At 72.2% G+C, this 83976-nt stretch carries 74 protein-coding genes and 4 pseudogenes (1 of these 78 cut by a window edge); 36 read left to right on the top strand and 42 right to left on the bottom strand.

The window, feature by feature from the left end:
- Both IPJ59_RS26705 and IPJ59_RS26710 read right to left on the bottom strand, forming a co-directional pair.
- Positions 1-158, bottom strand: the 5' portion of a protein-coding gene (locus IPJ59_RS26705; protein ID WP_293273884.1) for a cytochrome P450. It extends 421 nt beyond the left edge of the window; the window shows 158 of its 579 coding nt (coding positions 1-158); the start codon lies at positions 156-158; its stop codon lies off the left edge, out of view.
- On the bottom strand, positions 131-886 hold the full coding sequence (locus IPJ59_RS26710; RefSeq protein ID WP_293273885.1) for a cytochrome P450: 756 nt from the start codon (positions 884-886) through the stop codon (positions 131-133). The genes IPJ59_RS26705 and IPJ59_RS26710 overlap by 28 nt, the downstream gene beginning before the upstream one ends.
- 138 nt (positions 887-1024) lie before the next feature.
- Here IPJ59_RS26710 and IPJ59_RS26715 point away from each other — a divergent pair, with 138 nt between their 5' ends.
- A complete protein-coding gene (locus IPJ59_RS26715; RefSeq protein WP_293251620.1) occupies positions 1025-2206 on the top strand; it encodes a phosphatidylethanolamine N-methyltransferase family domain-containing protein in 1182 nt (393 codons plus the stop codon).
- Positions 2207-2348: 142 nt separating this feature from the next.
- On the opposite strand, the gene IPJ59_RS26720 is transcribed toward IPJ59_RS26715, so the two are convergent.
- Complete coding sequence (locus IPJ59_RS26720; RefSeq protein WP_293273886.1) at positions 2349-3518, bottom strand: sensor histidine kinase; 1170 nt, start codon at positions 3516-3518, stop codon at positions 2349-2351.
- 142 nt (positions 3519-3660) lie between these two features.
- On the opposite strand from IPJ59_RS26720, the gene IPJ59_RS26725 reads away from it, so the two are divergent.
- Positions 3661-4785 (top strand): sensor histidine kinase, encoded by a 1125-nt coding sequence (locus IPJ59_RS26725; RefSeq protein WP_293273887.1) that lies wholly within the window; start codon positions 3661-3663, stop codon positions 4783-4785.
- 109 nt (positions 4786-4894) lie between these two features.
- On the opposite strand, the gene IPJ59_RS26730 is transcribed toward IPJ59_RS26725, so the two are convergent.
- From IPJ59_RS26730 to IPJ59_RS26740, 3 genes are all read right to left on the bottom strand, one after another.
- Positions 4895-5806: a hypothetical protein gene (locus tag IPJ59_RS26730; RefSeq protein WP_293273888.1), complete on the bottom strand. Its 912-nt coding sequence runs from the start codon at positions 5804-5806 to the stop codon at positions 4895-4897.
- Positions 5807-6007: 201 nt separating this feature from the next.
- On the bottom strand, positions 6008-7129 hold the full coding sequence (locus IPJ59_RS26735; RefSeq protein ID WP_293251612.1) for a DNA ligase: 1122 nt from the start codon (positions 7127-7129) through the stop codon (positions 6008-6010).
- Positions 7130-7175: 46 nt separating this feature from the next.
- Positions 7176-8486: an LBF_2804 family protein gene (locus IPJ59_RS26740; protein WP_293273889.1), complete on the bottom strand. Its 1311-nt coding sequence runs from the start codon at positions 8484-8486 to the stop codon at positions 7176-7178.
- A gap of 31 nt (positions 8487-8517) precedes the next feature.
- On the opposite strand from IPJ59_RS26740, the gene IPJ59_RS26745 reads away from it, so the two are divergent.
- Complete coding sequence (locus IPJ59_RS26745; protein WP_293273890.1) at positions 8518-12027, top strand: HEAT repeat domain-containing protein; 3510 nt, start codon at positions 8518-8520, stop codon at positions 12025-12027.
- On the opposite strand, the gene IPJ59_RS26750 is transcribed toward IPJ59_RS26745, so the two are convergent.
- Complete coding sequence (locus tag IPJ59_RS26750; protein WP_293273891.1) at positions 12028-12993, bottom strand: ADYC domain-containing protein; 966 nt, start codon at positions 12991-12993, stop codon at positions 12028-12030.
- 499 nt (positions 12994-13492) lie between these two features.
- On the opposite strand from IPJ59_RS26750, the pseudogene IPJ59_RS26755 reads away from it, so the two are divergent.
- The 5 genes and pseudogenes from IPJ59_RS26755 to IPJ59_RS26770 form a co-directional block, all read left to right on the top strand.
- Positions 13493-15757: pseudogene (locus tag IPJ59_RS26755) on the top strand (serine/threonine-protein kinase); the annotation flags it as partial.
- Positions 15758-16280: 523 nt separating this feature from the next.
- Positions 16281-16598 carry a tetratricopeptide repeat protein gene (locus IPJ59_RS38155; RefSeq protein WP_366524691.1) on the top strand — a complete coding sequence of 106 codons (318 nt, stop codon included), beginning with the start codon at positions 16281-16283 and terminating at the stop codon, positions 16596-16598.
- A gap of 523 nt (positions 16599-17121) precedes the next feature.
- A complete protein-coding gene (locus IPJ59_RS26760) occupies positions 17122-17280 on the top strand; it encodes a hypothetical protein (protein ID WP_293273893.1) in 159 nt (52 codons plus the stop codon).
- A 1753-nt stretch (positions 17281-19033) separates the two neighbouring features.
- The gene (locus tag IPJ59_RS26765) at positions 19034-19183 is read left to right on the top strand and encodes a hypothetical protein (RefSeq protein WP_293273894.1); all 150 of its coding nucleotides are present in this window, start codon (positions 19034-19036) and stop codon (positions 19181-19183) included.
- Between the two features lie 1967 nt (positions 19184-21150).
- The gene (locus IPJ59_RS26770) at positions 21151-21351 is read left to right on the top strand and encodes a hypothetical protein (protein WP_293273895.1); all 201 of its coding nucleotides are present in this window, start codon (positions 21151-21153) and stop codon (positions 21349-21351) included.
- On the opposite strand, the gene IPJ59_RS26775 is transcribed toward IPJ59_RS26770, so the two are convergent.
- From IPJ59_RS26775 to IPJ59_RS26800, 6 genes are all read right to left on the bottom strand, one after another.
- Positions 21332-22597 (bottom strand): hypothetical protein, encoded by a 1266-nt coding sequence (locus tag IPJ59_RS26775; RefSeq protein WP_293273896.1) that lies wholly within the window; start codon positions 22595-22597, stop codon positions 21332-21334. The genes IPJ59_RS26770 and IPJ59_RS26775 overlap by 20 nt on opposite strands.
- Positions 22594-23640, bottom strand: coding sequence for a radical SAM protein (locus tag IPJ59_RS26780; RefSeq protein WP_293273897.1), 1047 nt, complete (start codon positions 23638-23640; stop codon positions 22594-22596). The genes IPJ59_RS26775 and IPJ59_RS26780 overlap by 4 nt, the downstream gene beginning before the upstream one ends.
- A 150-nt stretch (positions 23641-23790) precedes the next feature.
- Positions 23791-24492, bottom strand: coding sequence for a c-type cytochrome (locus IPJ59_RS26785; protein WP_293273898.1), 702 nt, complete (start codon positions 24490-24492; stop codon positions 23791-23793).
- Entirely contained in the window at positions 24489-25073 is a 585-nt protein-coding gene (locus IPJ59_RS26790) for a hypothetical protein (RefSeq protein ID WP_293273899.1), read from the bottom strand. The genes IPJ59_RS26785 and IPJ59_RS26790 overlap by 4 nt, the downstream gene beginning before the upstream one ends.
- Before the next feature lie 361 nt (positions 25074-25434).
- Positions 25435-25839 carry a hypothetical protein gene (locus tag IPJ59_RS26795; RefSeq protein ID WP_293273900.1) on the bottom strand — a complete coding sequence of 135 codons (405 nt, stop codon included), beginning with the start codon at positions 25837-25839 and terminating at the stop codon, positions 25435-25437.
- A gap of 243 nt (positions 25840-26082) precedes the next feature.
- Complete coding sequence (locus IPJ59_RS26800; RefSeq protein ID WP_293273901.1) at positions 26083-26784, bottom strand: JmjC domain-containing protein; 702 nt, start codon at positions 26782-26784, stop codon at positions 26083-26085.
- Between the two features lie 78 nt (positions 26785-26862).
- Between IPJ59_RS26800 and IPJ59_RS26805 the strand changes: the two genes are divergently transcribed.
- On the top strand, positions 26863-27171 hold the full coding sequence (locus IPJ59_RS26805; RefSeq protein WP_293273902.1) for a hypothetical protein: 309 nt from the start codon (positions 26863-26865) through the stop codon (positions 27169-27171).
- The gene (locus tag IPJ59_RS26810) at positions 27123-27641 is read left to right on the top strand and encodes a hypothetical protein (RefSeq protein WP_293273903.1); all 519 of its coding nucleotides are present in this window, start codon (positions 27123-27125) and stop codon (positions 27639-27641) included. Before IPJ59_RS26805 ends, IPJ59_RS26810 begins: the two co-directional genes overlap by 49 nt.
- Before the next feature lie 901 nt (positions 27642-28542).
- Here the strand turns inward: IPJ59_RS26810 and IPJ59_RS26815 are convergent.
- The 5 genes and pseudogenes from IPJ59_RS26815 to IPJ59_RS38165 form a co-directional block, all read right to left on the bottom strand.
- Complete coding sequence (locus IPJ59_RS26815) at positions 28543-30048, bottom strand: IgGFc-binding protein (protein ID WP_293273904.1); 1506 nt, start codon at positions 30046-30048, stop codon at positions 28543-28545.
- A gap of 284 nt (positions 30049-30332) precedes the next feature.
- The gene (locus tag IPJ59_RS26820; protein WP_293273905.1) at positions 30333-30917 is read right to left on the bottom strand and encodes a hypothetical protein; all 585 of its coding nucleotides are present in this window, start codon (positions 30915-30917) and stop codon (positions 30333-30335) included.
- Positions 30918-30953: 36 nt separating this feature from the next.
- Complete coding sequence (locus IPJ59_RS38160; protein WP_366524692.1) at positions 30954-31124, bottom strand: hypothetical protein; 171 nt, start codon at positions 31122-31124, stop codon at positions 30954-30956.
- Positions 31070-31684, bottom strand: a complete 615-nt coding sequence (locus IPJ59_RS26825) for a hypothetical protein (RefSeq protein WP_293273906.1) — start codon at positions 31682-31684, stop codon at positions 31070-31072. The genes IPJ59_RS38160 and IPJ59_RS26825 overlap by 55 nt, the downstream gene beginning before the upstream one ends.
- Positions 31685-31751: 67 nt before the next feature.
- Positions 31752-32153: pseudogene (locus tag IPJ59_RS38165) on the bottom strand (eCIS core domain-containing protein); the annotation flags it as partial.
- 136 nt (positions 32154-32289) lie between these two features.
- On the opposite strand from IPJ59_RS38165, the gene IPJ59_RS26830 reads away from it, so the two are divergent.
- The gene (locus IPJ59_RS26830; RefSeq protein WP_293273907.1) at positions 32290-34002 is read left to right on the top strand and encodes an adenylate/guanylate cyclase domain-containing protein; all 1713 of its coding nucleotides are present in this window, start codon (positions 32290-32292) and stop codon (positions 34000-34002) included.
- Here the strand turns inward: IPJ59_RS26830 and IPJ59_RS26835 are convergent.
- The 6 genes from IPJ59_RS26835 to IPJ59_RS26860 form a co-directional block, all read right to left on the bottom strand.
- Positions 33906-34472: a YcaO-like family protein gene (locus IPJ59_RS26835; protein WP_366524693.1), complete on the bottom strand. Its 567-nt coding sequence runs from the start codon at positions 34470-34472 to the stop codon at positions 33906-33908. The genes IPJ59_RS26830 and IPJ59_RS26835 overlap by 97 nt on opposite strands.
- Positions 34466-35206, bottom strand: coding sequence for a YcaO-like family protein (locus IPJ59_RS26840; RefSeq protein ID WP_293273908.1), 741 nt, complete (start codon positions 35204-35206; stop codon positions 34466-34468). Before IPJ59_RS26840 ends, IPJ59_RS26835 begins: the two co-directional genes overlap by 7 nt.
- A complete protein-coding gene (locus tag IPJ59_RS26845; protein WP_293273909.1) occupies positions 35203-36195 on the bottom strand; it encodes a TOMM precursor leader peptide-binding protein in 993 nt (330 codons plus the stop codon). The genes IPJ59_RS26840 and IPJ59_RS26845 overlap by 4 nt, the downstream gene beginning before the upstream one ends.
- A gap of 64 nt (positions 36196-36259) precedes the next feature.
- On the bottom strand, positions 36260-37603 hold the full coding sequence (gene hemW, locus IPJ59_RS26850) for a radical SAM family heme chaperone HemW (RefSeq protein ID WP_293251583.1): 1344 nt from the start codon (positions 37601-37603) through the stop codon (positions 36260-36262).
- Between the two features lies 1 nt (position 37604).
- Positions 37605-38414: a SagB/ThcOx family dehydrogenase gene (locus tag IPJ59_RS26855; protein WP_293251581.1), complete on the bottom strand. Its 810-nt coding sequence runs from the start codon at positions 38412-38414 to the stop codon at positions 37605-37607.
- Positions 38415-38436: 22 nt separating this feature from the next.
- Positions 38437-38820: a hypothetical protein gene (locus IPJ59_RS26860; RefSeq protein ID WP_293251579.1), complete on the bottom strand. Its 384-nt coding sequence runs from the start codon at positions 38818-38820 to the stop codon at positions 38437-38439.
- Positions 38821-38953: 133 nt separating this feature from the next.
- Between IPJ59_RS26860 and IPJ59_RS26865 the strand changes: the two genes are divergently transcribed.
- Together IPJ59_RS26865 and IPJ59_RS26870 are read left to right on the top strand one after the other, a co-directional pair.
- Positions 38954-39496, top strand: coding sequence for a DUF6817 domain-containing protein (locus IPJ59_RS26865; protein ID WP_293251577.1), 543 nt, complete (start codon positions 38954-38956; stop codon positions 39494-39496).
- A gap of 124 nt (positions 39497-39620) precedes the next feature.
- Entirely contained in the window at positions 39621-40271 is a 651-nt protein-coding gene (locus tag IPJ59_RS26870) for a hypothetical protein (RefSeq protein WP_293273910.1), read from the top strand.
- A gap of 72 nt (positions 40272-40343) precedes the next feature.
- On the opposite strand, the gene IPJ59_RS26875 is transcribed toward IPJ59_RS26870, so the two are convergent.
- Entirely contained in the window at positions 40344-41957 is a 1614-nt protein-coding gene (locus IPJ59_RS26875) for an aldehyde dehydrogenase family protein (RefSeq protein WP_293273911.1), read from the bottom strand.
- A gap of 87 nt (positions 41958-42044) precedes the next feature.
- On the opposite strand from IPJ59_RS26875, the gene IPJ59_RS26880 reads away from it, so the two are divergent.
- Both IPJ59_RS26880 and IPJ59_RS26885 read left to right on the top strand, forming a co-directional pair.
- The gene (locus tag IPJ59_RS26880) at positions 42045-42620 is read left to right on the top strand and encodes a hypothetical protein (RefSeq protein WP_293251571.1); all 576 of its coding nucleotides are present in this window, start codon (positions 42045-42047) and stop codon (positions 42618-42620) included.
- Between the two features lie 94 nt (positions 42621-42714).
- Entirely contained in the window at positions 42715-43671 is a 957-nt protein-coding gene (locus tag IPJ59_RS26885) for a bestrophin family protein (protein ID WP_293273912.1), read from the top strand.
- 26 nt (positions 43672-43697) lie between these two features.
- Here IPJ59_RS26885 and IPJ59_RS26890 read toward each other — a convergent pair whose 3' ends face one another.
- Together IPJ59_RS26890 and IPJ59_RS26895 are read right to left on the bottom strand one after the other, a co-directional pair.
- Positions 43698-44111 (bottom strand): VOC family protein, encoded by a 414-nt coding sequence (locus IPJ59_RS26890; RefSeq protein WP_293251569.1) that lies wholly within the window; start codon positions 44109-44111, stop codon positions 43698-43700.
- A gap of 176 nt (positions 44112-44287) precedes the next feature.
- The gene (locus IPJ59_RS26895; RefSeq protein ID WP_293251568.1) at positions 44288-45514 is read right to left on the bottom strand and encodes a hypothetical protein; all 1227 of its coding nucleotides are present in this window, start codon (positions 45512-45514) and stop codon (positions 44288-44290) included.
- Between the two features lie 91 nt (positions 45515-45605).
- Between IPJ59_RS26895 and IPJ59_RS26900 the strand changes: the two genes are divergently transcribed.
- Positions 45606-46415 (top strand): tetratricopeptide repeat protein, encoded by an 810-nt coding sequence (locus IPJ59_RS26900; protein ID WP_293251567.1) that lies wholly within the window; start codon positions 45606-45608, stop codon positions 46413-46415.
- Between the two features lie 126 nt (positions 46416-46541).
- Entirely contained in the window at positions 46542-47909 is a 1368-nt protein-coding gene (locus IPJ59_RS26905; protein WP_293251566.1) for a tetratricopeptide repeat protein, read from the top strand.
- Here IPJ59_RS26905 and IPJ59_RS26910 read toward each other — a convergent pair.
- Entirely contained in the window at positions 47891-49213 is a 1323-nt protein-coding gene (locus IPJ59_RS26910) for an alpha/beta hydrolase (protein WP_293273913.1), read from the bottom strand. The two genes, IPJ59_RS26905 and IPJ59_RS26910, sit on opposite strands and share 19 nt — an antisense overlap.
- Positions 49214-49312: 99 nt before the next feature.
- The gene (locus IPJ59_RS26915) at positions 49313-49939 is read right to left on the bottom strand and encodes a 3-oxoacid CoA-transferase subunit B (RefSeq protein ID WP_293273914.1); all 627 of its coding nucleotides are present in this window, start codon (positions 49937-49939) and stop codon (positions 49313-49315) included.
- A 22-nt stretch (positions 49940-49961) separates the two neighbouring features.
- On the opposite strand from IPJ59_RS26915, the gene IPJ59_RS26920 reads away from it, so the two are divergent.
- Positions 49962-51707: an alpha/beta hydrolase family protein gene (locus tag IPJ59_RS26920; RefSeq protein ID WP_293273915.1), complete on the top strand. Its 1746-nt coding sequence runs from the start codon at positions 49962-49964 to the stop codon at positions 51705-51707.
- Positions 51708-51725: 18 nt separating this feature from the next.
- Here IPJ59_RS26920 and mtnA read toward each other — a convergent pair whose 3' ends face one another.
- Positions 51726-52763: an S-methyl-5-thioribose-1-phosphate isomerase gene (mtnA, locus tag IPJ59_RS26925; RefSeq protein WP_293251558.1), complete on the bottom strand. Its 1038-nt coding sequence runs from the start codon at positions 52761-52763 to the stop codon at positions 51726-51728.
- 202 nt (positions 52764-52965) lie between these two features.
- On the opposite strand from mtnA, the gene IPJ59_RS26930 reads away from it, so the two are divergent.
- The gene (locus IPJ59_RS26930; protein WP_293273916.1) at positions 52966-53949 is read left to right on the top strand and encodes a hypothetical protein; all 984 of its coding nucleotides are present in this window, start codon (positions 52966-52968) and stop codon (positions 53947-53949) included.
- A 162-nt stretch (positions 53950-54111) separates the two neighbouring features.
- Here the strand turns inward: IPJ59_RS26930 and lysA are convergent, their stop codons facing one another.
- From lysA to IPJ59_RS26945, 3 genes are all read right to left on the bottom strand, one after another.
- On the bottom strand, positions 54112-55362 hold the full coding sequence (gene lysA / locus IPJ59_RS26935) for a diaminopimelate decarboxylase (protein ID WP_366524697.1): 1251 nt from the start codon (positions 55360-55362) through the stop codon (positions 54112-54114).
- Between the two features lie 717 nt (positions 55363-56079).
- On the bottom strand, positions 56080-56670 hold the full coding sequence (gene ribA / locus IPJ59_RS26940; RefSeq protein ID WP_293251552.1) for a GTP cyclohydrolase II: 591 nt from the start codon (positions 56668-56670) through the stop codon (positions 56080-56082).
- A 64-nt stretch (positions 56671-56734) separates the two neighbouring features.
- Positions 56735-57502 (bottom strand): Fic family protein, encoded by a 768-nt coding sequence (locus IPJ59_RS26945; protein WP_293251550.1) that lies wholly within the window; start codon positions 57500-57502, stop codon positions 56735-56737.
- Between the two features lie 220 nt (positions 57503-57722).
- Between IPJ59_RS26945 and rsmH the strand changes: the two genes are divergently transcribed.
- From rsmH to IPJ59_RS26965, 4 genes are read left to right on the top strand one after another with little or no spacing between them, the layout of a single operon-like run.
- On the top strand, positions 57723-58718 hold the full coding sequence (rsmH, locus tag IPJ59_RS26950) for a 16S rRNA (cytosine(1402)-N(4))-methyltransferase RsmH (RefSeq protein ID WP_293273917.1): 996 nt from the start codon (positions 57723-57725) through the stop codon (positions 58716-58718).
- Between the two features lie 35 nt (positions 58719-58753).
- The gene (locus IPJ59_RS26955; protein WP_293273918.1) at positions 58754-59239 is read left to right on the top strand and encodes a cell division protein FtsL; all 486 of its coding nucleotides are present in this window, start codon (positions 58754-58756) and stop codon (positions 59237-59239) included.
- On the top strand, positions 59236-61272 hold the full coding sequence (locus IPJ59_RS26960) for a penicillin-binding transpeptidase domain-containing protein (RefSeq protein ID WP_293273919.1): 2037 nt from the start codon (positions 59236-59238) through the stop codon (positions 61270-61272). Before IPJ59_RS26955 ends, IPJ59_RS26960 begins: the two co-directional genes overlap by 4 nt.
- Before the next feature lie 12 nt (positions 61273-61284).
- Positions 61285-61953: a hypothetical protein gene (locus IPJ59_RS26965; RefSeq protein WP_293273920.1), complete on the top strand. Its 669-nt coding sequence runs from the start codon at positions 61285-61287 to the stop codon at positions 61951-61953.
- Between the two features lie 105 nt (positions 61954-62058).
- Here the strand turns inward: IPJ59_RS26965 and IPJ59_RS26970 are convergent, their stop codons facing one another.
- Positions 62059-62925: a hypothetical protein gene (locus IPJ59_RS26970; RefSeq protein WP_293273921.1), complete on the bottom strand. Its 867-nt coding sequence runs from the start codon at positions 62923-62925 to the stop codon at positions 62059-62061.
- A gap of 254 nt (positions 62926-63179) precedes the next feature.
- Here IPJ59_RS26970 and IPJ59_RS26975 point away from each other — a divergent pair, with 254 nt between their 5' ends.
- Positions 63180-63929 carry an alpha/beta hydrolase-fold protein gene (locus IPJ59_RS26975; RefSeq protein ID WP_293251540.1) on the top strand — a complete coding sequence of 250 codons (750 nt, stop codon included), beginning with the start codon at positions 63180-63182 and terminating at the stop codon, positions 63927-63929.
- A 95-nt stretch (positions 63930-64024) separates the two neighbouring features.
- Entirely contained in the window at positions 64025-65512 is a 1488-nt protein-coding gene (locus IPJ59_RS26980) for a hypothetical protein (protein WP_293273922.1), read from the top strand.
- 48 nt (positions 65513-65560) lie between these two features.
- Here IPJ59_RS26980 and IPJ59_RS26985 read toward each other — a convergent pair whose 3' ends face one another.
- On the bottom strand, positions 65561-66844 hold the full coding sequence (locus IPJ59_RS26985) for a hypothetical protein (protein WP_293273923.1): 1284 nt from the start codon (positions 66842-66844) through the stop codon (positions 65561-65563).
- 495 nt (positions 66845-67339) lie between these two features.
- Here IPJ59_RS26985 and IPJ59_RS26990 point away from each other — a divergent pair, with 495 nt between their 5' ends.
- The 7 genes and pseudogenes from IPJ59_RS26990 (at position 67340) to IPJ59_RS27015 (ending at position 73257) form a co-directional block, all read left to right on the top strand.
- Complete coding sequence (locus tag IPJ59_RS26990) at positions 67340-68149, top strand: alpha/beta hydrolase (protein WP_293273924.1); 810 nt, start codon at positions 67340-67342, stop codon at positions 68147-68149.
- Positions 68150-68158: 9 nt separating this feature from the next.
- Complete coding sequence (locus IPJ59_RS26995) at positions 68159-69793, top strand: cytochrome b5 domain-containing protein (protein ID WP_293273925.1); 1635 nt, start codon at positions 68159-68161, stop codon at positions 69791-69793.
- On the top strand, positions 69786-70385 hold the full coding sequence (locus tag IPJ59_RS27000) for a hypothetical protein (protein WP_293251531.1): 600 nt from the start codon (positions 69786-69788) through the stop codon (positions 70383-70385). The genes IPJ59_RS26995 and IPJ59_RS27000 overlap by 8 nt, the downstream gene beginning before the upstream one ends.
- A pseudogene (locus IPJ59_RS38170) lies at positions 70382-71254 on the top strand (AMP-binding protein); the annotation flags it as partial. The gene IPJ59_RS27000 and the pseudogene IPJ59_RS38170, both read left to right, overlap by 4 nt.
- Positions 71255-71291: 37 nt before the next feature.
- Positions 71292-72119: pseudogene (locus tag IPJ59_RS27005) on the top strand (AMP-binding protein); the annotation flags it as partial.
- On the top strand, positions 72116-72370 hold the full coding sequence (locus tag IPJ59_RS27010; RefSeq protein WP_293251528.1) for an acyl carrier protein: 255 nt from the start codon (positions 72116-72118) through the stop codon (positions 72368-72370). The pseudogene IPJ59_RS27005 and the gene IPJ59_RS27010, both read left to right, overlap by 4 nt.
- Entirely contained in the window at positions 72367-73257 is an 891-nt protein-coding gene (locus tag IPJ59_RS27015) for an acyl-CoA desaturase (RefSeq protein WP_293273926.1), read from the top strand. The genes IPJ59_RS27010 and IPJ59_RS27015 overlap by 4 nt, the downstream gene beginning before the upstream one ends.
- Positions 73258-73316: 59 nt before the next feature.
- Here IPJ59_RS27015 and IPJ59_RS27020 read toward each other — a convergent pair whose 3' ends face one another.
- Positions 73317-74129 carry a hypothetical protein gene (locus IPJ59_RS27020; RefSeq protein ID WP_293251524.1) on the bottom strand — a complete coding sequence of 271 codons (813 nt, stop codon included), beginning with the start codon at positions 74127-74129 and terminating at the stop codon, positions 73317-73319.
- 131 nt (positions 74130-74260) lie between these two features.
- Here IPJ59_RS27020 and IPJ59_RS27025 point away from each other — a divergent pair, with 131 nt between their 5' ends.
- Together IPJ59_RS27025 and IPJ59_RS27030 are read left to right on the top strand one after the other, a co-directional pair.
- Positions 74261-74746, top strand: coding sequence for a GNAT family N-acetyltransferase (locus tag IPJ59_RS27025; protein WP_293251522.1), 486 nt, complete (start codon positions 74261-74263; stop codon positions 74744-74746).
- A gap of 14 nt (positions 74747-74760) precedes the next feature.
- Positions 74761-75948, top strand: a complete 1188-nt coding sequence (locus IPJ59_RS27030; protein WP_293273927.1) for a CehA/McbA family metallohydrolase — start codon at positions 74761-74763, stop codon at positions 75946-75948.
- Here the strand turns inward: IPJ59_RS27030 and IPJ59_RS27035 are convergent.
- The 4 genes from IPJ59_RS27035 to IPJ59_RS27050 all read right to left on the bottom strand — a co-directional run bounded on the left by IPJ59_RS27035 (position 75923) and on the right by IPJ59_RS27050 (position 80502).
- Positions 75923-76942 carry a YihY/virulence factor BrkB family protein gene (locus tag IPJ59_RS27035; RefSeq protein ID WP_293273928.1) on the bottom strand — a complete coding sequence of 340 codons (1020 nt, stop codon included), beginning with the start codon at positions 76940-76942 and terminating at the stop codon, positions 75923-75925. The genes IPJ59_RS27030 and IPJ59_RS27035 overlap by 26 nt on opposite strands.
- A gap of 150 nt (positions 76943-77092) precedes the next feature.
- Complete coding sequence (locus IPJ59_RS27040) at positions 77093-78280, bottom strand: hypothetical protein (RefSeq protein ID WP_293273929.1); 1188 nt, start codon at positions 78278-78280, stop codon at positions 77093-77095.
- Positions 78281-78368: 88 nt separating this feature from the next.
- On the bottom strand, positions 78369-79328 hold the full coding sequence (locus IPJ59_RS27045) for a CDP-alcohol phosphatidyltransferase family protein (RefSeq protein WP_293251516.1): 960 nt from the start codon (positions 79326-79328) through the stop codon (positions 78369-78371).
- Positions 79329-79365: 37 nt separating this feature from the next.
- Positions 79366-80502 (bottom strand): mannose-1-phosphate guanylyltransferase, encoded by a 1137-nt coding sequence (locus IPJ59_RS27050; RefSeq protein ID WP_293273930.1) that lies wholly within the window; start codon positions 80500-80502, stop codon positions 79366-79368.
- Between the two features lie 277 nt (positions 80503-80779).
- Between IPJ59_RS27050 and IPJ59_RS27055 the strand changes: the two genes are divergently transcribed.
- Positions 80780-81862, top strand: coding sequence for a pyridoxal phosphate-dependent aminotransferase (locus IPJ59_RS27055; RefSeq protein ID WP_293273931.1), 1083 nt, complete (start codon positions 80780-80782; stop codon positions 81860-81862).
- Positions 81863-81908: 46 nt separating this feature from the next.
- Here IPJ59_RS27055 and IPJ59_RS27060 read toward each other — a convergent pair whose 3' ends face one another.
- Positions 81909-82412 carry a CDP-alcohol phosphatidyltransferase family protein gene (locus IPJ59_RS27060; RefSeq protein WP_293273932.1) on the bottom strand — a complete coding sequence of 168 codons (504 nt, stop codon included), beginning with the start codon at positions 82410-82412 and terminating at the stop codon, positions 81909-81911.
- A 177-nt stretch (positions 82413-82589) separates the two neighbouring features.
- Here IPJ59_RS27060 and IPJ59_RS27065 point away from each other — a divergent pair, with 177 nt between their 5' ends.
- The gene (locus IPJ59_RS27065; RefSeq protein WP_293251511.1) at positions 82590-82853 is read left to right on the top strand and encodes a hypothetical protein; all 264 of its coding nucleotides are present in this window, start codon (positions 82590-82592) and stop codon (positions 82851-82853) included.
- Positions 82854-82968: 115 nt separating this feature from the next.
- On the opposite strand, the gene IPJ59_RS27070 is transcribed toward IPJ59_RS27065, so the two are convergent.
- On the bottom strand, positions 82969-83976 hold a 1008-nt coding region (locus IPJ59_RS27070; RefSeq protein ID WP_293273933.1), incomplete at its 5' end, for an IgGFc-binding protein.

Consider the following 83976-nt stretch of genomic DNA (forward strand, 5'->3'; position numbering starts at 1 on the left):
TGCCCGAGCAGGATGGCGATCCACGAGAAGGTCACGCCGCTGGTGTGGTGGCCCGCGAACATGATCGTCAGGATGAGCCCCGTGATCTCGTCCTCCGTCAGCGCCCGACCGTCCGCGTATCGCGCCTCGATCAGGGTCTGCAGGATGTCCTCGTGCACCTGCGGGTCGTGCCGCCGCGCCTCGACGATCTGGCCGATGAGCTCCCCATCTTCACCCGCGCCCGGTCGCGCCGCCGCATCGACGGCAGCGGCAGGTACGGCGCGAAGAATGACACCACATTAATCCCACCCTCGAGGTCATGGTAAAGCTGTGAGAACTCGCGCGACAGATTGTGCCGCATCTTCTCGCCGAGCAGGCAGCGCGTCGAGGTGTGGAGCGTGACCTCGTTGCCCACGTCGAGCATGTTGACCACGCCCTCGCGGCCCCACTTGCCGAAGTGGAGCTCCGCCTCGGCCACGAAGCCCTCCGCGTAGGTCCGCAGCCGGCTGTCGCGCAGCGCCTGGTGAAAGAAGCCGAGCTGCTCCTTCATGATGTGCGGCTCCGCGTCGTAGGCGATGCCCTTGCCGAACACCGGCGTCATCAGCTGGTACGCCTCGCGCTGGCTGACCTCGTCGTCCCTGAAGCGGAAGTACTTCTCCTGCGCCGCGTGCCCCGTCATCGCCACCGCCAGCGCGCCCGGCAGGCGCAGGCAAAACAGGTCGCCGAACATCGCCCGCCCGCGCATCATCATCGCCACCGGATCGGTGCGCATCTCCACCGCGTGACCGATCACCGGCAGCCCGCCCGGCAGCATCGGCGGCAGCCCCGGCGTGTCGAGCTTCAGCGGCTGCAACGCGGCCCACAGGGTCGACGCGGTCTGCTTCACGGTCTCGGGAACGGCGAACATCGCCGGCACGGTATCCGAGCGCATCATGCCGGGTACGACCGGCGCCCGCGCAAAGCCGTAGAGAAATCCGCGTGCGCGCCGCAAACTTCACGCATGCGCGCGACGAGCTCGCGCGGCCCTCGGCTAAAACCTCGGCCCATGGTCATCACACAGTCGCTGTCCGCCGCGCACGCCGCTTCACAGCAGGCCCTCGTCGCGGCGCCGCAGCTCGGCGTCACAACCGTGCTGCTCGCCCTGCTGGCCTACAGCGCCTTCTTCTTCGCCATGCTGCTCGCGGCGCGCGTGCTCCCCGGGCGGCGCGTGCTCGGCTTCCCGCAGCAAGGCGGCCAGCGCAAGACCTACCGCCTCAACGGCCTCGCCCAGTTCGCGCTCGTCCACTTCATTGTGATCGGCGCCACACTGGTGTGTGGAGCCTCGCTCGCCCCGCTGGTGACCACCTGGTTCTGGCCCCTGTTCGTCGCCGCCAACCTGTTCTCGCTGGTGTGGACCGTCGTGCTCTACACCGGCGCGCGCGCGCGCGGTGTCCCCTCGGATCAGGGCCTGCTCAAAGATCTATGGCTGGGCCGCGAGCTCAACCCCACCTGGCGAGACGTCGACCTCAAGGTCTTCGCCTACCAGCCCTCCCTGATCGGCCTCGGCCTGCTCATCGCCGGCTTCGCCTACGCCCAGCACGAGCAGCTCGGCCACCTCACCCCGCAGATGCTCGCCTACCAGGCCTTCTGGTGGCTCTACCTGTTCACCCACTACCGCGACGAGCCCGGCGTACTGTCGATGTACGACGTCATCGCCGAGAAGTTCGGCTTCATGCTCGTCTGGGGCGACCTCGTGCTGGTGCCCTTCTTCTACTGCACCGCCGGCTGGTACCTGCTGGCGAACCCGGAGCCTCTCGCCACGCCCACCCTGCTCGCGCTGATCGCCAGCTTCACGCTCGGCCTGTGGGTGTTTCGCGGCGCCAACAAGCAGAAGCACACCTTCAAGGTCGACCCCGCGGCCAAGATCTGGGGCGAGGCCCCGCGCCTGCTCGGCGGTCGCCTGCTCGTCTCCGGCTGGTGGGGCGTCGGCCGCAAGATCAACTATACGGGCGAGCTCACCGTATACTTCTCGATCGCCGCCCTCGCAGGATTGACGCACATCGGGCCATTCCTGGTCCCGCTGTGGCTGCTGGCATTGCTGCTCCACCGCGCCTGGCGCGACGAGCAGCGCTGCAGCGCCAAGTACGGCGAATTGTGGCAGGAGTATCGCCGGGTCGTGCCCGCCCGAATGTTGCCAGGATGGGCGGCCCTGCGGCGCCTGCTGGGCCGCCTGCGGGCCCGCGCCTGACGCACGCGATCGACGGGGCGCCCGCCCGGGCCCCTGAAATATGCACACTCTCGGGCGCTCACCCGCGGCTCACCAAGCCGAGGCCCGGGGCGGGCGCCCGGGCGCCCGCCCGTGCCCCTGAAATATGCACACTCTCGGGCGCTCACCCGCGGCTCAGCAAGCCGAGGTTTGGGGCACCCCCGGATCTCGGCGCGATGGGGCCCCCGGATCCCGACGCGCCCCCGACGACGAGCAGCGGCGGCGGCGGTTTGCGCGGCAGGTCGAGCGTGAAGACGCAGCCCTTGCCCGGCAGGTCGCGCACGTGGAGGAGCCCGGCGGACGCCTGGGCGGCCTTGCGACAGATGGAGAGCCCGAGCCCGAGCCCGCTGTGATCGCTGCCCCGCTGGGCGAAGGAGCGGAACAGATTCTCGGGCTTGCCTGGCGGCAGGCCGCCACACTCGTCCTCGATCTCGAACAGCACCCGGTCCGCCGTGGCCCGCACCCGCAGCGCGACGACCGTGCGCTTGTGCGTGAACTTGAAGGCGTTCTGCAGCAGGTTCGCCACGGCCGCGGCGATGATCTGGCGATCGCCCTCGACCCACACCGTGCGATCGACCGAGCTGACCGCGAGGCTAAGGCCCTGCACCTTCGCCTGCAGCGACGCCCCGATCTCGATCTCCTCGACCAGCTCCGCCACCGCGATGAGCTCGCGGTGCTCGATGCCCGCGTCGAGGCGGACATCGGCGAGCGAGCGATCGACGAGGTCGCGCAGCCCGAGCAGGTTGCGGTCGAGGACCTGGCCGGTGCTGCCGCTCACCGCGACCCGCCCGGTCTTGATCAACTCGAAGGCGAGCATCGCCGCGTTGAGGAGATTGCGCAGCTCGTGCGCCAGGGTGCCGAGGCGCTCCTGCTCCGCGTCCGCGATCGTACCCTCCCGCGAGCGGGAGAACTCGGTCACCGCCTCGGCGATCGCGTCGTCGAGGCAGAGGTTTAGGACCTTGAAGTCCTCGGTGGAGATCGGCACGTTCTGCGCGACCGCGAGCGACGTGACCGTCTGACAGACATCGCCGTAGTCGTGCACGACCTGGCCGATGCTAAGGCCCATGCGGAGCAGGTCACGGCCGTGCCGCGCGGCGCTCAGGCTGAGCTGCTCGTGGTCCGTGGACGCGCTGGTCTGGGCCCGTACCAGCGCCTCGCCGAGCTGGTCCAGGAAGATCGGGATCCCGTTCAAAAGCTCCGCCTCGCTGGGCTTCGGCGCCGCCCGTGAGGCGACCCGCTCGCGCGTGCCGGCGATGATCGCCTCGCGGTTGGTGGAGACGAAGTCTGCGAGCATGGCCGCGACAGTGCACTCCGGCCCTAACAAAGGCAAGCGGCGGCAAAATAGCGACTCCCTTTGCGTTACTCGGCGCCAGACCCGCGCGATGGTGCGGCCGAAGCGGGTGGACAGACCCAGAAAATCCATCCACAGCTCCACCATGCGGCTCACCGAGTTCATCCAGGCGAATCATGAGGCCATCATCGCCGAGTGGGTGCAGTTCGCCACCACCCTGCTCCCGTGGGCGAAAGGTATGAGCGAGCGGGCGCTGCGCGACCACGCCGGCGAGCTCCTCACCGCGGTCGTCAGCGACATGAAGGCGCCGCAGACCAGCGAGCAGCAGGCCGAGAAGTCACAGGGCCTGGCCGCGCCGGGGGCCCTCACCAGCGTCGGCCAGAAGCACGCGGCCCAGCGCCTCGCTACCGGCTTCAACCTCGACCAACTCGTCTCCGAGTATCGCGCCCTGCGGGCCAGCATCCTCCGCCTGTGGGCCGACGCCAACGGCGAGGAGCACCGCGAGCTCAACCGCTTCAACGAGGCGATCGACGAGAGCCTCACCGAGGCGACGATCCGCTACTCGGAGATGCTCGGCCGCACCCGCGAGCAATTCCTCGCCATCCTCGGCCACGACCTGCGCAATCCGCTGGGCGCGATCCTCATGGGATCGACGATGTTGGCCCGATCGGAGCGCCTCGACGACAAGCAGGCCAGGATCGCCGCGCGCATCCTGAACAGCGCCAGTCGCATGAATCGGATGGTCAGCGATCTATTGGATCTGACGCGCACTCGCCTCGGTGCTGGCATTCCGGTCACGCCGCGGGCGATGGATCTGGCGCCCATCTGCCAGGCGGTGATCGCAGAGCTCGAGGCGGTCCACCCCGACTCTCACCTGCGATTCGAGGCCTTCGGCGACCTCGTCGGCACCTGGGACAGCGACCGGCTCACCCAGGTGATCTCAAACCTGGTGGCGAACGCCCTGCAGCACGGCGGCGAGGGTGGCAGCGTCAGCGTCGTCGCCGAGGGGCTCGGCGACACGGTCGCGCTGCGGATCAACAATCATGGGCCGCTCATCGCCCCGGAGGCGATGCGAATGATCTTCGAACCCATGCTCCGCCAGCCGACCCCGGATGGCGACCGGAACAGCACCGGCCTCGGCCTCGGCCTCTACATCGCGCGTGAGATCGTGGTCGCCCACGGTGGCACGATCGGCGTGACCTCGACCGAGGCGGCGGGCACCACCTTCACCATTCAGATGCCCCGCCATCCCGCCGACACCGCGCAATAGGCAGCCCGCAATGGAAAAAGGGGCCAGCGCCGCACGGCGCCGACCCCAGGAGCGTCCATGACGCCCTCCCTGATGGCATCCGCGGATGCCATCCGCGATGCCAACTCGCTCAGCCCGCCGCGGCCGGCGTGTCGCACTTGGCCTTGGCCTTCTCGAGCCACGGATCGAGCGCCGGGTCCTTCAGGCTGTACTTCTTGGCCGCCTTGAACACCTGGTCGACGTGGTAGTCGCAGACGTACTGCATGGTCGGCACGACCGCCGGCAGGATCGCGTTGCCGAGGTCGATGTAACAGGCCTTGGTGACCTCGGCGAGCTTGGTCTTGGACCAGTCGTTGCCGAGCTTCTCGAGGTCCTCGACGGCCATGCCGCACTGGAAGGGCACCTCGTTGGTCTTGGCATCGAGGTTCTTCTTGGCCTCGGCGATCGCCTCGGTCGCGCGGCGGGCCGCGTCGACCTCCTTGCACAGCGCCTCCGCCTTGGTCTTCGCCTCGGGCGAGACCTTCTCGGCGGTGAGGGTCAGGTCGAAGCACTTGCCCTCGGGGTCGCCGCCCTTGTCGCGGATCGCCTCGAGGTCCTTGGTCGCGGTGTCGAGCGCCTTGGTGAACAGATCACCGCACAGCTTCTTGACGCCCTCGTCCTTGATGTCGCTGAACTTGCAGGTCGACAGCGCGTCGTCCAGCTTCTCGCCGGTGGCCAGCGCCGCCTCGATCTCCTTCTTGACCTTGCGGGCGTACTTGGCGTCGCTGAGGGCGTCCTTGCACTTCTTGAAGTCCTCGCAGCCGGCCTTCGCCGCGCACTCGAGCTCGGCCTTCTCGGACTCGGCGTCGCGGTCCTTCTTGTCGCGACACTCCTTGAGGGCGAGGTCCTTGAGGCCCTCGAACAGCGCCTTCTGCTCGGCCGGCGCGCACTCGATCTCCTTGTTGAAGACTACGGCGCAGTAGTCACCGCCGCCGCAGCCGGGGGAGACGAGGAGGCCGAGGCCGAAGGCCAGCAGGCCCGAGCCGAGAAACATGCGATTCATCGTGTTCATGAGAGGTGTTCTTCGTGGTTCGTGGGGGGGGGTGAGGGAGGGGGCTTCGCCGACCCGTTCAAGGCGTCGTACCCCGAGTCGTGCGAATTTGCGCCGCGCATTACCACGAAAAACACCCCGCTGTAAATCCAAACCGCGGGGCTCCCGCCCCCCGCGTGGGACGGGATCCAGGCCCCGCGGAACATCGCTCCGCTACTTCCCGCGTCGCGCTGGCCTCGGCGCCGCGCGGCTCGTCGACTTGCCTGGCTTCCAGACCACGTCATGACGCACACCGACGTAGGTCGGGAATCGCGGCACCCCGCCGTCGCTGAGCTCCTGGTAGCGAAACGTGATGATGCTGCCGACCGGCGGTGGATCTTCACGCTCGGCGTCGCTGAGGCCGCTGCCCACCGCGAAGGCCGTGCCGTCCTGCAGCTCGACCAGCAGGGCCCCGAGGCGACCGCGGTGCCGCCCCGCGCCCGCCTGATGCCCGACCACCCGCGCCTCGGTGTCAAAGAAGCTCTTGACCTTGAGCAGGCTGTGCGAGCGGCCCACCTCGTAGCCCGAGCCCGGCCGGCGCAGCATCAGCCCCTCGCCGCCCAGCGCCTCGACCCGCTTGAGCTCGGCCCGCAGGTGCTCGACGCTCTGACACGGCTCGTGCGGGTGAGCTCGCACGAACTCCAGCGGCCGCCCGGCGATGAACTCGTGGTAGTGGCGCACCCGGGCCTCGAACGCCCCGCCGTGGCCCGGCGCGTCGAACACGAGGTACTTCACCTCGCGCCACGCGTCGCTCTGGTCCTGTCGACGCACGATGCTCACGGTCCGCTGAAACGCCTTGCGGTCCAACCACAGCTCGCCGTCCAGCGGGAAGCTCGGCAGCCCCGCGGTGAACCAGCCCGGCGCGAAGTACTGGTTGCCGAGCCGCGACAGGAAGCGCTGCCCGTCCCAGTAGGCCCGCACCCCGTCGAGCTTCTCGCTCATCCACCAGCCCTTGAGGTCGGTCTCGTTGTCCCACACGTGCGCCAGCAGCAGCGGCGGCGCGGCGGCCTCGTCCGTCTCCGCCGCGCTGCTCGTCGCGCTCGCGCTGCCCGTCGCGGCCGCCCGGGTCGCGCGCGGCCCACTCGTCGCAGCCGCAGCGCCGCCGACCCGCGCCTCCTCGACCGCGTCGCCCCGCAGCTTCTTGAGGTGCTTGCAGCTGCGCCGCTCGGGCGACGCCGACTGGTTGCGCCACGCCGGACAGCTGCACGAGTACACGCCGCCGATGTTCTTGAGCACGTAGGGCTTGGCCCCCGATCCCTGCACCTCGAGCGAGGCGCCGTCCGCCAGATCCGTCATCCGCACCGTCCTTGTTGGCGCGGACAGGTTAGGCGAGTTGTTGCATCTACGGGAGATCAGGGGTCAGCGCCATCAGGTCGGCGCGAGCGAGCCCGTCCCCGTTCAGGAGGCCGTGCTGGAACGCGAGCACGGCCGCGCGCGGCGTCGCGCAGCCGAGCAGCGCATAGGCCCGGCCCAGCACGACCCACTCCTTCTTGCCGATCCGGCCATCGAACACGCAGGCGACCGCCAGCATCTGCACCGCCACGCGCCGCTCCCCCGGCGCGAGCCGCCCGATCAGCGCCAGCGATCGACCCGAGTCGTCGATCTCCTCCACCGCGCACTCGCCAAGCCGCTGCTGCAGCGCCGTCAGCAGCTCGACCAGGTTCGGGTGGAAGTCGGCGCTGCGGACCACCGCCGTGGCGACCGCCCGGAACAGCGCCTCGCTCAGCGCCTCGGACGGCGCCTCCACCTGTCCCAAGAGACACTCGACCAGCTCGCGCGCCGCCGACGGCCCGATCGCCCGCAGCCGGGCCTCGCGCAGCGCCCGGCGGCACACAAACGCGTCCCAGCACGCCGTCACCGGCACCGCGATGAACGGGATCCAGCTGCGCAGGCCGGCGCGCCCGAACGCCCGCACCAGCAGCTTGCGCAGCAGGAAATTGCTGACGCTGACCTTCGCCTTGTACACCACCGTGGCCAGCAGCAGGCGCCAGCGCGAGGCCTCGCGCCGCGGGTTGATGCCGAACATCGGCCGCGGCGGGTTCGGGATCTCGAGCGCCGCCCGGGCCAGCATCGCCGCGAACACCTCGTCGCTGTCGTCGTCGCTGTCGTCGTCGGGCTGGAACAGCACCACCCCCGCCGCCTCCGCCAGGCGGTGCACCGAGATGATCGCGTTCCAGTAGATGAACGACAGCTCGACGATCGCCACCGGCAGCGCCGTCAGCAGCGTCACCGCGAGGTAACGCGTGTACTCGATCCAGCTGACGTCGTCGGGCTCGTCGCCCAGCAGCGGCCTCGCCAGCACGGAGACCGTCGCGCCCAGCGTGGCCGCGAAGGCCCCCGCGCCCGCCGCCCGCAGCACCGCGTTGCGCTCGATCCTCCGCAGCGTCCGCCGCTCCTCCGGGTTCAGGAAGTGCACCGCGTCGCCCGCCCGCGGCTTCGCCCCGACCCCCGCCTTGCGCTTGAAGTAGCCGACCGCGAATCGTTCGACCCGCCGCCGCTTGCCCAGGCGGTCGACCTCGACGCGCGGCGCCTCTGCCCCGTCGTCGACCGCGACGCGCCGCGCCTCTGCCCCGTCGTCAGCCGCGCCGCGCCGCGCCTCTGCCCCGTCGTCAGCCGCGCGCGCCCGCTCGTCCCCTGCGCCCGACCCCGACACGCCGGCATCATACAGCACTATCCTGGCGACCATGTCCGCCGTGCCCGTGCCAGACCTCGCCGCGCTGCTCGCCCGCCTCGATCGCCTCTCCTTCAGCGAACGCCTGCGCGAGGCGGCCGCGTTCGCCCGCGACCGCCGCAGCGACCCCGGCCTGCCCGCCGCGATCGAGCGACTGCTCGCCGACGACGCCCACGCCGCCGAGCTCGCCGTGGTCATGGCCCGCGCCAACCAGCTCGGCGCACCGCTGCAGCTCGCGCTCACGCACCGCTCGCAGCGAGTGCGCCGGCTGGCGATCGACGCCCTGGTCCACCTCGCCGATCACCCCGCGCAGGGCCCCGACCTCGCCGCCCTCGCGCTCGAGCTGCCGCTCGCGCTGCGCCGCGTCCTGCTCAAGGCCCTGGTCCGCGGCGGCCAGCGAGTCACCGCCCGCCGCCTGTTCCCCGGCCTGCTCGCCCGCTCCGGCCCGCGCGAGGCCGCGGTGCTGCTACCTGTCCTCGAGGACAGCACGCTGCGAGCCCACCTGCCAGCCCTCGCCCACGCGGTCGGCAGCTGGCGCAGCCTCTACCTGCACCACCCGCGGGTCGTCGTCGATCACCTGGACGCCCGCCTCACCGCCGCCGCCCCGCGCGAGCAGCCCGCGATCTGGATCGGCCACCGCGGCCTCGTCAGCGCGCTCGCCGAGCTCGGCCCCGCCGCCCTCCTCGACCTCCTCGATCGCCACGGCGACAGCTGCCCCGCGAGCCTGCTGTGGGCCCGGCTCGGCGAGCTCGCCCGCGTCGACCCGGAGCGCAGCCTCGCCTGGCTCGAGCGCCCCGAGCCGCGCGCCTGGGCCCTGCGCGCCGGCCTCCCGCGCGGCCTCCTGAACCGCGTCGTCGCCCTGGGACCCGCCCACAAGCTCCGCCTCGCCCGCCTCCTCGGCGAGCAACCCGAGCGGCTCGCCCCGCTGCTGAAGGTCGTCGCGCCCGGCCAGCGCGAGGCCCTGTTCACCGCCGCCTTCGCCGGCCAGGGCCTCGCCGCGCGCGTGTGGCCGGATGTCCTCTTGGACAGCTTGCCGCGGGCCCTCCAGCGCCGCGAGGCCGCCCGCATGCTCGCGTTGCCGCTGGTGCGCGCCGACCCCGAGCGCGGCCAGGCCCTCGCCGCCTACCTCGCGCCGAGCGACGCCGAGGCCACCTTGCTGCCCACGCTGCGGGCCGCCGACGCCGAGCTGCGCGGCCGCGCCGTCGCCCGCGTGATCGCCTGCGCCGGTCGCGACGGCCGCGTCGCGCCGGCCCTCGCCCTGCTCGCCCCGCGCCTGCGCAACGACCAGGATCCCGTGCGCCTGCAAGCATTCACCGCCCTCGCGCGGGTCCCCGTCGGCGCCTTCGTCGACGCCGACGCCGACGCGCTGCGAGCCGTCGTCGTCGCCGCCACCGAGGCCCGCGACACCTCGTACGCGACGCGCCAGCAGATCCAGCAGCTCGCGTTCCGCCTGCTGCGCGGCCACGCCGAGCGCGCCGGCGAGGGCCTGTTCCAGGCCGGCCTCGATCTCCTCGGCCTGCTCGCCGGCCAGACCGGCACCCTGCAGCTCCCCGACCTCTCGCGCGGCCTCCCGCGCCGCAGCGCCCCGGCGATCGTCGCCGCCCTCGCGGCCCGCATCACCGCCGCCAACCAGCGCGATCGCCCCGAGCTCGTGCTCGGCCTCGCCGCCGCGCTCGGCCGCCGCCGCTTCGGCCTGCAAGCGCTCACCGAGCTCCTCACCCCGCTCACCCGCAAGCAGCCCGTCGGCACCGTCGCCGGCCGCGCGATCGTCCTCCTGCTCGCCGACCCACAGGGCCGCGACGATCGCGTCCGCGAGCTGATCGCCTGGGACCCCAGCGTTATCACCCTGCAGCCCGTGCTCATGCACCTGCACCGCCGCCGCCAGGCCTGGCTCGACCCCTTCCTCGACGGCACGCCGCTCAAGGGCCGCTTCGTCAGCGGCGCCACGATCTACCTCCTCCCCGTCCACAACGGCTTTCACCGCTGGCTGCCGCGCCAGCAGCGGGCCTTCCTCCGCCTGCTCGTGCTCGCCGCCAGCGACCGCAAGCACCCGTCCCACAGCCGCGCCGCGATCCTCGGCCAGATCGCCCGCCTCCCGATCGTCGACGCCGCCCTGCTCGCGCCCTTCGTCGCCAGCGACGAGGTCCCGATCGCCGAGGCCGCTCTCGGCGCGCTGGCCTGGCTGGACGCCCCCGCCGAGGCCCTTCCGCTGCTGCTCGCCAACCTCGACGGCGACCGCGCCCGCGTCGCCATGTACGCGCTGCCCCGCGTCGCCCGCTATCTCGACGGAGCCGTCCTCGCCGCCGCCCTGCTCGAGCTGATCGCCGGACCTGGCCGAAAGGTCACGGTGCGCAAGGAGGCCCTGCGCCTGCTCGGCGAGCACCGCAGCCCCGCCAGCGTGCCCGCGCTGCAGGCCGCGCTGGCCCGCCCCGATCTCCACAAGGACGTCGCCATCGCCGTCGGTCACGCCGCCCGCAACCTCCTCGACGACCCCCGCGCGCTCGAGATCCTCGCCCGCCTCGCCGCCTCGCCCGAGCCCGACATCGCCCGCAGCCTGCTGGACCCGCGCCCCGATCTGCTGCCCGCCCCGGCCCGCCCCGGCTACGCCGCGCTGGTCCGCGGCCTGGTCCGTCACCCCGATCTCGCGACCCGCCGCGCCGCCACCCGCGCCCTGCCGATCTGGTCTTCGGGACAGGAGGCAACGATCGCCGACGACCTGGTAGCGACCCTGCTCGACCTCGTCGCCGGCGACACCTGGTCCGACGCCTGCGCCGCGCTCGTCGCCGTCGCCGCCGACGGCCGCTGCAGCGCCGCCCTCGAGCGCGCCGCCGCCAGCCTCGCCGCGAGCGCCGACCTCCAGCTCCCACACACACCAGCGACCTCCGCCACGCCGCCCGCCACCAGCGCCACGACCTCCGCAACGCCACCCACCACCAGCACCACGACCTCCGCCGCCTCGCCGCTGGCGGTGCTCCTGACCGGCGACGCCGCGATCCCGCACGACGCCCGCGATCTCCCCGCCCGTCAGCGCCTGCTCGCCCTGGTCGCCGCGCTGCGCGGGCAGGAGCTCGCGCGCCGCCTCGAGCGCCGCGCCGATCTCGAGCGAGTCGCCGACGCCCTCGTCGCCGACGACCTCTGGCCGCTGGCCGCCGGCCTGCGCCTCGCCGGCCTCGATCTCGCCGCCACCGCGACCGCCGCCGACGCCCTCCGCACCCTCGCCGCCGACGCCCGCGCCGACGCCTTCCTCGGCGAGCTCATCACCTGCCTCTCGGGACAGATCGACGCCAGCTCGGCCCGCTGTGATCCGCACGCGCTGCTAGCCCTCGCCGCCGCGCTGGCCGGCGCCGCCGCCCCGGCCGCCCGCCTCGCGGTCGCGCTCGTCGCCGCCGCCGGCACGCGCAGCACCTGGCCCGACGCCGCCCGCGACGCGCTCACTTATCTTCGCGCCCACGCCGACCTGCGGGTGCGCCACGCCGCCCGTCAGGTCTTCACCGACCCGGAGGCGCCGGTCCTACCCCTGTGATCAGCTCGCGTTGATCTTGGTCCAAAACAGCGTGCCGCTGAACGTCGTCATGCTGGTGTTGCTTGGGCACAGCGGCAGCGCCTGCCCATCGCAGACCACCTGCGCCGCCGAGTAGATCGAGCTGCGCGGCGTACCGACGCAGGCCGCCCCGGTCTTGGTCCACACCACCTCGGTCGGGTCGCTCGCGTGCACGAAGGTGTTGATGTTGTACTTGTCGCGCAGCTGCAGCGAGGTGCCCGTCTCGGTCCACGGCGTGCCGTCGAAGCAGTAGTCGGCCCGGACCACGCGGGTCGCCACCTCGAAGTCCGACAGCACCCGATCCCACGGCTTGTAGCCCCACACGATCGCCTTGCCGACCGCCCCCGAGGTGCACGCCAGGTATACGGTGTCCTTGCGCGTCGCCATGGCGCCGGTCATCGCGTCGACCGTGACGTCCTTGATCGGGATCAGCGTGTGATTGCCGGCCGAGTCGGCATCGCACACCGGGACCACGTTGCCCTCGAGGTCGAGGGTCTCGAACACGTAGCGCGACTCATCCGGCGACACCTGCACGTGCGACGCGATCCAGATCTCGGCCGCGACGCCCTCGTCGTCCTCGCCCTCGACCAGCGTCAGCTGCCAGCGCGAGCCGACCAGGTCAGCCCCGCTGTAGGTCGTGGTGCCGACCTTCGCCTTGAGGTTGCCGTCGACCGCCGACACGCTGCTCGCCGTCAGCCATTGATCGCCGGGCCGCCGGATCTGCAGGCCATTGAAGCGCACCCCGTCGTGGCTCGCGCCCTTGAGGTCGATCTCCGAGAACAGCGTCGCACCGATCAAGCTGGTGTTGAGCCACACCCCGCCGAAGCCGCCGCCCCCGGGGCGCAGCGTGACCTCACCGAGGTCTTCGTCGACCCCCTCGATCCCGTCACAGCCGGCGACGAGGCCGGCGCTCACGATCAACAAGGAAAACAGGCTGCGAGCGTTCATGGTGGTTCTCCGGCGAGCGCTCATTGCGACCCGCTGCGCCCCGACTCTGCGACCTCATCGCACCTCGGCCAGCGCTACATTTTCCTGCACCGATCGGCCCGACGCTCCGACACGAACAACTCAGGATCCACCCTGCGGTTTCGCGGCGCTCCTGCGAATTGCCAGCACCCGCACCGGCCAAGACCGCCGCCTACCCTGCCACCCGTCGCCATCAGAGTCCGCACGAGCCCCGGACATTCGCCAGCCGCGTCGCCGCCGCGCGACCCACGAGGAAGTGCGAGGTGTCCGCCAGGCCGCAGCCACGCGGCGCCTGCGCTGTCGCTGCCCCGGGCACGATTCATGGCTGTCTCCACAGACATGTCCTCAGGGACATATCCCATCCCCGCACCGCGCCGCGCCCGCAGCAGCCCGCGTCCGCGCCCGCGCCCGCGCCCGCGTCCTCCCGCGCGGCGCCCCGGCCCGATCGCCCCTATCCTCGCGGCGTCGACGGGCAGGTGGCATGGCAACGCGGACGGGCGAGACGGTCGGGGAGGGCCAGAAGACGCTGGTCGCGCCCCCGCCGACGGCCGTCGCTACCGTCGAGCACCGCGCCGCGCTGGCGGCGACCCAGCTGGTCGCGCGCCCCCCGATCGCCGACGACGGCCGCCGGACCCCGCTGCCCCTGACACCGCCGCGACCCGCCGGACTGCTCGCCCGCATCGGCCGCTTCACCGTGCTGGGGCGCCTCGGTGAGGGCGCCATGGGCATCGTCTACGCCGCCTACGACGATCAGCTCGACCGCAAGGTCGCCGTCAAGGTGCTGCGCAGCGACACCACCCGCCACGCGCCCCAGGCCCGCGACCGCCTGCTCCGCGAGGCCCAGGCGATGGCCCGCCTCTCGCACCCCAACATCGTCACCGTGCACGAGGTCGGCGCCCACGACGGCGAGGTGTTCATCGCCATGGAGTTCGTGCGCGGCCAGAGCCTGGCCAGCTGGATGCGCACGCCCCGGAGCTGGCGCACCAGCGTCGAGACCCTGCTGCTCGCCGGCCGCGGCCTCGCGGCGGCCCACGCCGCTGGCCTCGTCCACCGCGACTTCAAGCCCGCCAACGTGCTCGTCGGCAGCGACGGCGCCGTCAAGGTCCTCGACTTCGGCCTCGCCCGCGCCGTCGACCACGTGGCGATCGCCGACACGCCCGCGCCGCTGCACAGCCCACACGCCACCTCCTTCGACGCCCACCTCACCCACACCGGCGCGGTCCTCGGGACCCCCGCGTTCATGGCCCCCGAGCAGCACCTGGGCCTGCCCGCGACCGCCCAGAGCGATCAGTTCAGCTTCTGCGTCAGCCTCTACGAGGCGCTCTACGGCCAGCCCCCCTTCGACGACAGCAGCCTGCTCACGCTCGCCTACGCGGTCACCCAGGGCAAGCTGCGCGAGCCCCCCAGCGGCGCCACCGTGCCCGCCGCGCTGCTGCAGATCATCACCCGCGGCCTCGCCGTCGATCCAGAGCGCCGCTTCCCGTCGATGACCACGTTGCTGGCCGCGCTCGCCCGCACGCTCGAGCGCCGGCGCGTCCCGTGGTTCGTCGTCGCCGGCGTCGCCGGACTGATCGCCGCCGCCGGCTTCACCGCCGCCTCGCTGCGCCCCGGCGAGGACGCCTGCGCCGCCGCCAGCCACGAGCTCGTCGGGGTCTGGGACGAAGCGGCCGCCACCGCCGTCCGCGACGGCCTGCGCAGCACCGGGCGGAGCTTCGCCGACGACACCTGGACCCGCGTCCAGGCCCGCCTCGACGCCTACGCCCGCGAGCTCGTCGACATGCGCCACGACGCCTGCCAGGCCCACGACCAGGGCCGCGCCTCGACCCGCCTCTTCGATCTGCGCACCGCCTGCCTCGACCAGCGCCACACCAGCCTCGCTGCCTTCGTCGCGATCTTGCAGCGCGCCGACGCCGAGGTGCTCGCCAACGCCGCCGCGGCCGCGGCCAACCTGCCGCCGATCGCCAGCTGCGGCGACACCCAGGCGCTCACCGACGCCGTCCCACCGCCCGACGACCCCGCCAGCGCCGCCCGCGTCGCCGAGCTGCGCGGCGTGCTGGCCGAGGCCCACGCGCACGAGCTCGCCGGCCAGTTCGCCCGCGGCCTCGAACTGGTCGACGGCATCGTCCCCGGCGAGCTCGACTACCCGCCGCTGCGCGCCGAGATCGGCCTGCGTCGCGGCAGCCTCCTCAGCGAGGCCGGCCGCCACGGCGAGGCCCTCAGCGAGCTCACCGCGGCCCTGAGCGTCGCCATCGCCAGCGGCCACGACCTCGCCGCCGCCACCATCGCCACCCGCCGCGACTTCGTCCGCGCCGCCCGCCTGCAGCAGGGCCACGAGGTCCTCGCCGACGCGCCGATCGTCGACGGCCTGGTCGCCCGCGTCGAGTCGACCCGCGAGGGTCGCGAGCAGCGCGGCGACCACCTCAACAACCTCGGCATCGCCCACGCCGTGCTCGGCGAGCTGCAGCCCGCCCGCGACTACTTCATCGCCTCGATCGCCGCCCGCCGGGCCGTCCTCGGCGACGATCACCCGCAGGTCGTCTACGCCCTCGGCAACCTCGGCCTCGCCCTGCTCAGCAGCGACGACGCCGCCGAGGCGACCCGCCAGCTGCGCACCGCCTTCCGCGGCGCCGAGTCGAGCCTCGGCCCCAAGCACCCGCACGTCGCCCTCCTCGCGATCAACCTCGGCATCGGCCTCCTCAGCCTGCACCACCAGCGCGAGGCCGCCGGCTACTTCGCGCGGGCCCTCGCGCTGCAGACCGAGCTGCTCGGCCCCGACGCCCCCGACCTCCACTACGTGCTCACCGCGATCGGCGACCTCGCGCTCGCCCAGCGCCGCTGCGTCGACGCCGAGGCCAGCTACCGCCGCGCCCTCCAGATGCTCGGCGAGGGCGAGGCCCCGACCAACCCCGCCGCCCTCACCCCGCTGCTCGGGCTCGCCAGGGCGGCCGCCTGCCGCGACGACTTCGCCGCCGCCCGCCGCCACTTCGCCCGCGCCCACGCGCTGGTCGGCGAGCTTCGGCGCCGACGAGCTGCGCGCCGCCGAGGTCGCCGATCACCACGGCGACATGCTGCTCCGCGCCGGCGAGCCCAAGCCCGCGCTCGCGCAGTACCTCCGTGGCCTCGAGATCCGCAAGGCCCGCCTGCCCCAGGGCGCCCCGCTGCTCGCCGAGTCGCTGCGCCGCCTCGCCGAGCTCGACCGCCGCGGCGGCCGCTACCCCGAGGCCGCCGCCCTGCTGCAGCAGGCCCAGACCCTGCGCGAGGGCGGGCCGATGGCCGAGAGCCCCGAGGCCGCCGAGATCCACCTGCGCCTCGGCGACCTCGCGCTCGAGCGCGGCCAGGCCACCGTCGCCCGCGCCGACTACGAGCGCGCCGTCGCCATCTACACCGCCGTCAGCGACAGCGACACCCCCAACCTCGCCCTGGCCCGCTTCGGCCTCGCCCGCGCCCTCAGCAGCGAGTCTGGCGGGCTCGCCCCCAACGCCCGTGGCCTCGCCGAGCAGGCCCTCGCCGCCCTCCAGTCGCGCGGCCCAGCGTATGAGCCCGAGCAAAAGGCGATCCGCGCCTGGCTCGCCGCCCGCGCCCGGTGATCACAGGACCATATGAGTCACTTGCGTGGGCGCAATATCCCGTGAGCTGGACGCAGGGTATTGGACATACACCGGACAATCGAACGAATCCCGGTAGGTCGCGGCGATCGACGAATCGCTACTTGTCCGTCGCCTTCTCATAGGGCTGAGCAGCGGCTTGTCAGGCCACGCCATATGAAAAGAGATGGGGGACCGAGCAGCAACAGGCGGAGGGCGTCCTCCACGTGTACGTTTGTGTACTCGGGGTGGTGAGCGCGGATCCCGCGCGGCGGTGATGATCCGCGCTCGTCGGACATCTGGCAGCGCGAGCTCAAGGCGCCGTGCGTCGCTCATCCGACGGTAGACGGCAAACTGAACCGCATCAGCCTCCGGCGTCGCGTCTGCGGCGTGTGGCATGGCTTCAGGCCCACGATATCCGGGGCCGCACGCGCGCGCCAGCGTCGCGGGGACGGCCGAGCGTCGGGGCAGTGCGGCGATCAGGCCGCGGGTGAACAAAGGCGTTCGCCGCGAAGGCGTACAGCGGGTGAAGCGTCGGCCCTCCCACAGCCAAGACGGACGTCGACCACGGTTCGCCCTGACGGCGTGGGCGGGCACCAGCCGGCACCCGGCACCGACACCACCCGGCACCCTCGATACCGAGACCGACACCGACACCAACACCGACACCGGCACGACCGCCTGACCCCGCGACTCGCCGGCCTCCCGACCTCGACTCCGACCGGCGGCCGCGTGTATTGTCGACGCCGGGCGCACCTCGTTGCAGCTCCCCGGTCCGCCCAGGCTGTTCGGACGCGATCGACAACTCGAAGAGCTCGACGACGCCTACGGCCGACGCCTCGAAGAGCTCGCCGACGCCGAGACCGAGACCCTCACCTGGCCCGCCCCTGAACCTCCTCCTCCGCTCGTTCCACCTTCGCCCCGCGGAGCACGCCCATGCTGACACCCCCCTGGGACCCGACCTTACGCCCCGATATCGCCATCCTCATCGCCCTCCCCGAGGAGTTCCGCACCCTCGCGGATGAATATTCGCGCGACTGGTACCCCATCCAAATCCCCTATACCTCGGCAGGCGATTTCCTATTCGTCGGGCCGGGTGGATATCGCTGCATGGCCACGCTCATGCCGAAAATGGGCCCTTCCGTCGCGGCTGGTCAGCATGCGGTTACTCGCGCCGCGTCCAGCTGCCATCATCAACATCGGCATCGTCAGCGGACCTGGCGACGGCGACGTGTGCATCGGCGACGTAATCGTGCCCGCGCCAGGTCGACGCCTACGACGAGACAGGGAAGATCCACGAGAAGGAGGATCGGCCGCGATGGCAGCGCCGCGGCGCGAGCTACAGCCCGAGCCGGTACCTGGTCGTCGACGTCCAGCAGCTCGAGCACACGGCCCGCGCAGACTTCGTCCGCTGGACCGACGACGGTGCCGATCAATTGAACAGCCTCCGTGTGGGACCGGACGGGCCTCGGATCGCCAAGCTCGTGAGCTCCCAGTTGCTCCGCGATCGGCCGATCGTGAACACGAGCCACCTCGCCTCCGGGAGCTTCGTTATCGCCAGCAAGACCTTCGCCGAATTCGTCCGCGAGGCCAATGCGGACCGCTTCGCCGCAGAGATGGAGGCCGCGGGGATGATGGCGGCTTCCGAGTACCTGCGGGATCCGGGCCGACGACGCACTGGTCGTGCGCGGAATCTCCGATCACGTAGACGCCGACAAGAAGGAGGTCGACGCGATCGGCAACGGCGCACTGCGACGGCTCGCCATGGCCAACGCCTGGCGCCTGGTCTGCGATGCTTCATGCGGCTGGTCGCTTGCCCGCGCCGACGCTCGAGCCGCTCTCGACACCGCAACGGACCGAGCGCCTCCACCCTCCCGGAGCAGCTGCACCGCCATCCGCACCAGGCTCCGCCGCCCTGAAAGGTGGCAAGCGAAGCTGGAGTACCCGCTCGACCAAGAGCCGATCACGGTCGATCCGACGCGAAGTACCGCCTGCAACATCTGATCGACGAAGCTCGCACCAAGATCCGTGAGCTCGGAGGTACAGCATGAACGAGCCCGAGGGGTCCGCATATTGAGGGAGAAACTCGACCACCTTCTCGCCGAAGAGGCGTTGGCCGTCGATGCCGATATCAAGTTCTCACTGACCCATAAGATCAAAGAAACAAGGGCGAAGCTCGCAGAGTGGAAGCCCCGGCACCACCACCGCCACCGGACCCTCCCCCACGCGCCTGCGCCACGGCGCCCCCGAGCTGTTCGGCCGCGAACGCGATTCACCTGGCTCGACCGCGCCTGGGCCGACGACGCGACGCACGTCGCTACCATCGTCGCCTGGGGCGGCACCGGCAAGACCGCGCTGGTCGCCGAGTGGCGCAACCAACTGCTCGCCAGGGGCCACGCCCCGGACTGGCTGTTCGACTGGAGTTCTACAGCCAGGGCGTGCGCGACCGCGGGGCCGTGTCCGCCGACAACTTCCTGCGCGAGGCGCTCATTTATTTCGGCGACCCTGCCATGGCCGACAGCCCTGCCTCGGGCTGGGAGAAGGGCACCCGCCTCGCCGCGCTGATCCGCGAACGCCGGGCCTCCTGATCCTCGACGGCCCGAGCCCCTCCAGCACCCCGACGGCGCTCGGTGAACCCGGGCGCCCCCAGGCGAGGACTCCCGATCGATGCATTGATCCGAAGCCTGGCGCAGCGCAACCCCGGATTGTGCGTGATCACCACCCGCGTGCGGGTCGCCGAGCTCGAGCGCTTCGGCCCCACACTGGCGCCCCGCCTCGATCCGAGGCGCTGTCCGACGCCGCCGGAGCCGAGCTCCTGCGCAGCCTGCTGGAGCCCTCGCACGGCAAACCGGTCAAGAGCACCCCGGCCGAGCGCGAGGAGATCAGCCGCGAGGTCCGCGGCCACGCGTTGACCCTGCAATTGCTCGGTGTCTACATTCAACAGGCCCTCGGCGACATCCGAAAATGGCGGGAGATCGACTTCTCGCGGGCGAGCGAAGAGCAGGGCGGTTACGCCTTCCGCGTGATGGACGCCTATGTCGCATGGCTGGCCCGAGCCGGCCTCCGTGGCCAGCGGCAACTGGCCGCCTTGCGGTTGCTCGGATTCTTCGACCGCCCCGCCGACCCCGGCTGCCTCGCCGCGCTGCGGGAGAAGCCCGCGATCCCGGGTGTCACGGAAGCGCTGGACGGGCTGGACACCCGCGACTGGAACGCCCTCGCGGCCTCGCTCGGAGCAGCTCCGCCTGGTCACGCGCACCGAGCACGTGCCTGTCTCAGTCCGGGGTTACGACGAGGCCGCGGCCCAAAAGGCGGGAAGAATGGGACTGCCGACAGGACCCCTCGTCGAGCACCGCCCGCACGACCTCGGCCCCGATGCCATGGTCCTCGACGCACATCCGCTGATCCGGGAGTACTTCGCCCGCGAGCTACGCCGGACCCACGACGCCGGCTGGCGCGAGGGCCACCGCCGCCTCTACGACCACCTCTGCCGCTCTGTGCCCCACTGGCCCGAGGGCATCGCGGGCCTCCAGCCGCTCTACCAGGCCGTCGTCCACGGCTGCGCGCCGGCCGCACGGCGGACGCACACAGGAACGCGGTCTACCTGGCGCGCATCAACCGGGGCGCCACGTTCTACAGCACCAACCATCTCGGGGCCGTCAGCGCGGACCTGGCGGCCATCGCCTGCTTCTTCGAGCACACCTGGGACACCCCGTCGACCGCGCTCGACGCGGGGCCGCCCAGTCCTGGGTGCTCAACGAGGCGGCTTCACCCTGCGCGCCCTCGGGCGTCTGCGCGACGCCCTCGGACCCATGCGGGCGGGCCTCGATGGCGACGTCCCAACTCGAACACTGGGAGAATGCCGCCATCGCGGCCAGCAACCTGAGCGAGCTCGAGCTGGCGCTCGGCCAGACGAGCGCCGCCATCGACGCCGCCACGAAATCCGTGGAGTACGCCAATCGCGGCGACGACGATTTTCAGCGTCTGTGCAGTCGCACGACCCTCGCGGATGCCCAGCACCAGGCAGGCGACCTCGCCGCCGCCCGGACGTTGTTCGCGGAGGCCGAGGCCATGGAGGCCCGACTCTACCCGGCCACCCCCCAGCTAGCTCGCTCCGCGGCCATCTATATTGCGACCTGCTGCTGCGCCCGGCCGAGCGCGCGGCCTGGCATTCTGCGCCCGGCGACCCCGCTTGCACCGCTGACCTGCTGCACCTCTGCCAGACCCTGGTCGACCGGGCGTCACGCGCCCTGGCGGTCGGCGGCCGCAACAACCATCTCCTCAGCATCGCCCTCGCCCACCTCAACCTCGGCTGCGCCGCCCTCCACGCCGCTATCCTCCCTCACCCACCCACTCGCACGAACCGCCCCTCGCCGACCCTCTCCTTTACCACCGCCCGCACCCACCTCGACGCCGCCGTCGACGGCCTGCGCAAGGCCGGCACGTTGAACCACCTCCCCGCGCCCTCATCACCCGCGCCCGCCTCCTCCACCGCACCGACCCCGACCTCGCCCTCCGCGACCTCGACGACGCCCAAACCCTCGCCGACCGCGGCCCCATGCCCCTCTTCCAGGCCGACATCCACCTCACCCGCGCCCGCCTCTTCCACGACCGCACCGCCCTCGCTCTCGCCCGCGAGCTCATCGAGCGCCACGGCTACGGCCGCCGCCTCGACGAGCTCGCTGACGCCGAGGCCGAGGCCGAGGCCGAGGCCGAGGCCCTCACCTGGCCCACCCCCCTCACTCATCAAAGCCCGTGAGCAGCAGCCGCAACCCCGCCGCCCCGGGCGCCTCCGGGCGCCCCCCCACCGCCGTGCGGATCGCCGGGTGCGCGAGCGGCAGCAGCCCCTCGAGCTCGGTCAACGCCGCCGCCTCGCCGGCCAGCGCCGCGTCGACCCGCGCCTGCAGCTGCGTCCGCGCCGTCGCCGTCAGGAACTCGCCCGCGTTCCAGGCCGTCAGCTCCGCCCCGGCCGGCAGCGTCAGCTCGCCCAGGCTCGCGTGACCCAGGCGCGCCCCCGCGGGCGCGCGCACCACGTCGAGCCGGCGCAGCCGCAGCCAGCCGCCGACCGCCACGCGCCCCTGACCACCGCGACGCAGCAGCAGCGCCTCGCCCTGCGTCACCCGCAGCGCCAGCGTCGCCCCGCTCTCCCAGGTCCCCGCGTCGACGCCTTGCTTGAACGCCTCGCGCGCGGCCGCGGCGAGCCCCTTGGGCACGCGCAGCCCGCTCCAGCCCGGCGGCGGCCCGGCCTTCGAGCGCCACGCCGAGAACTCGATCGGCCCGGTGCTCGCCTCGCCCGCCGCGATCGCCTGCACGACCCGCAGGTGCCGCTCGATCCGCCCGAACAGCTGCGCCGGCGCCGGCTTCAACGTCCGCGCGTGCCGCCACAGGTGCCCCGCGAGCCACCCGTCGTACACCTGCGCCGCCTCGGCCGCGTCGAGCAGCCCCGTCAATGACCCCACCGTCTCGGCCGCGCCGCTCACCGCCCGCTCGCGGTGCCGCTCCACCTCCGCGACCAGCCGCGCCGCCGCCTCCCCGGGCGGCGCGCCGTCGGCGAGCGGCAGCACGCTCCTCGCGTCGCCCGCGACCTCCGCCTCGAAGCTGCGCCACAGCCCGCGCCGCGAGACCCAGCGCAGCGCAGCCTCGATCGCCGCGTCGTCGAGCGCCGCGGGGAACTCTTGCAACCCCGCCACGTCCACCGGCGGCGCCTGCGAACCTGTCCCTTGCGACAGGTCGCCCGCCTGCGCTGAAGCTGTCCCTTGCGACAGCTCACCCGGCGCCGCCTCGTCCTGCTGCGACGGCCCCGGCTTGTGCTCGCCCGGCTTCAGCTTCTCCGCGCAGTTGGCGAGGAACACCAGCGCGATCGCCAGCAGCCGCAGCACCGGCGCCCCGTGGGCCGACAGCACCACCACCTCGCCGCGGGCGATCCGCAGCAGCAGCGTCAGCGCCACCGCGCCCGCGCCGATCCACATCCACACGGCCCGCGGGGCCCGAATCGCCGCGATCATCCGGCCCTCCGCGCCCCACCGCCGAACGCCTGCTCGCGGCAGCCGTTGCCGTTGCGGCTCTGCAACCAGCACTCCTTGCCGTCGCTGCACACGCCCTGCCCGCGCTGGCGGAAGCGCGTGAAGCCGCGGGCCCAGATGTCCCGCAGCGGCCGCTCGCGCAGGTTGCCCTCGCTCTCGCCGAGGTCTGTCGTCGTACACGGCAGGACCTCGCCGCTCGCCCCGATCACGCACGAGATCCGGCCCGCCCCGCACAGGAATGGTTGATCGCGGTAGTACCGATCGTCGGCGCCGGCGCTGCCCCACTCGTTGCACAGCTCGACGTGGAACACCGCCCGCTTGCGGCGGGCGAACGCCGCCACCCGGCGCAGCTGCTCCGGCGTCGGAAACAGCGCCATGTGCTCGGCCCCGCGGCCCTCCGGCGCGAACAGGTGCAGGCCCCAGCTGTCGGCCCCCGAGGCCGCCACCACCGGAAACATATCGGCGACCCGGTCGGCGCTCTGGCGCGTCACCGTGGTCCCGGCCACGACCTCGCGGCAGCCGGTCTCCTTGAGCACGCGGATCGCCGCCAGCGCCGCGTCGAAGCTGCCCACCTTGCCGCGAAACAGGTCGTGCTGCGCGCGCTCCCCGTCGAGGCTGATCGCCGCCAGGCTCGGCGGGTGGCGGGCCAGCAGCGACCTGAACTTCGGGACATGTCCCCCGTGCGTGTGCATCGCCCACTCGAGCCCCTGCTCGCACGCGTAGGCGATGATCTCCGGGATGTCGCGCCGCAGCAGCAGCTCGCCGCCCGCCAGCACCAGGGTCGGCCGCCCGAGCGCCACCAGCTCGTCGACGATCAGCCGCTTCGCCTCCTCCGTGCTGAGCTCACCGGGCGTGCGCTTGCCCGCCGACGAGTAGCAGTGCGGGCAGTGCAGGTCGCAGGCCGAGGTCACGATCCACTGCACCGCCACCGGTCGCCGGACCAGCCGCAGCGCGTGCAACAGCCGCGTCTCCGTCTCCCACACCTCCGGGGCCGCGCGCGCATAGAGGCGGTGTAACAGTCCCATGCCGCGATGGTACCCGCGCCCGCCCGCTGCGGGCCGCGTGCGACGCGTAAAAACTCGGTAAGACCCCACGACGCTCACGACGCCCGCGACGACACGACCGCCCACGGCCCCCCACGCCAGGCTTCAGGGCGATCCTGCGACCCGCCGGGCTCACAGCGTCTTGATGTACTCGAGCAGCGCCGCCCGCTCGCCCGCGTCGAGCGCGTCCCCGAAGGTGTGGCCGCCGTTGCCGTGACCCGGCTTGCTCGTGTCATAGACGAACTTACGCTGATCGGCCGGAGCGTCGTCCTGCCCGTAGGGCGTGGCGATGAAGGGCCAGCCCAGCGTGCTTTGATCGTAGTTCGCGCTGTCGAGATCGACGCGGCGCCAGCGGGCCGGCCGCGTGTCGCTCTCGAGCAGCGCCGCCAGCGTCGGCACCGACCCATTGTGCAGATACGGCGCGGTCGCCCACACCCCGTCGAGCGGCGGCGCGACATAGCCCGGGAACGGCAGCTCGACCTCGAGCTGGACGATCTTCCCGTAATACGACTCGTTGAACCACTGCACCATCTCGCCATAATTCTCGCCCGCGTTGGCCACCGTCGAGTCGGTGCCGATCACGTCCAGCGGCAGCAGGAGGTTCGGGTAGGTCTCGCCGTCGTCCCCCGCGGCGGCCGGCGCGTAGGTGCCGTGGCAACCCGCGCAGCGGGCGACGAACACCGCCTCGCCCGCGGCCGCCAGCTCGGCGTCGATCGCGAACGGATACACCGGCGATCGCAGCGACCGGATATACGCGTTGATATCGTCGAAGTACTCGAAGATCTCGTCCGCCTCCGCCACGCTATCGGTGCACAGCGACGACGCGAACATCATCGTCCGCGGTGGTCGCCGCGGTTCATCCCATTATAAAAGACCCCGTGCTTCTTGTGCACCCGCCACCACGGCGGAGTGTCGACCGGCGCCATGATCTCCGGCGGGAACAGCAGCGGATCGTCGCTCCACGCCAGGGTGTCGCTATTGTGGTGCGCCGCCAGGGCCACCGCCAACATGTCCGCCGGGTTGGTCCCGACGGTCAGCATCTTGATCTTCGGCCCGACCGCCTTGTAGCGCTCGACAAACTTGTTGATCTCCCCGATCACGCCGCCCGGGAAGATGTCGAGGATCGGCAGGTTGTCGACCAGCGCGCCCATCGGCACGTCGGTGAAGTCGAGGTCCGCCTCGCCGAGCCCGACCACCAGCTCGCCGTTGAAGCGACCCGCGTGACACTCGAGGCAGTTGAAGCTCGCTATCTCGACGCCGCTCTTCGGCGTGTGCACGGTCCAGTTGTAGGGCACCTCCGCGTTCTTGCCGCTGCGCCCCGGCAGCGGGTCGCCCTTGGTGAAGTCGCCGAGCAGCCCCTTGGCCAGCCCGAACAGCACGTAGGGCACGCCGCAGGTGATATAGCCGCGGGTCAACATCGCCTGATAACCCGCGGCCGGATCGCCGGGGCGCCTGCGGCGTCTCGGGGATAACCCAGCCCGCGTCCCACGGGCCCGGCGGCAATCCGGGCTCGCCCGTGCTCGAGCCGCCCTCACCCGCCGTGCCAGTCGGCGCCGGGTTGCTCGACGCATCCGCGCTCGCCGCGTCCCCCGTCGATCCGCCCGCGGCGCCCGTCGTCGGCGCGGCCGTCGTCTCGGCGCCGCCGCTGCTCGCGGGCTCGCCGGAACCAGCGTCACCGGAGCCACAGGACACGCACACGACCGTGAGAATGAGCGCGCGTTTGGCAGCCATCGTCGGCGACGCTATCAGGGCACCCGCGGGCTGCCAAGGCCAGGCTCACGGCTTTGGCAGCGGCACACAGACGAAGTGCGCGACCAGCGGGTCCGGCTGGGAGCACTCCTTGTCCGGGCCGCAGATCATCGTCAGGCAGTCGCAGGCCGGCGCGCCCGGACAGCCCGTCGCGGGGGCGCAGGTGAACGCGGGGGGCGGCGTCGGCCCGCAGCAGCAGTCCTGGCCGTCGCCCCCGCACTGGGCCGGTGTCGTCCCCCGCGGACACGGATCGCCCGGCGCCGGGAAGGAGCACGCCGGCTCGAGCACATCCTCGACGCAGACCTCATCGGTGCAGGTCAGCTCCGGTGTACACACCACCATCTCGGACCCCGTCGTCGCGTCGCCCGTGCCGGTCATCGCCTGCGTGCTCGACCCGGCGCTCGCCTCGGTCGGCCCCGATCCCGTGCTCATCGCGGCGCCCGTCGAGCCCGTGCTCGCGTCGCTGCCCCCCTTCGAATCACCGCACCCTGCCAGCACCATGAAACCAAGCACCGAGGACAGATTCGCCGCAACCCATCGCGTTCGCATTGGTAGATGATACCCCAGCACCCGCCACAGCGGGAGGCCAGGTCGACAGCACGCCCAGGCCCGCCTGGCGTGACCCCTTGCTGCGGTTGATCGACCTGCACGAGCGCTTCGGCGACCACGACCCGCTCAGGCGACGCGCAGGCTCAGGTTCAGCGCCAGCCCGCGCTCCAGCGCCTCGACCTCGTGCCACGCCCCCGCCGGCACGCACAGCAGGTCCCCCGGCCCGAGCTCGACCACCTCGAGCCCCGACGGCGGCGGCGGCGGCTCGCGATCCGCCACCGGGGCCATCCACTGCGTGTCGCCGAATCGGTCGATCTGCCCGTTGGCGCCCGGATTCGCCGCCGCGGCCGTCCGCTGATATCGCCAGCGCTTGCGCCCCGTGAGCTGCAGCGTGGTCGAGACGCGGGTGTCAAAGTGCATCGGCGTGCGCGCCCCGGCGGGCGAGAGGTAGGCGTTGAAGCGGCCGCCCGCGCAGCCGAGCTCGCGCACCAGCGCCTCCACCACCGCCGCCAGCCCGGCGTCGAATTCCGAGACATCGTCGGCGCAGATCGTGTGACCGCGGGCGAGCCAGGCCTCGATCTCGTCGACCGCGATCGCCTCGGTGAAGGTCAAGCCATCCCCCAGCGGGTCGGTGACGATGGCGCCGAACGGCGGCGAGGCCTGCCACTGCCCGGGCATGCGGCGCAGCGCGGCGAGCAGGCGCGCCTCGTCGCACAAGCCCGCGAAGCGACCGGCCGCGCCGCGGTCGAGCCACGCCTCGCCGCGCACCAGCGCGGCGGCCAACTCGCCCGCCGCGTGCCCGAGCAGTCGCTCGCAGACCCCACTCATATCGCCGCTTCCGCTCCCGCGGCCCCCCTGATAGCCTGCAGCGGGGGATCAGGAATGTCCGCAGCGTTCTCGCCACGCATGGTGATATTCAGCCTGGTCATCTACGTGCTCGCCTTCCTGGTGACCACGATCTTGCACGAGCTGGGGCACGCCGTCACCTCTGCCGCGCTCGGCGGACGGCCCGTCCTCCACCACGTCTACGTCGTCCACACCGGCCTCGCCGGCATGACCCAGGCGGTGGTCTCCGCCGCCGGCCCCCTCCTCAGCCTGGTCCAGGGCCTCGGCCTGATGGCGGCGCTGCGCTTCATGACCGCCGCGCCCGGCCCCTCCGCCTGTTCGTGCTGTGGCTCTGCCTCCACGGCCTCGTCAATTTCTTCGGCTACCTGATCACCACCCCCTTCGTGCCCAACGCCGACCTCGGCAAGGTCGCCGCGATCCTCGAGCTCCCCGCCGCCGGCCGCTGGGCGCTGTTCGCCGTCGGCATCGCCGCGATCTCGTGGATCGGCATGTGGGCCCGCGAGCCCCTGATGGCCTTCGCCGTCGACCCCGCGACCCTGGTCGAACCGGACGCCCGCGCCCGCCACATCCTCGCCGCGGGCGTCCTCCCGTGGATCGCCGGCGGCGCCCTGATCGCCCTCGCCAGCTGGCCCGCGCCGCACTGGATCTCCTACGCCTACCCCTTCTTCGCCGGCTTCTTCCTGATCGTCACCTGGCGCCGCGTCGCCGACGTGATCCCACCCGCGCTGCCCGCCAGCCCGTGGACCGAGGCCCCGCTGTGGCCGTGGCTGCTCGCGCTGGCCGCCGTGCTCGCGGTGTTCCGCGGCGTGCTCGCGCCCGGCGTCCGCCTGGTGCGATGATGCGGTAGGATATTCCATGCGCGTAAATCTACACATTGTGCCCCTTGGACTGGTCGCCACATTGCTCGCCTGTCCCACGCCGACCGACCCGGCGACAACCCTTGATACAACAGATGCCGCGTCCACGGCCGGCACCGTGGCGACGACAGCATCGGGTGGGGTCACCACGACCGCCACCGACACTGCGACCGGGGGGCGGGCGAGCCGTCGCAGTACTGCCCAGGTGCCGAGGCCTGGCCCAATGGCACTGTGCTCTGTCGCACCGATGCCGACTGCCCCGAGGAGGGGGGCCAGTTCGTGTGCGCGGCGGACGGCTTCAAGTTCCCAGATCTCGGCTGCGGCGGATGTGTCGATCCATGCGGCGGCGACGGCTACCCATGCGCCGCACCTTCCTTCTGCGTCGATAACGGCCCGGGTTGCTGCGGCCAGTGCGTCTCGGACTGCACCATGGGCGCAATGTGTAACCCGGGTTATGAGTGCGACCCCAACAAGGCGCCCGACCTCGATGGATTCTGCGTGCCCATCGCCTGTGGCGCGGGCTGGAACTGCGCCGACGGGCTGGTCTGCCACCCGATCGGTCCCGGCACAGACGCCCACGGCTGCAGTCCGGCGGTGTGTTCCGACCCGGAAGGCGCGCCCTGCTCGCCGAATGGTACGTGCATTCCGGAGGTCGGGTGCGGCTTCAACAAGCCATGTGAGGTCGACGCTGACTGTGCGTGTGGGACCTGCGTGGACTCGGTATGTCGCGACCGCCCAGGTCAGTGCGTGGACGTGAGTCCGCCCGAGTGACGGCGGTGCGTACGACGAAGAGAGCGTGGCTGGGCGTGGAGCCACCTGCGACGCCGAACGGCGCCCACGACCAGCACCGGCACCCGACCGGCCAGAATGAGCGTACCCCGTATCACGGCGGCGGCAGGTCCCAGGCCCCCGCGTAGGCGTAGCTCGCATACTTCTCTTGCCCATACACACCGATGCCGACCGGCTGATCTGCGATCAGCACATGCGGCCCAGGCGTGTCGATCACGACCACGGCCACGCCCATGGTCGTGCCCTTCACGGGCATCCACCCGACCACGGGCTCGCCGTCCAGCGTCGCCATCGTGTCCGGTGGCGCGGCGACGGCGACAGTCGTCAGCAGCCAGCCCTCGGGCGTCCAGAAGTTGTGGGTCGTGTCGAACTGTTCGATCGGCGCCTGCACCAGCAGCGACGGATCCGACGACGAACCGAACCCATAGCTGACCATGAACTGTCCGACCAGCACCGGCGCGCTCGCAGCGATCGCCAGCGGTTCCATGGTCGGTCCGAACTCGATAAACCCTCCGGCGTCGACGCTCTTTGGCACCTTGAGATCCGCGGTCATGACCTGCGTCCCATCCTGCGTCCCGACGACGCGGATCATGTGCGCGATCGCGTCGGGCCCCTGAGGTGGCACCACCACGTGATTCTTCCCGAGTGCGCTCGTCGGCGGCATCACCTCCTCGAGGTGATCGCAGGTACCGTCGGTGTCCGGCACGGACGCGCAGACGTGCCCGCCGAACACCGTGATGGGCCCGTCGGCGGCCACGCGCGCCCCGGTCATGTCGTCCGGCAGTTCGGCGAGGAGCAGCAAGATCTGCCCCCGATCGAGCATCAGCTCCCCGTCGCCGTCCGCGTCGATCGTCAGGATAGGGCTGACCGCGATACCCGCCGGTGAGTCGATCGTGACGGTTGTGCCGTCGTCGCGCGCCATCACCGTGAAGTACGACTCTATGTCAGAGTCAACACCGCTTTGGGTCGGCCAGCTCATGACCCACGCGTCGTTGCCCCACCGATCGGTCGGGTACAGCCGCGTGGCGTCGACAGACTGCCATGTCCCATCCCCGCTGAATTGCAGCGCGCCCACCGGACAGTTCGTCCGCACGCGATACGAGCCGTTGGTCGTCAATATGCTCGCCTCCACGAAGCCCAGCGGGGGCAGCCGCGGCATCACGACGAACTTCGACGCCCCGGCCGCCACCTCGCCCATCAGCAGCGGCTTGCCCACGAGATCGATCTGGTAGTGGGTCGGCCCCGCGCAAGTGTTGGTCAGGGCCACGCCGAACCCGTTTGCTCCCGCGAACCCTTGCGGCAGCGGCGCGGCCCAGAACTCGCAGCCATACTCGGACGGCCGCGCCTCGTCGAACGCGCACACCCCCGCGCATCCGCCTGCACCCGCGTCGCAGCTCAGCCCCTGCACCGGGTCGCACGTGAGCACCGTGTCGCCCGGCGCCCCGTCCTCGCCGCAACGCATCAGCATATCGCCGTCGCACAGCAGCGTGTCCGGCGTGCATGCCACACATCCGAGCCCGTCGACGCAGACCTCGCTGCATACCTCCGGCGCTGCGAAAACCCCGCCATCGCAGGTCTTCGCCGCCCCGTCCTCGCACACGATGACGCCCGGAGCGCACGCAGGGGTCGTCGTATTGTCGCCGGTCGGAACGTCCCCGCTCGACGTGGCCAACCCCGAGGTATCGGGCGAGGTCGCGGACGTGGACGCGGCCTCGGTCGTCGCGTCGGTGCTGACAGTCTCACCCCCGCAGCCTGCGAGGAGAGTGACGGTCGCTACCAGGGTGCGTCCAAAGATGTTAACAGCATTACTATTCATATTCATCGCAGTCCCCCTCCCTTGTTACTATCGTGATAATCGCGCCGCGCCGGTCAGCGCCAGATCGTTCACAGGCACAGCCCGTACGCGTCGTACGCGGCCTTGCACGGACCATAGTCCATCTCGTTCAAGACCAGCAGCCACGCATCACAGCTCAGGCCGCTCAGGCACTGGTTGTACGCCACCGCCTCCGTCTCACAGCCCGGGAGACCGGGCGCCTGTTCGCCACAGGCCGCTATACAGGTCGGGATGTCCGGGTAGACGCCCGGCTCGCAATCGAGCAGCAGCGCGCAAAGATCAGCGCACGCGCCCTCGATCCCATCACCAGCCCCGGTCGTCGTCTCCGCCGTCGTACCCGAGCTCCCACTGCTGTCGGTGCCGCTGCTACCGCTGCTACTGGTCTCCGCAGAAGTCGTCGTCGGCACGGCCGTGGAGCTGCCAGGCGGCGGGAAACTCTCGACCACCGACCAGGCCCCGTCGACACACTCGAGGCCCGGGCAGGGCGGCGCGCCGCATTCAAAGCAGAACTCGCCCGCGCCCGGGCACGCGTCGCCGACCACCGGATGCTTTTCGCAAGGCACGACCTCGTCCTTGCCACCGCAACTGCCGACGATGAAAAGTCCCACGAGCACGACCAGGCGCGCGATCACCATTCACGCATCCTATCACACCAGCCTCGGCGACTGCGATCAGATCGGCGCCAGCAGCGGGACGACCGCGGCCCCGTTCGAGGTCCGGGCCCCCGAGTTGTTCCACGCGTCCGCGGCCTCGAGAACGCGCCCGAGGTTGCCATTGCTGATCCGCGTCAATGGCAGGAGCTGCGGCACCACCCGCGGCCGCCCGCGTAGGTCCAGCCCCATTCCACCGACCGAGGTACTTCCCCTTCTGCTTGCCCTCGACGAGCACCGCGGTGACCTCGAAGGTCTGCGAGGAGTTCGGCTCGGCGTCGACCCGGCACTCGTCGATCAGCCGCGCCGGCGTGTTGGCGCCGAACCAGCTGCGACTGCCCATCTGGTTGCCGTCGCCCATCACGCTGTTCTTGAGCTTGCGCTTGGCCGGCGTGCCGCCAGAGCCATAGATCGGGCTCCGGGTCGTCGACGCGGTCGATCGCCAGCCCGACCCTGTCCGGGGTCGTCGCGGTGCGCGCCGTGATCGCCACGTTCGTGTTCAGCCCGGGCACCAGCGACACCACCCCGTTCTTCAGGCTCCGAACCGTCTGGATCAGGCCGATCTTGTCGGTGTGCGGCACGTTCTTGTTCGGCAAGAACTCGAGCGTGATGTTGGCGCCGACCATCCGCCCATCGTCCCCGATGCCCCGCAGCGGGCCGTAAGCCGCGTATTGCGTCGTGTCCCAGCGTCCGCCGAAAGTATCGACATAACAGCTGATCTGGCCCTCGGGCAGGCTCCCCACCTCGGGCACCGGCCGCCCCGCCAGCACCGCCTCGGCGGCGGCGTCGGCCCGCTGCTCGGCGATATCGCCCCGGCGACTGAAGCCTGTCGTAGGCCCCCGCGCGAAAGAAGATATCGCTGCCCGTCGTGAACGCCAGCGCCCCGAGGCTCTGCGCCATGCGATCCGCCGCGCCGTCGGTGTGCACCCGCGTCGCCCCGAGCTCGAAGTTCAGCCGAGGTTGCAAGTGCGCCCGCACCCCGCCATCGAGCGGCCGCCCGCGGCCCGCCGCCGCGTCGATCCCTGCCTGGAGCTGCCGCTGCACGATCCGGTTTCCGAAGGTCGCCTGCATCGCCTCGGCCGCCGCGTTGCGCCGCGTCGCAGCCGGTCGCCGTGGGCGCTCGCCGCTCGCCGCCCGCTCCGGCTCCGTTGTATGCGCGACGACTGACTCCCGCGTGCTCGTGGCCCGGTCCATCCCCACCTCCCTCGAGACGGCCACCATAGCCGGTCCACAGCGCCCGCAACAGCCCACAAACCCGCGCAGCCCAGCTCGTGCTCACCGGCGTGCAGCCGCGAGCCGCCGCGAGCCGCCGCGGCTCCACCAAGAAGGCGCGCCAGTGGTAGTCTGCCGGGCCAAAGTGAGCAATGGTGAGGGCCAGCATCCGCCGCCGAGCCTGCGGGACCTGAGCGTCTGGCGGCGCTTCCGCGTCCGGCTCACGCTGCTCTACAGCAGCGTCGTCCTCATCGCGGTCGGCACGATGACCTACGCGTTCTACACGTCGGGCGTCGGCATCGCGATGGCGGGCGTCCGCGGCCGCATCGGCGGCACCGCGGTGGCCCTCGCGCGCGGCATCGAGGCAGAGCAGCTCGCCGAGCTCAAGGTCGAGGCGGACAGGACGAAGCCCGTCTTCGCCGAGCTCGAGGCGGACTTCGCCGCCGTCGTGGCCACCGAGAAAGACGTACTCAGCGTGTACGTCCTGGTCCCGACCGACACACCCGGGATCTTCACCTTCGCCATCGACTATATCGCGCCCGGAATGCACGATCCGGCGACGGCCAGGGTCGGGCAATCGTACGACGCCACCGCGAACCCGACGCTCCTGCGGGGCCTCGACGAGCCAGCGGTCGAGACCGAGATAGCGAGCGACGCGTGGGGCGCCACCCTCTCCGGCTTCGCGCCGGTGATCGATCGCGGGGGGCGGCACGTGGCGCTGGTCGGCGTCGACGGGGACGCGCACGCGATCCGCCAGACGCAGCGCCAGATCTTCCGCTCCGCGGCCGAGCTCAGCCTCCTCGCCGGGATCGTGCTCGGCCTGATCGGCTTCGTCGTCGGCCGCAGCGTGCGTGAACCCCTGACGCGCCTGATGGCCGCGACCGGTGCCATCGCCGCGGGGCAGCTCGAGACGCGCGTCGGGCTCAAGCGCAGCGACGAGTTCGGCCTCCTCGGCCAGCACTTCGATGTCATGGCCTCGGGTCTCCAGGAGCGCGACAGGATCCGCAACGCGTTCGGCCGCTACGTGAGCGAGGACATCGCAAAGAGGGTCCTGAGCGGCCCGGACGGCGCCCGCATGGGCGGCGAGGTCCGGGAAGTGACCGTGCTCTTCAGCGATATCCGCAGCTACTCGAGCATCAGCGAGCTGCTCTCGCCCGGCGAGACCGTCGAGCTCCTCAACGAGTACCTCTCGGTGATGAACGCGGTGATCGACGATCACGGCGGCGTCATCATCGAGTTCCTCGGCGACGCGATCCTCGCCGTATTCGGCGCGCCCAACGACCTCGAGGGCCACCCCGAACGGGCGCTGCGCTGCGCCATGGAGATGCGGGGGGCGCTCGCGGCCTTCAACACGCGCGTGACCGCCGAGGGGCGCGCTCCCTGGCACAAGCAGGGGATCGGGGCGCTCGCCCACCGCATCGGCATCCACACCGGCAACGTCGTCGCGGGCAACCTCGGCTCGCGCGTGCGGGTCAAGTACGCCGTCATCGGCGACGCGGTCAACGTCGCCTCGCGCTGCGAGGGCCTCAACACGCTGCTGGGCACGGAGATCCTCTGCACCTCGTCCACCCGCGATCGCCTGCCCGCGGGAGCTCCAGGCCGTCCTCGCCGATCAGGGCACGCACGACGTGAAGGGGCGCGCGCAGAAGGTGACCGTGTTCTCGGCCTGAGACCCTCGCGTCCGCCGAGTCCTGCGGGGTGGCGACAAGCCACAGCGATGAATCCTGGGGGACTCAGCGGATTCACCCGATTCACCGATTATCACGGGAACGGGTGCGGGTCGGGGTTCCAGTCCGACGGCTCGACCGGCTGGCCCAGGGCCGTCGGGACGCTGCGCAGACGAACCCCGCCGAGGTAGCGCGAGCGGTGATCGTTGTCGAGCGGCTGGGCCCCCGGGATGATCGTGCGGACGACATGAAAGCCGCACTGCTCCACGTCCGGCGTGGTCACCTCGACCCACGACGCCGCCAGGCCCCGCGCCGCGAGCCGCTCGATCAACGGCCCGCGCTCGCGCACCAGCGAGGCGAAATTCACCAGCGGCCCGTCGTCGGTCATGAACCGCAGGCGATCGCGCAGCGCCGGTGAGGTCGCGTGCGCCAGCAGGTGGTCGCGCAGCGTGTCGAAGCGGTCGTGCACCTGGCCGGGGTTATCGAGGATCTCCGGGCTGCGATTGACCAGCGTGCGCGTCAGCGTCGCCTCCTCGAGCGCGAGGCGCAGCGCGTGGCGCGGGTCGTCGTCCGCGGCGATGCCGTACGAGGTGAGCGGAGGGTCACCGGCGTCGATCAGCGCCGCGCCGATCACCGGCACGTCGACGTCCAGGGTCAGCACATTGAGGAACCAGCGCGAGCCCGTCTGGGCCGCCGCGTCGAGCAGGCGGTCGATGTCCGGCGCCAGCCGCGACAGCTCTCCGGGTCAATCCGCGGCGTGATCAGCCGCGCGTACCAGGTGATCATCAGCGCGTCGCGCTCGAGGATCTCATAGATACCCTTGGTGATGCAGCCGGCGACCGAGCGCCCCGCCGCGAGCCCGGTCGAGATCGGCATGTGCGTCCACGGCTCGACCGCGCGGTCGAACAGATAGGGCACATATACGCAGCTGGCCGGCAGCCACACCGGTCGCCCGCTCGCCAGCGCCGCGCCGCGGACCCAGCGGATCGGCGTGTCGTCATCCGCCGGCAGGAACGGGAAGCCGGGCGCCGACCGCTGCGCCGGAGCGAATGGGTAGACCTCGTCGACCCGCAGTATCTGTTCGCCCGCGCGCAGCAGCGCCGCCGGCGTCGCCACGCGGAGCGCCCGCGGGTCGTAGATCGCCGAGCAATAGCGTTCGACCGACTCACCGCACGCGCGGACCACCGCCCGGTCGCACTCGATCGAGCAGGCCGCGCCGCGGTTCGCCGCGCGCATGCCCGTCACCGGCATGGTGTCGCAGGGATCGGCGTGGGCCAGGAACACGGCCGGGTCGCCGCGGCCGAGCTTCATGACCGTCACCGACCGGATGATCCCAGTCTTCGCGTCGACCAGCGGCGCGAAGGCTCCCAGGGACGCCTCGAGGCCCCGCGTCACGCCGCCCCGCTCTTCACGAGGGGCGCGGGGAAGCGGGCGTCCCAGGCCAGCCGTGGCGGGCCCCCTGGATGGCACACCGGACAGCGCGGCACCTTGAGCGTCGGGTGCCTGCGGGCCCCGATCCCACCGAACACGTATTCGACATATCCGCCGAGCGTCGTCGGTGGTTGCAATAGCACGATCTGCGACAGCTCCACCGCCAGCAGCCCCGCCATCGCCCGACGAAACGCCGGGTGCGCCGGCGCGGGCCCGGGCACCTGGTCCGCCAATCGAACCCTATAACTGAGCGCGACGCGGCCCTCGAGCTCGCCCGAGTTACCGAGCAGGCGAATGTTCACACACTCGAGACACGCGGTGTTCTGCGGCAGCACGTACGGCCCGAGCCGTCCGATCGCCCCCTCGCACACCCCGAACAGCAGCGCCCGGCGGCGCTCGACCGCCAGCTCGTTGACCAGCCGCGCGAACGGCATGCGCCACGGCACGTCCCAGCACACCAGCGGACCGGGCGCGGCGTCCATCGCCGCGCGCAGGCGATCGAGCACGCCCGCGCAGGCCGCCCCCTCGGGCGCCTCGATCACCGCGTCCGCCAGCCCCGCGTCGGCCAGCGCCATGCGCATCACCCCGGCGCTCGCCGCCGCCGCCACGACCACCGGCCGGGCCGCGGCGAGCAAGGGCGCGGCCGCGTCGGGGTTGACGCCGATCGCCGCGTAGAACTCGCCGAGCGCGTCCAGCCGGGCCGGCCCCGCCTCGCCGCGCCACACCAGGCAGCCGGTCTGCAGCATCATCTCGAGCACGTACTCGACCAGCGGCGGCGCCTCGGCGAGCCCCTCGGCCACGCGCCCGACCAGCTCCACGCGCGTCGGCCCCGCGACCAGCTCCGTCGCCGCCATCGCCTCGGTGATCGCCGCGACCACGCGGACCACCGGGATACCCGTGAACGTGGTGCTGTGATTGACCGCCGCGACCTGGACCTCGTCCGCCGAGATCACGAACACCTGCGTACCCGGGCGGGCGCCAGGCGCACCCCCGGGGTCTGGACCTGCGGATCTTGACTCATGGGCTGCTCTCGCTGGGGACGTCGTGGCCTGCGCGCCGGGCGTAGCGGAGGATCTGATCGGGGGTGAGGTTCGGGACGAACTGCGCGAATTGCCGGCGGCCGCGGCTGTCGCCGATATAGAAGGCCTTGGCCATGTTGTTGATATATTGCCGGCCGCGCGCGCTGACCTTCCACTCCTCGCCGACGCGGGTCCACATGCCCGCCTCCTCGAGCTCGCGGATCACCGGCCCGAACAGCAGCTCCGGCTCGAGGCCGTAGCGCTCGATGAAGCGGGTCCGCGAGACGCGGAGGAACTTGAGCCCGAGCACGAAGTAGCGCGACATCTCCTCGTGCAGGCTCAGGCGGTGGGCCAGGACGATCGGGTCGCCGCCCGCCTCCACCGCGTCCTCGTACGCGTCGACCGCGGCGTGGTTGGTGTAGACGTGGCCGTTGATGAACGAATAGGCGCTGTTGCCAAACCCGACGTATTCGCCCTGCGGAGCCACGAACGCGATCTCGTTGTGCACGCTCTCGAAGCCGGGCTTGGCGAAATTGAAGGCCCCGTATTCGCGATATCCGTGCTGCCCCAGCACCTCGCTGACGATCAGGTCCATCGCGTCGAGCTGCTCGATCGTCAGGCGCGCCGGGATGTCGCGCGCCGCCTCGCGCAGCTTGAGCGCCGTGAACGGGATGATCTCGAGGCGAAAGCACGAGATGTGGGTCGCGCCGGTGGCCACCGCCCGCGCCAGGTCGGCGCGCAGCTCGTCCTCCGTCTGCGAGGGGATGCCGTAGATCACGTCGAGCGAGAAGTTGGTGAAGCCCGCGGCGTGGATCGCCACCAGGGTGTCGTCGACGTCGCGCCCGCGGTGCGGCCGGCCGATGATCCGCAGCAGGCGGTCCTCGAAGCTCTGCACGCCGAAGCTGATGCGGTTGACGCCGGCATCGCGGTAGGCGATCGCCTTGTCGGGCGTGAACGAGATCGGGTTGACCTCGACCGTGATCTCAGCGTCGGTCGTGACCTCGAAGGACCCGCGGATCAGATCGAGGATCCGCAGCATGTCGGCGGGCGCGAGCACCGAGGGCGTGCCCCCGCCGAAGTGCCCACATTCGAAGCGGTGGTTGCCGAGCCGCCCGAGCTCGGCGTAGCGCCGGATCTCGCGCTCGAGCGCGGCCAGGTAGCGCGGCACCGCGGCCTCGGCCGCGCGCTCGACGGCGAACCCGCAGTAATCGCAGATCGCCGTGCAGAACGGGATATGCACGTAGAAGGCCGCGCGACGCCGCTGCCACACCGCCTCCGCCTCCTCCGCGCGCACGCAGGTCGGGTACCAGGCGATGAATTCGTTGTCCTTGCTGGTGAACATGTCACACGCTCCGGGCGCCGAGGACCACGCTGTGGACCACCGCCTCGTCGACCCCGTCGATGCCGAGATCCGCGGCGAGGGCGTCGTCGCAGAAGCCCGCCACGGCGCAGGCCCCAAGGCGCTCCTGCTCGCTAACCAACAGCAGGTTCTGCGCCGCGTGCCCGGCGTCGAGCAGCACCAGGCGATAGCCGCGGTCGCCGTACTTCGCCAGCGTGCGGTCGAAGGCGGCCACCAGCAGCACGATCGCCGCCGCGTTGCACACCCAGTCCTGCCAGAAGAAGCCGTCGCGCACGACCTCGTCCACCGGCCGCGCCGGCATCCGCTCGAGCGCGACGGTCGCAATATTGTAGTGGTAAAGCCCGGGCGGTAGCCCGTCGACCGCGCGCGCCAGCACATACGTGTCGAGCGGGTACAGGCCGCCCGCCGAGGGCCACGCCCGCACCGCCTGGGTCACGCCCGAGTCGGTCGCGTAGACCAGCGTCGGCCCGAGCGCCTGCTGCAGCAGCGTCGACAGGCAGGTGAGGCCGAAGCCGCCGGACAGCTCACGCCCCGAGCGGCGCGCACGGAGCACCTCGGTCAGCGACGCGGCCCCTGGCTCCGGCTCTGGCAGCGCGACCTGCGGGTGCTGCGGATGCTGCAGAAACCCGCGGCTCGAGATGAACTGCTCCATGGAGCTCATCGTGAGCCCCTCCGCCTGTCGTCGCGCCAGCTCCGGGAACAGCTTGGAGTTCTCGTGATAGAGCGCGGAGAGCCGCTCCGGCAGCCTCGGGCGCAGCGATTCGTCGACCTCTCCGTTCCACTCGACCTTCATGCGTCCCCGGGCGCGGCTGGCCTCACCAACCCGAGGGCGCCACGGCCGTCTCGCCGCAGCAGCAGCAGCAGCACGAGCAGCACGACACGTCGACGTCGGTCGACTTGGTCGCCCGCAGGGCGATCGACATGGACGAGAGCTTGTCAACGACGGAGATGTCCGCGCCCGACATGGCCGCCGCGGTCCGCAGGGCGCTGAGCTCCTTGAGGCTCAGGTTGAAGTCATTGAGGATCCGACCCGGATCCTTGGTCGCCTCGGCCCGGTAGGCGCTGTCCTGCGAGAGCTTCGAGAGCGCGGCCCGAAACTGGTCCGGCGCCTTCGGCCGAACAGCCAGCCCGACGAGCTTCTGCTCCATGGCGGGGTCGATTCGCAACACTCCCGGATTCTTCGTGATCTCGATCGGCATGGGTCCCCCTGCTCCGAGCGTGCTAGAGTGCCGCCCGAGCGACCCACGAATATCGCCGCGATGGTTGCGTGTCAATCGATCCGACCTCTCGCTCGACCGCAGCCGACCGCAGCGCCCCGGATGATTTTGCGCGATGGATCCCGCCTCCGAAGCAGCGCTCGCCCCGGCCCTGGCCTTCCTCGAAGGCCTCGCCGTCGCTCGCCGCCGCCACAGCGGGGCCGATCTCGCGGCGCACCTCGTCGGCACCCAGGCCCTCCTGCACAGCTGGGGCGCACGCGGCCCCCTGTGCCGGGCCGGGCTCTTTCACTCCGTCTTCGGCACCGAGATGTTCCCGGTCGAGCTGCCCCCCGACACGCTGCGCGCGGAAGTGCGCGATATGATCGGCGCCGAGGCTGAACGACTCGCCTGGCTGTTCGGGCAGATCGACCGCGAGAGCTTCACGCGACAGGTCACCGGCGCCGGCCCCTGTCTCAGCCGCAGCTCCGGCGAGCCCCTCGATCTCTCCGCCCTCGACCTCGCCGACCTCGCCAACCTCTACACCGCCAACGCCGTCGAGCAGCTCCCGCGTCTCCCGGAGATCTGCGCCGTGGTCGAGCGGGCCCTGATCGCCCCCTGCGACGCCCTCCTGCTGCCCGCGGCCCGCACGGCCCTCGCCGCCGTGCGCAGCGAGGAGTGATTCGGCGCCGCCCCGGATCGAGCCGTGCACGGCTCCGCCCGCCGCGGCGATCTCGACGACGGCGATACCGCGGAGATATCTTGGTCGCCGAGAATCACGACTCCGCACGAAATCGAGGCTGTCCATGCCCGCTGCCCTGCCCCTCCTCGCGCTGCTCCTCTTCACCGCGCCCGCGCAGGCCCAGGCGCCCGCGGAGGCCGCGACGAGCCACGAGCGCGGCGCGTACATCACCGTGAACGTGGGCATCGAGGTGCAGGCCCTCGAGCGCGCCGCCGGGGACACCGCGCGAGCCACCGAGGAGCTGGCCGCCGCGGTCCGTGCCCTCGCGACCTCACCGTCGCTGAGCGACGCGCAGCGAGCCGAGCTCATGGCCGTGCTCGCACGCGTCGACACCCTCTCGACCCGGGTCGCCGGCGCCATCGACCGCCTGCCCGCGGCCGTGCGCGAGACCCGTGAGCCGCTGGCCGCCATCGCCACCGACCTCGCCGCCCAGGTGCGCCGGACCATCATCGCCGTCGTCGTCCTCCTCCTCGCCCTGCTCCTGGGCGCCCTCGCCGGCTTCTACGTCCTCGTGCTGCGCCCTGGCCGTCGCCTCGTGGCGGGCCTCGGCGGCGGCCTGGACACCATGAAGCACTCGCTCGAACGCGCCGCCGAGCGGGCCGCCGAGATCATCGCCGAGGCGAACGCGACGCACCTGGCCAGGGCGCTCGAGGCCATGCGCGCCGCGCCGGTCGCGGCCACGGTCGCGGCCACGACCCCGGCCGCCGACCCCTGAGCCCCGCGCCTCACGGTCCCGACGACTCGCGGAGCGCCTTGCCCAGGTCGCCCGGCGAGTGCCGGTTGTCCCTCACGAGCCCTGCGCCCGCTGCCGGCGCAGCTTGATCAGCGACCCGAGCACCCGCAGCGCCCCGCTCGCCCGCTCGCGCAGCCCCGCGCCGTAGATCGTCTGCACCGCCCCCATCACCAGCGGCAGCGTCGCCGCGCGGATCGGGTAGAGGGCCATCCCCTGGCGCACCGGGAAGCGGTCGGTGACGATCGCCTTCTCGGTGCAGCACGCGCGCAGCCCCTCGCGCCCGTTGATCTTGCCGAAGCCCGAGATCTTGAGCCCGCCGAAGGGCAGCGACTGGATCATGTACGCGAGGCCGAAGTCGTTGACGGTCGTCATGCCGGCCTGGATCGCCCGCGCCATCCGCTGCGCCCGCGCCGGGTCGCGGGTGAACACGCTCGAGCCGAGCCCGTAGGGGCAGTCGTTGGCCCCGGCGATCGCCTCCGCCTCCGTGGCGACCCGCGTGATCACCATGACCGGGCCGAAGTGCTCCTCGTGCATGATCCGCATGCTGCGATCGACGTCGACGAGGATCGTCGGCGGATAGAAGTTCGTGCCGAGCTCGCGCCGCGGCTGACCGCCGCACAGCACCCGCGCGCCCTTCGCGACCGCGTCGTCGACCAGCGCCTGGATGATCTCCAGCTGGCGCGCCATCGTCATCGCCCCGAGGTCGACCTCGGGCCCGAGCGGCGGCCCCTGGCGCAGCGCCTGCGCGGCCGTCAGCACCCGCGCGACGAACTCGTCGTAGACCGCCGCGAACACGAACAGGCGCTCGGCCCCGACGCACATCTGGCCGCACGCGTTGAACACCCCGAACAGCGCCGTCGAGGCCGCCTGCTCGATCACCGCGTCGTCGCAGATGATCATCGGGTCCTTGCCGCCGAGCTCGAGCACCACCGGCGTCAGCGTCTCGCTGGCCGCGGCCATCACCTTGCGCCCGTTCTGCGGCGAGCCGGTGAAGAAGACCTTGTCGACCCCCGAGGTCACGAGCGCCGAGCCGGTCTCGCCGTAGCCGGTGACGACCTGCACGAGCCCCGGATCATGGCCGCGGGCCCGCAGCGCCGCGTCCAGGATCTCCAGGTACTTGAGCGACGACCAGCTCGCCAGCTCCGAGACCTTGATGACCACCGCGTTGCCGGCGAACAGCGCCGGGATGACCGGGCAGAAGAAGTTGTGGAACGGGAAGTTCCACGGGCTGATCACCCCGACCACCCCGAGCGGGAGGTACTCGACGCGCGCCGACTTGTGCGGCAACAGGCCCGAGGCCCGCGACTGCGGCCGCAGGTCGCGTTCACCGTGGGCGATCGTGTAGCGCAGCTTCTCGCAGACCGGAAAGATCTCACCCATCGCCGCGTCGACCATCGTCTTGCCCGAGTCGTGCACCGCGAGCAGCGAGATCTCCTCCTGCGCCGCGACCACGCGGGCCAGGATGTCCTTCAGGACAGCTCGCCGCTCGGCGAAGCTGGTCGCGGCCCAGGCCGGCTGGGCCGCCCGTCCGCGCTGCACTGCCGCCACGACCGCGGCCCGGTCCATCACCGGCACCTCGCCGAGCCGCGCCCCCGTGGCGGGGTCCGTGCACACGATCGTCGTCGGCGCTGCAGGAGGCGTGGCGGGGGCGGAGGCGGCGGTCGGCATGGCGTCGGCACCCTACCTCGCCCAGGCCCCGCGCTCGTGTGCGCCAGACCCCACCGACCTTGAGGCCGATCACGGCACCGAGCGACGATGCAGGGCCCCGCGCGCCCACCGATGATCGCGCTGCTCCTCGCCCTCGCCTTGCCAGCCGCCGCGCCGACGGGGGAAGACGAGCTCACGCACCGCCGGCTCGTGCTCGCCAACACCTACGCGCTCGAGTTCGGCGTGCTCTACCCGGCGCCCTCGGGCGCGATCGCCTGCTTCCTCGGCAGCGACCTGCTGCCGCGGCGCGACCGACAGGGTCGGCTGTGGCGCGCCGCGCTCGGCTATCAGCTCACCCTCGCCGTCGGCCACGCCGACCTCGCCTACGCCGAGTCGCCGCGCAACCGCAGCCTCAGCGGCCTCCTGACCCACCGCCACGCGCTCGCCCTGCTCGGCCGCGGCGGCGCCCGGAGCCGCCTTTTCTACAGCGTCGCCGCGGGCCTCGTGTTCGGCGGCACCGCCCCGATCGGCGGCGACGCCGAAGCTCGCCTCGGCCGCGTCGTCGGCGGCCGCCCCGGGCGGCGCGCGCAGGCCGTGATCGGCGGCGAGCTGCGCCTCGGGGCCCGCTTCGGCGGCGTGCCGCTCCCGCAATTCGGCCTGTTCGTCGGCGTGCTGGTGTTCTAGGACCTGCGCGAAGAGACATGCCCGATCGCACAGGGCGCATCGGACATGTCCTTCGGGTTTCGCCGCGCGGCCCCATCGCGTACGATCGCCGGCCATGCTGGTGCAGCCCCGTCGCACCTGGATCCGCGAGGTCTTCACCTACCGCGGGACCGTCCTGCCGACCGTGTGGCGGCGCCTGCTCGTCGTCGGCGGCCTCTCGCTCGCCCTCACCATCGGCCACCTCGAGACCCACAGCTTCGTCCTCCGCGACATCACCCCGCTGCCCTTCACGCTCACCGGCTTCGCCATCAGCGTGTTCCTCGGCTTTCGCACGACCACCGCGTACACCCGCTTCTGGGAGGGACGGACCCTGTGGGGCGGCCTGGTCAACACCTGCCGCAACTTCACGCGCCAGGTCCTGACCTGGGTCGCCGCGCCCCCCGGCAGCGCCCCCGACCCCGCCAACGACGCGGCCCTGCGCCAGCTCCAGCGACGCATCGTTCACCACGTGATCGCCTTCAGCCACGCGCTGCGCCAGCGCCTGCGCGACGACGAGCGACCCGACGAATACAGCGAGCTCGTCGACCCCGCGCTGCTTCCCGCCCTGCAACACGAGCCCAACCGCCCGCAGGCGATCCTCGCCCACGTCGCCGGCCTCCTGCGCGGCGCCTACGATCAGGGCCTGCTCCACCCGCAGCACGTACCTGTCCTCGAGGCCAGCCTCGCCGCGATGACCGACGCCCAGGGCGGCTGCGAGCGCATCGGCAGCACCCCCCTCCCCTACGTCTACCGCGTGCTCGTCCACCAGATCGTCGGCATCTACTGCTTCTCGCTGCCCTTCGGCCTGATCCACACCCTGCAGTGGTTCGCCCCCGCCGTCACGGTGCTGGTCGCCTACGCCTTCTTCGGCCTCGACGCGATCGGCGAGGAGCTCGACAACCCGTTCGAGATCGACGCCAACGACCTCCCGCTCGCCGCCCTCACCCGCGGCATCGAGCTCGACCTCCGCGCCCGCCTCGGCGAGACCGACCTCCCCCCGCCCGCGCGACCCCACCGCGGCCTGCTGCTGTGACGCCCACCACGGCAGCAGCGAGCCGACTACGGCAGCAGCGACGGGATGTGGATGATCTGCACCTTGTTGCCCGCCGGATCGCGGAAGTAGAACGAGGTCGCGCCGTCGCGGTGCAACTTGGGCGGCTGCACGATCTCGAGGCCGTGCTCGGGCAGCAGCGCCTCGATGCGGGCGAACCACGCGCGCACGTCGTCCGGCGCCGCGCACACGAAGCCGAGGTGGTCGAGCGCCGAGACGCGATGATCGATCTCCGCCACCCGGTGCAGCGCCAGGTTGTCGGGACCGTAGCTGAGATAGATGTTGTCAGGGTCGGGCCGCCAGTCGACCTGCATGCCCATGCCCTCGACGTAGAAGCGGGCGCAGGCGTCGAAGCCGGCGCCCGCGATCGAGACGGCGACGTGACGCAGCCCGAGCGTCGGCGGGATCGCGGCGCCGCTCATCGCTTGATCTCCGCGTCGATGTGGACGAGCGTGGCTTCGCGGGTGACCCGCGCGATCGCCTCCGGGGTGCTCAGGCGCTGGATCGGCATGGCGCGACCATAGTTCAGGTCTTTTGGCGTGTCCACCTGTCCCTGCGGACAGCTGGCGTGTGCGCACGGGATGTCCCGGCCTCGCGATCACGTACGCGCAGCGATCCGTTGCTGTTGCACGAGCAGGCCCCAGCCGTCGCTGCCATCCTCGCCGCGCACGCGACAGAGCGCGAGGTCGAGGCGCCCGCGGCCATCCATATCGAGGCTCATCTGCGCCACCGTCTCCGTCTCGAGCAGGAGCTCGCCGCCGGGCGCCTCGACGTGCAGCCCGACGTGGCTCGGCGCCCGCCCAGGCAGGCGCGTCGGTCGGACCCCGAGGTCGCGGATCGGCACCACCCCCGCCGCGCGCTGGACGAAGCCGCCGGTCAGCGTCAACCACGGAAACCGTGCCTGGTGGACCCACACGCGGGCCTGCGAGCTCAGCTCTGCGAAGCAGTGGATCGCCTCGTCACTCGCGCCCCAGTCGCGAACGCCCCACCCGTGCTGACGCAGGCCGGCCCCACGAAACGCGATCAGCTGCAGCGCGTCCGCCACCCCTGGATCGATCGTTCCGGAGCTGCCGAGGGTCACCGCCCCGTGGACCTCACCGACCTGCACATAGCTGCGCGCGCTGTTGCGACGCAGCACCCGCAGCAGGCGGGCGTCCCACTCGGCCGCGCCCAGCTGGCGTGACAGCAGATCCGGGTCGTCGTCGCTGCCTGGCACGAACGCGGGCAGCTGCGACAGGAAGGTGAGGTCGACCCGGACCTCGAGGTCCTCGGCCGGCAGCTCCTCATCGACGGCCCGTCGACGCTGCCCGCCGGGATCACGGATCTCGAGGCGGCCGTGGTAGCGCAGGGTCCAGCGGCGCAGCGGCTCGACGCAGTCGAACTCGACCCCGCCGGCGCGCCAGTGGTCGCCCGCCCCGCGCAGCAGCATCTGGCCGGTGCCCGGCAGGGCGTAGACCGCCGCCGGTGTGAGCAGGGTCAGCCACACCCGGTGCGCCTCGCGATCAGGCAGCCACTCGACGCGAGCGACCACCGCGAGCCCCGGCTGCACCGCCGCGAGGGTGTACTCCTCGGCAAAGTGGCGGCGGCCGTCCCACGGGTGCGGCGCCTCGTCCTGCGGGCGCGGCCAGATCTCCGGCGAACGTCGGCGGACCGCCCAGCGCGCGATCGCGGCCTTGACCCCGCGGCGCAGCAGCGACGACAGCCCCGGCTCCTCCGCGCTCGTCGGCGGCGGCGTCGGCTCGTCCTCGGCCCCGAGCGAGCTCGGCCCCTCGGGCCGAGGCTGCGGAGGCTCGGGACGCAGCGTGCGGGGCTTGCCGGCCGACATCTGGGCGCGCGAGCGTAGCAGGTCAGCGGCGCGGCTGGGCGTAGCAATTTGGCCCGCCCCCGTGATAACTCCAAGGCCCGGGAGGTGCTCCTTGCTCCGTCTGTCGCTCGCCCTGTCCCTCGCCATGCCAGTCGCCATGCCGTTGGCGATCCTCGCCGCCTCCTCCTTGGTCACCACCGGCTGCGAAAAGAAGGGCCTCACCCCCGAGGAGCAGGCCGCCAAGAACAAGGAAGACCTGACCAACGGCGCCGCGCGCGTGCGCGACGAGAAGTACGACGAGGCCGACGCGATGTTCGCCCGCGTGCTCGCGGTCGAGCCCGAGAACGCCGAGGCGCTCGCCGGCATGGGTCGGGTCAGACTCGGCCAGAAGAAGCTCGACGAGGCCGTCACCCTGCTCGAGCGCGCCGCCGCCAAGACCCCCGAGGACGGCCCCCTGCAGGCCAGCCTCGGCGAGGTCTACGGCAAGCTCGACCGTCACGCCGAGTCCGCCGCCGCCTACGGCGCGGCCTTCAAGGCCGACCCCAACAACGGCAACCTCGGCATCGCCCAGAGCCACGCCCTGCTGAAGGCCAAGCAGCTCGAGCAGGCCGAGGCCGTGCTGCGCGAGGTCGTCAAGGTCGACCCGCAGGCCGAGTATGTCTATACCGACCTCGGCGACGCCCTGCGCCTGCAAGGCAAGCTCGACGAGGCGCTCAAGTCGTACATGAAGGCCCTCATCGAGCACGTCGGCGACAAGAAGGCCCACGCCGGCGCGGCCGAGGTCTACGAGCTGCAGAACAACCGGGCCAAGGCGATCGACGAGTGGTCGACCTACATCCGCATGGACTGCTGCTCCGAGTTCGCCAACACCGTCGCCAAGAAGCGCATCGCCGCGCTGCAAGACACCAAGGCCGACGGCTGATCGCCGCGGCGGCTCGCCGCTGACCGCCGCCGGCCGCCGCCGACCGCCGCCGATTTGGCGCTGACCACCTGACTTGGTGTGTGAGAATCGCGGCCTGTGCTGTCCAGGACCCTGCCAGGAGCCCTCATGTCCACGCGTCCCCTCGCCTCCCTCTCGCTCGCCCTCCTGCTCACCGCCTGTGACAGCCCCGCCAAGGAGGCCCCAGTCGCCGCCAAGACGGCCCCCATCGCCGTCGCCACGCCGACCCCCGCCGTCACGCCGCCGCCCGCCGTGACCCCGCCGCCCGCCAAGCCGCGGCCCACGGCGCGCGAGCGGGCCCTCGCCGGCTTCGACCGCAGCGCCGCCAAGACCCAGGCCCAGACCTTCCGCGACCAGCTCGCCGCCGGCCGCACCGCCGTCAAGGCCAAGGACTACAAGGCCGGCATCGCCGCCTTCACGGCCGCCCTGAAGATCGACGCCAACCACCCCGCCGCCCTCGCCGAGCTCGGCTGGGCCGCCTACCTCGCCGGCGACCTCCCGGCCGCGCAGCGCAGCACCGAGCTGGCGATCGCCGGCGACGCCCCCGACCACACCCGCGGCGCCGCGCTCTACAACCTCGGGCGGATCCTCGAGGACCGCGGCGACAAGGACGGCGCCGCCGCGGCCTACCAGCGCTCGCTCCAGCTGCGCGCCAACGACACCGTGAAGCAGCGCCTCGCCGGTCTCACCGCCGCCGGCGCCGACGCGACCAGTCACGACTGCGACTTCACGCCCCAAAAAGGCGGGCACGTCGACAACCTGTGCGCCGCGCTGGTCGCCACCATGCCCGCCGACGAGGAGATCACGAACCACAAGTGCGACGAGCAGGAGACCGAGCCTGGCGAGACCGTCGTCGACGCCGCGGGCACCCCCTTCACGGGCGAGCCGCGGACAAAGATCGACCACACCCTCGCCGACGGCGTCCGCATCGCCCACTTCCGCGTCGAGAACTGGCTCGAGTCCGGCGGCAGCTACGACGACGTGTACCTCGCCGTCCTGTACGCCGACCGCTGGTACACCACCGAGCTCGGCAGCGCCTACAACCCCGGCGTCGGCTACATCGGGGCCAACTTCACCGTCGACTCCGTCGAGGCCCGCGACCTGATCCCCGGCGGTCGCCAAGAGATCGTTATCACCATGACCTCCGACTACCACGACGGCGACTACGGCGATAACACCATGGAGAGCACCACCGACCAGCTGGTCGCCGTGCTCGGCCTCGACGGCGACGCCCCCCGCTGGCTCGGCGCCTTCAAGATCTCCGCCCAGGACGACACCGGCCCGATGCTCGACGACGAACCCAGCAACGGCCCCACCAAACACAGCGAGCGCAAGGTCGACCACCGCATCGACGCCGGCCAGGTCGTGATCACCGCGGTCCCCGGTAACGAACCCGTCACCCCGCCCGGCACCTTCAAGCTCGGCGAGCTCCCGGCCGCCTGCCCCGCCGCCCTCGGCTACGTCGCGGGCGCCTGAGCAGAGCCCGCAGCGAACGCCCCCGCTGTCTCCGCGGCGACCGCGTTGGTCCCCGCGTTGGCCACCGCGTCGGCCACCGTGCTCTCCACAACACTCGCCGCCGTGCTCGCCGCCATGCTCGCCAGGTAGTCGCGGTGCTGCGCCGCGAGGAAGCGCTCGACCGCCTCGATCACCGGCACCGTGCGCACCGACGCGAAGATATCGAACGCGTGCTCGGCCCCCTTCATCTCGAGGTAGCGCACCGGCGCATGCGACACCCCGCGCAGCGCCGCGACGAAGCGACGCGCGTCCTCCACCGCACACAGCGTGTCGCGACTGCCGTGGATCACCAGGAAGGGCGGCGCCCCGGCGTGCACCCGGTCGATCGGCGAGGCCCGCAGGAACAGCTCCGGGTGCTCGGCGTAGCGGACCTTCAGCACCACCCGCTCGAGCAGCCCGCGGTACTTGCGGTTCTTCAGATCGAGCACCCCATAGAACACCACCGCCGCCCGCACCGACGTATCGGCCGCCTCGAAGCCTGGCTGATACTCCGGGTCGCCCGCCGTCAGCCCGACCAGCGCCGCCAGGTGCCCGCCCGCCGATCCCCCGGTGACGACGATGAAGTCGGGGTCGACCCCGTACTCGTCGGCGTGCTCGCGAACCCACGCGATCGCCCGCTTGACGTCGATGAGGTGCGCCGGGAAGGTCGCCTTCGGGCTCAGGCGGTAGTCGACGTTGAAGCCGACCCAGCCGTGGCGAGCCAGGTGCGTCAGCAGCGGGATCCCCTGGTACTCCTTGAAGCCGAGGAACCACGCCCCGCCGTGCACCTGCACGATCGCCGGCCGGCGCCGGCCCGGCGCGCGCGGGCTGTACACGTCGAGGCACAGCGTCTGCCCCGCGACCTCGCAGAACGGCACCCCACGCCGCACCTCGACGTCGCGCCGGTGGAAGGTCAGCCACGGGATCGCGATGTGACTGCGCGGGAAGCGAGGCACCTCCCCCACCGCCTCGATCCCCGCCTCACGATAGAACTCGGTCAACGCCGCCGCGCCCCCGCGTGAGCGCAGGTAGAGCCCCACGAGCCCGCCGCCGGCCACGACGCACAGCCCGAGCCCGAGCCCGCCGCGCCAGTCCGACAGCCCGCCCGCCAGCGCCAGCCAGGTCACCAGCGCCGCCCCGCCGATCAGCAGGTGCAGCGCCAGCTCGATGGTCAGCCACGCCGCGAAGAAGCCCGGCACGATCAACCAGCGCAGCCGCGCCGGGATGTACGCGTTGAACACCGCCGCCGCCGCGACCACACCGACACCGAGGAGCGCCCAGGACACCCCGCGAGTGTCGCATGTTCACGGCGCAGATCGTGCGACACACAACGACCGCCGTGTCGCGCGCCAGCACGTCTCGCCTGAGTCGCGCGCCAGCGCGGCTCAGGCCAGCGGCGCCGCCGTGGCCGCGATCACCTGCTCGCGCGACACCCCCGGCGCGCACTCGATCAGGCGCAGCCCGCCGGCCTCGACCGCGATCACGGCGAGCTCGGTGATGATGAGGTTCACGCAGCGCATCGCCGTCAGCGGCAGCGTGCACACCGGCACGATCTTGCTGGCCCCGTGCTTCTCGCAGTGGTTCATCAGCGCGATCACCTTGCGAGCCCCGGTCGCCAGGTCCATCGCCCCGCCGATGCCCGCGACCTTCTGGCCCGGGACCATCCAGTTGGCCAGGTCGCCCGCGGCCGACACCTGCATCGCCCCGAGCACCGCGACATCGACGTGCCCGCCGCGGATCATCGCGAAGCTCAGCGCCGAGTCGAAGGTCGAGCCGCCTGGCACCACCGTCACCGTCTGCTTGCCCGCGTTGATGATCCTCGCGTCGACCTCATCGTCGTAGGGAAAGGGCCCCATGCCGAGCAGTCCGTTCTCCGAGTGCAGCAGGATCGCCTGCTCGGGCCGGAGGTAGTTGCTGATCAGCGTCGGGATCCCGATCCCGAGGTTGACCACGCTGCCGCTCGGCAGCTCGCGCGCCGCCCTCGCGGCCATCTCTTCCCGGCTCCACGACATGCCCGGGGTTATAGTGCGCGCCGTGTCGCGCCGCCTCGCCTCAATTGCTGTCCTCGGCCTCGCCCTCCCGCTCCTGGGCGCCCCGGCCTGCCTCAAGATCCCGGCCGGCGACCCCGAGAGCGCCGCCCCTGGCGAGGCCCAGGACCCCGCCGCCGCCGGTGCCCGCGTCGCCTGGCCCGGCAAGTCGCCCGCGCAGCTCTACGGCGTCGGCGAGGAGCGCGTGTTCGAGCTCATCCAGAGCGGCAAGAAGATCGGCACCTCCTGGGGTCGCTACGACGGCCCGCTCGCGGGCGGCCTCCACCGCTACTCGACCCGCGTCGAGCTGACCATGCCGCAGCGCGACCCCAACGTCGGCGGCGCCCCCGAGCCGCTGAGCAGCGTCGGCGAGATCGTCATCGACGATCGCGGCGAGCTCGTCCGCGGCTTCGAGCGCAGCCGGGCCATCGAGCTCCGCTTCGAGCGCAGCGGCGACCAGCTCGTCTTCACCTCCGGACGCGAGCGCGAGGAGCTGCAGGCCAAGCCCGGCACCGCGTACATGTCCTTCGCCACCATCTTCCACGAGGAGCTGATGTTCGGCCTGCGCACGCTCAAGGAGGGCGAGCTCGCCTGGCGCCTCGTCAGCCTGTCCGGCTCGCTGCCGACCGACTGGACCGCCCGCCTCACGATCACCGACCCCGACCCGCCGATCCTCGCCCTCATCACCACCAACCTCGGCGAACAGATCCACCTCCACGGCGGCCGCATCGAGCGCGTCGAGGTCAGCGCCGACGACCTCCAGGTCATCGTCCCCGCGCGACCGATCGCCTGGCCGACGTGGACCATCGAGGCCCCGCCGACCCTGACCTACAGCCTCCCGGCCGGCGCCACCTTCACGCGCCGCGAGCTCGAGCTCCCCGGCCAACCCGGCGAACCAAGGCTGGTCGGCGAGCTGCTGGTCCCCGCCGGCAAGGGCCCCTTCCCCGCCGTCCTCTTCCTCTCCAGCACCGGCCAGCAAGATCGCCACGGCTTCGTCGGCCCACCACCCGTCGACCTCGGCTCGCACGAGATCGGCGACGCCCTCGCCCAGGCCGGCATCGCCGTCCTCCGCTACGACGAGCGCGGCTTCGGCGGCAGCGCCGACGGCCCCGTCAGCTACATCGGCCAGCTCGAGGACGCCCGCCGCGGCCTGCGAACCTTGCTCGTGCAAGATGACGTCGACCCCGACCGCATCGCCGTCGTCGGCCACGGCGAGGGCGGCTGGCGGGCGCTGCAGCTCGCCGGCGAGGGCCGCAAGCTGCGAGCCGTCGCCCTCCTCGCCAGCCCCGGCCGCCCCTACGAGGTGCTGCTGCGGGCCCAGGCCGCGCTGGCGATCGAGGCCGTCCCGCCCGAGCTGCGCGCCGAGGCGCGCAAGACCCAGGACAAGACCCTCGCCGCGCTGCGCAGCGGCAAGGACCTCCCGCCCGAGCTCCGCAGCACCGGCACCTGGATCCGCGAGGCCCTCGAGGTCGACGTCGACGCCCTCATCGCCAAGTCCGAGGGCGCCCTGTGGATCGCCCAGGGCGAGAAGGACTTCGAGGTCGACGCCGACAAGGACAGCGCGGCCCTCGCCCGCATCGCCCGCAAGCACAAGAAGCCGCACAGCGTGCAGCTCTACCCAGAGCTCGATCACCTGTTCAAGCGCGAGCCCGGCGTCTCCTCGCCCGCCCGCTATCTCAACGCCGGCCGCCCGGTCGACCGCAAATTCCTCGCCGACCTCGCCAGCTTCCTGCTCGCCCAGCTCAAGCCCTGACCTGTCCCCCGGGACAGCTCAGCCCGCGGCCCGCGCCAGCTCGGCCGGCGTGAACACCCCACGGTCCGTGATGATCGCCGTGACCAGCTCCGCCGGCGTCACATCGAAGGCCGGGTTCCTCGCGCCGACCCCGATCGGCGTCATGCGGGTGCCGCCGTGGAAGTGCACCTCGTCCGGGTCGCGCTGCTCGATCGGGATCTCCGCGCCCGCCAGCATCGCCAGGTCGATCGTCGACCACGGCGCCGCGACATAGAACGGCAGGCGATGGTGGTGACACAGCACCGCGACCGTGTAGGTCCCGATCTTGTTGGCCACGTCGCCGCGCCGGGTGATGCGGTCCGCCCCGACGATCGCCGCCTGGATCTCGCCGCGACTCATCAGCGCCCCGGCCATGTTGTCCGCGATCACCTCGACCGGAATGCCGTCCCGCTGCAGCTCCCACGCCGTCAGCCGCGCCCCCTGCAGCACCGGCCGCGTCTCGTCGGCCAGGACCCGGATCGCCTTGCCCAGCGCGTGCGCGCGACGGATCACCCCGAGCGCCGTGCCGAAGCCCGCCGTCGCCAGCGCGCCCGTGTTGCAGTGGGTGAGGATCGTCCCCTCCGGCAGCAGCGGCGCCCCGTACTCGCCGATCCGCAGGCACGCCTCCAACTCGCCCGCCACGTACGCCTCCGCCGCCGCTCGCAGCGTCGCCGGCCGATCCTCGCCCGCGCTCGCCAGCGCCGCCCGCATGTGCTGCAGCGCGTGGAACAGGTTGACCGCCGTCGGCCGTGTGCGCGCGAGCCGGGCGATCGCCAGCTCGCACGCCGCCGCGAACCCCCCGCGCTCAACCGGAAAGCCGCGGCACGCGACCGCCAACCCCAGCGCCGCCGTGCACCCGATCGCCGGCGCACCGCGCACGGCCAGCGACTCGATCGCCTGCGCCACCGCCTCGATCGTGTTCAGCACGAGCCACAGCTCACGGCCTGGCAGCGCCCGTTGGTCGAGGAGCAGCAGCGTCGACCCGTCGGGAGACAATCGCACTGGCTGCAAGAAGGCGGCGGTGGTCGAGCTCGTCATGGCACCTCGATCAAGGCCGGGCGCCCGCACCCGCGGAGCACCGGGCCGGCGGAGTATGCCCGGGGCTCCCTCGCGTGTCAGCGCGCCGCCGGGCCCGCTCCATGTACGCATCCGGCGCGCAGGCCGGCCGTGGCTCCCCGTGAGCCACCTGCGCGCCCACCGTCCCGTGACAGCGCCTCCCGGCCGCGGTACACCGGAGTGGATGCGCTGGCCCTCGCCCGTCGCCCGCAGGTGTCGCGTGCCGCTGCTGGCACTCGCGCTCGCCTGTCCGGCCGCCCTCCTCGGCGCCTGCTCCGGCGTCGTCGACGAGAGCAGCGGCAGCAACAGCCTCGGCGAGCCGCTGCCCGTCCACCACCTCGCCCGCATCCACATCATCCTCCAACCGCCCGGCGACGCCCCCAGCGACGACCCCGCGCTCGAGGTCGTCGCCCGCTTCGTCCAGTACCGCGGCCTCGACGAAGCATCGGTGCGCGTCCGTGCCGACCTGCCCCCGCTGGCGATCGATCGCCTGCGCCCCGGGCAATGCATGGCCAGCGAGCAGCTGTGGCTCCCCGTCGAGGAGCCCGGCGCACGCGAGGCAGCGCCCGTCAGCCGCCGCGAGCTCGTGCTCGTCGACGCCGGCAACCTCGCCGTCCAGATCGGCGAGGCCAGCGTCGAGGTCCCGCTCTCTCTCGTCCCCGACCTCCTGCCCTACATGTCCGGCGTCGAGTACGACTACGTCAGCGAGACCCTCCCCCCGCGCGCCTGGCCCCGCGGCGAGCCGAGCCCCAGCGCCCTCACCATCACCGTCGACGGCGCCGGCGACGACGAGCTCACCGGCTTCCGCGTGCGCGCGGCGATCCCCGAGGCCGTCGTCCTCCAGGCCACCCCCAGCACCGACCGTGGCTCCCTCCTCCTCGAGTGGCGCCCCGACGGCCGCGGCGCCCCGCTCCTGGTCCGCCTCTCCTCCTTCATCGGCAGCGAGCCCGCCGGCGACGAGCTCACCTGCCTCCTCCGCGACGCCGGCAGCCACCGCTTCGACCTCGACGACCTGCGCAGCGCCGGCCTCGACCTCTCGGGCGACACCCTCCACCTCGGCGCCAGCCGCCTCGCCCGCGTCCGCTTCGACGCCGCCGACCTGTTCACCCGCGACAACGCCGAGGCCGTCGTCGAGGTGCGCAGCGAGGCCCTCGTCGTCTGGCCCTGAGGCCAGGTCGCAAAGGCCAGGTCCAGAAGGACAGGTCCAGGAGGACATGTCCAAGAGGACAGGTCCCGGAAGCCAGGTCCCGGAAGCCAGGTCCAGGAAGCCAGGTCCAGGAGCCCCCGCGCCAGGAGCCCAGCTCGCCGAAAATCCGCTCCAGGCCAGCTCCTAGGCCAGCCAGTCCGGCACACGCTCGTCGGCGATGAGCGCCTCGATCGTCCGCCGCGGTCGCGTCACCGCGAAGGCCCCATCCTTCACCAGGACCTCCGCCGCCAGCGGCCGCGAGTTGTAGGTCGAGGCCATCGCCATCCCGTAGGCCCCCGCGCCGAGCACCGCCAGCAGCTCCCCCGGCTCGGGCCACGGCAGCAGGCGGTCGAGCCCGAGGAAGTCGCCGCACTCGCACACCGGCCCGACCACGTCGGCGCGCAGCGCCCCCCGCCCGGCCGCCGCCGCCGACACTGGCACGATCGGGTGAAACGCCCCGTACAGCGCCGGCCGGATCAGGTCGTTCATCGCCGCGTCGACGATCACGAAGCTGCGCGCCTCGCCGCGCTTGCGCCCGATCACCCGCGTCAACAGCACCCCCGCGTTGCCGACGAAGAAGCGACCCGGCTCGAGCACCAGCTCGAGCCCCAGGCTGCGGGCCGCCGCCGTGACGGCCGCGCCGAAGCTGGCGACGTCGAGCGTCGGCTCCTCGCTCGTGTAGGCGATGCCGAGGCCGCCGCCGAGGTCGATCTGCCGCAGCGCCACCCCCTGCCCGCGCAGCCGCAGCACCAGCCCACGCAGCCGCTCGAAGGCCGCGAGGAACGGCGTCGCCTCGGCGATCTGCGAGCCGATGTGACACGCCAGCCCGACCAGCGACAGCTCCGGGATCGCCGCTGCCCGCAGCGCCAGCGCCTCCGCCTCCGCCATCGCCACCCCGAACTTGCTCTCGCGCAGGCCGGTCGCCAGGTACGGGTGCGTGTCGGGATCGATGTCCGGGTTGACGCGCAGCGCCACCGCGACCCGACGACCCAGCGCGCGCGCCCGCGTCGCCACCCGCTCGAGCTCCTCCGCCGACTCGACGTTGATCGCCCGCAGCCCCGCAGAGATCGCCGCGTCGATCTCCGCGTCCAGCTTGCCCACCCCGCTGAACACGATCTTGTCCGCCGGGATCCCCGCCGCGATCGCGCGCACCAGCTCCCCGCCCGAGACGATGTCGGCCCCCGCCCCGCGGCGCGCCAGCGTGCGCAGCACCGCCTGGCTGCTGTTGGCCTTCACCGCGTAGCACAGCTGCGTCGGCTGCGACGCGCAGGCCCGGGCCAGCTCGTCGTGACGGGCCTCGATGTGCGCGCTGCTGTAGACGTAGGTCGGCGTGCCCACGGCGGCCGCGATCTCTGGCAGCGGCACCGCCTCCACATGCAGCACCCCGCGCGTCAGCCGGAGCCCGTAACGCTCGGGGTCGGCATACACAGCGAGATGGTCCGGGACCTCTGGAATCGGTGCAGCGGCAGCCACGCGAGTGGACGTGCCACGTCGGCGCCGTGCCTGTCAAACGAAGCCGCCCCTGACGCGCCGCTGCAGGCCCTTTGCGGCGCAGATCAGGCTTTGCTAGGATCGCCGGGTCACTTCAGGCCACCGGCTATAGGAGGTAAGGATGAACCAAGCAGACAATCGTTCGTGCACTGTGAACTCCCAACCTCGTCGGACCTACCACCCAGGAGGTGCCAGGCCCTAGCCGGGGCCATGACGCGGCCCCGGCCGCGTCAGGGCTCGCGTAGCGCCGCCTCTGTGTGACGACCCCGGCCGTCCTCCATGGCGACCGCAACGTCACCCGCTCCCGGGCCTCACCACCGAGTCGTGAGGCCCTCCCGAGGCAACATCGCCAGGTTGCCTGCAAGCTCCCGCGGTCAGGTTGGCGCCTGACCAACCGCCACATGTCGTGGCAAGGGGCGCCCCCTTCGGACGGCGCCCTCGTCCACCCAGACGGGCCCCGCGCCCGCAACCGAACCGGCTCAGAGCTCGAAGTGACCGCGGCGGAGAGCGATCCTGCTCCCCGCCGCTTCTCGCTCGTCGCTACAGCGGCTGCACCTCGCTCGTCGCTACAGGCGCAGGTGCACCTCGCTCGTCGCTACAGCCGGTGCTTCTCGCTCGGCGCTACAGCAGGTGCCCGCTCTTGTCGCGCTTGGTCGCCAGGTAGCCCGCGTTTTGCTCGCGCGACGGGGCGATGATCGCCTCGCGGTGGTCGACCCGCACCCCGCCCGCGCGCAGCCCCTCGATCTTCCGCAGGTTGTTGGTGTGCAGCACGATCGACGCCACCCCGAGCGCGTGCAGCATCGCCGCCGCCACCGAGTAGTCGCGCAGGTCGTCGTCGAAGCCGAGGTGCAGGTTGGCCTCCACCGTGTCGAGCCCGATCTGCTGCAGCTGGTACGCCCGCACCTTCTGGGCGATGCCGATGCCCCGCCCCTCCTGCCGCAGGTAGAGGATGATGCCCGTGTCCGCCGCGGCGATGCGGCTGAGCGCCAGCTCGAGCTGGTCGCGACAGTCGCAGCGAAACGAGCCGAACACGTCCCCCGTCAGGCACTCCGAGTGCACCCGCGTCGGCACCTCCAGCGCCCCGCGCAGCTCCCCCCGCACGACCGCCACGTCGTCGAGCGTGCGCCCGGCCTCGTCGACGAACGCGACGATCTCGAACTCCCCGTGACGCGAGGGCAAGCGGGCCCGGGCGAACACCTTGACGCTGCGCATGACCGCGCTCAGGGGATGCGGGACGGGCATGGCGTGAGGCCGGTCTAGCAGATCCTGGCCCGCTTCACCCGCCGCGCGACGCGTCGACGATGCTCTGATAGAGTCGCGACGACGAGCGGATCCCCTCCTCCATCCCGTCCACGACCAGGTTCAGCAGCTGGTCCTGGTCGAGGCGCAGCACGTCGTAGTAGGTCTGGCGGTCGATCGCGTGGATGATCGACGGCCAGTAGCCCTCACCGATCAGGATCGCGTTCATCGCCATTCGCGCGACCCGTCCGCTGATGTCCGGCCACGGGAAGATGCGGATGAGCTCGCGGTGCACCTCGACCGCCAGCTCGATCGGGTGGGCCTTGCGGCACTCCTCGGTGCGAAACCAGTCGGTCAGCTTGCGCATGCGGTAGCTGATCTTGTCGGCCGGCGACAGATCGTGGAAGTACATGCGGTGGATCGGGTTGTCCTTGCGGTACTGGACCTGATCCTTCTTCCCCTGCGGCAGCAAGATCTGGTGGATCTTCTTGAGCCACTCGAGCGACAGCTGCAGCCGACTGCCCCGCGAATCCAGGAGGAACTGGATCGCGTCGCGCACCGCCATGATGTGAAAGTAGGCCGGGATCAGGCTCGGCGTGGAGATGATCTCGTCGTCGATCGCGGCCTTGATCTCGGCCACCGACAGCACCGTGCCCTCGAGCGCGAAGTCGTGGTAGATCCACGACATAATGAAGCGCTCGTCGAAGCTGCGCCGCTGCGCCGCCGAGAGCATCCCCAGCTTCTCCCAGAGCAGCTCCGAGGACTCGTAGATCTGGCGATAGTTCCTGGTCCTCGCTGGCGTCACACTCACTCCTCCGCACGCGGCTCCCTAGCACCTGGCAGCTCCTGGCTGCTCCTGACACGCTGGGCCCCGCAGGGCACGCGAAGCTACGTCCTGGCCCCCGCACAGGTCAATAAAAAGCGTCTAAACGCTTGAATTGCCCGACAAAATTCCCCACGCCTCGGGACGCGACAATTGCCCGAAAAGTTGACCTCCTCGCCAGGCTTCGCTAGGCCGCCCTCTGGTGTCTGGCGCCTACCACCTGCCCGTCCTCGTGCATGAAGTCTGCGCGGCACTCCTGCCGCCGCTTCGTCGCGCCGCGAGCGCCCGGCCCCTGGCCCCGGCCGGACCGATCCTCGTCGACTGCACCTGCGGCGGCGCCGGCCACAGCGAGGCCCTCCTCCGCGGCCTCGTCGAGCACACCCAGCCCGGCGACCCCCCCCCGCGCTTCCTCGCCCTCGACCGCGACCCCGACGCCCTCGCCCACGCCCACGCCCGCGTGCCCGCGCTCGAGCTGTTCCACCGCCCCTTCTCCCAGCTCGCCGCCGTACTCGACGAGGCCAGCGTCCCCGCGGCCACCGCGATCCTCGCCGACCTCGGCGTCAGCTCACACCAGCTCGACACCGGCGAGCGTGGCTTCTCCTTCCAGGCCGACGCCCCCCTCGACATGCGCATGGACCCGACCCGCGGCGTCCCGCTCTCGCTCGCCCTCGCCGACCTCGACCACCCGAGCCTCACCCGCATCCTCCGCGAGCTCGGCGAGGAGCCCGACGCCGCCCGCATCGCCCGGGGCATCCTCGCCGCCCGCCCGCAGACCACCCGCGCCCTCGCCGACGTCGTCCGCGCCAGCATGAGCGCCCCCCGCCTGCGCCAGCTCGGCCTGCGCATCAACCCCGCGACCCGCACCTTCCAGGCCCTGCGCATCTTCCTCAACCGCGAGCTCGAGGAGCTCGACCAGCTGCTCCACGTCGCCCCCGAGCGCCTCGCCGTCGGCGGCCGCCTCGGCATCATCACCTTTCACTCGCTCGAGGACCGCCGCGTCAAGCAGGCCTTCGCCCGCCTCGCCCGTGCCGCCGCCCCGCCGCCCGGCGTCCCGATCCCCGCCGCCGACCTCCCGCGCCCGCGCTTCATCGTCCCCGACGAGTTCCGCCACGGCCTCACCCCCTCCGAGGCCGAGCTCGCCGCCAACCCCCGCAGCCGCAGCAGCCGCCTGCGCGTCCTGGAGCGCGTCCTCCCATGACCGACCTGCGCCCTCCGCGACCTGGCCCAAAGACCATGAACCGAAGGACAGCCGGCGAGCCGAGCTTCGAGCACGGCATGCGCCGCGCCGCCGACCTGGCCTCCACGCCGGCCGCCAATCAGGCCGCCAATCAGGCCGCCAATCAGGCCGCCAATCAGGCCACCCCTGAGCTCGCCGACCCCGACCCGATCGCCCCGCGCCGCCCGACCGGCCTGCCCCTGCTCCTGCTCGTCGCCCTCGCCCTCATCACCGTCGCCGGCCTGGTCCAGGTCCGGGCCCGCGCCCGCGTCCTCGGCCTCGGCTCCGAGATCGCAACGATGACCGGCGAGCACAGCCAGCTCCTCGACGAGCGCCGCCGCCTCGAGGCCGAGCGCGCCTACCTGCGCCACCCCGACTCGATCCACGCCGTCGCCGCGGCCCGCCTTCACATGGTCCCCGCCGCCCCCGAGCGCACCCAGACCATCCAGCTCGCCGACACCCACCTCGCCGACACCCACCTCCCAGGCGGAGCCACCCGATGAGCCTGCTCGGCAAGCACGTCCTCCCGCGACCGATGGCCAGCGACCTGCGCGCGGTCCACCGCCGCGCCGGCGTCGTCGGCCTCGCCATCGTCGCCGCCCTCGCCGGCGTCGGCTTCAAGGCCGCCCGCGTCGCCCTCGATCAACACGAGGCCTACAGCGAGCAGGCCAACCGCCAGCAGCTGCGCAGCTACAAGCTCCCCGCCAGCCGCGGCGAGATCGTCGACCGCGACTTCATGACCCTCGCGATCAACGACCGCGTCCACCGCGTCGTCCTGAACCCCCGCTTCATCCGCGGCCAGGGCAAGGACGAGGCCGTCGTCGCCGCCCTGCTCGCCCTCTTCCCCGCCGAAGATCCCGCCTACCTGCGCGACGAGCTCGCCAAGGACAAGGCCTACCGCCAGCTGCGCATGACCCTCAGCGACGCCCAGGCCGCCGAGCTCGCCAAGCAGGGCCTCCCCGGCGTCAGCCTCGAGCCCGCCAGCGAGCGCATCTACCCCCGCGGCCTGCTCGCCGCCCACGTGCTCGGCCGCCTCGGCAACCAGGGCGGCACCGCCGGCGTCGAGCTCGGCATGGACGAGGCCCTGCGCGGCCGCGACGCCCTCAGCCCCGCCTACTTCGCCGCCGGCAAGAAGCTGCTCGTCGACGGCGTCCCCGACGCGGCCGTCGCCCGCGGCGACACCGTGATGCTCACCATCGACTCCGCGATCCAGGCCATGGTCGAGGACGAGATCAACACCCTCGTCGCCCAGTGGCACCCCGCCGGCGCCAGCATCATCGTCCTCGATCCCAGCAACGGCGAGGTCCTCGCGCTCGCCAACCGCCCCACCTTCGATCCCAACCACCCCGTCGCGCACGCCGACCAGACCACCAACCTCGCCGTCCAGGCCGCCTACGAGCCCGGCTCCACCCTCAAGGCCATCACCGTCGCCGCCGCGCTCGAGCAGGGCGTCATCCGCGAGCACGAGGCCCTCTACTGCGAGAAGGGCCGCTGGCAGTACACCCCGCGCAACGTCATCCACGACGCCCACGCCGCCGAGTGGCTGACCGTCGCCGAGGTCCTCGCCGCCTCGTCCAACATCTGCACCACCAAGATCGCCGACCGCCTCGGCAAGCACACCCTCCACCGCTTCGTCGAGAAGTTCCACTTCGGCGAGCGCCCCGCGATCGAGCTCCCCGGCGCCACCCCGGGCCTGCTCGCCCCACCCGAGAAGTGGTCCGACATTCAAGCCGCCAACATCGCCTTCGGTCAGGGCATGAGCGCCTCCCCGCTGCAGGTCACCGCCGCCTTCGCCGCGCTCGCCAACGAGGGCCTCTACCACCCGCCCACGATCGTCCGCCACGTCCTCGACGCCAGCGGCGAACCACTCACCCGCACCCGCCCGCCCGGCGAGCGCGTCGTCCGGGCCTCGACCGCCCGCACCGTCCTGCGCATGCTCGAGAACGTCGTCCACAGCGACCTCGGCACCGGCAAGAAGGCCACCGTCGACGGCTACCGCGTCGCCGGCAAGACCTCCACCGCCCAGAAGTCCGGCAAGAAGGGCTACGACGACAGCCAGTGGTACTCGAGCTTCCTCGGCGCCGTCCCGGCCCGCGCCCCCCGCGTCGTCATCATGGTCTCCGTCGACAGCCCCGAGGGCGCCCACTACGGCAACGACGTCGCCGCCCCCAGCTTCTCCCGCCTCGCCGGCCCGATCATGGTCCACCTCGGCGTCACCCGCGACGACGGCCGCGCCCCGCCGCCGCCCAAGCCGGTCACCCTCGCCACCACCGACCCGAGGCTCGAGTTCGGCTTCATCCCCGACCTCGACGTCGAGCCCGACCTCCCCGGCCACCGCCACCGCCCCGCCGTCACCGTCACCACCGGCCTGCCCGACTTCACCGGCCTCACCCTCGCCCAGGCCCTCGACCTCGCCCACGAGGCCAAGCTCGAGCTGCAAGCCGTCGGCACCGGCATCGCCGTCCTCCAGGACCGCCAGCCGGGCCCCGCCGAGAGCGGCTCGCTGGTCCAGGTCTACTTCGAGCCCCCCACCTGAGCAGGCATCGGCATGCAGCGCACCGCCCTCGCCTGCCTCGCCTGCCTCCTCGCTACGAGCACGGCCCAGGCGGCCCCTCCTGCGACAAGCATGCGCAGCGAAGCAACCGCGACGACGCCAGCGGCGACCACCGGCTCGACCACCGACGCGCCCGCACCCGCGCCGACCGGCGCGACCACCGACGCGCCCGCACCCGCGCCGACCCGGGCCGCGGAGCCGCCCCCGCAGCGGCGCACCGGCCTGCCACCGAGCTTTGCACCGCCCGGGCCGCCCCGACGCGGCAGGATGCTGATGATCGTCGGCTGGTCCGTGTTCGGCGGCACCTATGCCCTCACCGCGACCCTCGGCATCATCATCCACAACAGCACCCGCATCTGTGACCCCAGCGGCGAGTCCTGCCGGCGTCCGGGCCTGCACCTGCTGATCCCCGTCGTCGGTCCGCTGTTCCTCATCCGCGACTACGCGGAGACCGAGTCCGGCCCGCTCGTGACCGCCTCCATCATGCTGTTCCAGAGCGCGAGTCTGGCGACAGCCATCGCCGGCACCGTCCTCTACGTCCGCGACAGCAAGCGCCGACGCCTCGCCGCGCCGCAGGTCGGCCTCCACCTCGGCCGCGGCCTCCACCTGCACGCCGCGCCGCGCCTGGACGGCGGCATGCTTCAGCTCGCCTACCGCTTCTGACCGCCAGGACACGCCCCGAGATCCAGCCTGTCCCCAAGGCCAGGTTCACCTGTCCCGAGAGCCAGCCTGTCCCCAGAGCCAGCCTGTCCCCAGAGCCAGCCGACCTCAGGTCGTACCCGGCGTCTTGATCAGCCGCCCGATCCGCAGGTTCGGGATCATCGGCGCGCTGATCATCGGCCCCGTCGTCCGCACCGTGTCCACCGTCAGCCGCGGGATCGCGGCCTCCGACTCGTCCGGCAGCGCCGACAGCAAGGGCGGCGGCGCCGAGAACCCGGCCGCCGGCAGCGGCGGCGGCGGCGGCAAGGGCAGCACCCCCATGCCGTCGTCGTCGTCGTCCTCGTCGGCGTCGATGTCGACGTCCAGCTCGCCCGCGTCCTCCCGCGCGTACGCGTCGTCCGGCAGCTCGTACACCCCCGACTGCGCCGCCACGTCGAGCTCCTGCCGCAGCGCCCCGAGGTCGAGCTGATCGAGCCACTGGCGGTCGACGAGATAGCGCCCGTCGACCGGCACCAGCGTCAGCGACCCGCGGGTGATGCTCAGCAGCAGCTTGCCGCCCGCGTGGTGCCGCAGCTTGCGCCCGAGCTCGGCCGCCGCGTCGTCGTCGAGCGCCTTGGTCAACGCCGTCAACACCAGCCCGAGCACCTCGCGCGCCCGGTCGTACTCGTCCTTGATCTGCCCCGACGCCGCCATCGGGCTGGCCGCCTGCACCGCGCTCTGCAGCTCCGCCGGGCGGCGAAACCGGGCCGTCTCCTGCCGCCCCGCCTTGCCCCGCTCCGCGCTGCGCAGCCGCTCGGCCAGCGTCCGCGCCACCGACAACTTCTTGCCGAGGTCACGACACACGCGGGCCCAGTGGTCGCGCTCGTCGCGGGTCTGCGCGAGCTCCCGCTCGACCGCCGCGAGCCGACCCTCCATCACCTGGATCTGCATCACCTTGGCGTCGTATCGCTGCCAGATGTCTCCGGGGTCGGCCATGTCCGCGCTGCTGTCAGTCGTACCGAAAAAGGGCCCCGAGAATAAGCCCCTTTCCTCGCCCTCACGCCCGCTGATCCGACCTCGCCGGCCACAAATGCCGCGCCACCACCCCGGCGATCCCGCCCGGCCACCCGCCCATCCACCCGTCCGGCCACCCGCGCAGCCACCCGGGCCGAGCGGGTGGATCCGCGCCCGCGCCCCGCAAGGCGCCCGCACGTCGACATCTCAGCGACCTGTGCCACGGTGGGCCGCGCATGCGCTCGCTCCCCTTACTCGCCTCTCTGCTGCTCGCCTGTCAGCTGCTACCCGCGCCCACGCCGATGGCCCACACCCTCGCGCGGACACCAGGCCCAACGCCAGCCCGCTGCCTGATGGTCCTCCTCCCGGGCGCTGGCGATCACATCCGCAGCTTCAGCGACGAGCGCTTCATCCAGGCGATCCGCGACAGCGGCGCCTCGATCGACATCGTCTCCGCCGAGGCGACCATGGGCTACTACTTCCGCGGCGTCGTCGCCGAGCGCCTCGAGCACGACGTGCTCGCCCCGAACCGCGGCGGTCACGAACAGGTGTGGATCCTCGGCATCTCGATGGGCGGCTTCGGCTCGCTCCACTACGCCCAGCAACACCCCGTCGACGGCGTCATCGCCCTCGCCCCCTGGCTCGGCGACCGCAAGCTCGCCGACGAGATCCAGCGCAGCGGCGGCCTCGCCCGCTGGACCCCCGACCCGCCCGCGCCGGTCACCAAGGACAACTACCAGCGCCAGCTGTGGAGCTGGCTGCACCGCAGCACCGCCCCCGGCGCCAGGGCCCCCGTGATCCTCCTCGGCTACGGCGACGACGACCGGCTCGCCGCCCAGGACAGCCTGCTCGCCGCGGCCCTCCCCCGTGACCACGTGTTCCACGCCCCCGGCGGCCACGACTGGTCGACCTGGCGCACGCTCCTGCACGCCGTCCTGCGCCACCCCGACTTCACTCGCAGCTGCGCCGCATCACCTGTCCCTTAGGACATAGTCTCTGCGGTGCTCGCAAGCGCGCTGACTCGCCCGCGCTCCAGGACCGGCCCCTTGCGTCGCCGGTCCTGGCCTGTTCTCCTGGGCGCATGGCTGGTCTCCCCTTCATCCGCGCCCGCGTCCACCTCCTCCCGCTCCTGGCCCTCGGGTGGATCCCCGCTTGCGGCGACAGCGGCGACACCGTGACGACCTCCGCCAGCGAGGCCAGCTCCGTCACCACCGGCGGTCCGGGCGGCACCAGCAACCCGACCAGCGCCGGCCCCGACGCGACCTCCCAGAGCAGCGTCCCGACCACCAGCGACGGCAGCGTCAGCGCCGGCGAGACCCTCGCCGACACCACCAGCGCCCCGCAGACCACCACCGGCGTCAGCACCGGCGAGCCCGCCAGCACCTCCGGCGTCAACCCCAGCGACGGCAGCACCACCAGCAGCACCAGCGGCGGCGACAGCACGGACGGCCCCAAGCTCGACATGGGCCCCAAGGTCTGCGACCCGGACGCGACCCCCGCGACCTTCGACTTCATCTGGATCGCCAACAGCAGCCAGGGCACCGTCTCAAAGATCGACACCAAGACCGGCGTCGAGCAGGCCCGCTACCGCACCGCCGCCGGGCCCTCCAACCCCTCGCGCACCTCGGTCAACCAGTACGGCGACGTGGCCGTCTCGAGCCGCGACCCCGGCAGCATCATCAAGATCAGCGCCCTCAAGCAGAAGTGCGTCGACACCAACAACAACGGCATGATCGACACCTCCAACGGCCCCAACGACGTCCGCCCCTGGGGCAGCGACGAGTGCGTCCTGTGGAGCCAGACCTTCCCCTCCCCCGGCTACAGCTTCGGCCCGCGCCCGACCGCCTGGGAGGGCGTCTCGCAGGACCCCGACACCTGTGAGACCCCGACCCCGCGCCTGTGGGGCGGCTGGATGGACGGCCAGAACACCGCCCACTTCGTCCGCCTCGACGGCGACACCGGCGTGCAGCTCGACGAGGTCCTCCGCCCCAACTGGTTCGGCAGCGGCTACGGCCCCTACGGCGGCGCCGTCAACAGCAAGGGCGACCTCTACGCCGTCGGCCTCGAGACCACCCTCATTCACATCGACGCCGAGACCCTCGTCCTCGAGGACATCCCGGTCCCGCCCGACCTCGCCAGCTACGGCTTCGCCATCGACAAGAACGGCGACATCTGGGTCGGCAGCTACGGCGTCAACAGCATGTATCACTACAAGGTCGGCGAGAAGAAGTGGTACCCGCTCGGCAACGGCGGCGGCTGGGTCCTCGGCCTCCAGACCGACAAGAAGGGCCGCGTCTGGGGCGCCGGCACCGGCCCCTGCCGCCTCGTCCACGCCGACGTCGCCACCGTCAAGTACGTCAACGCCAACATCCCCCTGCCCGGCTGCGGCCAGCCCTGGGGCGCCAGCATCGACAACGAGGGCTTCGTGTGGATCGTCGACAAGGCCAACAAGGCCTTCAAGGTCAACCCCGACACCTACGCCGTCGAGCTCGTCGTCAACGGCCTCATCGACCCCTACACCTACTCCGACATGACCGGCCAGGGCCTCCAACTGGTGCTCCCGCAGTAGGCGCAGGGCGGCCTCCTGACCACGCCCCGCGTCAGCGGCTCGCCGACGTCACGGTGCAGCCGCGACGCGCAGCAGCGCCAGGTCCTGCGTGCCCGTCGCGCTGACCGCTGGCAGACCCGGCCACGCCACCGTCCCCGTGATCGTCCCCGCGATCGCCAGCGCCTGCTCGTGCAGCGCCAGCGGCCCCGCGCGCTGCGTGCCCGCGTCGCCGAGGCTGCCGAGCTCGACCGGCGTGAGCGCCGGCGGCACGTAGCGCGCCAGCACCAGGTCCTCGTCACCGACCGCGATCAGCGTGCGCTCGCCGAGCGTCGCCTCGCCCGCGCTGGTCAGCGTCACCAGCACCTGCCCGTCGCCGCGCAGCCCGAGCCCGCCCGGCCGCTGCGACTCCGGCCCCGTGATCCCCGCGGCCCACGTCAGCGTCCCGTCCAGCTCGATGCGCCCGACCACCGCGTCCGCCTGATCGACCGGCGTCAGCGCGAGCGTCCCGATCGTCGCCGCCCCCGTGACCACCCCCGCGAACACCACCGCGTCGCCACAGGCCACGTGACTCGCGACATCGCTGCTCGCCCCACCGAAGCCGCGGATCCACTGCGGCTCGCCCTGCGCGTCGAGCCGCGCCACGAACATGTCCTTGTCGCCCGCCGACGGCGCCACATCGGCGCCGAACTTCAGCTCCCCCGTGAAGAACCCCGCCAGCGCGATCGACCCGTCGTCGCACACCGCCAGCGCCTGCGCCTCCTGATCGCCCGCATCACCCCACCAGCGCCCGAATTCCGGCGTACCGTCCGCGCCCAGACGCAGCACCACCAGCCCCGTGCTCGCCGTGCCGGTCACCGCGATGTCCCCCGCCATGAACGGCGCCAGCGCGGCCCCGGCGATCCAGATCGCGTCGTCCTTGCCGACCGCGACCGCGTGCCCGACCTGCCAGTCGACACCACCGAAGCGCCGCCCCCACACCGGCAGCCCCGCCGCGTCCCACTTGCCCACGAACACGTCGAGCTCCTCAGCCACCAGCGCCTCGCCCCCGATCGTGTAGCTGCCCTCGAGCCAGCCGGTCACGATCGCCGCGCCCGCGCTGTCGACCGCGAGCCCCGACGTCAAGGTCAGCGTCGCCGCGCCGTCGCTCGGGAACATCGCCTGCGTGTGCACGGTCGTCCCGTCGCTCGCGAACTTCGCCAGGTAGAGCCCGCTACCCTCGCCCGCGAGCGCCCCCTCGCCGAGGTCGATCGCGCCGAACACATCACCCGCGACCCACAGCTCGCCCGCCGCGTCGAAGCCGAGCCCACCCGGCCGCTGCTGCTCCGGCGCCCCGAAGCTGCGCAACCAACCCATCACCTCCGCCGGCCCACCACTGCTCGACTCCCCCGAACCTCCCGACTCCCCCGACGAGCCCGACCCCGACGTGCCCGACCCACTCGAAGCCCCACCCGTCGGCGCCCCGCTGTCCTCGCTCGCCGCGTCCTCCGTCGTGCCTGCCCCCGTCGACACAGCGCTCGCCTCATCCCCCGCATCACCGCAACCCGCAAGCGCAGCGACGGCGATCGATCTCAACCAAGGACTGCGATTCGCATTGAGGGCGATCGATCTCAACCAAGGACTGCGATTCGCGGCGACCATCGGCGGACCCTAACATGCCAGCGCGAGAGCGCCCATCCTCGCTGCGCCCGCGCCTGGGGGCACCACGACCCCGCCGCAGCTCGCCGCATCGCCAGCGATCGAGCCGCGACACGCGAGCCCTCGCGAGAAGCTGTCGCCCCGCGGACCCGGCGTGCCTCTCACATTTCCCGTTGATCCGTTACCCGCGGCCTCGCCGCTAAGGTGCCGCTCATGTACGCATTGCTGAAGAAGGCCTTCTTTTCGCGCTACCAAAAACCGTGGTCGTGGCCCGAGGGCGTCCCGCAGGACCAATGGGAGCGCGTCCTGTTCCGCAACCACAGCGGCAAGCAGATGGTCGGCCTCCTCGCCCGCGCCCACGGCGAGGCCCGCGGCACCGTCGTCATCCCCCACCCGATGGTCGCCGAGGCCAAGGCCTTCGCCATGCGCTCCGGCCACGCCGACTTCCTGCGCGACGCCGGTTACAACGTCTTCGTCTTCGACTTCAACGGCTTCGGCGAGAGCGAGTCCGGCAAGTTCGAGTTCCCGCAGGACATCGTCGCCGGCGGCAACGCGGCGGCCGAGCGCGCCCCCGGCCTGCCCGTCGCGCTGCTCGGCATCTCGATGGGCGCCGGCTACGGCGTGTGCGCCCTCGACACCCCGGGCCACCCCTTCCGCGCCGCCGTCCTCGAGAGCGCCTTCACCTCGCTCGAGGAGTTCTGGCGCCGCTACAAGTTCCCCTACCTCGTGCTGCGCGGCCTCGGCGTCGTGCTGCCCCGCCTGGCCCGCGAGCTGCGCCCGATCGACCGCGTCGGCAGCATCGCCGGGGTCACCGGCCTGCTCTTCATCCACGGCGACAAGGACAGCACCACCCCGCCGGCGATGGGCGAGCGCCTGCTCGCAGCCTGCACCCTCCCCGCCGACCAGCGCGCGCTGTGGGTCGCCCCCGGCGCCCGCCACCTGCGCACGCTGCAGCAGTCCGGCGACGAGTACCGCCAGCGCATCCTCGCCTTCCTCGATCACAGCCTCGCACCCGCCGCCTGAGGAGTCGTCATGGACGGGATGTTCATCGCCGACCCGATCGTCGCGCTCGTGCAGCAGCACGCCGACGACCCCCGCGAGCTACGGCGCCAGCTCGAGGCCCTGCTGGGCGCCGCCCTGCTGGTCCCGGAGCTCCCCACCGAGCGCATCCTCGCCGCCGTCAAGGAGGAGCTCGTCCACCTGTGCGAGGAGGCCCGCGGCCGCGTCGCTCGCCTCGCCCGCCGCGAGGCTCACCGCGGCTTCATCGTCCGCGCCCTCGCGGCCCTCGACCCCGGCACCTGCGTCTACCCGCGCGCCGAGGTCGAGGCCCTCCTGCTCGCCCTCGACGCCGCCCCCGAACGCAGCGATCTCGGTGAACTCCGGGCCGTGCTGATCGACGCCGGTGAACGCCACCGCGAGCTCGAGCGCCGCGTCGCCGCCATGCTGCGCCCGCCCGAGCCCGACGAGCTCGCCGGCCTCGACCCCCAGCGCGACAGCGCGATCATCCACCTCGCCGTCACCTATCACTTTCGCAGCGAGCGCGTGTTCTTCGGCGCCCTCGAGGAGATGCGCCCGCTGATCGCCCCCCAGGCCAACCTGTTCTTCTTCAGCACCGGCGAGTTCGGCCTTCGCACCTACAAGCGCTTCATCGACACCGTCCTGCTGTTCGACAACATCCACCAGTGGGGCCCCGAGAGCCGCCGCGGCCGCGCCGCGGTCGCCCGCATCAACCAGATCCACGGCCGCTACAGCCTCCCCAACGACGCCTTCAAGTGGGTCCTGCTGAACCTCGTCTTCGTCCCCGAGCTGTGGAACGCCCGCCTCGGCTGGCGCCCCTTCACCGAGCTCGAGCGCCTCGGCTGGTTCCACGAGCACATCCGCGTCGGCCGCCTCATGCGGATCCAGGGCCTCACCGACGACATCGACGAGATGCGCCGCTGGTGGCACGCCGCCAGCGCGGCCGCCAAGCCCTCCGAGATCACCCGCGCCTCCTTCGAGAAGCTCACCGCCCAGCTGATGGAGCCGCTCCCCGAGCCCCTGCGCCCGCACTGGCTCACCGCCCTCATGGTCGGCATGGACGACGACTTTCGCCGCGCCTGCGGCTACCCCGATCCGCCGCCCGCGAGCCTGCAGCTGGTCCGCGAGACCCTCGGCGCGATCGGCCGCCTCGGCGCCCTCCTCCCACGCGCGCCGTGGATCCGCTCGCTGCACAGCTCGCCCGTCTACCCCCACGGCGCCCGCGTCGACGAGCTCGGCGTCTACCGCCGCGGCTACACCATGCCGCGCCCCGCGTGGTCGCACGACCCCGCCGCCACCCCGCCGCCCGAGGCCCACGGCAAGAACCACGGCTACCCCGAGGGCCTCCCGCCGACCCAGCACCTGGACGAGATCCCCGAGCTCCCGCTGCCCGCGATCCCGTGGTCCGAGGTCGCCCGCCACAACAGCCCCGAGAGCGCGTGGATCGTCGTCCGCGGCGACGTCATCGATGTCTCCGCCTTCCTCGCCATGCACCCCGGCGGCCGCAAGCCGCTGCTGCAGTTCGCCGGCAAGGACGCCACCCGCGCCTTCGAGCGCGTCGGCCACTCCGAGGCCGCGCAGATCCTCATGAGCAACTTCCGGGTCGGCCGCGTCGCCGGCCCCGACCCGGCGGAGCCGACCCATGACTGACACCTGGCAAGAAGTCCACCACGGCGTGCTCGAGCAGGTCCGCGGCTACGAGCGTGCCCGCGCCCGCAACGCCTCGCTCCACAACACGGACCCCGTCCCGCCGCGCGAGCCCGAGACCAGCGAGCGCCTCGGTCTCGCCGACGTCGACTTCACCGGCCAGGTCCCCGCCGCCCGCATCCTCGAGCGCATCGAGCACGCCCGCGCCCTCCAGCTCGCCTCTGCCTACGGCCTCGACCTCGCCGCCGAGCTGCGCCGCGGCGGCTGCACCTGGCAGCCCCACAGCCACGAGCTGCTCCTCCTCCGCCCGCTGCGCCCGCTCGAGGAGCTGCGCCTGCGCACCCGCCTCCTGCTCGCCGGCCCCGACTCGGTGTGGGTCGAGGGCCTGGTCCTCGAGGCAGGTCCGAAGGGACATGTCCTGAAGGCCATCAGCTGGACCCGCAGCCGCTGGCTGCAGCTCGCCAGCGGCCGCCCCACCGCGCATCCGGAGCGGATCGCCGCGCTCCTGCAGCAGATCGCCGTCGGCGCGCCCGCCCAGGCCCGCCTCGAGGACCGCGCCGAGGCCCTCCGCTTCGAGCTGGGGAGGCGCGCATGAGCCTGCTGGACCCGCTCCCCCGCGTCCGCGAGCCCGCCCCCGCAGCAGACCTCACCCGCGTCCGCGAGCGCGAGCCGACCCTCGCCCACACGATCGTCGCCCTCCGCGACCGCCACGACCGCGGCCCGATCTTCCTCGGCGAGGCCGACGCGGTCCGCCAGATCAGCTTCGCCGCGCTCGTCGACGCCATCGAGGACCACGCCCGCGCCCTCGCGGCAGCCAGCGCTCGCCAGGGCGAGCGCGTCGGCGTGATCGTCCCCGACCCCGAGAGCTTCCTCGTCGCCTTCCTCGGCCTCGCCCGCCTCGGCGCCGTCCCGGTCCCGCTCGCCGACGCCTCCACGATCCGCGACCCCGCCCGCTGGCTCGCCCACTGCGCGCAGATCCTCCGCGCCGCCGGGGCCACGCGCGTGGTCCTCGGCCGCGAGCGCAGCGAGGCCGCCGCCCCGCTCGCCGCGCTCTGCCCCGGCCTCGTCGTGCATGTCCTGGAGGACATGTCCCAAAAGACCGGCCCCGCGCTGCCCGACCCCGACAGCTTCGCCAGCGACGATCCCGCCTTCCTGCAGTTCACCTCCGGCAGCACCGGCCGCCCACGCGGCGTCCGCGTCAGCCACCGGGCGATCGCCGCCAACACCCACGCGATCATGGTCGACGGCCTGCGCAGCGGCCCCGACGACGTCGGCGTGTGCTGGTTGCCGCTACACCACGACATGGGCCTCATCGGCTTCGTCCTCGCGCCCCTGCGCTACCGCGTGCCCGTCGTGTTCATGACCCCCGGCGCCTTCATCAAGCAGCCGCGCCGCTGGTTGGAGGCCGTGCACCGCTTCCGCGGCAGCATCACCTTCGCCCCCAACTTCGCGTACGTGCTCGCGCTGCGCCGCGCCCCCCGCGCTCACCGGCCTCGACCTCTCCTGCCTGCGCGTGCTCGGCTGCGGCGCCGAGCCGATCCACGCCCCGGCCCTGCACGCCTTCCTCGATCACCACGCCCCCGCCGGCCTGCGCCCGAGCGCGATCCTCCCGTGTTACGGCCTCGCCGAGGCGACCCTCGCCGTCAGCTTCGTCGCCCTCGACGAGCGCCTGCGCGTCGACCGGATCGCCGCCGCCGACTATCACAGCGACGGCCACGCGAGGCCCGTCCGCGACGACGAACCGGAGCTCCGCTTCGTATCCTGCGGCCGCCCTCTGCCGGGCCACGAGATCCTCATCGTCGACGACGCCGGCGCCCCGCTGCCCGAGCGCCGCGTCGGTCACATCCTCGTCCGCGGCCCCAGCCTCGGCGACGGCTACGAGCACGACCCCGAGGCCAGCGCCGCCGCCTTCACCCACCAGGGCCTGCGCACCGGCGACCGCGGCTACCTCGCCGACGGCGAGCTCCACGTCACCGGCCGCAGCAAGGACCTCGTCATCCTCCACGGCCGCAACTACGACCCGCAGGACATCGAGCGCGTCGTCGCCGAGCTGCCCGGCGTGCGCGACGGCAAGGTCGTCGCCTTCACGCGCCCCGGCCCGGACAGCGAGGCCCTCGTGCTCGCCGTCGAGGCCCACACCCGCGAGCCCGCCGCGCTCGCGCAGCAGATCCGCGGCCACGTCGCCCGCAGCCTCGGCCTCACCGTCGCCGAGGTCGTCCTCCTGCCCACCAGCGCCCTCCCGCGCACCACCAGCGGCAAGCTCCAGCGCGGCCTCACCCGCGAGCTCCACCTGCGCGGCCGACTTGCCCCAAAGGACATGTCCCCATGACCAGCTCCGCCAGACCCAGCGCCGCCGAGATCTCCGCCTGGCTGCAGGCCCGCGTCGCCCACCTCCTCGGCATCTACGCCGACGACATCGACCTCGACACATCCTTCCCCGACTTCGGCCTCGACTCTGTCACCGCCCTCGACGTCCTCGGCGGCCTCGAGGACTGGCTCGGCCGCGAGCTGCCCCCCACCCTCCTCGTCAAGCACGACACCGTCCGCAAGCTCGCGCAGCACCTCGGGCGCGGCGCATGAGCGCCCCCCAGACCCTGCAAGGCAGCCGCCGCCTCGACGCCGGCCGCCGCCGCCACGTCCACGCGCTCGCCTGGGTCCCGCCGCTCGGCGCCGTCGCGGCCGCGCTCCTGGCCTTTCAGACAGGTGATGTCAGCCCCCCCGCGATCGCCAGCCTGGTCGTCCTCTACGTGCTCTCGGCGCTCGGCATCACCGTCGGCTACCACCGCCTCTTCACCCACCGCGCCTTCGAGGCCGGCACCGGCGTCCGCGTCGCCCTCGCGATCTGCGGCGGCCTGGCCGGCCAGGGCCCGCTGATCTACTGGGTCGCGCTGCACCGCCTGCACCACGAGCGCAGCGACGAGCCCGAGGACCCGCACTCCCCCCACGTCAGCGACGCTGGCCCGCACGCCGGCTGGCGCGGCTTCTGGCACGCGCACATGGGCTGGCTGTGGACCCACCCGCTGCCCAACACCGCCCGCCACGCCAAGGACCTCATCCGCGACCCCGTGATCGCGGCCGTCAACCACCTCTATCCGCTGTGGCTGCTGCTCGGCCTGCTCGCCCCGGCGCTGGTCGTCGGCGCGATCACCCGCAGCCCGCTGGGCGCGCTCGAGGGCCTGCTGTGGGGCGGCCTCCTCCGCCTATTCCTCATCCAGCACGTGATCTGGTCGATCAACTCGGTGTGTCACCTGTGGGGCGATCGCCCGCACGCCACCGGCGACCGCAGCACCAACAACGCCTGGCTCGCGCTGCCCTCGTTCGGCGAGTCGTGGCACAACAACCACCACCACGCGCAGAGCTCCGCCTTCCACGGCTTCTCGCCGCGCCAGCTCGACCTCGCCGGCCTGTTCATCCGCCTGCTCGGCGCCCTCGGCCTCGCGTGGAAGATCCGCGGGCCGCGAAGTTAGCGCGGGCCCGCGACGCGGAGCTCACCGCAGCCCGCGGCCTCACGATCGCGTGGTGCGGCTCAGATGCCCTCGCACACCACCTTCGTGCCGTCGAAGGACTGGGTCTTGCAGACCGTCGCGTCCGAGCAGCCGCAGAAGCCGCCGGCCGTGCACACGTCGGCGTTGGTCGCCCCGGCGCAGTCCTCGTCCTTGCCGCAGCCGCAGAAGCCGTCGTGGCAGACCGAGGCCGCCGGTGACGTCGTCGCCTTGCAGTCGTCGTCGCTGGTGCACTGGCAAGCGCCGGTGCCGGTGTCGCAGTGCGGGTAGCCCGGCAGCGCCGAACAGTCCGCGTCGCTCTCGCACGGGTTCTGACAGACGCTGTCCTTGCAGGTGTAGTCGGTGTTGGCGCAGACCGTGACGTCCGCCCCGCCCTCGATCGGCGGCGCCTGGATCTCCTTCTGAAGCAGCGTCTCGCACATCACGAAGTCCGAGGGCGCCGTGGCGCAGCGGCCCTGTCCGCCGCCGATGTCGATGCACACCTGCCCCGGGCACTCCGCCTGGCCGGTGCAGGTCGTGACCCACCCGCTGAGCAGCACCTGGCAGTCGATGTCCCCCGTGCACTTGCCGGAGTCGCTGGTACAGCGGCCCTCGCTGCAGGTGAAGCCGAGGTCCATCCCCATCTCCTTGCAGTCCGCGTCGACGCTGCACTCCTCCTGACAGAAGCTGCCCGCCGGACCAGACGTCGGGTCCGCGGTCGGGTCGCTGGTCGGTGTGGTCGTCGGCGAGTCGGTGCCAGCGGTGTCGGTGGCCGTGGCGCCGGAGCTGCCGTCCGTGCCGCCCTTGTCGTCGCCGCAAGCCGCGGCGATCACGAGGGTGGAGACGAGAGACAGCATCCGGGTAGAACGAAGGGTCAGGTTGTGCATGGCTGCCTGCATGCAGCGAAACGGCGCGCCTGTCCACTCGAGAAGCCGCGCCTCGCTCCCCACGCCTCCCCAGCCGTCCCTGCGCGTGGCAAGCTCGCGCCATGTCGCTCGTCATCCGCCCCGCGCGCCCGGCCGACGCCGCGGAGCTCCACCGCCTCATCGTCGCCCTCGCCACCTACGAGCGCGAACCCGACGCCGTCGAGCTCACACCCGAGCGCCTGCGCGAGCAGCTCTCCGCCGAGCGCCCCCCCTTCGAGTGCCTGCTCGCCGAGCTCGATGACCGCGTCGTCGGCTTCGCCCTGCACTTCGCCAACTACTCGACCTGGCGCGGCCGACCCGGCCTCTACCTCGAGGATCTCTTCGTCGAGCCGGCCCACCGCGCCCGCGGCATCGGCCACCGCCTGCTCGCCCGGCTCGCTCGCCTCGCCGTCGCTCGCGGCTGCGGCCGCATGGACTGGATGGTCCTCGACTGGAACGCCCCCGCGCTCGACTTCTATCGCCGCATCGGCGCCCGCCCGGTCGACGGCTGGGTCGCCCATCGCCTCACCGGCGACGCCCTCCTCGCGCTCGCCCGCGCCGACCCCTGAGGCCAGGCTCCTCCATGCTCGACCGCAGCGACCCCCTCGAGCTCCGCGCCCGCGACCAAAAGCTCACCCCGCTCACCGACCGCAGCGCCAGCGATCTCCGCCGCGTCCTCCGTGTCGCCGCCCTCGCCCTCACCGCCGCGTGCAGCCACCGCTACCCCGACGCGCGCGCGCTCGCCGAGCTCGTGCAGCCGCTCCCCGACCTCCCCGCCGTCCCGCTGCGCTGCCTCGTCGCCAACCACGTGCACACGATCGTCTCCGACCGCTACAGCCACGATCCACGCCCGCAGCAGGCCGCCTGGGCCTACAGCCCGCGCGGCCTCCACGACGCGATCGCGGCCTTCCAGCGCGACGGCGTCGTAGCGATCGTCCTCACCGACCACAACGCCATCGACGCCAACTTCGACCCGCAGATCGCCCGCGCCCCGATCGCCGTGATCCCCGGCATGGAGTGGACCACCCGCCGCGGCCACGCCCTGCTGATCGGCTTCGCCGCCGTCGACCGCAACGACGCGATCCTCCCCCCGCCGTGGCGCAGCGCGACCACCCGCGCCGACTTCCAGGCCATGGTCGACCGCACCCACGCGCGCGGCGGCCTCGTGATCATCGCCCACCCGCGGGTCCCCCTGCGCACCTGGCCCGACGACAGCTTCGGCGCGGACGGTGTCGAGGTCTGGGGCCTCGACCTCGCCCTCATGCGCAACGGCGCCGCCCAGCGCTGGTGGCACGAGCGCCTCGTCGGCGGCGAACGCCTGCTCGCGATCGCCGGCACCGACCTCCACCCCGGCGCGACGATCCGCCGCCACCGTCACCCGCTCAACTGGGTCTACGCCGCCCGCTGCGACCCGACCGCGATCCTCGCCGCGATCCGTGCCGGCCACCTGCTCGTCGTCCGCGACGCCCACGCCCCGCAAGTCCTCCTCGGCCTCGAGGCCGGCGGCGCCCTCGACTTCGCCGATGCCCGCGAGGGCGACAGCCTCGCCCTCACCGGCCCCACCGTCGACGTCCAGCTGCGCGTGCTCGCCGGCGCCGGCGCCACCCTGACCGTGCTCGGCCGCGCCGGCCTGCTCCACACCCGTCCGATCGCTACAGCCGACGAGCTCGTGCGCCTGCACCTGCGCGCCGCCCCCGGCGACTTCATCCGCGCCGAGCTGCGATCGGGTCGACAGCTCCTCGCGCTCACGAACCCGGTGTATTTGCGCTGAGCGAAGGGCTGATCGCATCGCTGAGCGGAGCCTTGCTCGGAGCCCTGATCGGACTGCTGATCGGAGCGATGATCGGAGCGATGATCGGCCCGGTGATCGGCCCGCTGATCGGACCGCCCGCGGGGCTGTTCGGCCCGCTCGCCGCATCGCCGCGAAAGCGCCGCTGCACGACCTCGCCCCCGCGCTGGCGCGCCACCACATGCGTGGCCTCGGCCCCGAACAGCACGATCACCGCCGAGTAGTAGACCCACACCATCAGCCCGATCACCGATCCCGCGGCCCCGTACGCCGACGCGACGCCCGCGCGGCCGACATAGAACCCGATCAGCAGGCGACCCAGCGTGAACAGCAGCGAGGTGATCGCCGCCCCGATCCACAGGTCGCGCCACCGCGTCTCCGCGCTCGGCAGCAGCTTGAACAGCCCCGCGAACAGCACGGTCATCAACGCCAGCGGCAGGCCGATGTCGGCGAGGCGCCACAGCCCGTCGAGCGCCGCGACCGTGCGAGCCGACAGCGCCGAGATCAGCGAGCTTGCCACCACCGACGCGACCACCGACGCCCCGAGCAGCAGGATAAACAGCAGGCTCATCGCGCGCCCGCGCAGCAGCGCGAACCAGGCCAGGCGCGGCGGCTTCACGCCCCAGATCTTGTCGAGCGCCGTCTGCAGCTGGCCGAGCGCCGTGGTCGCGCCGACCAGCACACCGACCACCGAGATCGTCGCCGAGAACCAGCCGGCCCCCTGCGCGTGGGCGTTCGCCAGCACCTCCTGGGCCAGCTCGGCCCCCGGCCTCCCGATCGCCAGCTCGAAGCGCGCCAGCACCTCGCCCCGCGCCGCCTCCTCCCCGTACACCAGGCCCGCCACCGACACGATCATCAGCAGCAGCGGCGCGAGCGACAGCAGCGTGTAGTAGGACAGCGCCGCCGCCTGCGTGAACGGGTCCGCCGCGACGAACTCCGCGATCGTCGCCTTGATCAGTCGAATCACCCTGCGCATGAGCGCCGCGAACGTGCATCCGATCGCAGCGACCGTCGAGCGCTCCGCCGCGTGCACCCCACGCCGCCACTCCACCCCGAGGTCACCGCCGCGACGATCAATTGCGGCCCGCGCGCCAGGCCCTCGAGCTCGCGTGGCAGCGCCCCGCGCCTAGCCCTCGAGCTCGCGCGCCAGCAGCCCGTGGACCCACTGCGCCGCCGGATGCGGCTGATCGCAGATCGCCGCCACAGCGCCCCGCAGCGCCCCCTGCGTGCCCATTCGCAGCGCCGCGTCGCGCGCCAGATCGTGCGCCGCATACACGTCGTCGCCGCTGATCTCGACCCCGTGCCCGCCGCACAGCCAGCGGATCGCCGCCAGCGCCACCTCGCCAGCGAAGCCCGGATCGACCTCGAGCCGCTGCAGCCCGGCCCGGACCAGAGTGCGCGGGTCGCAGGGCGAGCGCCCCGCGATCTCGGCCGCCAGCGCGAAGAATCGCAGCGAGCAGGCCGTGGCGAACCATCGCCCCTCCTGCCCCGGGCTCGCCGCGATCAGATCGCCGAGCAGCTCGCTCGCCGCCCGCTCGGGATAGGCCCGCCGCAGCGCCTCAAAGCTCTGCCTGCAGTTCTGCCGCGTGTGCGCCACGAAGGCGAAGCGCCGGTACGCCGCCTCGCGCTGCCCACCCAAGGCCAGCACCGCCTCGCACACCCGGGCGATGTCCTGCGCGTGGCGGTGCCCCAGCGGATTGCTCGCCTCCGCGTAGGCGATCGCCGCCGCCAGCTCACCGCGGGCCGCCAGCGCCCGCACACCGAACTGTCTCTCGGGCCAGACCGCGATCGTGCGCCCCGCCAGCAGCTCGAGCGCCTCCTCGTGCTGCCCCGCCGCGACCTGGCTCGCGAGACAGGCGACGCTCGCCGCCGTCGCCACCCCCTCGCGCGCCTCTGGCAGCAGCCGCTCGGCCCACGCCTGCGCCCGCGTCGGCGTCACGCACAGCGCCCCCCAGTGCTCCGCGAGCCGGCGCAGGTGCCCCCCCGCGTCGCCCGTAAGCGCGGCCCACAGGCGCCCGAGCCACTGGTCGCGCTGCGCCGGCGAGGTCGGGGCCGCCGCGATCACCGGCGCGAGCGCGTCGATCGACCGCGCCACCGCGGCCGCCACCGTCCCGACCGGATCGTCGACTACCTCGATCGCCGCCGGCAGCAGCTCACACAGCAGCACCGCCCCCTCGCCCGCACGCAGCGCCTGCGACCTCGCGGCCCGCCGCAGCTCGCCGACCGCCCGATGCAGGCCGAGCGCCAGCTCCCCCGGCGTGCGCGTCGGCTCGGGATCGAAGCGAGCCGGGAAAGCCCAGGGACGGGGCACCATGGCCCACCCTACCACGCCGGCACGAATCCGCGCGACGCCCATTCGCGCGCCGCAGCCTCACACCCAGGGCGCAGCCCGACACCCGTGATCAGGCCTCGCGCAGCTCGGCGATCAACGCCTCGGCCCGACGCCACGCCACCACCACCAGCACGGCCCACAAGTTGAGCAAGCCCACCACCACCCCGAGCGCGATGTAAAAGGGCAAGTGCAGGTGCACGATCGCCGTCGCCGTGCCGATGAACATCAGCAGCAGGTGGGTGCCGAGGCCGAGATAGGTGGCCATGCGCATCGGCCCGGCGAACAGCTGCCGCGCGAACTCCGGGTGCACCGCGGGCCGCGGCGAGCTCGGCTCGACGCCGATGCAGATCCGCGAGATGTTGGTGTACGTGACCTCGTAGAAGCCCTGCGCGAACGCGAAGAAGGCGTCCTGCATGCGGGTCCTCAGCCCACGCGGGGCTGCGTCCTCGGCCTCGGCGTGCGGCCGCGACGCCGTGGCCTGCGACCGCGGCGGGCTCACCAGCACGCCGTAGCGCAGGCGCATGTGATCGTAGAGCCCCGTGTGGATCAGGACGCTGAGCACGATGCTGAGCGCCGCCGGCACGGTCCACACGCCCCAGTCGGGCGCCGTGCGTATCGACATCGCCAACCAGAACGCCACGCCGATGATGAAGTCGATCATCCCGTCGAGCAGCATCCCGCGCGCGCTGCCCTGCCCCGTCAGCCGCGCCAGCATGCCATCCACACAGTCGAGGATGTTGGCGAAGAACAGCAGGCACGCGGCCAGCGGCCACAGCCAGGACCCGAGCGGCGCGACCAAGATCAGCGCCGCCCCGAACAGCCCGATCGCCCCGCCGGCGAGCGTGAACTGGTTGGGCGTCGGCCGCCACGCCGCGTGCTCGAGCGGCCGCAACAGCAAGTACGCCAGCGGTCGGTGCAGGTACAGGTCGACCAGCTCCTCGGTGCTCGGGTCCTTGAGCGTGCGCCCGTAGCTCCACGCCGTGTCCTCGGCGCGCGGTGGGATCGGGTGCGGAGCTTCGTCGCTGGCCATGGCGCCCCGAGGGTGTCGCAAGATCAAGCCCAAACTGTCAAGAGCGGCGCTCGCCGAGGCGACGCACCTCCTCGGCGCGATCGAGCGGGCACACCAGCACCCGCCCCCCGCTGACCACCACGGCCACGTCACGCATCCCCAGCACCGCGACCTCGAGTCCCTCGCTCCACACCAGCACGCCTTGACTGTCGATCAGCTGCACCCCCGCCGTGGCCGGCGCCACCACCACGTTATCGCGGCTGTCCTTCGGCAACGCGTCATGCATCGCCGACCACGAGCCGAGGTCCGTCCACGGCAGGCGCATCGGGATGACGCAGAGGTCGCGCTGCTTCTCCATCACCGCGATGTCGATCGCCTCGGCCGTGATCGCGTCGTAGGCGGTGACCGCGGCGGGCCAGGGGTCCCGGTGGGCGAGCAGCGCCGCCGCGACCGGCGCGAGCGCCCGCCACATCGGCCGCGCGTGGCGCTCGAGCTCCTCCGCGGCGCGCCCGAGCGGCATCACGAAGATGCCGGCGTTCCACAGGAAGTGCCCGGTCTCGACGAAGATCTGGGCCCGCACCGCATCCGGCTTCTCCACGAAGCGCAGCGCCGGATACACGAACGCCGCGCCGCGCCGCGCCAGCGGCTCCGGCCCGCGCTCGATGTAGCCGTAGGCGGTGCTGGCCTCGCGCGGCTCGACCCCCAGCGTCACGATCCCCCCCATCTCCTCCGCCTGCTCACATGCAAGCTCCAGCAACGCGGTGAATCGATCCAGATCGCCGATGTGATGGTCCGCCGGCAGCACCGTCAACGTGGCCTTTGCGACCTGTTCTTCCGTACAGCCCCGATCCCGCAGGCGCTGGCGGACGTGCAGGAGGGCCAGCGCGACGCAGGGCGCGGTGCTGCGCGGCCGCGGCTCGGGAATCACGTTGGCGGGCGGCAGATCGGGCACCGCAGCCTCCACAGCCGGCACCAGGGCGATGTTGGTGACCACGAAGATCCGCTCGAGCGGCACCAGGCGACGCGCCCGCTCGACCGCCGCCGCGAGCAGCGTGCTCGGCGGGCGCTCGCTCAGCTGCAACAGCTGCTTCGGCCGCGTCGGCGTCGACGCCGGCCACAGACGCGTCCCGCCCCCGCCGGCCATGATGACGACGACCCGGACAACACCGACACTCCGCGCTGCCCCGGGGGCCATGGGTCACGCAGGTTACCCGCTGGCGCCCCGTCGTACCAGACTCGCGCATGACCGCGATCACGGCCGTGAGCAGCCGGTGGCGGCGGGTGTGATCTCCTCGCTGTGCGACCTCTTGCACACCCAATCAGGACGATAGGGCCTCGCACAGGCATGTGACGGGCCCGACACGCGAACTCGGCCAAGTCTTGACAGCAGCCGCCATTCCGACACACTCAGCCCTGCTTTGCGCCCCGTTCCCTCGCTCGCCAACCTCTCGCCGTACCGGGCCGTTTCCTCGTTGGACCGCATCTGGGAGCGTCCGAGTGAGCAGCACTTCAAGCTCGACTGGAACGAGGCCAGTGTCCCGCCCTCGCCGCGGGTGTACGAGGCGATCGTCTCGTTCCTCAGCAACAGCAACCATCTCAACTGGTACCCGGAGCTCGGCAGCCGCTCGCTGGCCGAGTCGCTGGCCGACTACACCAACGTCCCCGCCGCGCAGATCCTCGTGACCAACGGCTCCGACGACGCGCTCGAGCTGGTCTGTAAGACCTTCCTCGACCCCGGCGACGCCGTGCTGGTCCCGCAGCCGACGTACACGCACTTCCTCGTGTACGCCCGCTCGCGCGGCGCCCGGGTCGTCGACTTCTTCAGCCGCGACATCTTCAGCGCCGACATCGAGCGCCTCGAGGCCCAGGTCCGCGGCGGCCAGTTCAAGCTGGTCTACCTCGTCAGCCCCAACAACCCCACCGGCGTCGTCTACACCCGCGATGAGGTCGAGCGCCTGCTGATCGCCGCGCCCTCCACCCTGTTCATCGTCGACGAGGCCTACCACGAGTTCTACGGCGAGACCGTCGTCGAGCTCGTCAACCAGTACGACAACCTCGTCGTCACCCGCACCTTCTCCAAGTGCTTCGCCATCGCCGGCCTGCGCATGGGCTACCTGTGCACCTCAGACTACGCGGTCGGCGAGCTGGCCAAGCCCTTCAACCCCAAGAGCGTCAATCGCCTCGGCCAGGTCGCCGCCCAGGCCTGCCTCGACGACCTCCCGTACTACGGCTGGTACGTCAGCGAGGTCGACAAGGCCCGCACCTTCCTCACCGCCGAGCTGCGCCGCCGCGGCCTGTCCTGCTACCCGACGCCCGCGAACTTCATCCTCGTGCAGTTGCCCGAGCCCACCCGCTTCTGCGCCCTCCTGGCCGAGCAGGGCGTCTACATCCGCGACCGCAGCGACCTCCCGCGCCTCCCCAACTTCGTACGCATGACCCTCCCGACCCTCGACCAGTCCGAGGAGGTCCTGCGTCGCGTCGACATCGTGCTCGCCCAGATGCGCAGCAGCTCGCGCTCTGCGGCCGTTGCCAGCCCAGGGCCTGAGGGCCTGTAGCGGCGTGCGGCCAGCGGCCCGTAGCGGCCCGTGACGGGGCCTTGGGTCACGTCCGCGACGACGGCAGGGGCCCGCGCAGCAGCAGGTGCAGCGCCATCAGCACGCCGATCATGCCGCCGAGGATCGACCCGTAGACCACCACGGCCTCGACCTGTCCGCACAGGCACAGCAACATCCACGCGAACACGTAGGTGTCGCGGCGAAACAGCGCCCGCAGGTGGCCGCCGACGCCCTTCACCCCGAACACCTCCTGGACCTCGCCCTTGTCGCGCTGAAACCAGATGCGGAAGCTGTACGCGTCGCCGCTGCCGGTGCGGCGGTAGACCTCGTGGTACATGACCGCCTGACCGAACACCCGCAAGCCGCTCGCCACCAGCGCCAGCGTGCACCAGGCGCCCCCCGCGGCCACCCCTGCGCCGATGACGAACGCGACGTCCAGCAGGTCGTCGCTGAGATTGTCGAGCCACTGCCCGAGCTTGCTGCCCTGAAAGCGCAGGCGGGCCAGCTCGCCGTCGCAGGAGTCGAGGATCGACTGCAGCTGCATGAGCACCCCGCCGACCGCCAGCGCCGGCCATGAGCCTCGGCGACGGTAAACGCCGCCGCCAACCCGACCGCCGTCGACGCCAGCGTGACCTGATTCGGCGTCACCCGCGTGCTCGCCAGCCGCCTTGTGATCGGCATCGACACCCGCCAATTAAGCCAGCCGTCGATGAGCCCCTGGTGCCCCTTGGCCAGCTGCAGGCACAGCGCCCATTCCGCGGCCCGGCAGCTCGCCGCGTCGACCACGCGCTTCCCGAGCACCTCGTCCCCACGCACCACCACGGCCTCCGGCGGCGCCCCGCTGCCCGGCCGCACCCACTCGACCAGCACCGGCAGGTCGGCCCGCAGCGGCACCGGCTCCGCCGCCACCTGCGCGACCACGATGCCCCGCTTGGGCAACCCCCGCAGCACCCGCTCGAGCACCGTGAGCCCACCGCACACCATCGCGTGACCGCCCTCGGCGCCGGTCTCGACGAACGCCAGCGTCGGGGGCAGTCGATCGGCCAAGTCGGGGTAGGAGCTGCTCATGCGCGACACCTACCACAGCCGTCGCGGGCCGCAAACGCCTACTGCGGCGTGATCACGTCGAGCTTCATCCCGCCCGGGTACGCGTACGAGGTGAAGTCCGTGTAACCGACGTTGATGATGGCGAAGGGCTGCGAGCTCTCGGCGACGTGGGCGCCCTCTGTGATCACCCAGTCGGCCAGCTCGTAGCCCCCGATCGCCACGTACCCGCCGACCTGCACCCCGTCCACCGTGACCGCCGCCGCCCCGGCCTTGCGGATGATCTGGACGTAGTTCTTGGTGTAGCCGAGGCCGGTGGCGAACACGTAGCGGTTGAGAAACTGCTCGACCGGGATCATCTGCACCGTCGACGGGTCGCCGGTGCCGGCGCCCGCCGTCTGCGACTCGAGGTACTGCACCGGCAGGAACGCCGCGTCGCCGGTCATGATGAAGTGCTGGCTGGTGGTGATGATCTTGAACTCGCCCTTCATCAGCGTGAAGGGTCCGCCGGTCTGATCCGGCGTCGTCGTGATCTTCACCCCGTCCTGCCCGCCGAACACCCGCCAGTGGTACTTCTCGGTCCCCCGCTTGGGCGCGTGCGCGGCCACGTAGGTCTTCCCCCAGTAGTCGATCGGCAGCATCTGCTCCTCGATATGATCGCAGGTGTGGTTGCCGGTCGGCTCGCTCGTGCAGGCCGACGCCCCGACCACCCAGATCGGCTTGTCGGCGCTGACGTAGGTCCCGGTCAGGTCGACCGTGTACGCCGCCGCCACTTGCAGCGTGGTGAGGCGATCGAGCTTCACCTGGCCCTGCTGCCCGGCCTTGACCATCGGCACCCCGATGCCCGCGATCGTGTCGACCGGCGGCGTCCAGCTCACCGTCGTGTCGTCGGTCGTGGCGATCACTACGAAGTAGCTGCGATGGTTCTTGTGCAGCGTGCCCTCGCGCGCCGAGGCGATCACGTAGTTCTTCGCCAGCGCCGGCTCGGGCAGCAGCATCGACGCGTCGTTGGTCAGCTGGGCCCCGCGCGGCGCGTGCTGGTACGCGACGATCGGCAAGTCGCTGGCGAC

This window comes from Nannocystis sp., from assembly GCF_016714285.1.
Taxonomy (GTDB): Bacteria; Myxococcota_A; Polyangia; order Nannocystales; family Nannocystaceae; genus Nannocystis.

What these genes read in the sequence shown, in the direction of transcription:
- IPJ59_RS26710 (WP_293273885.1), bottom strand. Translation starts at nt 886, where the DNA reads ATGTTCGCCGTTCCCGAGACCGTGAAGCAGACCGCGTCGACCCTGTGG.
- IPJ59_RS26715 (WP_293251620.1), top strand. Translation starts at nt 1,025, where the DNA reads ATGGTCATCACACAGTCGCTGTCCGCCGCGCACGCCGCTTCACAGCAG.
- IPJ59_RS26720 (WP_293273886.1), bottom strand. Translation starts at nt 3,518, where the DNA reads ATGCTCGCAGACTTCGTCTCCACCAACCGCGAGGCGATCATCGCCGGC.
- IPJ59_RS26725 (WP_293273887.1), top strand. Translation starts at nt 3,661, where the DNA reads ATGCGGCTCACCGAGTTCATCCAGGCGAATCATGAGGCCATCATCGCC.
- IPJ59_RS26730 (WP_293273888.1), bottom strand. Translation starts at nt 5,806, where the DNA reads ATGAATCGCATGTTTCTCGGCTCGGGCCTGCTGGCCTTCGGCCTCGGC.
- IPJ59_RS26735 (WP_293251612.1), bottom strand. Translation starts at nt 7,129, where the DNA reads ATGACGGATCTGGCGGACGGCGCCTCGCTCGAGGTGCAGGGATCGGGG.
- IPJ59_RS26745 (WP_293273890.1), top strand. Translation starts at nt 8,518, where the DNA reads ATGTCCGCCGTGCCCGTGCCAGACCTCGCCGCGCTGCTCGCCCGCCTC.
- IPJ59_RS26750 (WP_293273891.1), bottom strand. Translation starts at nt 12,993, where the DNA reads ATGAACGCTCGCAGCCTGTTTTCCTTGTTGATCGTGAGCGCCGGCCTC.
- IPJ59_RS38155 (WP_366524691.1), top strand. Translation starts at nt 16,281, where the DNA reads ATGGCCGAGAGCCCCGAGGCCGCCGAGATCCACCTGCGCCTCGGCGAC.
- IPJ59_RS26770 (WP_293273895.1), top strand. Translation starts at nt 21,151, where the DNA reads ATGCCCCTCTTCCAGGCCGACATCCACCTCACCCGCGCCCGCCTCTTC.
- IPJ59_RS26775 (WP_293273896.1), bottom strand. Translation starts at nt 22,597, where the DNA reads ATGATCGCGGCGATTCGGGCCCCGCGGGCCGTGTGGATGTGGATCGGC.
- IPJ59_RS26780 (WP_293273897.1), bottom strand. Translation starts at nt 23,640, where the DNA reads ATGGGACTGTTACACCGCCTCTATGCGCGCGCGGCCCCGGAGGTGTGG.
- IPJ59_RS26785 (WP_293273898.1), bottom strand. Translation starts at nt 24,492, where the DNA reads ATGATGTTCGCGTCGTCGCTGTGCACCGATAGCGTGGCGGAGGCGGAC.
- IPJ59_RS26795 (WP_293273900.1), bottom strand. Translation starts at nt 25,839, where the DNA reads ATGAGCACGGGATCGGGGCCGACCGAGGCGAGCGCCGGGTCGAGCACG.
- IPJ59_RS26800 (WP_293273901.1), bottom strand. Translation starts at nt 26,784, where the DNA reads ATGAGTGGGGTCTGCGAGCGACTGCTCGGGCACGCGGCGGGCGAGTTG.
- IPJ59_RS26805 (WP_293273902.1), top strand. Translation starts at nt 26,863, where the DNA reads ATGGTGATATTCAGCCTGGTCATCTACGTGCTCGCCTTCCTGGTGACC.
- IPJ59_RS26820 (WP_293273905.1), bottom strand. Translation starts at nt 30,917, where the DNA reads ATGGTGATCGCGCGCCTGGTCGTGCTCGTGGGACTTTTCATCGTCGGC.
- IPJ59_RS38160 (WP_366524692.1), bottom strand. Translation starts at nt 31,124, where the DNA reads ATGGGGCTGGACCTACGCGGGCGGCCGCGGGTGGTGCCGCAGCTCCTG.
- hemW (WP_293251583.1), bottom strand. Translation starts at nt 37,603, where the DNA reads ATGTTCACCAGCAAGGACAACGAATTCATCGCCTGGTACCCGACCTGC.
- IPJ59_RS26855 (WP_293251581.1), bottom strand. Translation starts at nt 38,414, where the DNA reads ATGAAGGTCGAGTGGAACGGAGAGGTCGACGAATCGCTGCGCCCGAGG.
- IPJ59_RS26860 (WP_293251579.1), bottom strand. Translation starts at nt 38,820, where the DNA reads ATGCCGATCGAGATCACGAAGAATCCGGGAGTGTTGCGAATCGACCCC.
- IPJ59_RS26865 (WP_293251577.1), top strand. Translation starts at nt 38,954, where the DNA reads ATGGATCCCGCCTCCGAAGCAGCGCTCGCCCCGGCCCTGGCCTTCCTC.
- IPJ59_RS26870 (WP_293273910.1), top strand. Translation starts at nt 39,621, where the DNA reads ATGCCCGCTGCCCTGCCCCTCCTCGCGCTGCTCCTCTTCACCGCGCCC.
- IPJ59_RS26875 (WP_293273911.1), bottom strand. Translation starts at nt 41,957, where the DNA reads ATGCCGACCGCCGCCTCCGCCCCCGCCACGCCTCCTGCAGCGCCGACG.
- IPJ59_RS26880 (WP_293251571.1), top strand. Translation starts at nt 42,045, where the DNA reads ATGCAGGGCCCCGCGCGCCCACCGATGATCGCGCTGCTCCTCGCCCTC.
- IPJ59_RS26885 (WP_293273912.1), top strand. Translation starts at nt 42,715, where the DNA reads ATGCTGGTGCAGCCCCGTCGCACCTGGATCCGCGAGGTCTTCACCTAC.
- IPJ59_RS26890 (WP_293251569.1), bottom strand. Translation starts at nt 44,111, where the DNA reads ATGAGCGGCGCCGCGATCCCGCCGACGCTCGGGCTGCGTCACGTCGCC.
- IPJ59_RS26895 (WP_293251568.1), bottom strand. Translation starts at nt 45,514, where the DNA reads ATGTCGGCCGGCAAGCCCCGCACGCTGCGTCCCGAGCCTCCGCAGCCT.
- IPJ59_RS26905 (WP_293251566.1), top strand. Translation starts at nt 46,542, where the DNA reads ATGTCCACGCGTCCCCTCGCCTCCCTCTCGCTCGCCCTCCTGCTCACC.
- IPJ59_RS26915 (WP_293273914.1), bottom strand. Translation starts at nt 49,939, where the DNA reads ATGTCGTGGAGCCGGGAAGAGATGGCCGCGAGGGCGGCGCGCGAGCTG.
- mtnA (WP_293251558.1), bottom strand. Translation starts at nt 52,763, where the DNA reads ATGACGAGCTCGACCACCGCCGCCTTCTTGCAGCCAGTGCGATTGTCT.
- IPJ59_RS26930 (WP_293273916.1), top strand. Translation starts at nt 52,966, where the DNA reads ATGCGCTGGCCCTCGCCCGTCGCCCGCAGGTGTCGCGTGCCGCTGCTG.
- ribA (WP_293251552.1), bottom strand. Translation starts at nt 56,670, where the DNA reads ATGCGCAGCGTCAAGGTGTTCGCCCGGGCCCGCTTGCCCTCGCGTCAC.
- IPJ59_RS26955 (WP_293273918.1), top strand. Translation starts at nt 58,754, where the DNA reads ATGAACCGAAGGACAGCCGGCGAGCCGAGCTTCGAGCACGGCATGCGC.
- IPJ59_RS26960 (WP_293273919.1), top strand. Translation starts at nt 59,236, where the DNA reads ATGAGCCTGCTCGGCAAGCACGTCCTCCCGCGACCGATGGCCAGCGAC.
- IPJ59_RS26965 (WP_293273920.1), top strand. Translation starts at nt 61,285, where the DNA reads ATGCAGCGCACCGCCCTCGCCTGCCTCGCCTGCCTCCTCGCTACGAGC.
- IPJ59_RS26970 (WP_293273921.1), bottom strand. Translation starts at nt 62,925, where the DNA reads ATGGCCGACCCCGGAGACATCTGGCAGCGATACGACGCCAAGGTGATG.
- IPJ59_RS26975 (WP_293251540.1), top strand. Translation starts at nt 63,180, where the DNA reads ATGCGCTCGCTCCCCTTACTCGCCTCTCTGCTGCTCGCCTGTCAGCTG.
- IPJ59_RS26980 (WP_293273922.1), top strand. Translation starts at nt 64,025, where the DNA reads ATGGCTGGTCTCCCCTTCATCCGCGCCCGCGTCCACCTCCTCCCGCTC.
- IPJ59_RS26985 (WP_293273923.1), bottom strand. Translation starts at nt 66,844, where the DNA reads ATGGGTTGGTTGCGCAGCTTCGGGGCGCCGGAGCAGCAGCGGCCGGGT.
- IPJ59_RS26990 (WP_293273924.1), top strand. Translation starts at nt 67,340, where the DNA reads ATGTACGCATTGCTGAAGAAGGCCTTCTTTTCGCGCTACCAAAAACCG.
- IPJ59_RS26995 (WP_293273925.1), top strand. Translation starts at nt 68,159, where the DNA reads ATGGACGGGATGTTCATCGCCGACCCGATCGTCGCGCTCGTGCAGCAG.
- IPJ59_RS27000 (WP_293251531.1), top strand. Translation starts at nt 69,786, where the DNA reads ATGACTGACACCTGGCAAGAAGTCCACCACGGCGTGCTCGAGCAGGTC.
- IPJ59_RS27010 (WP_293251528.1), top strand. Translation starts at nt 72,116, where the DNA reads ATGACCAGCTCCGCCAGACCCAGCGCCGCCGAGATCTCCGCCTGGCTG.
- IPJ59_RS27015 (WP_293273926.1), top strand. Translation starts at nt 72,367, where the DNA reads ATGAGCGCCCCCCAGACCCTGCAAGGCAGCCGCCGCCTCGACGCCGGC.
- IPJ59_RS27020 (WP_293251524.1), bottom strand. Translation starts at nt 74,129, where the DNA reads ATGCTGTCTCTCGTCTCCACCCTCGTGATCGCCGCGGCTTGCGGCGAC.
- IPJ59_RS27025 (WP_293251522.1), top strand. Translation starts at nt 74,261, where the DNA reads ATGTCGCTCGTCATCCGCCCCGCGCGCCCGGCCGACGCCGCGGAGCTC.
- IPJ59_RS27030 (WP_293273927.1), top strand. Translation starts at nt 74,761, where the DNA reads ATGCTCGACCGCAGCGACCCCCTCGAGCTCCGCGCCCGCGACCAAAAG.
- IPJ59_RS27035 (WP_293273928.1), bottom strand. Translation starts at nt 76,942, where the DNA reads ATGCGCAGGGTGATTCGACTGATCAAGGCGACGATCGCGGAGTTCGTC.
- IPJ59_RS27040 (WP_293273929.1), bottom strand. Translation starts at nt 78,280, where the DNA reads ATGGTGCCCCGTCCCTGGGCTTTCCCGGCTCGCTTCGATCCCGAGCCG.
- IPJ59_RS27045 (WP_293251516.1), bottom strand. Translation starts at nt 79,328, where the DNA reads ATGGCCAGCGACGAAGCTCCGCACCCGATCCCACCGCGCGCCGAGGAC.
- IPJ59_RS27050 (WP_293273930.1), bottom strand. Translation starts at nt 80,502, where the DNA reads ATGGCCCCCGGGGCAGCGCGGAGTGTCGGTGTTGTCCGGGTCGTCGTC.